Origin of the sequence: Clavibacter zhangzhiyongii (assembly GCF_014775655.1) — a bacterium.
In the GTDB taxonomy this organism is placed as follows: domain Bacteria; phylum Actinomycetota; class Actinomycetes; order Actinomycetales; family Microbacteriaceae; genus Clavibacter; species Clavibacter zhangzhiyongii.
On record NZ_CP061274.1, the window covers coordinates 2,313,035 to 2,427,671 of the forward strand.

The 114,637-nt window shown below is 72.6% G+C and carries 95 protein-coding genes, 1 tRNA gene, 1 pseudogene and 2 riboswitches (2 of these 99 cut by a window edge); of the genes and pseudogenes, 35 read left to right on the forward strand and 62 right to left on the reverse strand.

From position 1 onward, the window contains the following. On the reverse strand, nucleotides 1-286 hold the beginning of the coding sequence (locus H9X71_RS10950; protein ID WP_244961587.1) for an FKBP-type peptidyl-prolyl cis-trans isomerase. It extends 722 nt beyond the left edge of the window; the window shows 286 of its 1,008 coding nt (coding positions 1-286); the start codon lies at nucleotides 284-286; the stop codon falls past the left edge of the window. Between the two features lie 143 nt (nucleotides 287-429). Next, on the reverse strand, nucleotides 430-906 hold the full coding sequence (locus H9X71_RS10955; RefSeq protein ID WP_191147125.1) for an OsmC family protein: 477 nt from the start codon (nucleotides 904-906) through the stop codon (nucleotides 430-432). Between the two features lie 71 nt (nucleotides 907-977). Between H9X71_RS10955 and gabT the strand changes: the two genes are divergently transcribed. Together gabT and H9X71_RS10965 are read left to right on the forward strand one after the other, a co-directional pair. Next, on the forward strand, nucleotides 978-2,393 hold the full coding sequence (gene gabT, locus H9X71_RS10960; RefSeq protein WP_244961589.1) for a 4-aminobutyrate--2-oxoglutarate transaminase: 1,416 nt from the start codon (nucleotides 978-980) through the stop codon (nucleotides 2,391-2,393). Continuing rightward, entirely contained in the window at nucleotides 2,393-3,403 is a 1,011-nt protein-coding gene (locus tag H9X71_RS10965; RefSeq protein ID WP_191147126.1) for an asparaginase, read from the forward strand. The genes gabT and H9X71_RS10965 overlap by 1 nt, the downstream gene beginning before the upstream one ends. A 10-nt stretch (nucleotides 3,404-3,413) precedes the next feature. Here the strand turns inward: H9X71_RS10965 and H9X71_RS10970 are convergent, their stop codons facing one another. The 10 genes from H9X71_RS10970 to H9X71_RS11015 form a co-directional block, all read right to left on the reverse strand. After that, on the reverse strand, nucleotides 3,414-6,725 hold the full coding sequence (locus H9X71_RS10970) for an FtsK/SpoIIIE domain-containing protein (RefSeq protein WP_191147127.1): 3,312 nt from the start codon (nucleotides 6,723-6,725) through the stop codon (nucleotides 3,414-3,416). Nucleotides 6,726-6,815: 90 nt separating this feature from the next. Continuing rightward, on the reverse strand, nucleotides 6,816-9,302 hold the full coding sequence (locus H9X71_RS10975; RefSeq protein ID WP_244961591.1) for a transglutaminase-like domain-containing protein: 2,487 nt from the start codon (nucleotides 9,300-9,302) through the stop codon (nucleotides 6,816-6,818). After that, nucleotides 9,299-10,858: a DUF58 domain-containing protein gene (locus H9X71_RS10980; RefSeq protein ID WP_191147128.1), complete on the reverse strand. Its 1,560-nt coding sequence runs from the start codon at nucleotides 10,856-10,858 to the stop codon at nucleotides 9,299-9,301. Before H9X71_RS10980 ends, H9X71_RS10975 begins: the two co-directional genes overlap by 4 nt. Continuing rightward, nucleotides 10,855-11,907: an AAA family ATPase gene (locus H9X71_RS10985; protein WP_191147129.1), complete on the reverse strand. Its 1,053-nt coding sequence runs from the start codon at nucleotides 11,905-11,907 to the stop codon at nucleotides 10,855-10,857. The genes H9X71_RS10980 and H9X71_RS10985 overlap by 4 nt, the downstream gene beginning before the upstream one ends. Nucleotides 11,908-11,965: 58 nt before the next feature. Continuing rightward, nucleotides 11,966-17,953, reverse strand: a complete 5,988-nt coding sequence (locus H9X71_RS10990; protein ID WP_191147130.1) for an Ig-like domain-containing protein — start codon at nucleotides 17,951-17,953, stop codon at nucleotides 11,966-11,968. Beyond that, a complete protein-coding gene (locus tag H9X71_RS10995) occupies nucleotides 17,950-19,530 on the reverse strand; it encodes a serine/threonine-protein kinase (protein WP_191147131.1) in 1,581 nt (526 codons plus the stop codon). The genes H9X71_RS10990 and H9X71_RS10995 overlap by 4 nt, the downstream gene beginning before the upstream one ends. Before the next feature lie 155 nt (nucleotides 19,531-19,685). Further along, on the reverse strand, nucleotides 19,686-21,008 hold the full coding sequence (locus H9X71_RS11000; RefSeq protein WP_191147132.1) for a citrate synthase: 1,323 nt from the start codon (nucleotides 21,006-21,008) through the stop codon (nucleotides 19,686-19,688). 161 nt (nucleotides 21,009-21,169) lie between these two features. Then, nucleotides 21,170-22,282, reverse strand: a complete 1,113-nt coding sequence (gene dapC, locus H9X71_RS11005) for a succinyldiaminopimelate transaminase (RefSeq protein ID WP_191147133.1) — start codon at nucleotides 22,280-22,282, stop codon at nucleotides 21,170-21,172. Between the two features lie 5 nt (nucleotides 22,283-22,287). Beyond that, nucleotides 22,288-22,608 (reverse strand): ferredoxin, encoded by a 321-nt coding sequence (gene fdxA, locus H9X71_RS11010; protein WP_043674720.1) that lies wholly within the window; start codon nucleotides 22,606-22,608, stop codon nucleotides 22,288-22,290. A 41-nt stretch (nucleotides 22,609-22,649) separates the two neighbouring features. Further along, complete coding sequence (locus H9X71_RS11015) at nucleotides 22,650-24,014, reverse strand: PIG-L family deacetylase (protein WP_191147134.1); 1,365 nt, start codon at nucleotides 24,012-24,014, stop codon at nucleotides 22,650-22,652. Nucleotides 24,015-24,221: 207 nt separating this feature from the next. Between H9X71_RS11015 and efeU the strand changes: the two genes are divergently transcribed. The 3 genes from efeU (at nucleotide 24,222) to efeB (ending at nucleotide 27,777) form a co-directional block, all read left to right on the forward strand. Further along, the gene (gene efeU / locus H9X71_RS11020; RefSeq protein ID WP_191147135.1) at nucleotides 24,222-25,115 is read left to right on the forward strand and encodes an iron uptake transporter permease EfeU; all 894 of its coding nucleotides are present in this window, start codon (nucleotides 24,222-24,224) and stop codon (nucleotides 25,113-25,115) included. Nucleotides 25,116-25,207: 92 nt separating this feature from the next. Beyond that, nucleotides 25,208-26,416, forward strand: a complete 1,209-nt coding sequence (gene efeO / locus H9X71_RS11025) for an iron uptake system protein EfeO (protein WP_191147136.1) — start codon at nucleotides 25,208-25,210, stop codon at nucleotides 26,414-26,416. Then, nucleotides 26,416-27,777 (forward strand): iron uptake transporter deferrochelatase/peroxidase subunit, encoded by a 1,362-nt coding sequence (gene efeB, locus H9X71_RS11030; RefSeq protein WP_191147137.1) that lies wholly within the window; start codon nucleotides 26,416-26,418, stop codon nucleotides 27,775-27,777. Before efeO ends, efeB begins: the two co-directional genes overlap by 1 nt. Before the next feature lie 21 nt (nucleotides 27,778-27,798). Here the strand turns inward: efeB and H9X71_RS11035 are convergent, their stop codons facing one another. From H9X71_RS11035 to H9X71_RS11050, 4 genes are all read right to left on the reverse strand, one after another. After that, nucleotides 27,799-28,263, reverse strand: a complete 465-nt coding sequence (locus tag H9X71_RS11035; protein WP_244961593.1) for a hypothetical protein — start codon at nucleotides 28,261-28,263, stop codon at nucleotides 27,799-27,801. A gap of 51 nt (nucleotides 28,264-28,314) precedes the next feature. Next, the gene (gene typA, locus H9X71_RS11040) at nucleotides 28,315-30,222 is read right to left on the reverse strand and encodes a translational GTPase TypA (RefSeq protein WP_191147139.1); all 1,908 of its coding nucleotides are present in this window, start codon (nucleotides 30,220-30,222) and stop codon (nucleotides 28,315-28,317) included. 115 nt (nucleotides 30,223-30,337) lie between these two features. Further along, nucleotides 30,338-32,191 (reverse strand): ABC transporter substrate-binding protein, encoded by a 1,854-nt coding sequence (locus H9X71_RS11045; protein ID WP_191147140.1) that lies wholly within the window; start codon nucleotides 32,189-32,191, stop codon nucleotides 30,338-30,340. A 99-nt stretch (nucleotides 32,192-32,290) separates the two neighbouring features. Continuing rightward, nucleotides 32,291-33,979, reverse strand: a complete 1,689-nt coding sequence (locus H9X71_RS11050; protein WP_191147141.1) for an ABC transporter ATP-binding protein — start codon at nucleotides 33,977-33,979, stop codon at nucleotides 32,291-32,293. A gap of 71 nt (nucleotides 33,980-34,050) precedes the next feature. Between H9X71_RS11050 and H9X71_RS11055 the strand changes: the two genes are divergently transcribed. After that, nucleotides 34,051-34,656: a PH domain-containing protein gene (locus H9X71_RS11055; protein ID WP_191147142.1), complete on the forward strand. Its 606-nt coding sequence runs from the start codon at nucleotides 34,051-34,053 to the stop codon at nucleotides 34,654-34,656. Between the two features lie 29 nt (nucleotides 34,657-34,685). Here the strand turns inward: H9X71_RS11055 and H9X71_RS11060 are convergent, their stop codons facing one another. The 3 genes from H9X71_RS11060 to H9X71_RS11070 form a co-directional block, all read right to left on the reverse strand. Further along, the gene (locus tag H9X71_RS11060; protein ID WP_191147143.1) at nucleotides 34,686-35,879 is read right to left on the reverse strand and encodes an ABC transporter permease; all 1,194 of its coding nucleotides are present in this window, start codon (nucleotides 35,877-35,879) and stop codon (nucleotides 34,686-34,688) included. 3 nt (nucleotides 35,880-35,882) lie between these two features. Then, nucleotides 35,883-37,409 carry an ABC transporter permease gene (locus tag H9X71_RS11065; protein WP_191147144.1) on the reverse strand — a complete coding sequence of 509 codons (1,527 nt, stop codon included), beginning with the start codon at nucleotides 37,407-37,409 and terminating at the stop codon, nucleotides 35,883-35,885. 178 nt (nucleotides 37,410-37,587) lie between these two features. Beyond that, on the reverse strand, nucleotides 37,588-39,429 hold the full coding sequence (locus H9X71_RS11070; RefSeq protein ID WP_191147145.1) for an ABC transporter family substrate-binding protein: 1,842 nt from the start codon (nucleotides 39,427-39,429) through the stop codon (nucleotides 37,588-37,590). Nucleotides 39,430-39,718: 289 nt separating this feature from the next. Here H9X71_RS11070 and H9X71_RS11075 point away from each other — a divergent pair, with 289 nt between their 5' ends. The 3 genes from H9X71_RS11075 (at nucleotide 39,719) to H9X71_RS11085 (ending at nucleotide 42,668) form a co-directional block, all read left to right on the forward strand. Then, entirely contained in the window at nucleotides 39,719-40,534 is an 816-nt protein-coding gene (locus H9X71_RS11075) for a CPBP family intramembrane glutamic endopeptidase (protein ID WP_425321398.1), read from the forward strand. A gap of 107 nt (nucleotides 40,535-40,641) precedes the next feature. Next, entirely contained in the window at nucleotides 40,642-41,049 is a 408-nt protein-coding gene (locus H9X71_RS11080) for a DUF485 domain-containing protein (RefSeq protein WP_191147146.1), read from the forward strand. Nucleotides 41,050-41,069: 20 nt separating this feature from the next. Further along, on the forward strand, nucleotides 41,070-42,668 hold the full coding sequence (locus H9X71_RS11085; RefSeq protein ID WP_191149162.1) for a solute symporter family protein: 1,599 nt from the start codon (nucleotides 41,070-41,072) through the stop codon (nucleotides 42,666-42,668). A 114-nt stretch (nucleotides 42,669-42,782) separates the two neighbouring features. Here H9X71_RS11085 and gcvP read toward each other — a convergent pair whose 3' ends face one another. The 4 genes from gcvP to H9X71_RS11105 form a co-directional block, all read right to left on the reverse strand. Then, on the reverse strand, nucleotides 42,783-45,758 hold the full coding sequence (gene gcvP / locus H9X71_RS11090) for an aminomethyl-transferring glycine dehydrogenase (protein WP_191147147.1): 2,976 nt from the start codon (nucleotides 45,756-45,758) through the stop codon (nucleotides 42,783-42,785). Beyond that, entirely contained in the window at nucleotides 45,755-46,126 is a 372-nt protein-coding gene (gcvH, locus tag H9X71_RS11095) for a glycine cleavage system protein GcvH (RefSeq protein WP_119433811.1), read from the reverse strand. Before gcvH ends, gcvP begins: the two co-directional genes overlap by 4 nt. Next, nucleotides 46,123-47,343: a glycine cleavage system aminomethyltransferase GcvT gene (gene gcvT, locus H9X71_RS11100; RefSeq protein ID WP_191147148.1), complete on the reverse strand. Its 1,221-nt coding sequence runs from the start codon at nucleotides 47,341-47,343 to the stop codon at nucleotides 46,123-46,125. Before gcvT ends, gcvH begins: the two co-directional genes overlap by 4 nt. A gap of 43 nt (nucleotides 47,344-47,386) precedes the next feature. Further along, a riboswitch (glycine riboswitch) is annotated at nucleotides 47,387-47,480 on the reverse strand. A gap of 1 nt (nucleotide 47,481) precedes the next feature. Continuing rightward, nucleotides 47,482-47,568, reverse strand: a riboswitch (glycine riboswitch). 135 nt (nucleotides 47,569-47,703) lie between these two features. After that, complete coding sequence (locus tag H9X71_RS11105) at nucleotides 47,704-48,156, reverse strand: SseB family protein (RefSeq protein WP_191147149.1); 453 nt, start codon at nucleotides 48,154-48,156, stop codon at nucleotides 47,704-47,706. A gap of 126 nt (nucleotides 48,157-48,282) precedes the next feature. Between H9X71_RS11105 and H9X71_RS11110 the strand changes: the two genes are divergently transcribed. Then, nucleotides 48,283-48,645, forward strand: coding sequence for a BlaI/MecI/CopY family transcriptional regulator (locus tag H9X71_RS11110; protein WP_191147150.1), 363 nt, complete (start codon nucleotides 48,283-48,285; stop codon nucleotides 48,643-48,645). A gap of 16 nt (nucleotides 48,646-48,661) precedes the next feature. Here H9X71_RS11110 and H9X71_RS11115 read toward each other — a convergent pair whose 3' ends face one another. Continuing rightward, a complete protein-coding gene (locus tag H9X71_RS11115) occupies nucleotides 48,662-49,432 on the reverse strand; it encodes a copper resistance CopC family protein (protein ID WP_191147151.1) in 771 nt (256 codons plus the stop codon). Nucleotides 49,433-49,521: 89 nt separating this feature from the next. Between H9X71_RS11115 and H9X71_RS11120 the strand changes: the two genes are divergently transcribed. Both H9X71_RS11120 and H9X71_RS11125 read left to right on the forward strand, forming a co-directional pair. Then, nucleotides 49,522-49,920: a hypothetical protein gene (locus tag H9X71_RS11120; protein ID WP_191147152.1), complete on the forward strand. Its 399-nt coding sequence runs from the start codon at nucleotides 49,522-49,524 to the stop codon at nucleotides 49,918-49,920. A 107-nt stretch (nucleotides 49,921-50,027) separates the two neighbouring features. Beyond that, nucleotides 50,028-50,432: a ChaB family protein gene (locus H9X71_RS11125; protein ID WP_213003948.1), complete on the forward strand. Its 405-nt coding sequence runs from the start codon at nucleotides 50,028-50,030 to the stop codon at nucleotides 50,430-50,432. Between the two features lie 3 nt (nucleotides 50,433-50,435). Here the strand turns inward: H9X71_RS11125 and H9X71_RS11130 are convergent, their stop codons facing one another. Beyond that, nucleotides 50,436-50,990, reverse strand: coding sequence for a GNAT family N-acetyltransferase (locus H9X71_RS11130; RefSeq protein WP_191147153.1), 555 nt, complete (start codon nucleotides 50,988-50,990; stop codon nucleotides 50,436-50,438). Nucleotides 50,991-51,038: 48 nt separating this feature from the next. Between H9X71_RS11130 and H9X71_RS11135 the strand changes: the two genes are divergently transcribed. Beyond that, the gene (locus H9X71_RS11135; RefSeq protein WP_191147154.1) at nucleotides 51,039-52,175 is read left to right on the forward strand and encodes a zinc-ribbon domain-containing protein; all 1,137 of its coding nucleotides are present in this window, start codon (nucleotides 51,039-51,041) and stop codon (nucleotides 52,173-52,175) included. Between the two features lie 17 nt (nucleotides 52,176-52,192). On the opposite strand, the gene H9X71_RS11140 is transcribed toward H9X71_RS11135, so the two are convergent. Further along, nucleotides 52,193-52,756 (reverse strand): GIY-YIG nuclease family protein, encoded by a 564-nt coding sequence (locus H9X71_RS11140; protein WP_191147155.1) that lies wholly within the window; start codon nucleotides 52,754-52,756, stop codon nucleotides 52,193-52,195. A gap of 122 nt (nucleotides 52,757-52,878) precedes the next feature. Here H9X71_RS11140 and H9X71_RS11145 point away from each other — a divergent pair, with 122 nt between their 5' ends. Continuing rightward, a complete protein-coding gene (locus tag H9X71_RS11145; protein WP_191147156.1) occupies nucleotides 52,879-53,424 on the forward strand; it encodes a hypothetical protein in 546 nt (181 codons plus the stop codon). A 20-nt stretch (nucleotides 53,425-53,444) separates the two neighbouring features. On the opposite strand, the gene H9X71_RS11150 is transcribed toward H9X71_RS11145, so the two are convergent. Beyond that, nucleotides 53,445-53,849, reverse strand: coding sequence for a hypothetical protein (locus H9X71_RS11150; RefSeq protein ID WP_191147157.1), 405 nt, complete (start codon nucleotides 53,847-53,849; stop codon nucleotides 53,445-53,447). Nucleotides 53,850-54,069: 220 nt separating this feature from the next. Between H9X71_RS11150 and H9X71_RS11155 the strand changes: the two genes are divergently transcribed. The 3 genes from H9X71_RS11155 to H9X71_RS11165 are packed head-to-tail and all read left to right on the forward strand — an operon-like array spanning nucleotide 54,070 to nucleotide 56,466. Next, on the forward strand, nucleotides 54,070-54,492 hold the full coding sequence (locus tag H9X71_RS11155; protein WP_244961595.1) for a MarR family transcriptional regulator: 423 nt from the start codon (nucleotides 54,070-54,072) through the stop codon (nucleotides 54,490-54,492). Between the two features lie 49 nt (nucleotides 54,493-54,541). Beyond that, entirely contained in the window at nucleotides 54,542-56,008 is a 1,467-nt protein-coding gene (locus tag H9X71_RS11160) for an APC family permease (protein ID WP_191147158.1), read from the forward strand. A gap of 2 nt (nucleotides 56,009-56,010) precedes the next feature. Then, nucleotides 56,011-56,466, forward strand: a complete 456-nt coding sequence (locus H9X71_RS11165) for a universal stress protein (RefSeq protein ID WP_191147159.1) — start codon at nucleotides 56,011-56,013, stop codon at nucleotides 56,464-56,466. Between the two features lie 26 nt (nucleotides 56,467-56,492). On the opposite strand, the gene H9X71_RS14965 is transcribed toward H9X71_RS11165, so the two are convergent. Both H9X71_RS14965 and H9X71_RS15040 read right to left on the reverse strand, forming a co-directional pair. Then, a complete protein-coding gene (locus H9X71_RS14965) occupies nucleotides 56,493-56,750 on the reverse strand; it encodes a DUF4177 domain-containing protein (protein WP_244961915.1) in 258 nt (85 codons plus the stop codon). A gap of 57 nt (nucleotides 56,751-56,807) precedes the next feature. Then, a pseudogene (locus H9X71_RS15040) lies at nucleotides 56,808-56,900 on the reverse strand (DUF2510 domain-containing protein); the annotation flags it as partial. Between the two features lie 237 nt (nucleotides 56,901-57,137). Between H9X71_RS15040 and H9X71_RS11175 the strand changes: the two are divergent. From H9X71_RS11175 to H9X71_RS11190, 4 genes are read left to right on the forward strand one after another with little or no spacing between them, the layout of a single operon-like run. Then, a complete protein-coding gene (locus tag H9X71_RS11175) occupies nucleotides 57,138-58,538 on the forward strand; it encodes an amino acid permease (protein ID WP_191147161.1) in 1,401 nt (466 codons plus the stop codon). Between the two features lie 45 nt (nucleotides 58,539-58,583). Next, nucleotides 58,584-59,276, forward strand: a complete 693-nt coding sequence (locus H9X71_RS11180; RefSeq protein ID WP_191147162.1) for a histidine phosphatase family protein — start codon at nucleotides 58,584-58,586, stop codon at nucleotides 59,274-59,276. A gap of 23 nt (nucleotides 59,277-59,299) precedes the next feature. Next, nucleotides 59,300-59,857 (forward strand): DUF3090 domain-containing protein, encoded by a 558-nt coding sequence (locus H9X71_RS11185; RefSeq protein ID WP_191147163.1) that lies wholly within the window; start codon nucleotides 59,300-59,302, stop codon nucleotides 59,855-59,857. After that, nucleotides 59,857-60,624: an SCO1664 family protein gene (locus tag H9X71_RS11190; RefSeq protein ID WP_191147164.1), complete on the forward strand. Its 768-nt coding sequence runs from the start codon at nucleotides 59,857-59,859 to the stop codon at nucleotides 60,622-60,624. The genes H9X71_RS11185 and H9X71_RS11190 overlap by 1 nt, the downstream gene beginning before the upstream one ends. Nucleotides 60,625-60,926: 302 nt before the next feature. On the opposite strand, the gene H9X71_RS11195 is transcribed toward H9X71_RS11190, so the two are convergent. From H9X71_RS11195 to ychF, 6 genes are all read right to left on the reverse strand, one after another. Next, the gene (locus H9X71_RS11195) at nucleotides 60,927-63,965 is read right to left on the reverse strand and encodes a type I restriction endonuclease subunit R (RefSeq protein ID WP_425321399.1); all 3,039 of its coding nucleotides are present in this window, start codon (nucleotides 63,963-63,965) and stop codon (nucleotides 60,927-60,929) included. Next, on the reverse strand, nucleotides 63,962-65,026 hold the full coding sequence (locus tag H9X71_RS11200; RefSeq protein WP_191147165.1) for an anticodon nuclease: 1,065 nt from the start codon (nucleotides 65,024-65,026) through the stop codon (nucleotides 63,962-63,964). The genes H9X71_RS11195 and H9X71_RS11200 overlap by 4 nt, the downstream gene beginning before the upstream one ends. A 3-nt stretch (nucleotides 65,027-65,029) precedes the next feature. Then, complete coding sequence (locus tag H9X71_RS11205; protein WP_191147166.1) at nucleotides 65,030-66,202, reverse strand: restriction endonuclease subunit S; 1,173 nt, start codon at nucleotides 66,200-66,202, stop codon at nucleotides 65,030-65,032. After that, nucleotides 66,199-67,137, reverse strand: coding sequence for a restriction endonuclease (locus H9X71_RS11210; RefSeq protein WP_191147167.1), 939 nt, complete (start codon nucleotides 67,135-67,137; stop codon nucleotides 66,199-66,201). Before H9X71_RS11210 ends, H9X71_RS11205 begins: the two co-directional genes overlap by 4 nt. Then, nucleotides 67,137-68,705 carry a type I restriction-modification system subunit M gene (locus tag H9X71_RS11215; protein ID WP_191149166.1) on the reverse strand — a complete coding sequence of 523 codons (1,569 nt, stop codon included), beginning with the start codon at nucleotides 68,703-68,705 and terminating at the stop codon, nucleotides 67,137-67,139. Before H9X71_RS11215 ends, H9X71_RS11210 begins: the two co-directional genes overlap by 1 nt. Nucleotides 68,706-69,030: 325 nt before the next feature. After that, nucleotides 69,031-70,104 carry a redox-regulated ATPase YchF gene (gene ychF, locus H9X71_RS11220; protein ID WP_191147168.1) on the reverse strand — a complete coding sequence of 358 codons (1,074 nt, stop codon included), beginning with the start codon at nucleotides 70,102-70,104 and terminating at the stop codon, nucleotides 69,031-69,033. 99 nt (nucleotides 70,105-70,203) lie between these two features. Here ychF and H9X71_RS11225 point away from each other — a divergent pair, with 99 nt between their 5' ends. The 3 genes from H9X71_RS11225 to fbaA all read left to right on the forward strand — a co-directional run bounded on the left by H9X71_RS11225 (nucleotide 70,204) and on the right by fbaA (nucleotide 73,432). After that, complete coding sequence (locus H9X71_RS11225; RefSeq protein WP_191147169.1) at nucleotides 70,204-70,833, forward strand: 3'-5' exonuclease; 630 nt, start codon at nucleotides 70,204-70,206, stop codon at nucleotides 70,831-70,833. A gap of 88 nt (nucleotides 70,834-70,921) precedes the next feature. Further along, nucleotides 70,922-72,301 carry a DNA recombination protein RmuC gene (locus H9X71_RS11230; protein WP_191147170.1) on the forward strand — a complete coding sequence of 460 codons (1,380 nt, stop codon included), beginning with the start codon at nucleotides 70,922-70,924 and terminating at the stop codon, nucleotides 72,299-72,301. Between the two features lie 105 nt (nucleotides 72,302-72,406). After that, nucleotides 72,407-73,432 carry a class II fructose-bisphosphate aldolase gene (fbaA, locus tag H9X71_RS11235; RefSeq protein WP_191147171.1) on the forward strand — a complete coding sequence of 342 codons (1,026 nt, stop codon included), beginning with the start codon at nucleotides 72,407-72,409 and terminating at the stop codon, nucleotides 73,430-73,432. A 78-nt stretch (nucleotides 73,433-73,510) separates the two neighbouring features. On the opposite strand, the gene H9X71_RS11240 is transcribed toward fbaA, so the two are convergent. After that, on the reverse strand, nucleotides 73,511-74,317 hold the full coding sequence (locus H9X71_RS11240; protein ID WP_191147172.1) for a DUF6264 family protein: 807 nt from the start codon (nucleotides 74,315-74,317) through the stop codon (nucleotides 73,511-73,513). Further along, nucleotides 74,314-75,348 carry a 4-hydroxy-3-methylbut-2-enyl diphosphate reductase gene (locus H9X71_RS11245; protein ID WP_191149167.1) on the reverse strand — a complete coding sequence of 345 codons (1,035 nt, stop codon included), beginning with the start codon at nucleotides 75,346-75,348 and terminating at the stop codon, nucleotides 74,314-74,316. The genes H9X71_RS11240 and H9X71_RS11245 overlap by 4 nt, the downstream gene beginning before the upstream one ends. Nucleotides 75,349-75,449: 101 nt before the next feature. Here H9X71_RS11245 and xseA point away from each other — a divergent pair, with 101 nt between their 5' ends. From xseA to H9X71_RS11270, 5 genes are all read left to right on the forward strand, one after another. Next, complete coding sequence (gene xseA, locus H9X71_RS11250) at nucleotides 75,450-76,766, forward strand: exodeoxyribonuclease VII large subunit (protein ID WP_191147173.1); 1,317 nt, start codon at nucleotides 75,450-75,452, stop codon at nucleotides 76,764-76,766. A gap of 10 nt (nucleotides 76,767-76,776) precedes the next feature. Beyond that, entirely contained in the window at nucleotides 76,777-77,034 is a 258-nt protein-coding gene (locus H9X71_RS11255; RefSeq protein ID WP_191147174.1) for an exodeoxyribonuclease VII small subunit, read from the forward strand. 2 nt (nucleotides 77,035-77,036) lie between these two features. Next, nucleotides 77,037-77,747 (forward strand): DUF4245 domain-containing protein, encoded by a 711-nt coding sequence (locus H9X71_RS11260; RefSeq protein WP_191147175.1) that lies wholly within the window; start codon nucleotides 77,037-77,039, stop codon nucleotides 77,745-77,747. Beyond that, nucleotides 77,744-78,406, forward strand: coding sequence for a carbonic anhydrase (locus H9X71_RS11265; protein ID WP_236006842.1), 663 nt, complete (start codon nucleotides 77,744-77,746; stop codon nucleotides 78,404-78,406). The genes H9X71_RS11260 and H9X71_RS11265 overlap by 4 nt, the downstream gene beginning before the upstream one ends. Before the next feature lie 80 nt (nucleotides 78,407-78,486). Then, complete coding sequence (locus H9X71_RS11270) at nucleotides 78,487-79,914, forward strand: class II fumarate hydratase (RefSeq protein WP_191147176.1); 1,428 nt, start codon at nucleotides 78,487-78,489, stop codon at nucleotides 79,912-79,914. A gap of 75 nt (nucleotides 79,915-79,989) precedes the next feature. Here H9X71_RS11270 and phoH2 read toward each other — a convergent pair whose 3' ends face one another. Together phoH2 and H9X71_RS11280 are read right to left on the reverse strand one after the other, a co-directional pair. Beyond that, nucleotides 79,990-81,336: an RNA 5'-3' helicase PhoH2 gene (gene phoH2, locus H9X71_RS11275; protein ID WP_191149169.1), complete on the reverse strand. Its 1,347-nt coding sequence runs from the start codon at nucleotides 81,334-81,336 to the stop codon at nucleotides 79,990-79,992. A gap of 211 nt (nucleotides 81,337-81,547) precedes the next feature. After that, the gene (locus H9X71_RS11280) at nucleotides 81,548-82,333 is read right to left on the reverse strand and encodes an isoprenyl transferase (RefSeq protein ID WP_425321400.1); all 786 of its coding nucleotides are present in this window, start codon (nucleotides 82,331-82,333) and stop codon (nucleotides 81,548-81,550) included. Between the two features lie 80 nt (nucleotides 82,334-82,413). Here H9X71_RS11280 and trhA point away from each other — a divergent pair, with 80 nt between their 5' ends. Further along, complete coding sequence (trhA, locus tag H9X71_RS11285) at nucleotides 82,414-83,169, forward strand: PAQR family membrane homeostasis protein TrhA (RefSeq protein ID WP_191147178.1); 756 nt, start codon at nucleotides 82,414-82,416, stop codon at nucleotides 83,167-83,169. A gap of 24 nt (nucleotides 83,170-83,193) precedes the next feature. Here trhA and H9X71_RS11290 read toward each other — a convergent pair whose 3' ends face one another. The 5 genes from H9X71_RS11290 to mca all read right to left on the reverse strand — a co-directional run bounded on the left by H9X71_RS11290 (nucleotide 83,194) and on the right by mca (nucleotide 88,335). Further along, complete coding sequence (locus tag H9X71_RS11290; protein WP_191147179.1) at nucleotides 83,194-84,573, reverse strand: extracellular solute-binding protein; 1,380 nt, start codon at nucleotides 84,571-84,573, stop codon at nucleotides 83,194-83,196. 80 nt (nucleotides 84,574-84,653) lie between these two features. Next, nucleotides 84,654-85,568: a carbohydrate ABC transporter permease gene (locus H9X71_RS11295; protein ID WP_191147180.1), complete on the reverse strand. Its 915-nt coding sequence runs from the start codon at nucleotides 85,566-85,568 to the stop codon at nucleotides 84,654-84,656. Next, nucleotides 85,565-86,560 carry a carbohydrate ABC transporter permease gene (locus tag H9X71_RS11300; RefSeq protein ID WP_191147181.1) on the reverse strand — a complete coding sequence of 332 codons (996 nt, stop codon included), beginning with the start codon at nucleotides 86,558-86,560 and terminating at the stop codon, nucleotides 85,565-85,567. Before H9X71_RS11300 ends, H9X71_RS11295 begins: the two co-directional genes overlap by 4 nt. Nucleotides 86,561-87,097: 537 nt before the next feature. Continuing rightward, nucleotides 87,098-87,448 carry a hypothetical protein gene (locus tag H9X71_RS11305; RefSeq protein WP_191149170.1) on the reverse strand — a complete coding sequence of 117 codons (351 nt, stop codon included), beginning with the start codon at nucleotides 87,446-87,448 and terminating at the stop codon, nucleotides 87,098-87,100. Then, nucleotides 87,448-88,335, reverse strand: a complete 888-nt coding sequence (gene mca, locus H9X71_RS11310; RefSeq protein WP_191147182.1) for a mycothiol conjugate amidase Mca — start codon at nucleotides 88,333-88,335, stop codon at nucleotides 87,448-87,450. Before mca ends, H9X71_RS11305 begins: the two co-directional genes overlap by 1 nt. A gap of 66 nt (nucleotides 88,336-88,401) precedes the next feature. On the opposite strand from mca, the gene H9X71_RS11315 reads away from it, so the two are divergent. Together H9X71_RS11315 and greA are read left to right on the forward strand one after the other, a co-directional pair. After that, a complete protein-coding gene (locus H9X71_RS11315) occupies nucleotides 88,402-88,884 on the forward strand; it encodes a DUF4307 domain-containing protein (RefSeq protein ID WP_191147183.1) in 483 nt (160 codons plus the stop codon). A gap of 60 nt (nucleotides 88,885-88,944) precedes the next feature. Continuing rightward, on the forward strand, nucleotides 88,945-89,433 hold the full coding sequence (gene greA / locus H9X71_RS11320; RefSeq protein ID WP_191147184.1) for a transcription elongation factor GreA: 489 nt from the start codon (nucleotides 88,945-88,947) through the stop codon (nucleotides 89,431-89,433). A 70-nt stretch (nucleotides 89,434-89,503) separates the two neighbouring features. On the opposite strand, the gene ilvA is transcribed toward greA, so the two are convergent. Together ilvA and H9X71_RS11330 are read right to left on the reverse strand one after the other, a co-directional pair. After that, entirely contained in the window at nucleotides 89,504-90,880 is a 1,377-nt protein-coding gene (gene ilvA, locus H9X71_RS11325) for a threonine ammonia-lyase (protein ID WP_191147185.1), read from the reverse strand. Continuing rightward, nucleotides 90,877-92,109 (reverse strand): AI-2E family transporter, encoded by a 1,233-nt coding sequence (locus tag H9X71_RS11330; protein ID WP_191147186.1) that lies wholly within the window; start codon nucleotides 92,107-92,109, stop codon nucleotides 90,877-90,879. Before H9X71_RS11330 ends, ilvA begins: the two co-directional genes overlap by 4 nt. Nucleotides 92,110-92,206: 97 nt before the next feature. Here H9X71_RS11330 and H9X71_RS11335 point away from each other — a divergent pair, with 97 nt between their 5' ends. Further along, nucleotides 92,207-93,439: a winged helix-turn-helix domain-containing protein gene (locus tag H9X71_RS11335; protein WP_191147187.1), complete on the forward strand. Its 1,233-nt coding sequence runs from the start codon at nucleotides 92,207-92,209 to the stop codon at nucleotides 93,437-93,439. Between the two features lie 9 nt (nucleotides 93,440-93,448). Here H9X71_RS11335 and H9X71_RS11340 read toward each other — a convergent pair whose 3' ends face one another. Next, on the reverse strand, nucleotides 93,449-94,015 hold the full coding sequence (locus H9X71_RS11340) for a LemA family protein (protein WP_191147188.1): 567 nt from the start codon (nucleotides 94,013-94,015) through the stop codon (nucleotides 93,449-93,451). 84 nt (nucleotides 94,016-94,099) lie between these two features. Beyond that, nucleotides 94,100-95,518, reverse strand: coding sequence for a glycoside hydrolase family 1 protein (locus tag H9X71_RS11345; RefSeq protein ID WP_191147189.1), 1,419 nt, complete (start codon nucleotides 95,516-95,518; stop codon nucleotides 94,100-94,102). A gap of 191 nt (nucleotides 95,519-95,709) precedes the next feature. On the opposite strand from H9X71_RS11345, the gene H9X71_RS11350 reads away from it, so the two are divergent. Both H9X71_RS11350 and H9X71_RS11355 read left to right on the forward strand, forming a co-directional pair. Next, complete coding sequence (locus tag H9X71_RS11350; RefSeq protein ID WP_191147190.1) at nucleotides 95,710-98,013, forward strand: hypothetical protein; 2,304 nt, start codon at nucleotides 95,710-95,712, stop codon at nucleotides 98,011-98,013. Between the two features lie 158 nt (nucleotides 98,014-98,171). Further along, entirely contained in the window at nucleotides 98,172-99,614 is a 1,443-nt protein-coding gene (locus H9X71_RS11355; RefSeq protein ID WP_191147191.1) for an amino acid permease, read from the forward strand. Between the two features lie 116 nt (nucleotides 99,615-99,730). Here the strand turns inward: H9X71_RS11355 and H9X71_RS11360 are convergent, their stop codons facing one another. From H9X71_RS11360 to H9X71_RS11425, 14 genes are all read right to left on the reverse strand, one after another. Further along, nucleotides 99,731-100,672, reverse strand: a complete 942-nt coding sequence (locus H9X71_RS11360; RefSeq protein WP_191147192.1) for a ferritin-like domain-containing protein — start codon at nucleotides 100,670-100,672, stop codon at nucleotides 99,731-99,733. A gap of 184 nt (nucleotides 100,673-100,856) precedes the next feature. Further along, nucleotides 100,857-103,430, reverse strand: a complete 2,574-nt coding sequence (gene opgC, locus H9X71_RS11365; protein ID WP_244961597.1) for an OpgC domain-containing protein — start codon at nucleotides 103,428-103,430, stop codon at nucleotides 100,857-100,859. A 50-nt stretch (nucleotides 103,431-103,480) separates the two neighbouring features. Continuing rightward, nucleotides 103,481-103,930 carry an ATP-binding protein gene (locus H9X71_RS11370; RefSeq protein WP_191147194.1) on the reverse strand — a complete coding sequence of 150 codons (450 nt, stop codon included), beginning with the start codon at nucleotides 103,928-103,930 and terminating at the stop codon, nucleotides 103,481-103,483. Further along, the gene (locus H9X71_RS11375) at nucleotides 103,920-104,258 is read right to left on the reverse strand and encodes an STAS domain-containing protein (RefSeq protein WP_191147195.1); all 339 of its coding nucleotides are present in this window, start codon (nucleotides 104,256-104,258) and stop codon (nucleotides 103,920-103,922) included. Before H9X71_RS11375 ends, H9X71_RS11370 begins: the two co-directional genes overlap by 11 nt. Continuing rightward, entirely contained in the window at nucleotides 104,255-106,207 is a 1,953-nt protein-coding gene (locus tag H9X71_RS11380) for a glycosyltransferase family 2 protein (RefSeq protein ID WP_204570154.1), read from the reverse strand. The genes H9X71_RS11375 and H9X71_RS11380 overlap by 4 nt, the downstream gene beginning before the upstream one ends. A 35-nt stretch (nucleotides 106,208-106,242) precedes the next feature. Next, a complete protein-coding gene (locus H9X71_RS11385) occupies nucleotides 106,243-107,439 on the reverse strand; it encodes a PP2C family protein-serine/threonine phosphatase (protein WP_191147197.1) in 1,197 nt (398 codons plus the stop codon). Between the two features lie 173 nt (nucleotides 107,440-107,612). Next, nucleotides 107,613-107,690 (reverse strand) — tRNA-Leu (locus tag H9X71_RS11390). Nucleotides 107,691-107,813: 123 nt separating this feature from the next. Beyond that, nucleotides 107,814-109,298, reverse strand: coding sequence for an NAD(P)/FAD-dependent oxidoreductase (locus H9X71_RS11395; RefSeq protein ID WP_191147198.1), 1,485 nt, complete (start codon nucleotides 109,296-109,298; stop codon nucleotides 107,814-107,816). A 43-nt stretch (nucleotides 109,299-109,341) separates the two neighbouring features. After that, a complete protein-coding gene (locus tag H9X71_RS11400; protein WP_191147199.1) occupies nucleotides 109,342-110,634 on the reverse strand; it encodes a S8 family peptidase in 1,293 nt (430 codons plus the stop codon). After that, the gene (locus H9X71_RS11405) at nucleotides 110,631-111,146 is read right to left on the reverse strand and encodes a DUF501 domain-containing protein (RefSeq protein WP_191147200.1); all 516 of its coding nucleotides are present in this window, start codon (nucleotides 111,144-111,146) and stop codon (nucleotides 110,631-110,633) included. Before H9X71_RS11405 ends, H9X71_RS11400 begins: the two co-directional genes overlap by 4 nt. Then, nucleotides 111,143-111,700, reverse strand: a complete 558-nt coding sequence (locus H9X71_RS11410) for an FtsB family cell division protein (protein WP_191147201.1) — start codon at nucleotides 111,698-111,700, stop codon at nucleotides 111,143-111,145. The genes H9X71_RS11405 and H9X71_RS11410 overlap by 4 nt, the downstream gene beginning before the upstream one ends. A gap of 82 nt (nucleotides 111,701-111,782) precedes the next feature. After that, the gene (gene eno, locus H9X71_RS11415; protein WP_191147202.1) at nucleotides 111,783-113,063 is read right to left on the reverse strand and encodes a phosphopyruvate hydratase; all 1,281 of its coding nucleotides are present in this window, start codon (nucleotides 113,061-113,063) and stop codon (nucleotides 111,783-111,785) included. 115 nt (nucleotides 113,064-113,178) lie between these two features. Beyond that, the gene (gene hisS / locus H9X71_RS11420) at nucleotides 113,179-114,486 is read right to left on the reverse strand and encodes a histidine--tRNA ligase (RefSeq protein ID WP_191147203.1); all 1,308 of its coding nucleotides are present in this window, start codon (nucleotides 114,484-114,486) and stop codon (nucleotides 113,179-113,181) included. Between the two features lie 12 nt (nucleotides 114,487-114,498). Then, a protein-coding gene (locus H9X71_RS11425) for a TetR/AcrR family transcriptional regulator (protein WP_191147204.1) crosses the window boundary here: on the reverse strand, nucleotides 114,499-114,637 show its end. 497 nt of this gene lie beyond the right edge of the window; 139 of the gene's 636 nt are visible here — the last part of the coding sequence; its start codon lies beyond the right edge, outside the window; its stop codon occupies nucleotides 114,499-114,501.

A 114,637-nucleotide genomic window follows, 5' to 3' on the forward strand; every position in this document is an offset into this window, starting at 1 on the left:
CCGCGCCGACCTCGGCGCCGTCGCCCTCGGTGACCACCGTGCGCTCGGTCGTGTCGACCTTCAGCGGTCCGTCGACCGTGACCTCGGGGGCGGTGCCGAAGTCGCCGGAGACCTTGACTGACTTCGACGCCTCGCCCGAGGGCGTGTCGATGCAGGAGGCGCCCGCGGTGCGCGCGCCGGCCGTCGGGCTGGCGGACGGGTCGGCGTCCGGCGTGCCGCTGCCGGAGCAGGCGGACAGCGCCAGGACGGCGGCCGCGGCCAGGGTGAGGGGGATGCGTCGCTTCACGGGAGTCGCTTTCATCGGCGCGGCGGACGCACCAGGTTTGTGGGAGGGACCGGGACAGTCTGCCCGACGTGGCCGGGGACGCGCTGACAGGCTCCGGGCGGGGCGGGGCGCGGCGGGCGGTGCGCGGGGATCGCGACCGCGGGTCAGGCGGCGGCGACCACGGTGCTCGGCTCGTGGTGCACGGGGAAGGCCACGCTCGCGGCGATGAAGCAGCGCTCGGACGCGCCCTGGTGCAGCGAGGTGGCCAGCTCGACGTGCGCCGGATCCCGCACCGTGACGACGGGCCGCAGCGTGACCTCGACGAAGTGCCCGCCCCCGTCGTCGGTCTGCCGCATGGTGCCGGTGGGCGCGTCGCTGTAGCCGACCACGACGACGCCGGCCATGGCCGCGGCGTGCAGGTAGCTGAGCAGGTGGCACTGGGCGAGCGCGGAGATGAGGGTCTCCTCGGGGTTCCAGCGGTCGACGTCGCCGCGGAAGGGGCGGTCTGCGGACCCCAGGAGGTCGGGCTTGCCCGCGGCGCGCACGACGTGGTCGCGGCCGTAGGAGCGGTAGTCGGACGTGCCGGATCCGCGGTCGCCCGTCCACTCGAGGGACAGGGCGTACCGGTGCTCGATCTGCATGGGATCACGCTAGCGAACGGGGCCGCGACCCTCCCGGATCCGGCTGCCCGCGCGGGTAAACTCGCCGGATCATGACAGACACCCTGGACTCCGCCCGCGTCGGCACCCCCGCCGGCTCCGCCTCCGACTCCCCCGCCGCGTCCGCCCGCGACGCGCGCCCGCAGGTGCCGCAGGAACGACGCATCGTGACGGAGATCCCGGGCCCGCTCTCCCGCGAGCTGCATGAGCGCCGGAAGCGCGTGGTGCCGCCCGGGGTCTCGTCGCTGCTGCCCGTCTACATCGCGCGCGCCCACGGCGCGGTCGTCGAGGACGTGGACGGCAACCGCTTCATCGACCTGGGCGCCGGGATCGGCGTGACCACCGTGGGCCACACGCGCCAGGAGGTCGTGGACGCGGCGACCGAGCAGCTCGGCGACGTGATCCACACGCTCTTCACCGTGACGCCCTACGAGGAGTACGTGCGCGTGGCGGAGCTGCTCGCGGAGCACACGCCCGGCACGCACGAGAAGCGCACGGTGCTCGTGAACTCGGGCGCGGAGGCCGTGGAGAACGGCGTGAAGATCGCGCGCAAGCACACGGGCCGCCGCGCGGTGGCGGTGCTCGACCACGGCTACCACGGCCGCACCAACCTCACGATGGCGATGAACTACAAGGCGTCGCCCTACGGCACGGGCTTCGGCCCGTTCGCCGGCGACGTCTACCACGCGCCGAGCTCGTACCCGTATCACGACGGCCTCTCGGGCGCCGAGGCCGCGGCCCGCACGATCTCGTACCTCGAGAAGCGCATCGGCGCGACGGACCTCGCGTGCGTGGTCGCCGAGCCCATCCAGGGCGAGGGCGGCTTCATGGTGCCGGCCGACGGCTTCCTGCCGGCGCTGCAGGAGTGGTGCACGGCGAACGGCGTGGTGTTCATCGCCGACGAGATCCAGTCGGGCCTCGCCCGCACCGGCCGCTTCTTCGCGAGCGAGCACCTGGGTCTCGTGCCCGACCTCGTGCTCACCGCCAAGGGCATCGCGGGCGGACTGCCGCTCGCGGGGGTGACCGGCCGCGCCGAGATCATGGACTCCGCGCTCCCCGGCGGGCTCGGCGGCACGTTCGGCGGCAACCCCGTCGCGGCCGCGGCGGCCGTCGCCGTGTTCGAGGCGATCGAGGCGCACGGCCTGCTCGCCGAGGCGACGCGGATCGGCGACCACCTCCACCGCGCGCTCACCGCGCTGCAGGCGGAGCACGACATCATCGGCGACGTGCGCGGCATCGGCGCGATGACCGCGATCGAGCTCGTGCAGCCGGGCACCGGATCCACCACCAAGGAGCCGAACGCCGAGGCGGTGGCGGCCATCGCGGCGCACTGCCACGCGCACGGCGTGATCATCCTCACGGCGGGCACGTACGGCAACGTCCTCCGCTTCCTGCCGAGCCTCGCGATCTCCGAGGAGCTGCTCGACGACGCCCTCGGCGTGATCGCCGACGCGTTCCGGGCGCTCTGATGGGGACGACCGTCGAGACGATCCCCGTCCAGGGCGCCGTGGAGCTCGCGGTGCTCGACCGCAGCGGCTTCGTGGAGTCGCGCCACATCGGCGCGGCCGTCGTGCTGTCGGGCGCGGGCGAGGTGCTGCGCGAGGTCGGGGACGTGGCCGCTCCCGTGTTCCCGCGCTCGAGCATGAAGCCGTTCCAGGCCCTCGCGGTGCTCGCGAGCGGCGCGGAGCTGACCGAGGAGGAGCACGTGCTCGCCACGGCCAGCCACGCCGCGACCGCCCGGCACGTGGAGGTGGTGCGCGGGATCCTCGCGAAGGCCGGGCTCGACGAGTCCGCCCTCCGCTGCCCCGCCGACTGGCCGCTCGACCGGGCCGCGCGCGACGAGCTCGTGCGCGCGGCGATCCCCGCGTCGCCCGTCCACATGAACTGCTCCGGCAAGCACGCCGCGATGCTGCTGGCCTGCACGACCAACGGCTGGTCGACCGAGGACTACCTGCACCCGGACCACCCGCTGCAGGTGCGGATCCGCGACGTCGTGGAGCGCTTCACGGGCGAGCGGATCGCGACGACGGGCATCGACGGCTGCGGCGCGCCCGTGCACGCGATGTCGCTCACGGCGCTCGCGCGCGGGATCCACCGCATCGCGACCTCCGCGCCCGGCTCGCCCTTCGCGCTGTACCGCCACGCGGCGGCGCTCACGGCGGCCGTGCGGGCGCAGGGCTGGGCCATCGACGGCCCCGGCCGCGCCAACACCGTCGTGATCGAGCGGCTCGGGCTCTTCGCCAAGGGCGGAGCCGAGGGGATCATGATCATGACCGCGCCCGACGGCACCACCGTGGCCTCGAAGACGCTCGACGGGAGCCTGCGGGCGTCCACGATCGTGGCGCTCGAGCTGCTCGCCGAGGCGGGTGCGATCACGCGGGACGACGTGGAGCGCGTGCGCCCCGAGCTCGACCTCGTGGTGCTCGGCGGCGGGGTGCCCGTGGGCGAGATCCGGGTGTCGCCGACGCTGCTCGGCTGAGGCGGACGGGTCACGCGACGACCGCGGTCGTCGCGTGACGGGCATCGCGGGGTCGCGGCGTCGGAGTCGCAGTCGGCGAGGGCGTCGGCGTCGGCCACGAGCGACGGCGCACGTCGCCCGCGGGGGTGACCTGCCAGACGCGTCCCGGGACGGGCGCCAGCGGTGGCGGCGTGGAGCGCACGCGCAGCAGGGTGCGGGCGTCGCGGGGCGCGCAGCCCTCGAGGACGACGCTGCCCGCGCGGCGGATCTCCGCGAGGAGCGCGCCGCGGACGAGCCACGCGTCCGCGTCGGCGACGACGACGCGGAGGCCCGTCGGCTGCGCGGCGGCAGCGGCGGCAGCGGTAGACAGAGGCACGCCCGATCCCTCCGGGGTCGGGCGCGCCGCATCCGGCGACCACCCGACCGGGAGGTGCGCGGCCTCCGCCGCGTCCCAGCCGAGGGCGCGGAGGCGCGCCACCGCGGCGACCGGGGAGGGCGTCACGAGCGCGTGCACCGCGTCCGGGCCGAGGCGGAGGGGCGGCGCGGGATCCGGGGCGACGCCGTCGTGGAGCGCCGAGGCCGCCGCGCCCTCGGGCGGCAGCGCCACCTGGATCCGCTCGCCCCGCCACTCCCCCGCGCCGGGCGTCGCGCGCGGGTCGTGCAGGCGCGGATCGCCGCCGGCGAGCACGTGCTCCTGCCTGCTGGGCAGCGGGAGGAGCACGGGCGGGCCCGCGGCCGCGGCGACGGCCTGCAGCGCGCCTCCCGGCCGTCGCGCCGAGGCGGCGAGCGCCACGCCCGCGAGCGGGCCCTCGCGGACGACGACCGCGACGAGCTCGAGGAGGGCCGCCTGGTGCTCCGGCTCGAGCCGGGAGACGGCGACGTCGAGGTCGTCGGCGAGCACGAGCAGCGGCCGGCGCGGCGCGGCGGGATCGCGGATGCGCGCCACCACCGCGCTCATCGCGTCCCAGCAACCCTCCGGATCCGCGGGCGCCGCCCGGACCTCCACGCCGCCCGCCCGCGCCGCCGCCCGGAGGGTGCGCAGGCACGTGCTGCGGCCGGATCCCGGCCCGCCCACGACGAGGAGGTGGCCGTGGGTCGCGGGCCGCCACGCTGCCGTCTCGCGTCGCTGCTCGGCCGGCAGGTCGACGAGGGCGAACGGCACCGACGGCGTCGCCGCTCCGGCCGGCGCGGCGGCGGGCGCGGCGGCGGGCGCGGCGGCGGGCGCGGCGGCGGGTGCGGCGGCGGGCGCGGCGAGGTCGGCGAAGGGGACGGCGGCGGGCAGCGGATCCAGCCAGGGGCGACGCACGGGGATCCGCGGCGGGCGGGCGGCCGCGACGCGGGCGAGGTCGTCGGCCGTCGCGACCGCGACCTGGAACGGCCGCGCCGGCCCGCCGTGCGCCCCGATGAGGCAGCGGCCGACGGGCGCGTCGCCGAGGCGCGCGGCCTCGGGCGTGCCGAGGAGCGCCCGGCTGTCCGCCTCGTTGTTGACGCGCAGCGAGAGGCGGAGGTCGCAGTTGGCGAGCACGGCGTCGCGGACGACGCCGGCCGGGCGCTGCGTGCACAGCACCAGGTGCATGCCGAGCGACCGGCCGCGGGCCGCGATGTCGGCGACGACCTCGTGCAGGCCGTCCTGGTCGGCGAGGAGGGCGGCCAGCTCGTCGACGACGATGACGAGGCGCGGCAGGACGCCGGCGGCCGCGGGGTCGTCCACGTCGCGCGCGCCGGCCTCGCGCAGGGTGCGCTCGCGATGGCGGATCTCCGCGCGCAGGCTCTCGAGGGCGCGCCGCGCACCCTGTCCGTCGAGGTCGGTGACGAGCCCGACTGCGTGCGGCAGGACGAGCAGCGGGTCGAACGCCGCGCCGCCCTTGAAGTCGACGAGGAGCACCGTGACCTCCTCGGGCGGATGCGCGGCTGCGAGCGCCGCCATCCACGTGACGAGCAGCTCGCTCTTGCCGCTGCCCGTGGTGCCCGCGACCACCGCGTGCGGGCCGTCCGCGACCAGGTCGATCGCGACGGGTCCGTCGTGCCCCACGCCGACGACCGCGGCGAGCGAGCGGGCGGGGGCGGCGACGGATGCGGGTGGGATGCCGGGCGTCGCGACGGCCGGCAGCTCCGCGAAGGGGACGCGCGAGGGCAGCGGGGCACGGGCCGCGGCGAGCCCGCGGTGCCGGGCGAGCGCCGCGAGCTCGTCCGCGAGGCGCGCCGCCTCCGCGAGGGACACGAGCTCGAGCCGGACGGCGCCGGTGCGGGTGAGGCGGGCGGGGCCGTCCTCCCCGCCGGGCCGTCCGGCGGCGGGGTCGGCGGCGGGGTCGGCGAGCGGCTCGGCGGCGGACGCGGCGGCCTCGCCGGGCGCGGCATCGGGGGCGCCGGGCGCCGGTTCGGCCGCGAGGATCCGCGCGTCGCCCGGACGCCGCACGTCGAGCACCGTGCGGCACGCGGCCGGGAGCGCCTCGACCCGGGACGCCGCCGCGAGCACGACCTCCCGCGCGCCCAGCCGCAGGCGCACGACCGCGGCTCCCGGATCCTCCGCCCCCACCTCGACGCGCAGGCCGTCGGCCGCGTGCGGGAGGCGCGCGAGCCAGTCCCACGCGGGATCCGCCGGGCGCGCGACGACGCGCAGGTCGTCGGGCGGCAGCGCGTGCACGAGCTGCACCACGACGCCCCGGAGGACGGGCGCGACCAGCGCGGGAGCGCCGCGCAGCCCGAGGCCGCCCGCGGAGGAGACGAGGACGGGGGCGTCGGGGACCCAGCCCACGAGATCCGCCCACGTCGGCGCACCGCCCGCGACGGCCGATGCAGCGCGACCGTGGACGGAGCGGGAGCGGGAGCGCGGCAGCGGCGGACGACGCGCGCGCCGCTGACGGGCCGGCGCCACCTCGCCGGGGACGCGCGCCCGCGGATCCCCCCGCCAGAGGAGGCCGCTCGGCACCTCCCCCGTGCCGAGCGCGAGGACCGGCGCCGCGCGGCCGGCGTCGATGCCCGGGTCCGCCCGCCAGAGGAGCGCCGGGTTCGCCCGCCCGTCGAGGATGTCGCGCGCGGACGGGGCCCGCGACCCGAGCGCGGCGCGGACCGCGGCGATGCGCGCCCGCACCTCCGCGTGCAGGCGCTCGTGGCCGGCGCGCTCCTCCCGGGCCGCGCGGCGGGCGGAGCGGCGGCCGGAGATGCGCTGGTCGGCCACGCCCGCGACCGCGACCACCGGGCCGAGGGCCGCGAAGAGGAGGGCGTACGGCGAGCGCGTGATCGCCCACACGGCGACGCTCACGACGAGCGGCGCGGCCACGCCCAGCACGGGGAACGGCGGGGGCGGGGCGGGTACGGGCGACGGGGGCGGGGCGATGTCCACGGCGCGAGACCACCACGCCGCGCGACCGTCGCCGGCCGGCGGACCGCGGTCCGTGGAGGGCGGCCGTCGAGGCGGGCTGGGGAGGATCCGTCAGGGCCGCGGACGACGGCGCCCGTGCGAGCGAGCACCGTGCCCGCCCGCGCCGGCACCGTGCGCACCGGCACCGTGCGCACCGCCCCCGCCGCGCCCGACCCACCCGCGCCGCAGCGACGCCGGCGACACGAGCGCGCGCAGCCGCTGCCGCCGGGTCCGCCCCGCGTCCATGCGGGTCGCGAGCTCGTCGACGCGGCGCCACGCGGCGTCGGCGAGCGGATCCGGCACCTCGCCGGGCGCGAAGGCCGCCTCGTCCGCCACGTCCGCCAGCCCGCGCGCGCCGCCCACCCCGACGAGCCGCGCCACCTCCCGTCGCGTCGCCGCGGCCTCGGGCACCAGCCCGCGGTCGACCGCGCCGTCGCGGAACTCCTCCCACGCGCCGCGCACCCGGTCGCGTGCGGCGGCGGCGCCCCGGCGGCGACGACGACGCCGCACCTTGGCGCCCACGACGGCGAGGAACGGCGAGGCCGCCAGCCCCAGCGCGAGGAGCGACCAGCCCGCGACGCGCACGGCGGCGAGCAGGGCCTGGAGCGCGGGATCCGCCTCGGGCCGGTCGTCGCGGCTCGCGTCGGGCGGGGTGCGGTCCTCGGGCTCGGCCTGCTCCTCGACGGGCGGCGGCAGCACCGTCTGCGGGCGGGCGACCTCGGTCGGCTCGTCGGGCAGGGCGTCCGGGACGTCGCGGACGGGCGGGTTCGGGTCGACGGCGACCCAGCCGGAGGAGGCCGTGTCGACCTCGATCCAGGCCGTGACGTCGGATCCCCGGATCGGCACCGGCCCGCCGAGCGCCTCCCGCACGGCCGCCTCGCCCGGCGCGAAGCCCATGACGACGCGGACGGGGAAGCCGAGGTCGTCGGCCATGAGGGCCGCCGCGACCGCGTACTGCTCGGCGTCACCGAGCATCGGCCGGGTGGTGAGGAGGTCGGCGATGCGCTCGGCGGAGTGGCCCGACCGGCTGAAGGGCGCGTCGCCGACGCCGTGGCTCACGTAGCCGTCGGCGCGGAGGGCGGAGATCGCCGCGACGAGCTGCGCGCCGGGCGACGCCGACGTGCCGGGGCCGGCGTCCGCGCCGCCCGCGGTGGCGCCGTCGGGGGCGGCGACGGAGGCGTCGACGCGCGCGCCCACCTCGTCGGGCACGCCCGTCGGCCGGGGCGCGACGGCGTCGCCGGGGCGCTCGTCGGCCAGGGCCTCCAGCGGCGGGGTCGACGCGACGACGGCCTGGACCTCGTAGGCGTCGCCCGCGGACAGCCCGCCGAGGACCGCGCCCGTCGCGGTCGCGTCGTCGTAGTAGAAGGAGTCGGCGAGGCGCCCCCCGTCGTCCGCGAAGCCGATGCGCTCGAGGCGGCCCGCGCCCGGCAGCCACACGCCGCGGTAGTCGCCGACGACGACGTCGAGGGTCACGTCGTCGCCCGCGACGCCGGTCTGGTCGAGCCGGTACGGCACGCGCGCGAAGGTGCCCGACGCCTGGCCGGTGCGCGACGCGTCGACGCTGCCGCGCGCGCCGCCGACGCCGTAGATGACGCCGTCGTAGGTGTCGAGCGCGGCCAGCCGGATCCGCCCGCCCGCGGGGAGGCCCCGCACGGTCAGCAGCGTCGCGTCGACGGCCGGCTGCTTCCAGTAGGTGCGGAACGACGACAGCGGGCTGACCTGCTCGCGCGGGTCGAACGGCTGCTCCACGGTGGAGCGGAGGCCCGTGCGCGCGGCGTGCGGCGGGGCCGCGGCGGTGGCCGCGACGCCCGCGACGAGGGCGACGGCGAGCACGGCCGCGGCGGAGGCGCCGGCGCGCGCGCCCGAGCGGCGGCGGTCGGCGGCGGACTCCACGGGCATCCCCGACTGCCGGCCGAGGCGGCGCACGGCCCGGTGGCGGCGGCGCCAGCGGCAGCGCGCGATCCACAGCAGGGCCGTCGCGAGCCAGGCGAGGGCGACCGGGACGAGGAGGCCCGACGCGTCGGGGGCGTCCGGGCCCTGGCTGCGGTCGGGTCCGAGGGCGGCGGCCGCGAGGAGGATCACGAGGGACGGGATCACCGCGAGCTCCGGCCGCCGGGACCGCAGCGCCACGGTGAGGCCGACGACCGAGCCGAGCAGCACGAGCGCGAAGGCGGGGACGAGCAGCGCCTGGTAGTCGCCGACGGGGAGGGCGATGGTCAGCAGCCGGACGACGCCGAGCGAGGCGCCCTCCACGAGGTCGCGGAGGCCGGCGAGCGTGGGCCGCCAGCCGTCGACGGCGCGCGTCGGCACGGCGAGCGGCACCCCGAGCGCGAGGAACGCGACGAGCACGGCGCCCGCGACCACGGCGCTCCCCCAGCGGAGCCGCGCGCCGGCGAGCGCGATCGCGAGGCCGGCGGCCAGCGTGATCGCCGCCATCCGGACGAAGGACGCGTCCTGGTGCACGGGCCAGAAGGCCGCGGTCGCCAGGCCGGTGAGCAGGGCCACGGCCAGGACGGGGACGAGCGTGCGGCCGGGGTCGCGGGATCCGGCGCCCCTCACGTCGCGCTCCGCTGCAGGGCGCCGCGCAGGTCCTCGAGGTAGCCGATGGTGAGCACCGAGAGGTCGCCGATGCGCCGCAGGGAGGGCTCGGCCTCGGGGTCGCAGACGACCGCGACCACCTGGACGCCGGGCGGGAAGCCGACGGCGGCGGAGCGGATCGCGCGGGGGCCTGCCCCCGTGCCGCAGACGAGGAAGACGACGGAGACGCCCGCGACCTCGTCGGCGGCCGCGCGGGCGAGCTCCACGACGTCGACGGCGCGGTCGGCGGCCGCGATGCCGGCGAGGTCGTCCAGGAGGCGGGTGCGCGTGACGGTGGCGAGGCGGACCAGGCGCGCGGAGCGGGACCGGGCGGGCGCGGACCGGGCGACCGTGCGCGCGAGGCCCGGCAGCGTGGGCGCCGTCGGGAGGCGGCGGCGGGCCCGCCCCGCGCGGTCGGCGCTGGCGACGACGGACACCGTGCGCGCGTCCACGATGGCGCGCGCGCCGAGCGAGCCGACGACGCTCACGGCCAGCTCGAACTCGGCGTCGGCGGCGGATCCGGCGAGCCCGCCCTCCGACCGCCCCGCCGCGACCGTGGTCCCGCCGGCGGGGACGGCGGATCCGGCGACGCCACCTTGCGCGGACGACGCGGACGCGGCGCGCGCGCCGTCCGCCGCCGCCGCTCCCGCCTCGGCCTCCGCCTCCGCCTCCGGCGCCCCGTAGTCGCCCGCGTGCAGCGACAGCGCGACCATCACGTGGCTCCGCCGGGTCTCCTCGAACCGGCGCACCATGTGCACGCCCGTCTTGGCGGTGGACCGCCAGTGGATGTGCCGCACGGCGTCGCCCGGCACGTACTCGCGGAGGGACTGGAACGACACGTCGCTGTCGGTGAGGTCGCGCGTGGCGCGGCCCTCGAGGTCGCGCACGAAGCCCGTGCTGGTGCTCGGCATGGCGAGGGTGCGGGGATGCACGAGGAGGCGGGTCGCGGCGGCCTCGGCGGACTCGCGGCGCACCAGGCCGATCGGGTCGCCGCGGACGATGCGCGCGGGCCCGAGCGCGATGACGCCGCGACGCGAGGTCGGCACGACGAACACGTCCTCGTGGACCTGCCCGTGCCCGAGCGAGGGGACGTGGATCTCGGCGAGGCCGGATCCCACGGGCACCTCGACCGTGAGGCCCACGGCCCGGCGCCGCAGCGGGTTGCGGACCGCGACGGTGGCGGGCGCGCGCTCCCCCGCGACGACCCGGTCGCGCGGGAGGCGGAGCGCCACCTCGACGCCGGCGGATCCGACGAGGTGCAGGAGCGCGATGACCCAGAGCGCGGCCGCCGTCCACGCGACGGCGACCAGCTCACGCCAGCCGAGCGCGTAGCCGGCGGCGCCCGCGACGACGGCCGCGATCGCGACGACCCGGCCGAGCGGGGTGACGACGCCGAGGAGCCGGACGACCGCGTTCCGCGGCGGGGCGGCGGGAGCCTGCGGGTCGTCGCCGAGGGCGGGCGCGGCGGGTGCGGCGGACGCAGCTGACGCAGCGGCTGGCGCGGACGAGCTGCCGCGGCGCGTCCCGGCCGCGCTCATCCGCCCGGCCGCGCGCCCGCGGCGTCGGGAGCGGCTCCGGCGCCCGGAGCACCCGGTGCCGCCTCGCCCGCGAACGGCGCCCCCGCGTACCGGTCGCGCGGCGGCGCGGTCTCGATGAGGATCTGCGACAGCACGCTCGTGGGCGTGACCCCGTCGAACTCGGCCTCGGGATCCAGCAGCAGGCGGTGCGCGAGCACGGGCTCGGCGAGCGCCTTCACGTCGTCGGGCACCACGTAGTGCCGGCCGTCGGCGGCGGCCCACGTGCGGGCGGCGCGCACGAGCGCGAGGGCCCCGCGCACGCTCGCGCCCAGCCGCACCTCGGGCGCGACGCGCGTCGCGTCGACGAGGCGCACGACGTAGTCGGCGATCGCGGGATCCACGTGCACGGTGCCCGCGCGCTCCTGCAGCGCCCGCACGGACGCGGCCGTCGCGACCGGCGCGAGCGTCACGTCGTGGGCGCTCACGGCGGCGCCCTGCAGGATCCGCAGCATCGACTCGTGGTCGGGGTACCCGATGGAGGTGCGCAGCAGGAAGCGGTCGAGCTGCGCCTCGGGCAGCGCGTAGGTGCCGGCCTGCTCGATCGGGTTCTGGGACGCGATGACCATGAACGGGTCGCCCACGTCGTACGGGGTGCCGTCGACCGTGACGCGGCCCTCCTCCATCACCTCGAGGAGCGCGGACTGGGTCTTCGGGCTCGCACGGTTGATCTCGTCGGCCAGCACGATGCTCGCGAACACGGGCCCGCGGTGGAACTCGAACTCGCCCGTGCGCTGGTCGTAGACGCTGACGCCCGTGATGTCGCCGGGCAGCACGTCGGGCGTGAACTGCACGCGGCTGTGCGTGCCGTCGACCGTCTGCGCCATGGCGCGCGCGAGCGAGGTCTTGCCGGTGCCGGGCACGTCCTCGAGCAGCAGGTGCCCGCCCGTGACCATGGCCGTGAAGGCGAGGCGGACCACGTGCGACTTGCCGAGGAGCACCTGCTCGACGCTGCGGACCAGCCGGGCGAACTCGTCCTGGAAGGCGCGGGCCTCGTCGGCGGTCATCGTCATGGGGCGTGCCTCTCGGGTGCGGCCGTCGGGATCGGCGGGAGGGCCGCGGGATCGGCCGTCATCCGCGGTGGGCGTACGTGTACAGGGTGCCCGAGTTCGCGGTGACGCGCACCTCGAGGATCCGCTCGGCGCCCGCGGGGATCGCGCAGGATCCGGCCGCCCCCGAGGACGCGTCGATCCACGCGCCCTGGCCGCCGCAGCGGCGCTCGCTCCGGGCGTAGCCGCCGCCCGACGGCATGGAGGTCCAGGAGGCGCTCGTCGCGCCGGACCCGTCGGTCGCGAACTGCACGTCGCCCGCGCGCGCGTCGACCGCGGTGCCGGCGGAGACCGGAGCCGACCAGCCGCTCGAGCGCTGGCGCCCGTCGCCCGAGTCCTCGAGGACGCGCAGCTGGATCGTCGCGCCGACGCCCGTGCGCGGCAGCGTGAGCGCCTGGCCGACGCCGATCGGGAAGCCGTCGCCCTGCCCGTCGACCCGGTACAGCAGCAGCGCCGACGCGGACGGGTCGCCCGGCCGGTAGCGGACGTCGGCGAGGACCGCGCGGAAGACGCCGTCGGCCGAGCGGTCGGGGCTCGGCAGGTCGACGCGGACGACGGGCGTGGACGGCGCCGTACGCGGGGTCAGCTGCCCGGCCTCGACGACCGTGCAGCCCTGGCTGTTGGCGGCGAGCACCGCGAAGGCGACGGGCTCGTCGACGGCGAGTCCCGTGACGACGTGGCTGGTGGCCCCGCCCACGTCGACCGCGGGGCCGTGCTCGGCGGCCCACGGCGCGACGCCCTCGGTGGCGACGGAGCAGCCGGGCGCGGATCCGGGCGCGTACGCGGCGACGAGGTAGCGGATCCCGTCGACGCCCTGGCCCTGGAACGCCGGCCACGACACGGTGACGCTCGTCTCGTCGACCCCGTACGCGGTCGCGGTCGGCGCGCCGGTCGCGGTGGGGGCACCGCGCGGCGTGCCGGTCGTGGAGGCGGCGAGCCACGCGGACGCCTCCTGCACCTGGGCGCTGTTGCGCGCGGCGACGGACACCGCGACGGGCACCTCGGCGACGAGCGACGGATCCCGCACCTCGACGCCCGTGGCGTCCGCGGCGACCTGACGGGTCACGCCACCGACCGTCACGACGTACTGCGTGACCGGGCTCGACGACGCGGGCACCGCGGACGGCTGCCACGACACGCGCAGGCCGTCGACGAGCGGCTCGGTCGCGAGGCCCGCGGGCGCGGCCGGCAGCACGTCCGACCAGAGGCCCGAGACGGAGACCGGATCCGACGCCCCGACGCCGTTGACCGCGCTCACCTCGACCTGCACGCCGTTCGACGGCCCGTTGCCCGGGGTCGGCACGGTGCAGGTGGTGGAGGGACAGGTCACGGTCGCGGTGGCCGTGCCGCCGCGGAGCACGCGCACCTGGTAGCCCGTGACGGCCGAGCCGTTGGCGACGCCCGGCTCGAAGGCGACCGTGAGCGAGCGGTCCGCGAAGCCGGTGGCGCGGAGGGCGGAGACGGGGCCCGGGCGGTCCTGGACGTGGATCACGACGGTGCCGAACGCGGCCCGGCCGGCGTCGCCCGTGGCGTCGCGCACCTCGTACTGCACGCGCACGTCGCCCGGCAGCGCGTCGGCGGAGGCGCTCACGGCGAGGGTGGCGCGGTCGTCCGACGGGGTCACGGTGACGCCCGCGGGGAGGCTCGCGCCGTCCGCGCCGCGGATGGAGGCGACCGTGAGCGGCGTGCCGGGGAACGGGTTCCCCGCCTGGTCGTTGGCGAGCACGTCGATCGTGGTGGAGGATCCGCGGGTCACCTCCCCCTCGTCGGTCGCGGGCTGCGCGAGCGGCCGCGTCGAGGGCACGACGCGCAGGTCGACGCGGCCGGCGCGCCCGGACTGGGTGGCGTCGCGCACGCTCACGGGGAAGGACGCGGCGGCGCCCGCGGCCACGCCCTCGTCGGCGGAGATGCGGAGCGTCCCGCCGTCCACCGACGCGCGGAACCCGGCGGCGACGGCGCCCTCCACCGCGAACGCGAGCTGCGAGCGGTCGTCGGCGTACGGATAGGTGGTGAGGCGGCCGAGGTCGATGTCCTTGGACTGCCCGGGCTCGAGGTCGATCACGGCGCCCCGGAACACCGGCGGCTGGTTCTCGGTGGGCGTCACCGTGATCGGCAGGACGAGCGCGGCGGTGCGGCCGCCCGCCCCTCCTGCGGGCCCGGATCCGTCCGTAACCGCGAACGCGATCGCGGCGGGCCCGAAGTACCCCGGCTCGCTGCGGTACGCGATGGTGTCCTCGTCGACGAGCTCGACCGGGCCGTCGGCGTGCGTCGCCGAGAGCGAGTTCGGGTCGGCGATCCGCACGGCCCGCCCGCCCGCCGCGACCACCTGGTCGTCGAGGTCCACCACGAGCCGCTCGCCGCTCGCGACGGTCGGGCGCGGCACGCCCACGCGCAGCTGCGGCAGCGTGTCCTCGAAGCCGGGCACCCAGATGAAGGCCGTCGCCGAGACGGCGGGGTCGTCGGGCTGCGCCACCGTGAACGGCACGATGCGGCGCCGGTCGCCGACCTCGACGCGGATCCGGCCGTCGGGCGTCACGCGCGCCACGTCCTCGTAGCCCGCGCCCACGCTCATCACGAGCGCCGACACGTCGCCCTCCGCGGAGAAGACGTTGCGCATCACGTCGACGTCGACGCTCGAGCGGTCGAGCACGTCGGAGAGCTGGAGCACGGTGTCGCGCGCGACGGGGCGGGTGGGCGGCGCGGCGGGATCCACGATGACCGTGAGGAACGCCTCGTCCGTGCCCCCGCGCGCGTTGCGCACGCCGTAGACGAAGCCGTAGCGGCCGGCCTGCTCCGGCGCGACGACGCGGACGGTGTCGCCGTCGAGGCCCGCGACGAGGCCCTCCGCCTGCGGCTGCACGGAGACGAGCTCGAGGGCGCCGCCGTCCGGATCCGTGTCGTTCGCGAGCACCTGCACGCGGAGCACGCGGCCGGGCCGCACGGTCACGGTGTCGGCGGTCGCGACCGGGTTGCGCGCGCCCTCGACGCGCGGGCTGATGCCCACGCGGATCGTGCCGGTCGCGCGCGCGCCGAGCCCGTCGACGACGGCGTAGGCGAACGCGTCCGTGCCGGTGGAGTAGTCGCCCGCCTGGTACTCGATCCAGTCCGGCCCGACCTCGGTGACCTGGCCCTTCTCGGGTGCCGCGTCCTGCCCGAGGAGGCGCACGGAGTCGCCGTCGGGATCGATGCCGGTGAGCGGCACGGGGATCCGCACGGTCTCGCCGGCGAGCACGCGCGCGGTGAGCGGGCGCGGCGCGGGCGCGACGTTGGTGGCGGCGTCGGCCTCGCGCACGGAGATGGTGAGGGTCGCGGTCGCCCACTGGCCGTCCGGCGCGACCGCGCGGTACACGGCCGTGTGGTCGCCCGTGCGGTCGGGCGCGAGGTAGCGGAGCCGGTCGTCGCTCGCGAAGAGGAGGCCGGCGCCCTCGGGCAGCGGATCCACGAGCACGGGGTCGAGGCGCAGAGCGTCGCCGTCGGGCTGCTCGTCGTTGGCGAGCACGGGGATGTCGACCGCGTCGCCCACGCGCACGGCCACCCGGTCGTCGGTCGCCACGGGCGGCTGGCGCACGGCGGGCTCCGGCACCTCGATCACGGTGATCACGCCCGTCGCCTCCGCCACGCCGTTGCTCACGCGGTACGCCACGTCCACGGGCCCGTCGAGCGGCCGGGTCAGGCTGATCCGCACGAGCCGCTGCTGCACGACCTCCGCCCGCACGCCGATCGCGTCGCCGGGCGAGGTCGCGTCGGTGATCACGAGCACGCCGCCCGCGGGGTCGAAGTCGGCCGCGAGCACGTCCACGTCCTGCGCCTGGAGCGCGCGCACGAACACGGTGTGCGGCACCGTGACGGGCCGGCCGTCGGACTCGACGGCGCCGCGCACCTCCACGCGCACCGTGCCCGTCGCGGTCACCCGCCCGTCGGTCACCGTGTACTCGAGCAGGTGCGTGCCCGCCACGGCGCCCTGCAGGCGGAAGGTGCCGGCCTCGAGGTCGGGCGTGACCTGCACGCCGGCCCGCGCGGGCACCGCCGCCAGCCGGATGGCCCCGCTCCCGCCGCGCGCGTGCGCGAGCGGCTCCACCGTGATCTCGCGCCCGATCGACGCCTGCACCACGAAGCCCTCGGCCACGAGCGGCACGTCGCCGGCGCGGCGCACGGTGACGACCAGCTCGCCGGATCCCTCCTCGCGCCCGTCGGACACCTGCAGCGCGACCGTGCGCGTGTCGCCGCCGGCCCCCGCGTCCGTGTAGACGACGCGGCCCTCGGGCTTCCAGCTCACGGCGTCGGGCGCGGCGACGCTCGCGCGCGTGAGGTACACCGGATCCCCGTCGGGGTCGTACCAGCTCCCCAGCACGTCGGCCTGCAGCCGGTCGCCCTCGGCCACCGTGCCCGTCGCGGGCCGCGCCTGCACGGGCGCAGCGTTCTCGTCGGCGGCGCGCACCGCGACGCGCACGTCCGCGGTCGCCGTGCCGCCCCGGCCGTCGCTCACGACGTAGGAGAAGCGCACGACGCCGGAGGCCCCCGCGGCGAGCGCGAGCTGCAGGCCCTGCCCCTCGTCCACCACGTCGACCGCGCCGACCGCCGCGTCGACGGGCGTGACGGAGTCGATGACGAGCACGTCGCCGTTCGGGTCGTGGTCGTTGAGGAGCACGGGCAGCGCGGTCGTCCGGCCGGGACGCGCGCCGAGGTCGTCGTCGACCGCGACGGGCGGCTGCTGCACGCGGTCGGTCTCGGGCGGGGTGTCGGCCGTGTTCTGCTCGACGACGGTGTCGGAGCGGTCGCGGTCGATGAGGTCCGACCAGTTGTCGATGAGGCCCGCGCCGCGCTGCACGGCCCACGCGGTGCCGCCGCGCACGTCGTTGAGCACCACGCGGGCGCCGTCGACGAGGAAGCGGAGGGCGGCCTGCGCGGGCGCGCCCGGGAGATCGGTGAGGGCGCCGGCGGCGGAGCGGCGGGGATCGCCGCCCTCCTCGCCCGCGATGGCGGCGGGTGCGAGGCAGCGCTGCCAGGAGGATCCGCCGGCCCAGCCCGCGTGCTCGCAGCCGTCCACGCGCACGGGCCGCGCGGGTGCGCCGGAGGGCCGGTCGGCGACGACGACGGGGTCGCCGCCGGCCACGGGCACCTCGACGAGGCCGCCCGTGTGCGCGACGAGCACGCTGCCGCCGTCCCCCGAGGCGCGCTGGAGGGCGACGCGCGCGTCCCCGGCGACGGATCCGGCGAGGTCGACCGTCCGCCCGTCGAGGAGGAGGGCCCGCGCGTCGGCGTCGTAGAGGGCCCAGCGGCCGTCGACCGAGGTGAGCGCGAGCCGCTGCCCGGCGGGCCGCCCCGCCTCGCCCGCCTCGACGGTCTCGCCGCCGACCGCCCGCGCGGGATCCGCGCCCTCCGCCGTCGGGTCCGCCGCGGCGCCCACGGGCCCCACGTCCACGGTCGCCTCGACCGTGTCGTCCGTCGCCGCGCGGATCCGCGACAGCATCCCCGACTCCGCCGAGTACACGAGCAGGGTGCCGTCGTCGTCCATCGACGCGACCGCGTCGGCGCCGAGCAGGAGCGCGGGCGCGCTCGCGGCGTCGAAGGCCGCGAGGCCCGCCACGGGCACGAGCCAGAGCTGGCCGGTCGCGGGCACGAGGATCGCCACGCGGGATCCCGCGAGCATCACCTCGGCGCCCGCGGGCAGCGGCGCCGTGTCGACCACCTCGCTCGTCGCGTCGTCGACCACGTCGAGCCGGGAGGCGCCGCGGTCGGCGAGCAGCACGGTGGATCCCGCCTGCAGCACGTCGATGTCCTCGCTGCGGGAGTCGACCACGCTGTCGAGCTCGAGCACGGCCGTGTTGGCGCGGCCGATGGCCTGCTGCGCGGAGTTGACGACCCACACCGACCCGTCGTCGAGGTCGACGCGCTGCGCGTCGTAGCCGTCGGAGACGAGCGCGAAGCCCGCGAGGAGGGCGAGCACGAGCGCGCCGCCGGTCGCGGTCGTCGCGGCCTGGCGGTGCCGGCGGATCCAGTCGCGGATCATCGCGGCAGCTCCGCGCACTTCTCCGTCGACGCGGCGCCCGCGATGCCGTCGCGCGTGACGGTGACGCGGATGCACGCGCGGTCGCCCGTGCCGCCCGTGCCGGCCGTCACGCGGAAGGACGTGTCGCGCTGCGTGCTCGGCAGGCCGCCGTCGCGCACCACCTGGTAGGCGTCGCCGGCGTCGAGGCCCGGGTCGCTCCAAGAGAACTGCACGCCGTCGGCGGTGGTCGCGGCCTCGATCGCGCCGACCACCGGGATGTCGCGCGCGGCCGTGCCGCTGCGGGACGCCCCGAGCAGGACGCCCACGAGCACGCTCGCGACGATCGCGCCGGACGCCGCCGCGACGAGCGCGATGCGGTGCCGGGCGAGGAAGGACCGCGGCCGGGGCGCGGCCGACCGGCCGGGGACGGAGGCGCCGACGGGCCCGGATCCCGAGCGGCCCACCGACGCGGACACCGCGCGCACCGGATCCGACGCGGACGCCGTCGACGCCCCGCCCGAGCGCACGCCCACGCCGCCGATGACCGCGCGCGCGGCGGGCGCGCCCCCGCGCCCCGCGGCTCCCCGCCCCGCGGTCGGGGTCGCCTTCCGCCGCGCCCGGCGCACGCCGCCGGAGCCCGCGGTCCCGGGATCCACCTGCACGATGCCGCGCACGCGCGTCGGGTCGTCGCCATCGTCGTCGCCCGCCGCGACCGCGGAGGCCCAGTCCTCGCTCGCGACCTCGAGCGGCGTCTGCGCGAGCTGCAGCTCCGCCTCGACCGCCTGCAGCTCGCGCACGAACGCGAGCGCCGACTCCGGCCGGGCCGACGGCTCCCGCGACATCGAGCGGCGCAGCACCAGCTCGAGCCGCTCGGGCACGTCGGCGCGTCCCGTCGGCAGCGGCCGCGCGCGCTGGATCCGCGCCACGAGGTCCGCGGGCGCGTTCTGCCCGCCCGGCACCTCGAAGGGGCTGCGCCCGGCGAGCAGCGAGTACACGGTCGCGGCGAGCGACCACACCTCGCTCCGCACGGTGCCCGGGCTCTCCTCGGCGAGCACCTCGGGCGCCGACCACGGGATGGACAGGCCCACCGCGTCGGTCGCGGCGGCGTCCTCGAGCGTGGACGCGATGCCGAAGTCGCTGAGCACGGGGTGCCCGAACGCGGTGGTGAGGATGTTCGCCGGCTTGATGTCGCGGTGCAGCACGCCCGCGCGGTGGGCGGTCTCGACGGCGCTCGCGATGCGGATCCCCACCCGCAGCGCCTCGGCGACGCCCAGCGGCTCGCGCCGGTAGCGGTCGCTGAGGCTCGACGAGCACAGCTCCATCACGAGGTACGGCCGGCCGTCGGCGGCGACCGACGCCTGGTGCACCGTGAGCACCGACGGGTGCGCGCTCAGCTGCGCCATGAGGTCGGCCTCGGCGCGGAACATGGCGCGCAGCCGCTCGGTCACGATCTCCGCGAGCATGACCTTCACGGCGACCTGGCGCCGCGGCATGTCCTGCTCGTAGAGGAACACGTCGGCGAAGCCGCCGGATCCGAGCACCGTCACGTACGTGAACCCCGGCAGCACCGGCGGGGACGACGGCAGGCGTCTGGCCATGGCCCCCTCTTCGGGTTCGGACCGACGGCAGGGGCTGGTGCGGGCGGCGGGCGGGTGGTCGATCCAGTCGAGTCTAGGCTCCGGATCCGCGCGGGTACACGGATCCGGGGCCTCCGGACGCCCCCTGTTCGGGAGCGTCCGTCCGGCGGTCGGGGCTAGTCGCGGACCGGGAGGTCGCGCGCGCCCTGGCCGATGTAGAGCTGCTGCGGACGGCCGATCTTGGTCGACGGGTCCTCGTTCATCTCGCGCCAGTGCGCGATCCAGCCGGGCAGGCGCCCGATGGTGAACAGCGCCGTGAACATGCGCGTGGGGAAGCCCATCGCCTTGTAGATGACGCCCGTGTAGAAGTCGACGTTCGGGTACAGCTTCCGCTCGATGAAGTAGTCGTCGGCGAGCGCGACCGCCTCGAGCTCCTTGGCGATGTCGAGCAGCGGGTCCTGGATCCCGAGGGCGGCCAGCACCTCGTCGGCGCTCTCCTTCACGAGGCGGGCGCGCGGGTCGAAGTTCTTGTAGACGCGGTGCCCGAAGCCCATGAGGCGGACGCCGTCCTCCTTGTTCTTCACGCGCTCGACGTAGCGGTCGACGCCCTCGCCGGAGTCGCGGATGCGGCCGAGCATGGAGAGCACGGCCTCGTTCGCGCCGCCGTGCAGCGGGCCGAAGAGCGCGCCGATGCCCGCGGAGACGGAGGAGAACATGTTCGCCTCGGTGGATCCGACGAGCCGCACGGTCGACGTCGACGCGTTCTGCTCGTGGTCCTCGTGCAGGATGAGGAGGCGCTCGAGCGCGCGGCTGACCACCGGGTCGACCTCGTAGGGCTCGGCGTTGTTGCCGAAGTTGAGGCGCAGGAAGTTGTCGACGAAGCCGAGCGAGTTGTCCGGGTAGAGGAACGCCTGGCCGAGGCTCTTCTTGTGCGCGTACGCCGCGATGACCGGCAGCTTCGCCAGCAGGCGCAGCGTCGAGATCTCGACCTGCTCGGGGTCGTGGACGCTCAGCGAGTCCTCGTAGTAGGTGGAGAGCGCCGAGACCGCGCTGGAGAGCACCGACATGGGGTGCGCGTTGGTGGGCAGGGCGCGGAAGAGGCCCTTGAAGTCCTCGTGCAGGAGCGTGTGGCGGCGGATGTCGTCCTCGAACCGGCCGAGCTCGTCGCTCGTGGGCAGCTCGCCGTGGATGAGGAGCCACGCCACCTCGAGGTAGCTCGACTGGCGCGCGAGCTGCTCGATCGGGTAGCCGCGGTACCGGAGGATGCCCTGCTCGCCGTCGATGTACGTGATGGCGGAGCGGGTGGACGCCGTGTTGACGAAGCCGTTGTCGAGCGTGGTGAGGCCGGTGGCCTTCGTGAGCCCGGAGATGTCCATGCTGGAGGCGCCGTCCACCGCGGGGAGGATGGGGAACTCCACCCGGCCGCCGGGGTACGTCAGCGTGGCCGTCGGCTTCTCCGCCTTGGGCTGGTCGTCCGCCTGCTGCCCGCCATCGGTCACGGCGCCTCCTCGAGTCTGGTGGTGGATGGATCGGGGGATGCGCGCCGACGGGCGCTCGTGGCGCCGTCGCGGCGCCGGGATCCGAGCCGACTACAGCCTAAAGGGCCGACCGGGACACTGTCGCCTCCGCCAGCATCCGCTCCGATCCGTTGGAGGTCGTGCTACGCGGTCGCCTGCGCGCGGAGCCGCTCGGCCGCGCGCTGCACGCGCTCGTCGGTCGCCGTGAGGGAGAGGCGCACGTGCTCGGGCGACGCGTCGCCGTAGAAGGGGCCGGGGCCCGCGAGGATCCCGAGGTCGGCGAGCTCCGCGATGCCCTCCCAGGCGTCGCGGCCGCGCGTGGCCCAGAGGTAGAGGCCGGCCTCGCTCGCGTCGATGCGCCAGCCGGCGTCCTCGAGCGCGGGCCGGAGCACGGCGCGGCGGGCGCGGTACAGCTCGCGCTGGGCGCGCACGTGGGCGTCGTCGCCGAGCGCCACCGTCATGGCGTGCTGCAGCGGCGCGGGCGGGAGGAGGCCCGCGTGCTTGCGCACGCGGATCAGCCGGGCGATGAGCTCCCGGTCGCCCGCGACGAGGGCGGCCCGGTACCCGGCGAGGTTCGACTGCTTGCTCAGCGAGTACAGCGCGAGGACGCCCGCGTGGTCGTCGCCGACGACGCGCGCGTCGAGGATCGAGGGCGTCGGGCCGTCGGCCCACTCCCCCTCCCAGCCGAGCTCGGCGTAGCACTCGTCGCTCGCGATGACGGCGCCGAGCTCGCGCGCGCGGCCGACCGCGGCCCGCAGCTCCGCCACGCCGAGCACGCGGCCGTCGGGGTTGCCGGGCGAGTTCAGCCAGACCAGGCGCGTGTGCGCGGGCCACTCGGCCGGGTCGTCGGCGGGCACGCTCTCGGCGCCCGCGAGCGCCGCGCCGACCGCGTAGGTGGGGTACGCGACGCGCGGGTGGACGACCGCGTCGCCCTCGCCGAGGCCGAGCATGAACGGCAGCCAGGCCACCATCTCCTTGGAGCCGATGGTCGGCAGCACCTGGTCGGCGCCGAGCGTCGCGTTCCGGCGCCTCGCGTGCCAGTCGACCATCGCCTGCCGGAGCTCGGGCGTGCCGACCGTGGTGGGGTACGCGTGCGCGTCCGTGGCCCAGGCGAGGGCGTCGCGGATGAGCGTCGGCGTGGGATCCACGGGCGACCCGATGCTGAGGTCGACCATGCCGTCGGGGTGCCGGGCGGCCCGCTCGGCGTAGGGGGCCATGAGGTCCCAGGGGTAGTCGGGCAGCTCGCCGAGGGCCATGCGCGTCAGCCGTTCTGGGGCGGGAGCGCGGCGATGACGGGGTGGTCGGAGTGCGTCACGCCGACCTTGGTGGCGCCGCCGGGCGAGCCCATCTCGGCGAAGAACTCGACGTTCGCGGTGTAGTAGTCGCTCCAGCGCTCGGGGAGGTCGTCCTCGTAGTAGATCGCCTCGACGGGGCACACGGGCTCGCAGGCGCCGCAGTCCACGCACTCGTCCGGGTGGATGTAGAGCGACCGCTCGCCCTCGTAGATGCAGTCCACCGGGCACTCGTCGATGCAGGCGCGGTCCTTGACGTCGACACAGGGCAGGGCGATGACGTAGGTCACTTCGGGCGGGTCCTTCCGGGAGCGGTGCGGCCCGGACGAGTCTACGCGGCGCGCGGACCGGTCCCGGCCGGGGCGGCCGCGCCGGACGGGGCCTCGGCCGCCCCGGCCGCGGGATCCGCCCCGGTGCCCGCGGCGGGCCGACGCGTCGAGAACCGCGGCCAGACGACGATCGCCGCGACGACGACCGCGGGTGCGAGCGCCCAGACCTGGCTCACCCCGTCGTCCGGGAACAGCACGGATCCGCCGGGGCCGCCGGTGCCGAGCACCGCGACCGCCGCGACCGCGCCGAGCCCGAGGCAGAGCGCGTGCAGCCGGTCGACGAGCAGGAGCCGGAACGCCACCAGGAGGCAGGCGAGCGTCGCGAGCGCGAGCACGAGGCCCACCGGCAGCGCGACGCCGCCGACGGGCAGGGTGGCGCGGTGGGCCGCCGTGCCGATGACCCCGACGAGGAGCCCGAGCACGAGCGAGGCGGCCGCCGTGCCGAGGCGCTGGGCGCCGCGCGGGGGCTGCGGGGTGCCGTCGTCCTCGACCGCGCCCGCCGGGTGGTGCAGGCGGTACATCTCGACGCCGGCGATGGGCGCGCCGACGCCGTGCGACAGCGCGAACTGGTCGCCGTCGACCACGGTCTGGGTGCGGTGCGCGGCGACCGCGCGGATCTTCCGGTCGAGCACCGCGGACGCGTCCACCCGGAGGTCCACCGCCTCGTCGGGCAGCACGAGGGTGCCGGCGGGATCCGCGTCGGGCGCCGGGAACCGCCCGCGCACCGCCACGAGGTCGTGCGCCTCCCGTGCGGAGGACGCCGTCGTGGTGATGAGGTACGCGGGGATCCCGGCCTCCTCCGCCGCCCAGGTGGCGATGACGTGGGTGCGCACGTGGTCGGGGTGGCCGTAGCCGCCGTGGTCGTCGTAGGTGACGACGCTCGTGGCGTCGACGTCGGCGATGACGGCGAGCACGTCGCGCGCCTCGTCGGCCTCGTCGCCCGCGCACAGCGAGTCGGGATCCAGCGGGCGGAGCGCGACGGGCACGCCGTCCTCGCCCCACTCCATCCCGGAGTCGACGTAGCGGCGGGGCTCGAGGCCGCGCCAGCGCGCGTCCGCGTCGCCGAGGAAGCGGTGGTCGTCGACCCCGAGCGCCGCCATGGCCGCGGCCAGCTCGGTCTCGCGGTGGTCGGCGAGGGCGCGCAGGTCGCCCTCGAGGTGGCGGAGCTCCGCGGGGATGACCTCGCCGCGCTCCCCGCGCGTGCAGGTGAGCACCGTGACGGGCACGCCGTCCTCGACGAGCTGCGCGATGGTGCCGCCCGTGACGATGCTCTCGTCGTCGGGGTGGGCGTGCACGAAGAGCACGTGCTCGCGCTCGGGGCGGCGGATGCGGGCGGCCCGTTCGGGGCGGGACGTGCCGGTGGTCATCGGGCGATCCTATCCGCGCGCCGACCGCGGCTCCCTGGACGCGGGCGCCCGCCGGACGCATCGCCGCGGGGGCCGGGCCGGGAGTGCGACTGGACGCGCCCCGCCCCCCGCGCTACTGTGCACGAGGTAAGGCAAGCCTCACCTACATTTCCCCACATCAGCAATAGGGCGCGCCCCGCCGCGTCCGCCGCCGGAGAGGCGTCCCGCGTGTTCGCGAACTACCTGATCGGCCTGCGCGAGGGCCTCGAGGCCGCGCTGGTCGTCACGATCCTCATCGCCTACGTCGTCCGCATCGGCCGCCGCGACGTGCTCGGCCGGCTCTGGCTCGGCGTCGGACTGGCCGTGCTCCTCGCCCTCTCGATCGGCGCGGTGCTCACCTACGGCGCCTACGGCCTCACCTTCGAGGCGCAGGAGGCGATCGGCGGATCCCTCTCCATCGTCGCCACGGGCCTCGTCACGTGGATGGTGTTCTGGATGGCCCGCACGGCGAAGGACATGCGCTCCGAGCTGCAGGGCGCCGTCGACCGCGCCATCGCGGGCGCCGCCTGGGGCCTCGTGGCGGTCGCGTTCCTCGCGGTCGGACGCGAGGGCATCGAGACGGCGCTCTTCCTCTGGTCGGCCGTGCAGGCGACGGGCGCCACGACGCTGCCGCTGGTCGGCGCGGGCCTCGGGATCCTGACGGCCGTCGCGCTCGGCTGGCTCGTGTACCGGGGCGTCCTCCGCATCGACCTCGCGCGCTTCTTCACCTGGACGGGCGCGCTCCTCGTCGTCGTCGCCGGCGGCGTGCTCGCGTACGGCGTGCACGACCTGCAGGAGGCGGGCATCCTGCCGGGGCTCAGCTCCCTGGCGTTCGACGTCTCGGGCGCCGTGCCGCCGGGATCCTGGTACGGCACGCTCCTCAAGGGCACCGTCGGCTTCTCCCCCGCCACCACCTGGCTCGAGGCGGCCACGTGGGTGCTCTACGTCGTGCCGACGCTCGCGGTCTACCTGACCCTGGCGCGACGCGGGCGGCGGTCTCGTCCGGCGCGCGCCGCGGCGCCCGCCGCCGAGACCGCTCCCTCCCCCGCTCCCCGCGTCGCCGACGCGCCCGCCGCGCGCTGACGCCGCGCGCCCTGCCCTCCCTTCCTCCCTTCCTTCCCTCCCGATCCGCCCACCGCCGGCACCGCCGGCCCGCTCCCCCCCCCCGAGGCCCCATGAAGCGCTCCACCCTCCCCGCCGCCGCCCTGCTGGCCAGCGCCGCCCTCGCCCTCAGCGGCTGCGTCGCGAACGCCCCGTCGGGATCCGCCGGCGCGGGCGCGGCCGACGCGTCCGGCGTCACGCAGCTCACGGTCGACAGCTCGGCCGACGCGTGCGCCGTGTCCGCCGCGACGGCGCCCAGCGGCACCGTCTCGTTCCACGTCACGAACTCGACCGACCAGGTCACGGAGTTCTACCTGCTCGCGGACGACGGCCTGCGCATCGTCGGCGAGGTCGAGAACGTGAGCCCCGGCATCGAGCGCGACCTCGTGCTCACCGCCCAGCCCGGCGACTACTTCACCGTGTGCAAGCCCGGCATGGTGGGCGACGGCGTCGGCCGCGCGCCCTTCACCGTCACGGGCGACCAGGTCGCGCTGGCCGGCGACGCCGAGCAGCAGGGGAAGGACGCGGCGGCCGCGTACGCCGCCTACGTGAAGGACCAGGTCGGCCGCCTCCTGCCCGCCACGCAGGAGTTCGCGGACGCCTACCTCGCGGGCGACGACGAGAGGGCGCGCGCGCTCTACCCGACGGCACGCGCGTACTACGAGCGCGTGGAGCCGGTGGCCGAGTCGTTCGGCGACCTCGACCCCGAGATCGACTTCCGCGAGGCCGACGTCGAGCCCGGCACCGAGTGGACCGGCTGGCACCGCATCGAGAAGGACCTCTGGCAGCCGGCGCCCGACGCGAACGGCGGCGACGTCTACGCGCCGCTCGCCGCCGCGGACCGCGCGCACTTCGCCCAGGAGCTCACCGCCGACACGCAGCGCCTCTACGACGCGGTGCACGCGGACGACTTCTCCGTCGACATCTCCACGGTCTCCAACGGGGCCGTGGGCCTCATGGACGAGGTCGCCTCCGGCAAGATCACCGGCGAGGAGGAGATCTGGTCGCACACCGACCTCTGGGACTTCCAGGCGAACCTCGAGGGCGCGCGCGTCGCGTACGAGGGCGTCCGCGACATCGTCGCGCCGAAGGACCCGGAGCTCGTCTCCGCGCTCGACGCGCAGTTCTCCTCGCTCGAGAAGGACCTCGCGGCGTACGGTTCCCTCGAGCAGGGCTTCACGCGCTACGACCAGCTGTCGACCGAGCAGGTCAAGGGCCTCGCGGACGGCGTCAACGCGCTGTCCGAGCCGCTGTCGAAGCTCACCGGCGCGCTCGTCGGCTGATGACGGACCACGTCGACGCCCCCGCCGAGGCCGCGGGCACCGCGGAGGCCGCGGGCAGCACGGAAGCCGCGGGCACCGCGGAGGCCGCCCGGCCCGGCATCTCCCGCCGCGGGATCCTCGGCCTCCTCGGCGCGGGCGCGCTCGGCGGCGGCCTCGTGGGATCCGCCGCCGGCGTGATGGCCGACCGCGCCTTCGCGGGCGCGCGCCAGGCCGCGGGCGGATCCACGTACGCGTTCCACGGGCCGCACCAGGCGGGCATCACGACGCCCGCGCAGGACCGCCTGCACTTCGCCGCCTTCGACGTCGCCGACATCGACCGCGCCGGCCTCGTGTCCCTCCTCCGCGACTGGAGCGCGGCTGCGGCGCGCATGACGGCGGGCGGATCGGCGGGCGCGCTCGGCGCGGTCGACGGCCCCTACGACTCGCCGCCCGACGACACGGGCGAGGCGCTCGACCTCCCGCCCGCCGGCCTCACGATCACGTTCGGCCTCGGCCCGTCGCTGTTCACGAGCCGCGACGGCGTCGACCGCTTCGGCATCGCCGACCGCCGTCCCGCCGCGCTCGTCGACCTGCCGCGGTTCCCCGGCGAGGCGCTCGTGCCGCAGGCGACGGGCGGCGACCTCTGCATCCAGGCGTGCAGCGACGACCCGCAGGTCGCCGTGCACGCCATCCGCAACCTGTCGCGGATCGCGTTCGGCCGCGCGTCGATCCGCTGGTCGCAGCTCGGCTTCGGCCGCACGTCGTCCACGAGCCGCGCGCAGGTCACGCCGCGGAACCTCTTCGGCTTCAAGGACGGCACCGCCAACGTCAAGAGCGAGGACACCCGCCAGGTCGAGGACCACGTCTGGGCCGACGCCGGGTCCTCGCCCGCCGAGGCGTGGATGCAGGGCGGCTCCTACCTCGTGGCCCGGCGGATCCGCATGACCATCGAGACGTGGGACCGCTCGTCGCTCCGCGAGCAGGAGCGCGTCGTCGGGCGCACCAAGGGCTCGGGCGCGCCGCTCAGCGGCGGCGAGGAGGCGACCGCGCCGGACTTCCACGCCACGGGCCGCGGCGGCGCGCCGCTCATCGATCCCGCGTCGCACGTGCGCCTCGCGCACCCGGACGCGAACGCCGGCGCGGTGCTCCTGCGCCGCGGCTACAACTTCGTCGACGGCAACGACGACCTGGGACGACTGAACGCGGGCCTGTTCTTCCTCGCGTTCCAGCGCGACCCGCGCACGCAGTTCATCCCCATCCAGCGCAGCCTCGCGAAGGACGCCATGAACGAGTACCTGCGGCACGTCGGCAGCGGGATCTGGGCGGTGCCGCCGGGCGCGAGCCGCGGCGGCTACGTGGGCGAGACCCTCCTCGAGGGCTGAACCCCGGCAGCGGGCGCCGGCTCAGGGCGCCGGCAGAACCACGTACGTCGCGATCGGCGACCCGAGGTCCGCGGAGACCGTGACGATGACGGTCAGCGCGTCGGTCGTGAACCGCCCGTACCCGCTCGCGTCGTCGGACGCGACCTCGCTGGACGCGTAGCCCGCGGCCTCGAGCCGCGCCCGCGCGTCGGCGAACCCGTCCGCGACGTCCGGCACCTGGACCTGCGCGACCCAGCCGGCGTCCTCGGGCGCGGCTCCCCCGCCGAGCAGCCGCCCCTCGGGGAACGGCACGGCGTCGGAGGGGAACGAGTCGGGCACGTGCCCGTCGGTCGACACCTGCACCTTGCCCAGCGTGTCGCCCACGACGTCCTCGACGCCGTGGCGCACCTGCTCGGCGCCCTCGTGGGCGGCGTCGCGGACGGCCTCGCCCACCTCGCTGCAGCCGGTGAGCGCGAGCCCCCCGACGAGGACGAGCCCGGCCGCCAACCCCCTCCTGCGGAGGGACCTGCCGGACGGGCTCGTCGGGGTCATGCCGTGCTAGGCGTTCTGCTTCTTCAGCCGCGAGGTCTTGCGCTGTCGGGCGTTGGCGTCCAGCTCGACCTTGCGGATCCGGACGAACTCGGGCGTGACCTCCACGCACTCGTCCTCGCGGGCGAACTCGAGGCACTCCTCGAGCGTGAGCTTCCGCGAGGGCGTCATGCGCTCGAAGGAGTCGGAGGTGGACTGACGCATGTTGGTCAGCTGCTTCTCCTTGGTGATGTTCACGTCCATGTCGTCCGCGCGCGAGTTCTCGCCGACGACCATGCCCTCGTAGACCTCCTGGGTGGGCTCCACGAAGAACGACATGCGCTCCTGCAGGGCGACCATGGCGAACGGCGTGGCGACGCCCGCGCGGTCGGCGACGATCGAGCCGTTGACGCGCGTGGTGATCTCGCCCGCCCACTGCTCGTAGCCGTGCGACACGGCGTTGGCGATGCCCGCGCCGCGCGTGATCGTGAGGAACTCCGTGCGGAAGCCGATGAGGCCGCGCGACGGGACGACGAACTCCATGCGGACCCAGCCGGTGCCGTGGTTGCTCATGCCCTCCATGCGGCCCTTGCGGGCGGCGAGGAGCTGCGTGATCGCGCCGAGGTACTCCTCGGGCGAGTCGATGGTGAGGTGCTCGTACGGCTCGTGGACCTTGCCGTTGACCTGCTTCACGACCACCTGCGGCTTGCCGACGGTGAGCTCGAAGCCCTCGCGGCGCATCTGCTCCACGAGGATCGCCAGCGCGAGCTCGCCGCGGCCCTGGATCTCCCACGCGTCCGGGCGGCCGATGTCGACCAGCTTGATGGACACGTTTCCGATGAGCTCGCGGTCGAGGCGGTCCTTGACCATGCGGGCGGTGAGCTTGTGGCCCTTGACCTTGCCGATGAGCGGGCTCGTGTTCGTGCCGATGGTCATCGAGATGGCCGGGTCGTCCACCGTGATGGTGGGCAGCGGGCGCACGTCGTCGGGGTCGGCGAGGGTCTCGCCGATGGTGATGTCCTCGATGCCGGCTACGGCGACGATGTCGCCGGGGCCCGCGGACTCGGTCGGGAAGCGGTCGAGCGCCTTCGTGATGAGGAGCTCGGTGATCTTCACGTTCTTGACGGTGCCGTCGTGCTTGACCCAGGCGACCTGCTGGCCCTTCTTGATCGTGCCGTTGAAGACGCGGAGGAGGGCGAGGCGGCCGAGGAAGGGCGACGCGTCGAGGTTGGTGACGTGTGCCTGGAGCGGGTGCGCGTCGTCGTAGGTCGGCGCGGGGACGTGGTCGAGGATCGCCTTGAACAGCGGCTCGAGGTCGTCGTTGTCGGGCAGCTCGCCGTTCTCCGGCTTGTTGTCGCTCGCGGCGCCGTTGCGGCCGGACGCGTAGACGACGGGCACGTCGAGGATCGCGTCGAGGTCGAGGTCCGGGTGCTCGTCCGACATGTCGGACGCGAGGCCGAGGAGGAGGTCCTGGCTCTCGGCCACGACCTCGTCGATGCGCGCGTCGGGGCGGTCGGTCTTGTTGACCAGGAGGATCACGGGGAGCTTCGCCTCAAGCGCCTTGCGGAGCACGAAGCGCGTCTGGGGCAGCGGGCCCTCGGACGCGTCGACGAGGAGCACGACGCCGTCGACCATGGAGAGGCCGCGCTCGACCTCGCCGCCGAAGTCGGCGTGACCCGGGGTGTCGATCACGTTGATGACGATGGGCGAACCGTCGGCGTGCTTCCCGTTGTAGAGCACCGCGGTGTTCTTCGCGAGGATCGTGATGCCCTTCTCGCGCTCGAGGTCGTTCGAGTCCATCATGCGGTCCTCGCCCTCGAAGTGGGCGTCGAACGAGTTCGTCTGCTTGAGCATGGCGTCGACCAGGGTGGTCTTGCCGTGGTCCACGTGGGCCACGATGGCCACATTGCGGAGGTCGTTGCGCGCGACTAGCGCCATAGTGCTGTCCTTCAGTGGGAAGAGGATGCTGGCCTTGTCATCAAGGGAGTAGGGCGAAGAGCCGCCGTCTGCTATTCCCAGCGCCGCAAGTCTACCGTGCCTGCGCAAGCCGGGCTCAGGAGGCGGCGGAGTCGAGCGTCCAGCGCCACGCGTCGTCGAGGATCCCGGCCTGGTGCGACGACACCTGCACGCCGTCGACGCCCGCCCGCATCGCCGCGATCGCGGGGTGCTGGTAGAGCGGGAGGCCGGTGCGGTCGCCGTACATGCGGCGGTCCAGGCGCAGGAGGAGCTCGTCGCGCGCGTCCCGGTCCTCGGTGCGGCTGAGGGAGGTGAAGAGCGTCGCGACGTCGGGGTCGGACGTGGCCCGGCCGTCGCGGGCGTCGGCGCGCGCCTCGTGCGCGGCGCGGATCCCCGCGACCGACGGGTAGGCGTCGTCCGCGTCGAGGAGCGCCGCGTCGTAGGCGCCCTCCTGGCCGAGGACGCTCTCCCACTGCGGGGTCGAGCAGTCGGTCACGACGAAGCCGGCCTTGGCGGCCGAGTCGCGGATGGCCTGGAAGGCGGCGGTGCGGCGCGGGTCGGCGGGGTCGTAGAGCACGCACACCTCGGGCGCCGGCTGGCCGACGCTCGCGAGCAGCTGGCGCGCCTCGTCGACGTTGATGTCGTCGAAGCGGCTGGATCCGTTGGAGCGCACCTGCTCGTCGTAGCCGTCGGCGCCCGGCGCGAGCACGAACGAGTCGCGGGTGCCGGCGTCCGGGTCGACGGGCGTCACGGCCTCCCGGAGGATCGCCTCGCGCGGGATGGTGGACAGGAACGCGGTGCGCACGGCGACGTCGGACATCGCGGGGTCGCGGGCGCCGAGCGTCTGCAGGTCGAGGCGCTCCCAGCTCGAGGACGCGCCCGTGACGACGCGGGCCCCGTCGACGTCGCCGAGCGCGTCGACCACGTCCTCGTCGGCGGCGGGCGCGATCACGTCGACGTCCCCCGCCTGCAGCGCGGCGACCGCGGCGGCGGGATCCTCGATGGTCGACACCACGAGTCGCTCGACCGACGGCCGGTGCGTGCCCGTGTAGAAGCGGTTCGCCCGCAGCGTGATGGAGGTGCCCGGGTCGATCGACTCGATGGCGTACGGCCCCGAGCCCACCGCGCGGTCCGGGTGCGCCGCGATCTCCGCCACGCCGAACCCGCGGTTCCACGCGTCGGAGATGGGCGAGAGCAGCTCGGGCGCGCGGTCCTGCACGGCGTCGACGAGGGTCTGCTTGGCGCGGCCCGGGCTCGACATGTCGAGCCCGAGCTGGGCGACGCTGTGCGCCGGCAGCCCGACCTCGAACGCGAGGCGCCAGTCGGGCGCGTACTCGTCGAAGACCATGGTGATGGACCGGCCGCCGTCGCCGATCTCGGGCGTCCGCGTGACGTGCGTGAGCGCCTCGTCCTCGGCGGCGTCGAAGTAGACCGTGTTCTCGGGCAGCGGGCCGGTGTAGCCGTTGGTCGTGTCGTCCACGTACCCGGCCGGGTCGTAGCCGGGCGTGTCGAGCGCGCCGGATCCGGCGGCCCAGGCGAGCAGGAGGTCGGCCGCGTCAACGGGCTCCCCGTCCGACCATCGGACGCCCTCCGCGACCGTGTACTCCACGGTGAAGGGGTCGCGCGAGACGACGCGCGCCGATCCGTACCCCGGGTCGGTCGCGACGGTGCCGTCCGCGGAGACCTCGGAGAAGCGCGAGTTCGTCGCGTGCACGATCTCCCGGTTGCCGTCGGTGCCGCCCGTGCGCGAGGCCGCGTTGTACGAGGTGAAGGTGGTGGGGAGGGCCGCGCGGATCTCCGTGTCGGCCACCGTGCCGGTGGTCGGCGAGCAGGCGGCGAGCACCGCGACGAGCGCGAGGGCGACGGCGGCGGAGGCGCCGCGGAGCGACCGGCGGATCCCTCGCGGGCGTCGGGCTCGAGCGGCCCCGGGGCCTCGCGTGTCGCTGTCCATCGCCCTCGATCCTACGCGAGCGGCACGACGAGGCCCGCCGCCCGCGCGCCCCCGCGAGGGGGTGCGACGGACGGCGGGCCGGGTCGTGCGTGGAGCGGATCAGGCCGCGGGCGGCTGGTCCCGCAGCGCGTCGCGGAGCTCGCGGCGCTGCTGCTGCTGGTCGGGGTCCGGCAGCGGCACGGCGGCGATGAGCTTCTGCGTGTACGGGTGCTGCGGGTTGCGGAGGATCGACTCGGTCGGCCCCTGCTCCACGATCTTGCCGTGGTTCATCACCACGATGCGGTCGGCGAGCAGGTCGACCACCGCGAGGTCGTGGCTGACGAACAGGCACGCGAACTGGAGCTCCTTCTGGATCTCCTGCAGCAGCGCGAGCACGCGCGCCTGCACCGACACGTCGAGCGCCGAGGTGGGCTCGTCGGCGACGAGCACCTTGGGCCGCAGCGCGAGCGCGCGGGCGATGCCGACGCGCTGGCGCTGACCGCCGGAGAGCTCGTTCGGGTACCGGTTGCGGAAGCTGCGCGGCAGCTCCACCTGCTCGAGCAGCTCCTCGACCCGGTCGCTCTGCTGCTTCTTCGAGAACTGCCCCGAGAGCTCGAGCGGCTCGCCGATGCTCTGGCCGATGGGCCAGCGCGGGTTGAGGGAGGAGCCCGGGTCCTGGAAGACGATGCCGATCTCGCGGCGGACGGCCCGCAGGTCCTTCGCCGAGATCCCGGTCATGCGGCGGCCGGCGACCGTGAGCTCGCCCCCGGCGACGGGCAGCAGGCCCACCGCGGCGCGCGCGATGGTGGTCTTGCCGGATCCCGACTCCCCCACGACGCCGACGACCTCGCCGGGGTGGATGTCGAAGGACGCGCCCGTGACCGCCCGGAACGCCGGCACGCGGCCGAGCTTCGGGTAGTCGATGTCCACCTCCTTGAGGGAGATGGCGGGCTCGGTGGTGCGCGCCGCGACCTCGACCTGCGTGGCCTCGCCCGTGCCGAGGTGCGGCACCGACGCGAGCAGCTGCTTCGTGTACGGGTCCTTCGGCGACTGGAAGATCTCGCGGACCGAGCCGCGCTCGACGATGCGGCCGCTCTTCATCACGATGACGTTGGTCGCGAGGTCGGCGACCACGCCCATGTCGTGCGTGATGATCACGATCGCGCTGTTGAGGCGCTGGTGGAGCTTGCGGAGCAGGTCGAGGATCTCGGCCTGGATCGTCACGTCGAGCGCCGTGGTGGGCTCGTCGGCGATCAGCATGTCGGGGTCGCAGGAGAGCGACTGGGCGATCATGGCGCGCTGGCGCTGGCCGCCGGACAGCTGGTGCGGGTAGGAGTCGAAGGCCTTCTCGGGGTCCGGCATCTCGACGAGCTTCAGCAGCTCGAGCGCCCGCACCTTGGCGGCGGACGGGATGATCGAGTTGTGGACGCGCAGGGCCTCCACGATCTGGAAGCCCACGGTGTACACGGGGTTGAGCGCCGTCATGGGCTCCTGGAAGATCACGGCGATGTCGTTGCCGCGCGCCTTGCGGAGCGTCGCCTGGTCGGCGCCGACCATCTCGACGCCCTTGAGCTTCGCGCTCCCCCGGACCCGCCCGTTCTTGGGCAGGAGGCCGAGCAGCGACATGGAGCTGACGCTCTTGCCCGAGCCGGACTCGCCGACGATCGCGAGCACCTCGCCCGGGTTCACCTTGTAGTCGATGTCGACCGCGGCGGGCATCCACTCGTCGCCGACCCAGAAGTCGACGCCGAGGCCGGAGACCTCGAGGATGGGGACGATCGGGTCTGCCCCGTTCGCGTGAGCGCTCATGCTGCGGTCTCCTGGCTGGTGGAAGGGAAGGTGTCGAAGGGCGTGGATGCGGGCCGTGGGACGATGAGGCCATGGACCAGCCCGTCGTCATCCGCCCGTCGTTCGGCCGCCTGCTGACCGTGATCGTCACGGCGATCGCGGCCCTCGTGCTCGTGAGCTCCGTGGTCGGCGGTCGGGCCGACCTCCTGCCGACGGCGGCGTGGGGACCGCTGCTGCTGGCGTACGCCGCGTGGCTCGTCTTCTGGGCGCCGCGGGTGCGCATCGCCACGGAGGGCGTCGAGGTCCGCAACGTCTTCCGGACGCATGACATCACGTGGCCCGCGATCCGCGGCGTCGACACGAAGTGGGCGCTGACGCTCACCACCGACGACGACCGCGTCACGGCGTGGGCCGCTCCCGCGCCCGGCCGGCACTCGAACGCCTACATCACGACGAAGGAGGAGCGGAACCAGCCGTACCTCAGCGCGATGATGCAGGACGCGCGCCGCGGGGACCTGCCGCGCACCGACTCCGGCGACGCCGCCACGGTGATCCGCCTGCGCCTCGCCGAGCTCGCCGACGCGGGCCACCTGGGCGGCCCCGTCGAGGCGACCGGCCGCCGCGTGCGCACGCACTGGGCGGAGATCGCCGTGCTGGTGGCGCTGCTCGGCGCGACCGTGGTGACCGGCCTGGTCTGAGACCCGGCCCACCGCGAGCGGACGAGCCGTCATCGGCCGTCCGTGCTCTCGGGCGCCTGGCCCTCGGCGGGGCCGTCGGCCTGGGCACCGGGGCGCGCGGATCCCACGGGCGGCGGCACGCGCACGCCCTCGGCACCCGAGCCCGACTTCGGTCCCTGCTCGCGGCGGGTGCGGCCGGTGAGCATCGCGAACATCTGCTTGTAGGGGCCCTGTCCGCCCGGCATGCGCCGCTGGCGCGGGTCGAACGCGTCGCGCAGGCCGTCGCCGATGAAGTTGATGCAGAGCGCGATGATGATGATGAACAGACCCGGGAACCAGAACAGCCACGGCCGGGTCGCGAAGGCGCCCTGGTACTCGTTGATGATCTGGCCCAGCGAGACGTCGGGCTTGACGATGCCGAAGCCGAGGTAGGAGAGGGCGGCCTCGAGGAGGATGGCGGCGCTCATCAGGAGCGTCGTGGACACGATCACCACGCCGATCGCGTTCGGGAGGATGTGCCGGAACACGATGCGGCTGTTCGAGGCTCCCGCGACGCGAGCCGCGTCGACGAACTCGCGCTCGCGGAGACTCAGGAACTCGCCGCGCACGAGGCGGGCGAGGCTCGGCCAGCCGATGAGGCCGAGGACGATGCCCAGCACCACCGCCCCGAGTCCGCCGAACGTGCGACCGAGGACGGCCGCGATGACGATCACGGGGATGACGATGATGAGGTCGGTGAAGCGCATGAGCACCGAGTCGACGCGCCCCCGGAAGAAGCCGGCCAGGGCGCCGACGACGATGCCGAGGAAGGCGGCGATGATGCCGTACAGCACCATCACGACGATGGACTGCTGTGTGCCGCGCATGACCCGGGCGAAGATGTCACGACCGATCTCGTCCTGGCCGAAGGGGTGGACGCCGAGGTCGAACGGCGGATTCCACGTGGGGTTGCCGCCCTGCACGATCGGCGAGACGTCCTCGTAGTTCCACATCCACCATCCGGGTATGCGGACGCCGAAGAACTGGATGCCGACGGACGAGTACACGAGGATCGCCATCAGCACCAGGACCACGAGAGCGGTCATCGCGCCCTTGTGGCGGAGGAAGCGGCGTCGGACGACGGTGCCCTGGCTGAGCCCCTCGACCTCGCGCTGCTCGATGCTGAGCTCGGAGTTCGCGCCGCCCTCGGCGAGGTTCGGGTCGTTGTGGGGGTCGTTGGGGTTCCCCATCAATGCGTTGGTCATGTGTCAGCTCACCCGGATTCGAGGATCGAGGACCGAGTAGAGGATGTCGGCCAGCATGTTGAAGATGACGGTCAGGATGCTGGTGACCAGGATGAAGCCCATCAGCGGATTGAGGTCGGTGGTGCGGAGCGCGTCCTGGAACACGGATCCCATCCCCTTCCACGCGAAGATCGTCTCCGTGATCACGGCACCGCCGATCAGCGATCCCACGTCGAAGGCGATGACGGTGGCGACGGGGATCATCGCGTTGCGGAAGGCGTGGCGCATGATCACGGTGCGCTCGGTGAGGCCCTTGGCCCGCGCGGTGCGCACGTAGTCCTGGTTCATCACCTCGAGGAGGCTCGCCCGCGAGTACCGCGAGTAGCTCGCGACGGAGATGAGCAGGATCGCGATGGTCGGCAGCAGGAGGTGCGTGTAGCTGTCGAGCATGCCCTGCCAGACGGAGCCGTTGAGGCCCGGGGTGACGGCGCCGACGGTCGCGATGGGGCGGCCGCGCGTGTTGGTCACGTAGTCGGGCCACACCTGCATGACGCGGTCGATGATGATCAGCAGCGCGACGAGCCCGCCGGTGATGCCGGCGCCGCGCGCGACGATGGGCTTGTCGTTCTGGCCGACCAGGTAGCCCACGACCACGCCGACGACGACGAATGCGACGATGAGCACGATGGTGATCCACCACGGGGCGGAGACGGTGAGCACGTACTGCAGCGGGTACCAGAGCGCGGCGCCGAGGGCGGCCATGGCGAGCGCCGAGTAGAACGCGCGACGGTTGCGCAGTCCCGTCGAGAGCGACGTGATGAGCACGGCGATCAGGGCGCCGAGGGCCGCGATGAGCACGATGCCGAGACCGGGTCGCGTGAACCAGTCCGTCGCGAGCAGGTAGATGAGCACCGCCGCCGTGATGACCGTCGCGGAGCCGAAGACGACGAGTCGCGGCTTCGGGTCGCCGCCGATGATGCTCATCCAGACGAAGCCCGAGACGAGCGACAGCACCACGATGAGGACCGGTGGGATCGACGGGTTCACGAGGAAGTCGTTGAAGCCGATGGCGACGTACTGCTTGAGGAGCACGGCGACGAAGAAGATCGGCAGGGAGAAGAAGAGGAACGACGCGAAGGTGACCGTGTAGTCGTACCCGCTGTACTGGCGGAGCGCGGTCGTCATGCCGATCGAGACGCCGATGATCACGGCGATGAGGGTGGCGATCGTCACCAGCTGGATCGTCTGGCCCGCGGCGTTGGCGATGAGGTCGTTGACTTCGCGGCCGTCGATGGCCTTGCCGAGGTCGATCTGGCCGATGAACACCTTGAACACGCCGCCCAGCCACAGGAAGTAGCGCAGCGGCGAGGGGACGTCGAGGTCGAGGAGGTCGACCCGGGCCGCGATGAGCGCGTCGCGGTTGGGCGACGGGTTCTCCCGCAGGTCCCCGAGCGGATCACCCGAGTTGGCCGCCAGGTTGTAGATGATGAAGCTGGCGCCCAGGAGGACGAAGAACGACGCGACGAGGCGTCTCAAGACGAAGGTAAGCACAGGGCGACGACGTCCCTTTCTGTGTTCGGCCAGGGCTCGTGACCCGACCCGACGAGAGCATACGCGGCCGGATCCGCGGATCACGAATCGGCAACGGACATGGAGAGGGTGCCGAGGCCAGGTGGCCTCGGCACCCTCGCACCCTCCCGTTCAGGGGACGGTGCTCACTGCTTCCGTGCTATTCGGCGGCGCTGTCCGCCGGGGCCCACTCCCAGTAGTTCCAGAAGTAGGTCGGCGACAGGAACGCCGGCTTGACGCCCGTGACGGTGTCGCTCCAGGCGGTGAGGCCCGGGAACTGGAAGATCGGCGTCGTCCAGCCCTGCTGCTGGATGATGGTCTCGGCCTGGATGACCAGCTCGCGCTGCTTGTCCTTGTCGGTCTCCGTGTCCAGCTGCTTGAACAGCGAGTCGACCTCGGGGTTCGACCAGCCGTAGTAGTTGTTGATGCCGCCGGTCTGGTAGTTCGGGCCGGACTCGCCGACGCCGAGGCTCACCGACTGCCATCCGAAGAGGGCGATGTCGTACGAGTCGGTCTTGCTGGAGAGGTCGGCGCCCCACGTCGCGCTGTTCACGTCGATGAGGTTGAAGCCGGCCTGGCTGGCCGACTGGCGCATGAGCTCGAACTCCTGCTGGCGACGGGTGTTGCCCTGGCCGTAGATGACGCGGGCGTCGATCGTGCCCGTGACGCCGGCCTTCGCGAGGTCCGCCTTGGCGCCCTCGATGTCAACCTTCTGGTCCTTGTAGCCGTTCTCCTCGACCGAGGCCTCGTAGTCCGGCGTGCCGGGCACGTAGACGTTCGAGTTGCGGAGCTCCGCGTCCTCCTGGAGGGGCTTGATCAGCTTGTCGAGGATCTCCTCGCGCGGCAGCGTCTTGAAGAACGCCTGGCGGACGAGCTTCGCCTTCTCGGCGTCGCCGCCGTACTTCGCGGGGTCGAACGGGCCGCCGTTGGTGACCTGGAGGTCGACGTGCTCGTACGTGCCCTCGGCCTGGCCCTTGTACTCGATGCCGCTGAGTCCCTGGACCTGCTGGAGGAGGTCGGCCGTGGGCTGACCGGATGCGATCTGGACCTCGCCGTTGGAGAGGGCCTGGATCTGCGCCTGCGGGTCCGAGATGAAGCGGACCGTGATCTTCTCGTACTTCGGCTTCCGGTCGCCGGTGTACTCCTTGTTGGCCGTCAGGGTGATGTACTGGTCGGCCTTGAGGTCGGTGATCGTGTAGGCGCCGTCGCTCAGGGTCTTCTGCGGCTCCGTCGGCATGTCCGAGTAGCGGTAGCCGTCGTTCCAGACCTTGGAGACCGGGGCGAGGACGCTGGCGTCCTTGTCCTGGATCGCCGTGATGAGCTTCTTCTTCGCGTCCTCACCCGACAGGTTCTCGTCGGGGAAGGCGAGCTGCGTGGTGCCGTGGGCCGAGACGCCGACGCCGTTGCCGGTCGCGATCTCCCAGTCGACGTACGGCTGGTCGTACGTGTAGGTGAGGCTGCGGCCGTCGTCGCCGATCTCGGGGGTCTTGGTGACCAGTCCGAGGCGGGTGTCGGGCACGGCGCCGGAGTTGAAGAAGACCTGGTCGTCGCCGGTGGAGACGGTGCCGTCCTCGTTCGTGGTGACGTCGTCGGTCGAGGCCGTGTTGACGTTGGTCGTGTTCGCGGCCCAGTTGAGCAGCATGTCCGCGGCGTCGACGGGCGTGCCGTCGCTCCACTTGACGCCCTCGTTGATCGTGAACTTGACCACGAGCGGGTCGTCGGAGACCTTCTCGTAGGTGCCGAAGTCGGTGTTCTTCTGGAGCGACGGGACGTCGTCGTAGTAGTTGAAGGACTGGTTCGTCAGGTACACGATGTTCGTGTTGGCGGTGGCGTTGCCGGTCGCCGACGCGTTGTTGTACTCGAGGAACGGGTCGTTCCAGGCCACGGTGATCTCAGTGCCGGCGATGACCTCGGACTGCTGAGCGGGCGCAGAGCAGCCGCTGAGTACGAGGGCACCGGAGACGATGACGGCACCAGCCGCTGCAAGGCGTCTGATTTTCAAGGTTCCTCCTGTGCATGGGAATGGCGCGGACCCACCGTGCGTGCGGTCGACCGCGCAGATAAGAATGACCCTAGGTACGCCTGGGAGTCTTTGCAAAAACTGGGCCCAAACGTTACACACCGGTAACGCGGACGCGCGGATCCGCGCGTGGGGGTCGGGATCCGTGCGTCCGGACGGCGGGGATCGCTCGCATCGGTCGTCGGTGACGACGGATAGCGTCGTCCGAGGGGCCGTCGGCCACGTCGGGCCCTCGGGGGGTCCAGCCGGGCCGCGCGCCTAGGATCGGCCCGTGCCCGACGCCCCCTCCCCCGCCGTCGCCCGACCGGCGGCGCTGCGCCCCGCCGCCCGCCGACGCATCCGGATCGAGGTCGCGATCGTGCTCGGGCTCTCGCTCGGCGCGAGCGCGGTGTACTCGGTGCTGCGGATCGTCGACCTCTCGACGCGACCGGAGGCGCTCGGCTCGCAGAGCGCCACCATCAACCGGAGCCTGAACGACCGGCAGGTGTTCGACCTCCTGTACCAGCTCCTCGACGTCGCCACGGCCCTCGTGCCGGTGGCGCTCGTGCTCTTCCTGCTCTGGCAGCCGGGCCGCAGCGCGTTCCGGCGCATCGGGCTCGACCTCTCCCGGCCGGGGCGCGACGTCGCCGCCGGCTTCGGGCTGGCGGCGCTCATCGGGGTGCCGGGGCTCGGGCTCTACCTCGCCGGGCGCGCGCTCGGGATCACGGTCGACGTGGTGCCGACCGCGCTCGACTCGTACTGGTGGACCGTGCCGGTGCTCGTGCTCGTCGCCCTGCGAGCGGCGCTGCAGGAGGAGGTGATCGTGGTCGGCTACCTCTTCACCCGGCTCGGTCAGCTCGGGTGGGGGCGCGGCCGGCTGGGCATGTGGAGCGTGATCCTCGTGGCGGCCGTGCTGCGCGGGAGCTACCACCTCTACCAGGGCTACGGGCCGTTCCTCGGGAACGTCGTGATGGGCGTCGTGTTCGGCTGGTGCTACGTGCGGTTCGGCAGGACGGCGCCGCTCGTGGTGGCCCACCTGATCCTCGACGTCGTGAGCTTCGTGGGCTACCCGGTCGCGCTGGCGCTGCTTCCCGGGGTGTTCGCGTGACAGGTGTTCGCGCGACGCCGGGGGCTCGACCCTGGCGCATCAGCCGCACCTGTGCCTAACCTGGGAGCGTCGCACGACGAGGTGCGGCCCCATCTCGAGGAGATCACATGGGCGACGCCGCTCATCCGACCGGGGACCCCCGGCCGGCCGTCGACTACCGGGAGGTCGAGGACTCGGCCAGGTTCCGGGAGCTGAAGCGCGCGCATCGCGGCTTCGTCTTCCCGCTGGCCGTGGCGTTCCTCGTCTGGTACTTCGCGTTCGTGCTGCTGTCGGACTACGCGCACGAGTTCATGTCCACGCCCGTGATCGGGAACGTGAACCTCGGGATCCTGCTGGGGCTCGGGCAGTTCGTGACGACCTTCGCGATCACCACCTGGTACGTGAGCCGGGCCAACTCGCGCTTCGACCCCATCGCCGCGGAGATCCGCGCCGACCTGGAGGAGCGGGAGCGGGTCGCGCTCGACGGGCCGCGCGGGTCCACGCCGCCGAGGCGCCGGAAGGGGGGCCGGCGGTGACCGCGGCGACCTCCGCCGTCATGGCGACGACGCCCACGACCGACACGGGCGATCCCGTCCTCAACATCTCGATCTTCGGCGCGTTCGTGGTGATCACCCTCGTGATCGTCTTCCGCGCGAGCCGGAACAACTCGACGGCCGCCGACTACTACGCGGCCGGCCGCTCCTTCACCGGGCCGCAGAACGGCACCGCGATCGCGGGCGACTACCTCTCGGCGGCCTCGTTCCTCGGGATCGTGGGCGCCATCGCCATCAACGGGTACGACGGGTTCCTCTACTCCATCGGGTTCCTGGTGGCCTGGCTCGTGGCGCTGCTGCTGGTGGCCGAGCTCATGCGCAACACGGGCAAGTTCACGATGGCCGACGTGCTGAGCTTCCGGCTGAAGCAGCGGCCCGTGCGGCTCGCGGCGGCGACCACGACGCTCGCGGTCTGCTTCTTCTACCTGCTGGCGCAGATGGCCGGCGCCGGCGGGCTCGTCTCGCTGCTGCTCGGGATCGACGACCGGCTCGGGCAGTCGCTCGTGATCGCCGTGGTCGGCGCGCTCATGATCGTCTACGTGCTCGTCGGCGGGATGAAGGGCACGACCTGGGTGCAGATCATCAAGGCGTGCCTCCTGATCGCGGGCGCCGCCGTGATGACCGTGTGGGTGCTCGCGATCCACGGGTTCAACGTGTCGGAGCTGCTGGGCGCGGCGGCCGCCGCGGCCGACAAGCCCGTGCTCGAGCCCGGCAACCAGTACGGGGCCACGGGGATCACGAAGCTCGACTTCCTGTCGCTCGCGCTCGCGCTGGTGCTCGGCACCGCGGGACTCCCCCACGTGCTCATGCGCTTCTACACGGTGCCGACGGCGAAGGAGGCGAGGCGCAGCGTCGTCTGGGCGATCTGGCTCATCGGGATCTTCTACCTCTTCACCCTGGTGCTCGGGTACGGCGCGGGCGCGCTGCTCGGGAGCGAGCGGATCCTCGCGGCCCCCGGCGGCGTGAACTCCGCCGCGCCGCTGCTGGCGCTCGAGCTCGGCGGGCCGATCCTGCTGGGCATCATCGCGGCGGTCGCGTTCGCGACGATCCTCGCGGTGGTCGCGGGGCTCACCATCACGGCGGCGGCGTCCTTCGCGCACGACGTGTACGGCAGCGTCATCAAGAAGGGCCAGGTCTCCGCCAACGGCGAGGTGCGGGTCGCGCGGATCACGGTGGTCGTGATCGGGATCGTGTCGATCCTCGCGGGCATCGGCGCCAACGGGCAGAACGTGGCGTTCCTCGTGGCGCTCGCGTTCGCGGTCGCGGCGAGCGCGAACCTGCCCACCATCCTGTACTCCCTCTACTGGCGGCGGTTCTCCACGCGGGGCGCCGTGCTCAGCATGTACGGCGGGCTCGGGACGGCGCTCGTGCTGATCGCGTTCTCGCCCGTGGTGTCGGGCGCGGAGACGTCGATGATCCCGGGGGCCGACTTCTCGTGGTTCCCGCTGAGCAACCCGGGGATCGTGTCGATCCCCGTCGGGTTCCTGCTCGGCTGGATCGGGACGGTGACGTCGACGCGCAAGGAGGACCCGCTCGTCGCGGCCGAGATGGACGTGCGGTCGCTCACCGGGCACGGCGCGGAGAAGGCGACGGAGCACTAGGCGCGGTCGGCTCCAGCCGGACGCACGACGAGGGCGGCGGGACCCCGGGTCCCGCCGCCCTCGTCGGTGCGTGCGTCGTGCGTCGGGCGTCGTGCGTCGTGCGTCAGCCGAGGATCAGGCGAAGGCCTCCGGCGGCGGGCAGGCGCAGAACAGGTTGCGGTCGCCGTAGGCCTGGTCGATCCGGCGCACCGGCGGCCAGTACTTGTCGCGCACGAGGGTCGACACGGGGTAGACGGCGCGCTCGCGCGTGTACGCGTGCGTCCACTCCCCCGCGATGACCGACTCGGCGGTGTGCGGCGCGTTCCGGAGCGGGTTGTCGTCGGCCGGCCACTCGCCCGCGGCGACCGAGTCGGCCTCCTGCTTGATGCCGATCATCGCCGCGATGAAGCGCTCGACCTCGGCGAGGTCCTCGCTCTCCGTGGGCTCGACCATGAGCGTGCCGGGCACCGGGAAGCTCATCGTGGGCGCGTGGAAGCCGTAGTCGACGAGGCGCTTGGCCACGTCGTCCACCGTCACGCCGGTCGCGGCCGTGAGCGGGCGGAGGTCGAGGATGCACTCGTGCGCGACCAGGCCGTCCTCGCCCGCGTAGAGCACCGGGTAGTGGTCGCGGAGGCGGGCGGCGATGTAGTTCGCCGACAGCACCGCGGCGCCGGTCGCCTGCTTCAGGCCCTCCGCGCCCATCATCCGGACGTAGGCCCAGCTGATGGGGAGGATGCTCGGCGACCCGTAGGGAGCCGCCGACACCGGGGCGCCGCCGTGCTCGATCGTGGAGACGACGCCGCCCTGCACGAGCGCGTGCACGTTGCGCTGCGCCTGCGGGTGGCCGGGCAGGAAGGGCGCGAGGTGCGCCTTCGCCGCGACCGGGCCGACGCCGGGGCCGCCGCCGCCGTGCGGGATGCAGAACGTCTTGTGCAGGTTGAGGTGCGAGACGTCGCCGCCGAAGTCGCCGAACCGGGCGAAGCCGAGCAGCGCGTTGAGGTTCGCGCCGTCGACGTAGACCTGGCCGCCGGCCTCGTGCACGGCCTCGCAGATCGCGCCGACCTCGTGCTCGTAGACGCCGTGGGTGGAGGGGTAGGTGATCATGAGCCCGGCGAGCTCGTCGCGGTGGGCGGCGATCTTCGCGCGCAGGTCGTCGAGGTCGACGTTGCCGAGCTCGTCGCACGCGACGACCACGACCCGCATGCCGGCCAGCACGGCGCTGGCCGCGTTCGTGCCGTGCGCGCTCTGCGGGATGAGGCAGACGTTCCGCGCGTCGTCGCCGTTCGCGAGGTGGTAGCCGCGGATCGCGAGGAGGCCCGCGAGCTCGCCCTGGCTGCCGGCGTTCGGCTGGAGGCTCACGGTGTCGTAGCCGGTGACGTCGGCGAGCCAGGTCTCGAGCTGGAGGACCAGCTCGAGGTAGCCCTCGACGTCGTCGGCCGGCGCGAAGGGGTGGATGGCCTGGAACTCGGGCCAGGTCACCGCCTCCATCTCGGTGGCCGCGTTGAGCTTCATGGTGCAGGAGCCGAGCGGGATCATGCCGCGGTCGAGCGCGTAGTCCTTGTCGGAGAGGCGCTTGAGGTACCGCATCATGCCGGTCTCGGAGCGGTGCGTGGAGAAGACGGCGTGCGTGAGGTACTCGCTCGTGCGGATCGATGCCTCGGGGATCGACGACAGGTCGCCGGATGCGCCCTCGTCCTCGGCGAGCTCGGCGCCGAACGCGCGCGCGACGACCGCGAGGTCCTCGGGGCGGGTGGCCTCGTCGACGCTGAAGCCGAGGGTGTCGGCGTCCACGCGGAGCAGGTTGACCCCGCCGTCCGCGGCGGCCGCGAGGATCTCGTCGGCGCGTCCCGGCACGGCGACGCGGACGGTGTCGAAGAACGCGGCGTGGACCGGCTCGACGCCGACGGACGCGAGCGAGCGGACGAGGCGGCGGGCGCCCCGGTTCGCCTGGCGCGCGATCACGCGGAGGCCCTTCGGCCCGTGGTACACCGCGTACATCGAGGCCATGACCGCGAGGAGCACCTGCGCCGTGCAGATGTTGCTCGTGGCCTTCTCGCGGCGGATGTGCTGCTCGCGCGTCTGCAGCGAGAGGCGGTAGGCGGGGTGGCCGGCCGCGTCCTGGCTGACGCCCACGAGGCGGCCGGGCATCTGCCGCTCGAGGCCGGCGCGCACGGCGAGGTAGCCGGCGTGCGGGCCGCCGAAGCCCATGGGCACGCCGAAGCGCTGCGACGTGCCGACCGCGATGTCCGCGCCGAGCTCGCCCGGCGAGGTGATCACCGTGAGCGCGAGCAGGTCGGCCGCGACGACCGCGAGGCCGCCCGCCTCGTGCACGCGCGCGATGACGGCGCTCGGGTCCCAGATGCGGCCGGAGGCGCCCGGGTACTCGATGAAGGCGCCGAACGCGTCGGGCAGCTCCGCGGGATCCACCGTGGCGAGGTCGTGCGCGACCAGCTCGATGCCGAGCGCCGCGGCGCGGCTGTCGAGGAGCGCGCGCGTCTGCGGCAGGGCGTCGGCGTCGATGAGGAACACGGGCGTCTTCGCCTTGGAGGCGCGGCGCGCGAGCAGCATGCCCTCGACGACGGCCGTGGCCTCGTCGAGCATGGACGCGTTCGCGGTCGCGAGGCCCGAGAGCTCGGCCACCATCGTCTGGAAGTTGATGAGCGCCTCGAGGCGGCCCTGCGAGATCTCCGGCTGGTACGGCGTGTAGGCCGTGTACCAGCTCGGGTTCTCGAGCACGTTGCGGGTGATGACCGCGGGCGTGATCGTGTCGTGGTAGCCGAGGCCGATCATCGACGTGCGCACGCGGTTGCGGCCCGCGATGCGGCGGAGCTCGGCGAGGGCGTCGCGCTCGGTCGCGGCCTCGGGCAGCACGGAGTCGCCCTCGGTGCGGAAGCGGTCGACCTGGATCGACTCGGGCACGGCCTTCGCGAGGAGCGACGGGATGGAGTCGTGGCCGAGGACGCCGAGCATGGTGGCGCGGGCCTCGGAGTCGATGCCGATGTGGCGGGCGCCGAACGCGCCGGGCGCGAAGGCGGAGGACTCCTCCGCGATGTCGGGCGCGGAGACGGGGGCGGGAGCGGCCGGGCGCGTGCCGGCGTCGACGGCGGTCACTCGCCCACCAGCGCGACGTACTCGTCGTGGCTGAGGAGCGCGGGGAGGGCCTCGAAGCGCACCTTCACGAGCCAGCCGGCGCCGAACGGGTCGCTGTTGACGAGGTCGGGCGAGGCCACGACGTCGTCGTTGACCTCGGTGACGGTGCCGTCGATGGGCGCGAAGAGCTCGCCGACCGACTTGGTCGACTCGATCTCGCCGACGACCTCGCCGCCGGAGAGCTCGTCGCCCACCGCGGGCAGCTCGACGAAGACGACGTCGCCGAGCTTGTCGGCCGCGTAGGCCGTGATGCCGACGGTCGCGACGTCGCCGTCGACCTGCACCCACTCGTGCTCGGCGGTGTACTGGAGGCTGGTCTGATCGGTCATGCGGAGGCCTTTCGCGAGTAGAAGGGGAGGGTCACGACGGTGGCGGGCACGCGCGTGCCGCGGACGTCGACGGCGAGGCGCGTGCCGGGGGCGGCGAGCGCGGGATCCACGTACGCCATGGCGACGGGGTGGCCGAGCGTGGGCGAGAGGGCGCCGCTCGTGACGATGCCGACGGGCGCGACGGCGCCCTCGGTCGCCTCCATCACGGCCTCGAGGGCGGAGGCGTCGGATCCGGCGGCCTCCTCCTCGTAGACGGGGTAGTCGGCGCGCGGTGCGCGGCGGCCCTCGGTGACGAGGCCGACGAGCACGCGGGCGACCGGATCCGGGCCCTTCTCCACGGCGGCGCGGCCGCGGAAGTCGCCCTCCTTGGCGAGCGCGACCACCTTGCCGAGGCCGGCCTGGACGGGCAGCGTGTGGAGGCCGAGCTCGTGGCCGTAGAGCGGCATGCCCGCCTCGAGGCGGAGCGTGTCGCGGCAGGCGAGGCCCGTGTTCAGCAGGCCGAGCGGCGTGCCGGCGGCGACGAGCGCCTCCCACAGGGCGACGGCGTCCTCGGTGGCGACGTACAGCTCGTAGCCGTCCTCGCCCGTGTAGCCGGTGCGGGCGACGAGCACGTCCTGGCCGGCGAAGCGCGCAGGCATCGCGCGGTAGTAGCGGAGCGCCTCGAGCGGCGTCTCGGTCTCGAGGCCCATGGTGGCCTCGAGGATCGCGCGGGAGACGGGGCCCTGCACGGCGATGAGGGCGACGTCGTCGCTCGCGTCGTCGACCTCCACGTCGTCCCGGCCCGCGGCCGCCTCGGCGAGGACGGCGAGCACGGGGTCGTGGTTGCCCGCGTTGGCGACGACGAGGAAGGACTCCTCGCCCGTGCGGTAGACGATGAGGTCGTCGACGATGCCGCCCGAGGGATCCAGCAGCAGCGTGTACTTCGCCTGCCACACGGCGATGGCGGAGAGCCTGCCGGCGAGCATGGAGTCGAGGAACGCGCCGGCGCCCTCGCCCTCCACGGCGATCTCGGCCATGTGCGAGATGTCGAAGATGCCGGCGGCCTCGCGCACGGCGCGGTGCTCGGCGAGGTCGCTGGTGTACCGGACGGGCATGAGCCAGCCCGCGAAGTCGGTGAAGGAGGCGCCAGCAGCCTCGTGCACGGCGTGCAGCGGGGAGCGGCGGGGCGGCGCCTCGGCCATCGCGTCGGGCGCGGCGTCGGCTGGTGCGTCGGGCATGGAGTCCTCCGGTCGTGACCGGCGCGGACGCCGGATGCGGGACTCCCCCTCTGTCATGGGCCTGAGAGCTTCGCGCCGTCCGAGGACGGTGCTTTCACCGTGGGCGAGCCGCGCGGGGCGGCTGCTTTTCAGAGTGGCCAGTGCATCGCGGTACGTGGACCTGAGAGATTGGCGGGGAGGCTTGCTCCTTCGGTGCTCCCGGAGGAGCTCTCCCGCGATGCGTGCGCGGCCGTGTTATGGGGTCCAGCATATCGAGCGGCACGTTTCGGGCGCGTGACGATCCGGCGCGCGGTCCGCATGCGACGACGCCGCCGCATCCTCCTCGGATGCGACGGCGTCGGGGTCGGGCGCGAGCGGGCGTCAGATCGCGTCGGGCGACGGGGCGGCGGGCGTCTGCGGGGCGTCCTCGTCCTGGTCGATGACGCGGCGCACGTCGTCGGCGAGCTGCGCGACGCCCTCGGGCATCATCTCGAAGCCGTCCGTGGTGCCGACGTTGATGACGAGGCCGGTGCCCTCGGGGATCGCCTGCACGAGCTCGGCGGCGGGGATCGTCGCGACGTGGTCGGCGACGCTCGTGACCTTCTCGTCGATGCGGTCCTCGTGCGTGAACGCGGCCAGCATGGGGACGCCCTCGCGGTCGAAGAGGACCGGCTGGAGCTGGTCGGTCTCGGGGGTCAGGGGCGTGGCGGTGGGCACCACGACCACGGTGTTGATGAACTCCGTGAGGACGGCGGTCATGTCGGACTCGCCGGCCTGGCCGCGCGCGATGGCCTGCTCGAGGGGGGTGGGCTCTCGGTCCTGTGAATCGGTCATGCCCCCATCGTGCCCGATCCGCCGGGGCGGCGGCTGATCGCGGCGGCCGCGGGCGCGTCGGCCGGGCGCGCGGCGGAGTTAGGATCGACCTTTCCCGTCCGCCGCCCGACCCGAGGGGAGCCGCCCGTGCCGATCGGACGCAGCCGCCCCCGCGGCGAGCTCGAGGCCGCGATCATGGACGCCCTGTGGGACGCCGACGAGCCGCTCACCGGCAAGGACGTCGTCGCCCGCATCCCGGATCCGCGTCCCGCGCTCACGACCGTGCTCACGGTGCTCGAGCGGCTCGGCCAGAAAGGCCTCGTCACCCGCTCGGACGAGGCGCGCTCGCTGACGTTCGCGCCCGCCCGCTCCCGCACGGACCACGCGGCGTCGCTCATGTCGGGCGCGCTCGCGGCCACGAAGGACCGCGAGGCCGCGCTGCTGCGCTTCGCCGGCACGCTCGACGGCGACGACCTCACGGCCCTCCGCCGCGCGCTCGGCGACGGCTGACGCGGATCCGCCGCGGCTAGCGCGGGTCGTCGGCCCCGTCGGTCGGACCGCCCACGCTGCGGCCGTCCTCGCCGGGGAACCGGCGCGACGACCGGCGCACGACGCCGAGCACCACGAGCACGGCGGCCGCGAGGATCGCGAAGCCGATGAGCACGAAGACCCAGACGGGCGTGGTCTCGGCGGCGTCGGCGATCGGCACGGACTCGCCGGACTGCGCGTCCGAGGTCGGGGCGGGCGCCGCGGATCCGCCGCCCTGCGTGGTCATGGTGCCCTCGGGCTCCGGGGTCGGGGTGGGCGCGCTGCCCGCCCAGGCGTCGCCGCAGGCGGGGGCCTCGAGCACGGCCGGCGTGCCGACCGTGTCGCCCTCGGGCGCGTAGGTGAAGGAGTAGGTGCCGTCGATGGGGTGGCTGTCGCCCGAGACCGCGCGCCAGGTGACCTGGTAGGTGCCCGCCGTGCCGAGCGCGACGCGGCTCGTGGCGGTGGATCCGTCGACCGTGACGCAGCCGTCCTGGTGGAAGGACCCGTCGGACGAGTTGACCACCTGGATCGCGAAGCCCGAGGCCTGCGCGTCGAGCGCGAGCAGCTCCGCGCTGAAGTCGAGCGCCACGGTGCCGGGCTCGGCGGTGACGGTGGCGTCGGCCGCCGGGGTGGATCCCACGAGCCGGTCGTGCGCGGAGGCCGGGCCCGCCGGGATCAGCGCGCCCCCGACCACGAGCGCGGCGGCGCCCGCGGCGAGCGCGACGCGACGGAGGACGGACGGGGTGCGGGGGTGGTGCGGAGACGCCATGTGTCCATCATCCCCTGCGCGCGGGACGCGGCGACGGTCGGCGGCGGGCATCACGACCGGGCGTCACGCGCTCGCTAGGGTGACGAGCGATGACCGACACCCGCCCCCGCCGCCGCCGCCGGATCCTGATCGCGCTCGCCGTCGTCGTCGCCGCGGTCGTGCTCCTGATGCTCGCCCGGTACGCGACCCTCTCGGTGTTCGCGACGGAGGGGGACGTGCCGGCCGCCTCGTCCATCCCGTTGCCGGAGGGAAGCGAGGTGGTCGACGAGGGCGTCGAGTGCGCGTCCGGGGGCTGCTGGCTGCTCCTCTCCGTGCGTCCTCCCGAGCAGATGACGGTGGACGAGCTCGCGGCCGCGCTCGGAACCACCCCGCAGGCGCGCATCCCGGGGACGCCCTGGGACCCCCGCACCATCTCGCTGCGGGCGGAGCCGCACGGGTCGCTCCTCCAGGTGCAGGCCGACTACTGGTCGCAGGAGTACGTGCCCTGATCCACGCGCCGGGATCGACGCCCTCGACGCCCGCGACGGCGGAGGGGCAGGGTGGGAGGGACAGCGGGAGCGCGACGCGCGCGACCGCCCGAGCACGAGGAGGATCCGTGGCCCCCGACGACGACGACGACGACATGCCCAGCACCATCCGCCGCTCCCCCGAGCACGCGCAGGCCACCTGGTCAGCCGCGCACGCGGCGGCCGAGGAGCAGTACGGATCCGGCGAGCGCGCCGAGCGCACCGCCTACGCCGCGCTCAAGCACGGCTTCGAGAAGGTCGGCGACCGCTGGGAGGCGAAGGACGAGAAGGGCCCGTCGGACGACGGCGCCGAGCGGCGCGGCGCGGGCACGGCCGGCGGCGTGGACGCGAACGCGTCGAAGGCGCACCTGATGGAGGTCGCGCGACGCCTCGACGTGCGCGGCCGCAGCCGCATGACGAAGGACGAGCTGGTCGACGGGATCCGGAAGGCGAACGACCGGGAGACCCGGAGGGCGCGCGAGCGCGAGGGCTGAGGGTCAGTCCAGGTCGACGCGGAACAGCTCGCACTCGGCGTCGTAGTAGGCGCGCGTGCGGCCGAGCGGGCGCATGCCGATCCGCCGGCACACCGCCTGCGACGGCGCGTTGGCCGGGTTCGTGACCGCGAGCACGCGCCGGAGCCCGCCCGCGGCCGCGTGCTCGAGCACCCGCCGGGCCGCCTCGGTCGCGACGCCGCGGCCCCAGGCGTCCGGGTGCAGGTGCCAGCCGATCTCCGTCTCGCCCTGCTCCGGCGCGTCGCGCGGGGCGGGGTCGTCGCCGGCGAGCGGCGCGGCGGATGCGGGCAGGTCCTTCAGCAGGAGCGTGCCGAGCAGCGGGCCGCCGTCGCGGTCGGCGATCGCCCAGATCCCGCGCACCGGGTGCTCGAGGGCGGCGTAGCGGGCGGCGCGGGCGACCGCCTTGGCGGGATCCGTGTGCACCTCCCCCGTGCCGATCCACCGCTGCACCTCGGGCCGGGAGTGCAGGTCGAGCAGGAAGGGCGCGTCCGCCTCGGTGAAGCGGCGGAGGAGCAGGCGGTCGGTCGCGAGGTCGGGCATCGCCCCAGGCTAGGGGGCGACGTCGGTGGCTCCCCCTACCGTGACGGCATGCCCGAGCCGGTGGATGCGTGGTGGGCGCGGCGCCGCTGGTCGCGCGGCCTCGACGTGCCGTACCCGGTGGGCACCTACCGCGAGGCGTGGGCGTCGTTCCCCGTGCTCATCCGGCAGTACCACCCCGAGCTCAACCGCGGCATCACGCTCACGCAGGTGCCGCCTGCGGCCGACGTGCTCCTCACCTGGCAGTGCGACGTCGGGCACGTCTTCGTGGCGACGCCCCAGGAGCAGCGGATGCGGCCGGGCCGCCAGCGCCGGCGGTCGTCGTGGTGCCCGGACTGCGCGGAGGCGGCCGCGCCGCGCACGCCCGTGCTGCCGATGGCGGATCAGGTGCGGTGGGCGGGCGCGTCGCCGCTGGTGGCGGGGCCGGTGGCGGGATCCCCGGTGCCGGGTGCGACGGCGGGCGCGGCGGCGGACGCTCCCGTCGGGGCCGCGCCGTCGGGATCCGGGGCGCCGCGGGGCCGGCGCGGGTCGCGTGACGGGATGCCCGCGCCGCGCGGCGCGGGTCGTGAACGCCGCGGGAAGGACGGGACGCCCAACGCGACCGCGTCTGCATCCGCACCCGCCCCCGCCCCCGCCCCCGCGGAGCGCCGCGCTGCTGCCGCCGCCCCGCCACCCACCCGGCCGCGCCGCTCCCCCGCCGTCTGCGCGAGGACGCCCGACCTCCCCGTCGGGGAGCCGTTCGCGAGCGCGTGCGCGCCGCCGCCCGCGTCCGCCGTCGAGGAGCGCCTCCGCCACGACCTCGCCGCCCGGCTCGAGCACACGCCGGGCCTCAACGCCGTCCGCCTCGCCCGCCCGTTCTTCGAGCACCTCGAGGCGTGGCCGGACATCCTGCTGCCCGAGCTGCGCGTCGCGATCGAGTACGACTCCACGGGCCGTCACGGCCTCGAGCACGTCGGCCGGCGCGAGGAGGCCGACCGCCGCAAGGACCGTGCGCTGCGGGCCGCCGGGTGGGAGGTGATCCGCATCCGCACGGGCAAGCTGCCGCCCCTCGGCCCCTACGACCTGTGCGTCTCGGGCCTCACCCGCGGCACGGTGGATCAGCTGCTCGACCGGCTCCGCGAGATCCGCGGTCCGCTGTTCGTCGACGCATACCTGCGCGAGGCCCCGCCGTCGGCCGCCGCGGGCTGACGTCGCGCGCCGCGCCGTCAGCTGACCCGGAGCGCCAGCGCCTCGCTGCGCCAGCGCGCGAGCAGCTCCCACGGATCCGGCTGGCCGGCCTCGAGCGCGGCCACGTGCGCGCGCAGGTCCGCGTCGAGCGCGAACCACTCGGTGCGGGCGAAGCGCTGCCGCGCGAACTGCGCATGCCGCGCGCGCTCCACGGCCCGGCCGCCGCGCTCGAACGCGAGCAGCTCGTCGTGCCGGAGCGTTCCGAGGCGCTGCCGCGGGTTCGCGCTGGTGCCGATCTTCATCCGGTCGCCGAAGCGGATGTAGTAGACGACATCGACCCGGGGCGGCGTGAGCTCGCCGTCGGGGTGGTCGCCGTGCCGCCACTCGCACACCGCGCACAGCCAGCCGGTCAGATACCGCACGCCGAGGCGCGATCCGCAGGCCGGGCACGGCGACGGCAGCACGTCCTCCACGCCGTGCGCCCGCTCCGCCCATCCGGCCGCCGCGACGAGGTGCGCCGCGCACAGCGGCACGGGCGCGTCGCGCTCGGCCGGAGCCGCGCAGCCCTCGGCACGGCACCCCGCTGATCCCCTCGACGTCATGCTCCGACGCTAGGCCGGGCGGCCGACACCGGATGCCGAGGGCATCGCGAGCGACGGCGCCCGAACGGGGGCGGGACCCATCCGCCATGCGTCCCTACGCTCGATGGGACCCAGGAGGATCCTTGCCCCGACACGCCTTCGCGATGCCCGCCCTCGCGCTCATGCTCGCCCTGTCCATCTCCGGATGCTCGTCCACGCCGGCGGAGCCGGACATCACGACGTCCCCCACGACGGCCGAGGCGGCACCGGCCCCCTCCGCGACCCCGGAGCCCGTCGACACCTCGGCAGCTGCCATCGCTTCGGCGATCAAGGCGTCGGTCCCGTCCGCCGGCGATGTGGTGCAGATCACCGAGGACAACGACCCGAACGACGTGATCGGTCGACCGACCGGGTACGTCGACGCCGCCACGCTCTACGACACCCGCGTGACGTGCGACGAGCTCGGTGCGGAGTGCGGGGCGTCCGTCGAGATCTGGGGCGATCCCGCTGCCGCGCAGGCGCGGATGGACTACATCCAAGGCATCCTCGCCTCCACCACGGCGCTCGGGACCGAGTACGACTATGTGCGGGGCGACGCCATCATCCGGGTCACCGGCGTCCTGAAGCCCTCCGAGGCATCGGAGTACGAAGCCGCCATCGACGCGTACCTGGGCGCTCCCACCGGGTGACCCGTGCAGGGTCGCCGCCCCTACCCCCGCGCCCGCACCACCACGGGCGCCGCGTCCTCGAGGCCGCGGCGGAGCTCCACCGACGTCCACGGCACGGGCGCCTCGGCGAAGATCGGCTCGAGGACCTCCCACATGATCCGGCGGTCCGGCCCCACGAAGTACACGTCGTAGGAGTCCTCGCCGAACTCGTTGCCGTCGATCCAGCCCGCCTCGAGCAGCTGGAGGGCGTCGTCGCCGGCGATCTCGGTCGCGGCGAGCGACTCGAACGCCTCGTACGCCGACGCGGACTCGTCGGCCTCGAACCGCAGGACGACCCAGTCGTCGGGCTCCTCCTCGCGCGTCCAGGGCTGCGCGACCGCGACGATGGCGAGGGTGAGCCCGGTGATGATCCCGCTGAGGAGGAGCGCCTTGATCCGCGGCGTCATGCCCGCGTCCGTCCGGCGTCGACTGCCCTGCTCATGCGACCTCCCCGTCCCGGCGTCGGCCCTCGGGACGGCGGCGCCTCGTCCAGTATCGCCGAGCGCCCGGCCGGGTCCGGTGACGATCCGCTGATGACCGTGGACCGGGAACGGTCCTGGTGGCTAGCGTGCGTCTGCGACGAGGCGCCGACCAGGGGCCGGAGCATCGGCGCCACCGGAGGAGCACGTGGACGACGACGACGACGCCGAGCACATGATCACCGCCATGTCGTCGGTGTTCGACCGGATGGACGCGGCCACGATCGCGGCCTGGGACGGGTTGACCGGCCTGCAGATCCAGCTCCTCCGCGTCGTCGCGACCGGCATGCGCGTCGACCGGCAGTCCCTCGGCGTCTGGACGCGCACGTCGCGCGGGGCCCTCGTGCCGAGCCTCGCGGCGCTGCTCCAGCGGCAGGTCCTCGAGGAGCAGGTCGACCGCGAGGGCCCGCACCTCGTGGTCGCGCCCACCGGGGAGGCGCTCCTCGCGCGCGTCCACCGGGCGCGCACCCGCTGGCTCCGCGACGCCGCCGCGGCCGCCGAGCCCGCCGTCGACGAGGGCGAGCTGCGGCGCGCGGTGGAGCTGCTGCGCCGCGTCGCGGACGGCGCCTGATCCGCGCCCTGCCCTTCACCCGCCGGAAGCGCGCCCCTAGTGTGGGGAAATGGCGAATCCCATCGAGGCAGACGCACCATCGCGCAGCGTGCTCAAGCGGTCCATCACGGCCAAGCAGCTGTACTTCTACGTCGTCGGCGACGTCCTCGGATCCGGCATCTACGTGCTCGTCGGTCTCGTGGCCGCCGCCGTGGGCGGTGCGTTCTGGATGGCGTTCCTCGTGGGCGTCTCCATCGCCACCATCACCGGCCTCGCCTACGCGGAGCTCGTGACGAAGTACCCGCAGGCCGCCGGCGCCTCGCTGTACATCAACAAGGCGTTCCGCAGCCCCGTGCTCACGTTCTTCATCACCATCTGCATGCTGAGCGCCAACATGGCCGCGGTCGGATCCCTCGCCGCCGGCTTCGTGCGCTACCTCAGCGACCTCATCGGGCTGCCGGAGTCGGCCATCTGGGCGACCACCGGCATCGCCGTCGCGTTCGTGGCCGTCATCACGCTCATCAACCTCATCGGCATCAGCGAGTCGGTGATCGCGAACGTGGTCATGACGTTCGTCGAGATCAGCGGCCTCGTCGTGGTCGTCGCCATCGGCGTGATCGCGCTGGTCGAGGGCGTCGGCGACCCGGCCGTGCTGCTGCAGTTCCAGGTCGAGGGCGGCGGCGGATCCGCGGTGCTGGCCGTGCTCGCCGGCGTCTCCCTCGCCTTCTTCGCCATGACCGGCTTCGAGAACGCGGCCAACGTCGCCGAGGAGACCATCGACCCGTCGCGCGCGTTCCCCCGCGCGCTCATCGGCGGCATGATGACCGCCGGCGTCGTCTACGTGCTCGTCTCGATGGCCGCGGCCCTCGCCGTGCCCATCGGCGACCTCGCCGGCAACACGCTCCTCGAGGTGATCCGCGCCGACCTGTTCTTCATCCCCGCCGCGGTCATGCTGGTGGTCTTCGGCCTGATCGCCATGGTCGCCATCAGCAACACCGCGCTCGTGACCGTGGTGGCCCAGTCGCGGATCCTGTTCGGCATGGCCCGCGAGAACGTCGTGCCCGCGATCTTCGCCAAGGTGCACCCGGCCCGTCGCAGCCCCTACGTGGCGCTGATCTTCGGCGGCGCCGTCGTGGCCGCGCTCCTCATCATCGGCGCGGCGGTCCGCTCCAGCCAGGCCGGCATCCCCGAGGACGAGCGGCTCGACATCGTCGACCGGCTCGCCACCATCACCGTGGTGTTCCTCCTCTTCATCTACGCGCTCGTGATCGTCGCGTGCCTGAAGCTCCGCGGCCACGACGAGACGGACGACACCTACCGCGCGAACACGCCGCTGCTGATCGTCGGGATCCTCGGCAACGTCGCCGTGCTGATCTACACGCTCGTCGACGACCCGGACGCCCTGTGGTGGGTCGCCGGCCTGCTCGCGCTGGGGCTCGTGCTCTACCTGCTGCAGCGGGCGTTCGGGAAGAAGGCACCCGAGCTCGCGGACGCCGCCGGCGTCGCCGCGGCCGGCCCCACGGACAGGGAGGTCTGACCATGCACGTGATCGTCGCCACCGACGGATCCCAGGCGTCGCTCGAGGGAGCCCGCCAGTTCAAGCTGATCGCCGACTCGCGCGAGATCCGCGACGTCACGGTGCTCGCCGTCGTGAGCCCGTACGCTGCCGCCCCCTTCGCCAACGAGCTCGGCCCGCAGCACCCGCACGCGCAGACCGAGCTGAGCTACCGCAAGGACGCCGAGATCGCCGTGGGCGTGGTCGCCGCGGTGTTCGACGGCTGGGGGCCGCGCATCCACCGCGACGTGCGCAGCGGCTCCCCCGCGACGGAGATCATCCGCGCCGCCGAGGAGCTCCCCGCCGACCTGATCTCCATGGCCGCGGGCAGCCGCGGCCTCACCGCGACGATCCTGTTGGGCAGCACCGCCTCGCGCGTGCAGCACTCGGCGCCGTGCCCGGTGCTGATCTGCCGGCCGACGCGGCCGCGCCGCGGGTAGAGCGCGACCGGGCCGACGCCGCGGGATCAGTCGAGCGCCTCGAACACCATGGTCGCCTGGATCCGGTCGCCGCCGCCCAGGCCCTTGCTCCCCGAGACGGCCGTCGAGATGGTGTGCAGCCGGTAGCCCCGCGCCGCCTGGGCGTTGATCGCCCTCTCCAGCTCGGTGAGGTTGCCGGACCCCGTGCCCCACACCTTCTCCTTGAGGATGGTCTGCAGCACGACGTAGTCCTTCCCGCGCTTCCGCGGCGTCGCGACCGGCTCGCTCGCTGTCTCGTCGGTCACGGGCGCCGCGGATGCCACGGGCGCCACGGCGGGCGGGCCGTATCCGGGAGGCGGCGGGGGTTGCACCGTCTCCGTCCACCGCGTGCCGTCCCACCAGCGCATGGTCCCGGATCCGTCGTCGTACCAACCGGCCTGCGCCTCAGCCGCCATGGCCTCGCCTCTCGTCGTGAGCTCCTCCGCCCATCGTGCTCCGTCGGGGGCGGGGCGGTCGCGCCTGCCGGCTGCACGAACCGCCGTCCCCGCACCGCCCGAATGTAAAGCCCATGTGAACACTTCTCGCCCCGGCCGATCCCGTGCGTATCGTGCTCAGGACCTCCCGGCCCGACCCGCCGCGGCGCGACCGGGAGGATCCCCCACCCGAGAACGCCGACACGCACGGAGGCTTTCATGGCACCCGCACCGCAGCTGCACAAGGGACTGACGCAGAGACAGCTCAGCATGATCGCGATCGGCGGGGTGATCGGCGCCGGCCTCTTCGTCGGCTCCGGCGTCGTCATCAACGGCGCCGGCCCCGGCGCGTTCCTCACCTACGCGATCTCGGGCGTCCTCATCATCCTGGTGATGCGGATGCTCGGCGAGATGGCCACCGCGAACCCGAGCACCGGCTCCTTCGCCGACTACGCCCGCCACGCCCTCGGCGGCTGGGCCGGCTTCTCGATGGGGTGGCTGTACTGGTACTTCTGGGTCATCGTCGTCGGCTTCGAGGCGGTCGCCGGCGCGAAGGCCCTCACCTACTGGTTCGATGCCCCGCTCTGGTTGCTGTCCCTCGGCCTCATGGCGCTGATGACCGCCACGAACCTCGTCTCCGTGGGCGCGTTCGGGGCGTTCGAGTACTGGTTCGCGGGGATCAAGGTGGCCGCCATCATCCTGTTCCTCGGCCTCGGCGGGCTCTACGTGCTCGGCATCTGGCCCGGCCGCTCCGCCGACTTCTCGAACCTCACCGCACACGGCGGCTTCTTCCCGAACGGCGTCGGCGCGATCTTCTCCTCGGTCGTCGTCGTGATCTTCTCCATGGTCGGCGCGGAGATCGCCACCATCGCCGCGGCCGAGTCGAAGGACCCGGCGACCGCGATCCGGAAGTCCACCAACTCCGTGATCCTCCGCATCTCGCTCTTCTTCGTCGGCTCCCTGTTCCTGCTCGCCGTGATCCTCCCGTGGGACTCCACGGAGCTCGGCGCCTCGCCGTTCGTGAGCGCCTTCGACCGGATGGGCATCCCGTTCGTGGGCGACGTGATGAACGCGGTCGTCCTCACGGCCGTGCTCTCCTGCTTGAACTCCGGCCTCTACACGGCGTCGCGCATGCTCTTCGTGCTGGCCGGCCGACGGGAGGCGCCCGCGCGGCTGGTGCAGGTGACGTCCCGGGGCGTGCCGCGCGCGGCGATCCTGCTCTCGTCGGTCGTCGGCTTCCTCTGCGTGATCGCCGCGGCCGTCTCCCCCGACACCGTCTTCCTGTTCCTGCTGAACTCCTCGGGCGCGATCATCCTGTTCGTCTACCTGCTCATCGCGATCTCGCAGATCGTCCTCCGCCGCCGCAACGGATCCGCAGGGCTCGTGGTGCGGATGTGGCTGTTCCCTGGCCTCTCGATCCTCACGGTCGCGGGGATCGTCGCGGTGCTGGTGCAGATGGCGCTGGATCCCGAGATCCGCCCCCAGCTCGTCCTGAGCCTCGTCGCGTGGGCGGTCGTGCTCGGGCTGTACGCGGTGACGAAGGCGCGGAGCGGGTCGGTGGATCCGGCGGCGGCCGTCGAGGAGCCGGAGGTCGCCGTCGCCATCGCGCGCGAGGCCTGATCCAGCCCGCCGGTTGCCGCGTGCCCGCTGGTTAGGCTGGCTCGCATGGCGACAGTGATCCTCGTGCGGCACGGACGCACCACAGCGAACGCGACCGGGATCCTGGCCGGGCGCACCCCCGGCGTCGACCTCGACGACACCGGGCGCGAGCAGGCGGACCGCACCGCCGAGCGGCTCGCCTCAGTGCCGCTCGCGGCCGTCGTCTCCAGCCCGCTGCAGCGCTGCTGGGAGACCGCGCAGCGGATCCTCGATCGGCAGACGGGGAAGCCCGCCCAGCCCGTCGACCCCGACCTCACCGAGTGCGACTACGGCGACTGGCAGGGCCGCGCCCTCGCCGACCTCGCCACGGAGGACCTCTGGAAGACGGTCCAGTCGACCCCGTCCGCGGTCGTCTTCCCCGGCGGCGAGTCCATGGCCGGGATGCAGGCACGCGCGGTCGCCGCGATCCGCCGCCATGACGCCGCCATCGAGGCCGAGCACGGGCCGGGCGCGGTGTGGGTCGCGGTCAGCCACGGCGACGTCATCAAGTCGATCCTCGCCGACGCATACGGCATGCACCTCGACCTCTTCCAGCGCATCGACGTGGGCCCGGCCTCCGTCTCGATCGTGCGCTACGGCGCGGGACGGCCGACCGTCCACGCCACCAACACCGACGCCGGCGACCTCTCCTGGCTGGCGGCGAGCGTCGGATCCGGCGATGCGCCGGTCGGCGGCGGCGCCGGGCACAGCACCCCGTGATCGCACGCGCCTAGAGTGGGAGCATGCCCACACGAGCCCTCGAATTCGACTGGCCCGACCGGGCCGTGGTCGGCACCATCGGCCTCCCGGGCGCCCGCACCTTCTACTTCCAGGTGCGCTCCGGTCCGCAGCTGGTGACCATCGCCCTCGAGAAGCAGCAGTCCGCGCTGCTCGCCGAGAAGATCGAGGAGATCCTCGACCAGCTCGTCACCGTCGAGGGCAACCCGTTCAGCGTCCCCACGAGCACGCCCCCGGAGCTCGTCGACAACGACCCGCTCGAGGACGTCGACGAGCGCTGGCGCACCGGCGCCATGGGCCTCGGCTGGGATCCGTCGATGGCCCAGGTGGTCATCGAGGCGTACCCGCTCGCGGAGGACGACGACAGCGACGACTTCGACCTGCCGAGCGCCGACGACGACACGGCCGACACCGAGATGCTCGTGGTGCGGATGCCCGTCGGTGCGGCCCGCGCGTTCGCGAAGCGCACCCACGAGATCGTGGGCGCCGGCCGCCCGATCTGCGCCCTGTGCGGCTACCCCATCGACCCCGACGGGCACATCCACACCTTCCCCGACAACTGATGTCGGAGACGGACCTCGTGACCGGCGAGCTCACGCTCACCGGCCGCATCCGCACCGCGTCGAACGCCACGTTCCTCGGCACCATCGGCGACACGGTCGTCGTCTACAAGCCCGTCGACGGCGAGAACCCGCTCTGGGACTTCCCCGACGGCAGGCTCGCCGACCGCGAGGTGGCCGCGTACCGGGTCTCCGAGGCGCTCGGCTGGAACGTCGTCCCGCGCACGTGGCTCCGCGACGGCCCCCTCGGCGAGGGCATGGTGCAGCTCTGGCAGGACGAGGATCCCGACCAGGACGCCGTCGACCTGCTCCCGAGCGACGAGGTGCCCGAGACCGGGTACCGCACGGTGCTCGGCGGCGAGGACCAGGACGGCCGCTCGGTCACCCTCATCCACGAGGACTCCCCCGCCCTCCGTCGCATGGCCGTCTTCGACGTGATCGCCAACAATGCCGACCGCAAGGGCTACCACGTGCTCGCGATGCCCGACGGCCACCGCTTCGGCGTCGACCACGGGCTCACCTTCCATGAGGACCACAAGCTGCGGACGGTGCTGTGGGGGTGGGTCGGGGATCCGCTCACCGCCGGGGAGCTCGCCGGTGTGGATCGGGTGCTCGCGGGGCTGGATGGGGAGTTGGGGCGGGAGTTGTCGGGGCTGCTGACGGCGGAGGAGATCGACGCGCTGCGCGCTCGGTGCACGCGGCTGCGCTCGGAGGCACGCTTCCCTGCGCCCGCTGGCCAACAGTCCGCGGTGCCCTGGCCGTTGTTCTAAAAGCCCGCCGAGGACCGGCCGCCCGTACCCCGGCGCCGCACGCGATTAGTTGTTGAATCATAACTCCACCACGTTCCCATGGTCATGAGGTATTAGGCAACGCGAGGAGAAGGTGAGGAGTTCGGTCGCCCGCCGACGCTCGCCCAGCACGGACACTCGTCATCGTGGTTCGTCCAGTCGCACGCGGCGGGACCTGCGTGGTGGTGCATCCGGCCGAATCGACCAAGCTCTTCAGACCGGTGCTAGCATCGGATCATAACCTCAGGTGAACGGCCTGTTCTTTTAATGACCATGTGCCATGGCTACTCCCCTGTCCCCATGCCGAGTCCGAAGAACCGCTCGAAGAACGAGCCGAGCTTGTCGATAACCCGCCTCTTCGTTTCGCCGCGACCTCCGCCGGCAGCGAAGCGGGAGACCGGCGGCAGAACCCTCGTGATTGCCGTCCCCGCGGTCCGCACCTGACCATCATGGAACGCAGTATCGACGAATGCTCGTGTGGCGTCAGGTCGGAGGTTTTCTTCCACGATTAGCGCCTCGAGCTCGGCCTCCCGCTTGGCTGCGATGAATTCCCACCATTCCTGGTCGAGCTCCCCGTCAACGGAGAGCGATTCGACGAAGTCCTCGATGAGGTCCTTCTTGTTACGCAGTGTCGGGCTCGCTGCAACCGCACGGGAGATCTCAGCAAGGATCTTTTTGTCGTCCCCGTCGCCGCGCTCGTCGCGATACCTCCGGACGAGGATCAGAATGTAGTCGACATTGATCTCGACCTGTTTCATCAGTTCGATCTCAAAGACGACGTCGTCGTTAATCTGCTCCTTGTCAGCATTCTTGTCCTTGCGGAAGTCCGCGTAGAGGTCCAAGTACACGCTGCGGTAATCCTGCCCCTGACGTTCAGTCAGGATCCCATGACCGGTGAACTCATCGAACGAGGTCAGGATGTTCTGCAAGCGCAGGATCGCGCTAAAGAGCTTGATGAAATCCTTCTGTGCGGACTCACCGATGATCGACTGCTCGAGGGGGAATGTGGTCAGTAGCTCAGTGACCTTGTCGACGTAATCGTCGGAGTACTCGCCATACGGTTTGAGCAGAACCACGCCGCGCGCGTCCTTGTTGCCGAACAGCGCGATCGCATCGTTGGTCTCCTCTTCGAGGTCACGGAAGCTGACGATGTTTCCGTACGTCTTCACCGAGTTCAGGATGCGATTGGTGCGGGAGTATGCCTGGATCAACCCGTGAGCGCGCAGGTTCTTGTCGACAAACAGCGTATTCAACGTCGTCGCGTCGAAACCGGTCAGGAACATGTTCACGACGATCACAAGGTCGATCTCGCGCTGCTTGAGCCGGAGGGACAGATCCTTATAGTAGTTCTGGAACCGATCGGCTGACGTGTCGAACGAAGTCCCGAACATGTCGTTGTAGTCCTGGATCGCGTCTTCCAGGAACGACCGCGCGTCCATATTTAGCGCGCCCGTGTCGAAGCCTTCTTCGTCGAGCCCGCCGTCCTCGACCGCGTCGTTCGCGCCGTAAGAATAGATCAGACCAACCTTCAGCCGCCGATCCGACGGCAGACCCCTCTGCTGCAACTGGAAGTGGTTGTAATAGACGCGGGCCGCCTCGATCGATGCGCTCGCGAACAGTGCGTTGAACCCCCGAACCCGCCGCTCACCCAGCGCGTAGTGCTCGGCACGCTTCGTCTTCTGGTCGAAGTGCTCGAGTGTGTAGCCCACAATCTGACTGATCCGCTCAGGAGCGACCAGCGCCTTCTCGGTGTCGATCGCAGAGACCTGCATATCTACCACGTTGCCGACTTTGACTGTATTGACGTAGTCGATCCGGAACGGCAGAACGTTCCTGTCGGTGATCGCGTCCACAATCGTGTAGGTGTGCAGCTTCTCCCCGAAGGCCTGCTCGGTGGTCTTCAGCTGCGGATTCCCGCCGCTCCCAGAGTTCACCGCGAAGATCGGCGTGCCGGTGAAACCGAAGAGGTTGTACCGTTTGAACGCCTTCGTGATCGAAACATGCATGTCGCCGAACTGCGAGCGATGGCACTCGTCGAAGATGATCACCACATGGCCGTCGTAGATCGCATGGCCCTTGTTCGCACCAATGAACGTGGAGAGCTTCTGAATCGTCGTGATAATGATCCGTGCTCCCGGATCCTCAAGCTGCTTCTTCAACACTGCAGTCGAGGTGTTGGAGTTGGCAGCACCTTTCTCGAACCGGTCGTACTCGCGCATCGTCTGATAGTCGAGGTCCTTGCGATCCACAACGAACAGCATCTTGTCGACGCTCGGCAGTTTCGAGGCGAGCTGCGCGGCCTTAAACGACGTCAGAGTCTTGCCCGAACCTGTCGTGTGCCAGACATACCCGCCAGCGGCGAGGCTGCCAAGTGTCTTGTAGTTGGTCGAGACATCGATCCTCTGCAGGATCCTCTCCGTCGCGACGATCTGGTACGGCCGCATCACCAGCAACATCCGGTCGGCCGTGAGCACGCAATACTTCGTCAGCACGTTCAACAGGGAGTGCTTGGCAAAGAACGTCCGCGCGAACGCCGACAGGTCAGCGATCGGCTTGTTTTGCGCGTCTGCCCACCACGACGTGAACTCGAACGAGTTGCTGGTCTTCCGCACCCGTTTCGCGCCCGAGGCTTCACTTAGGTGCTCCCGGCGCGTCGTGTTCGAGTAATACTTCGTCAACGTGCCGTTCGAGATCACAAACAGCTGGACGTACTCGAAGAGACCGGAGCCAGCCCAGAAACTGTCGCGCTGGTAGCGGTCGATCTGGTTGAACGCCTCACGGATGTCAACACCGCGACGCTTCAGCTCGACGTGCACCAAAGGTAGGCCGTTAACCAGGACGGTGACGTCGTATCGGTTCGAAGGCGCCGAACCACCTTCGCTCTGGCCCGTTTCGTACTGGTTAACCAGTTGCAGTCGGTTGTTGTGAATGTTCTGCTTGTCAATCAACATGATGTTCTTGATTGAGCCATCGTCGCGCTTCAGCAGCTGAACATGATCCTCTTGGATCCGTACCGTCTTATCGGCAATGCCCTCGTTCACCCCAGCGATACGCTCATTAAAGAAGTGACCCCACTCCGCGTCGGAGAAGGCGATGGCATTCAGTGCTTCAAGCTGCACCCGCAGGTTTGAGACCAGCTGGGCCTCGGACGAAATCGGCAAATACTCGTACGCCTGTGACTGCAACAGCCGGATCAGCTCACGCTCGAGCTCGGCCTCCGACTGATACGCGCCGGCACCAAATCCGTCCGGACTGTATAGAGCAACAACGGTGCTCTCGCTCGACATCGCGATCGGAGCATAGTGCAAATGTTGATTCGTCACGCCGCTATCCTCCAGTTGAACGCCTTGAGAAACTCGTGGAACTCATTCTTGAAGGCATCCGTCAGCTCCACGGAAATTACCGAGGAATCGGTGTCTGCGAACCGATCATGACTGTACAAATTGAGAACCCTCGTCAGAACGACGGCATCAGGCCCCTTGAGCAACTCACCCCATCCCCCGGTGTATCCTAGGAAGTTTGCTGTTTTTTCGAGAAGCGCGCGGAACTGATTGAAGTGGCTCCTTTGAACCCTGTCTTCTGAAATTGCCAGTTGGATCTCCTCTATAAGCGCGAGGTGATAACTGAATGGAGCGTCCTGAGATTGGCGCTTCAACGCCCATCCCGCCGGCCTGCCTCGCTGAAGTACGTATGCCCGATCCCTCTTGCGACGGAGAGAGTTGAATAGCACATTAAAAAAGAGTGGGTGGTGGGTCGCAATGACAAATTGCAGATTGACACCTGACGCGCGTTTTATCAAATCAGATAAGGCGAGCGCTACAGTGACGATACGCACGTCGTCCATGGACGACACAGGGTCGTCGATCACGGCAAGAGTTAGGCCATCGTAGTCAGATGTTGAGCGCAGGTCGACGGGATCGCTAAGCGTGTCAACCGCTTCACTTAGGACAGTGTAGTAGACACACCAGACGAAGACGCTTTCTTCTGCGCGCGATATTTTAATACCGCCACCCGAGCTATCGTCACCACTGTGTATGCCAAAGCTAACTTCACCATTGGCTAAGTCGAGTATTGGTTCTATCTTACCGCTTGTGAAGTGTTGAAAGTTGTCGACGATTGCACCATCAAGACCCTGAGTCTCAATAGTTTTCATAAGTTCGTGACCGAGGTTCATCTTGAGCACGCGTCGCTCATTGTCCCACGTAAACACGTCCTCGACGTAAGAGTTATAGAGCACTACACCATCGGCGTCACGATGCTTCAGGCGTTGCGCCAACCGCGTTTTTCCGGTCGTGTTCGGCGCATAGATAAGGCCAGTAGATAAATCAGCCATGCTGTCCAGTAGGGAATCGGCAAGATCATCGATTGTTTCGTGAAAATGCATAGGCTACCGTGCCTCATTGAAGGTTAGGAGCCTGTCACGGTAGTACTCGTACTGCTTGCGGCGCGCACTGATCTCGGCGGGTAGGCCAATCGACAAATCATTTACGATTTCGTCGAAACTCGCCAACGCTGAAGCGACCCGCCGCTGCGTTTCAAGCGAGGGCAACTGGACTCGTAAGCGCTTGAAGCCATCCACATCGATGTTCTTTTGTGCAGACTGCGTCGAAGTCGTGAAGATGATTGGTTGCATACTTAGGAGAAGTTGGCCCACAAAATTCTTATCAACGGAGGCATCCGTCACGTCGAGAGTGAAGCCCGAGTCAAGCATCCAGAACTTTTCTGTAACCCGCCGTACACAGTTCGCCGACATCGCAAAACGAGATATCACCCATTCGTCTTCACGATTAAACGCGTCAGTCCGGAAGCTTTCGCCCCCACCCCCATAGACCGGATAAACGGTGCCAGCATTATCTTTCTTCGTAATCCGAGCCCCGAAATTTAAATGAACAATCTCACCGAGTGAAACGTCTCTGACACTTGCGTCATCTGACGAGTTCAGCAACACGGCGCGGTAGTACTCATACTGGCCGCGGCGGGCTTCCAGCTCTGCTTCCAGCTCTGCTTCCAGCTCTGCTTCCAGCTGAGTAAATTGATCCAATACTCGCACGATTTCGCGCTGAACCGGAAGAGGCGGGACAGGGATTCGGATATTGGCAAATCCTTGAGACGGCAATGAACGAACTTTCGTCCCGCTAATATGACGTCGCTTTTGCTCATCAAAATCACTAGAGCGTAAAAAATACGAGACGTATTTTGGATCTAAAGCCGAAGTGTAAATGAGCGTGTGGTTACTAACAGCCACAGGCCGATTACCCAACCAGGCAACCCCTCGCGCGAGATCCTCGTCGTTTTCTCCCGTTACCGCAATAATCACGTCGCCTGGCTGAGCTTGGCGCGACTTTGCAGCCACTTCTTCCGACACGAATACGTTCGTTTCGGCAGCATGGACACCGTATTTGGTGTAGATCTGCCCGTAATGAATGCAGCCCACTCCTTCGGAACTAAAATCTTTCTTCTGAGGACCTCCGCCACGAATGAATGTACCAATTTCTCCAAACGTTTTGCGCTCTACGCCATCCGGGCACAGCTCATGGACCAATTCGCTAATACGGCTCATGCGAAGAAGTCCTCATCTAACTCGACAACTCTGTACGTCTCGCGGACCTGAACGCCCACGCCGTACCTGATCATGAGTGTCGTCAGGCGCTTGCCATCGATAAGGATGATCCTCGTCGGGACATTCTCTGCGTACATACGTGCACCGTCCGAGAATCGGCTCGTCGTGATAAAGATCCCGCGATCGGCCTTTCCTGCGAGAGCACCGACGAAGGCCTGCAGGTCGGGTCGCGCGACCGTGTTGCCTTCGGCGTATCTTTTCGCCTGGATGTATACACGACTGAGTCCAAGGATGTCCTGGTCGATCACGCCGTCGATGCCGCCGTCGTTGCTAAGCTGCGTGACGCTTCCCTTGCCCGTCGTGCCGCCATATCCCATGGCGAGCAACAGGTCTACGACAGCCTGTTCGAAGAATGCGGGTTCCTTGCCCTGCAGGCGCTCGAGCAGCTCGGCGGCGACTTCCTCGCGAATACGCGCGACACCCTCCTGCACCTGCTCGATGGGGGTCAGCGACGACGAAAGCTCGTCGTGGAGTAGAGCGCTGGCGAGACCGCCTGCGCTCTTCGAACGCGGCCCCGACGACTGATAGACCCTGATCGGAGAAGAAGGATCTTCACCAAGAGTCTTGATGTCGCGTTCCTTGATTCCGCCCGGGAAGAGCTGGAGAAGCTGCCGACCCGGTTCAGTGATCCGGTAATGCCCCCGCTTCGGTCGTTCCAAACCACCGACATTGGTCAGGAACGAAACTCCCCAGCCAAGCCGGTTCTGGTACTTGATCTGGCTCCCGGATGGAAGCATCTCCGTCTTTTGTTCGTCGGTGAGGCGACACTCGTCGGCGACCAGGGGCTGGAACTCACGCCAGTGCATGGTCGCACCCGAGTTCAACACCCGCAGTGTTGGGATCATGAACTCCTCCCAGGTGGGCATCTCGGTCATTACTTTGTGCCCTCGAGATCGGCGACGATCTCGTCGATGGACATGCGCAGTACGGCCTGACGCGCGACAATCCGGTCTATCTCGGCATTTAACACGGTGATGTCGATAGTCTCGCTGGTGTCCTCCCGCTCGACATACGACGACACCGCGATGTTGTAACCGTTTGCGGCGATGTCCTCGTTCGGCACGAGCGTCGCGACATAGTCGACATTTGTACGGGCGGTGAACGTATCGAGGATGTGCTTCTGGTTAGTCTCCGTCATCTTGTTCTTGTTGCCGCTGCGCTTGAACTCGGCTGAGGCATCAATGAACTGAACTTCGTTGTCGCTCTTGGACTTCTTTAGCACGATTATGCAGGTGGCGATCGTGGTACCAAAGAATAAGTCCGGAGGAAGTTGGATGACGGCATCGACGTAGTTGTTGTCGACGAGGTACTTGCGGATCTTTTGCTCCGCTCCCCCGCGGTATAGAACCCCAGGGAACTCGACGATCGCCGCGGTGCCGTTGACGGCGAGCCAAGATAGCATGTGCATCGTGAAGGCAAGGTCGGCCTTCGACTTTGGAGCGAGCACTCCGGCGGGCGCGAACCGGGGGTCGTTTATAAGCAGCGGGTTCGCATCACCAGCCCACCTGATCGAGTACGGCGGGTTGGAGACGATCGCCTCGAACGGCTCATCATCCCAGTGCGCAGGATCAATGAGCGTGTCGCCATGGGCGAGGTTGAACTTCTCGTAGTTCACGTCGTGCAGGAACATGTTGATCCTGGCGAGGTTGTACGTGGTCAGGTTAATTTCCTGCCCGTAGAATCCTTGGCGAACGTTCTCTTTACCGAGTACCTTTGCGAATTTCAGTAGCAGCGAGCCCGAGCCGACAGCCGGGTCATAGACTTTGTTCACCTGAGTCTTGCCGGCCACGGTGATGCGGGCCAGCAACTCAGAGACCTCTTGCGGCGTGTAGTACTCGCCGCCGGACTTACCCGCACTTGAGGCGTACATCTGCATGAGGTATTCGTACGCGTCGCCGAACAGATCGATCGAGTTGTCTTCGAAGTTCCCCAGCGGCAGGTCGCCGATCGCATCGAGAAGTTTCACAAGTTTCTCGTTGCGCTTCGTGACAGTGGGGCCGAGCTTGGAGCTGTTCACGTCGAGGTCGTCAAACAAGCCCTTGAGGTCGTCCTCGGCAGCAGTGCCGACAGCGGAGCCCTCGATGTTTTTGAAGACCCGAGCGAGCGTCTCGTTCAGGTTCGTGTCACGGGGCGCGCGTTCACGCACGTTCTGGAACAGCTCTGACGGAAAGATGTAGAAGCCCTTCTCGTCTACCGTCTCCTCGCGGCCGTACTCAGCGTCCGAGTCTGGAAGGCGCGTGTAGTCGAAGTCCGCGTTCCCCGCGTCTTGCTCGCTATTGTTAATGTAGGCGGTCAAGTTTTCGGAGATAAACCGGTAGAACAGCGTGCCCAGCACGTAAGACTTGAAGTCCCAGCCGTCCACCGAGCCGCGCAGGTCGTTCGCAATGCGCCAGATGGTCTTGTGTAGTTCTGCGCGCTGGCCGTCGCTAGTCGTCGGTGTCATGTCCTCAGTATCCTCGCCATCCCGGACGACCATACCCACCACCACACTACGAACCTCGGCCCCACCGCTCACGCGGATCACGAGCTGCGAACGGTGGCGTGAGGCTCCTGACCTGCCGTAGTGGTCCAACAGCTGCTCCTGCTGCGTTCTGACAACTGGCGGAGGTTGTCACCGCGGACGAAAGTGCGACGTGGGCTGGACGTCACACGTACACGTGCCCGGACGCGCGGTTCCCCTGTCCCGGGGGCGAGGTGCCGGCAGTGCCCTTACCCCTGTTGTCAAGACGTCAGGACGTCGGCCGTCACCGGTCATGCGACGTAACAGGTCAGTTGTTGAACCGGAACTCCACAACATCCCCGTCCTGCATGACGTACTCCTTGCCCTCGATGCGGGCCTTGCCCTTGGAGCGCGCCTCGGCGATGGAGCCGGTCTCGACCAGGTCGTCGTAGGAGATGACCTCGGCCTTGATGAAGCCCTTCTCGAAGTCGGTGTGGATCACGCCGGCCGCCTGCGGGGCCTTCCAGCCCTTCCCGATGGTCCAGGCCCGCGTCTCCTTCGGGCCCGCCGTCAGGTAGGTCTGGAGGCCGAGGGTCTCGAAGCCGATGCGGGCGAGCTGGTCGAGGCCCGACTCCTCCTGGCCGGTGCTGGCGAGCATCTCGGCGGCGTCCTCGGGGTCGAGCTCGATGAGCTCCGACTCGATCTTCGCGTCGAGGAACACGGCCTGCGCGGGCGCCACGAGGGCGGCCAGCTCCGCGAGCTTCGTCTTGTCGCCGAGCACCTGCTCGTCGACGTTGAACACGTAGATGAAGGGCTTCGCGGTCAGCAGGCCGAGCTCGCGGACGGGCTCGAGATCGATGGAAGACGCCGACAGCGGCTTGCCCGAGTCGAGCCACTCGCGCGCGGACTTCGCGGTCTCGAGCACGATCGGCTCGATGCGCTTCGTCTTCAGCTCCTTCTCGTAGCGCGGCTCGGCGCGCTCGAGGGTCTGCAGGTCGGCGAGGATCAGCTCGGTGTTGATGGTCTCCATGTCGCTCGCCGCGTCGACGCGGCCGTCGACGTGCACGACGTCCTCGTCCTCGAAGCCGCGGACGACCTGCGCGATGGCGTCGGCCTCGCGGATGTTCGCGAGGAACTGGTTGCCGAGGCCCTCGCCCTCGCTCGCGCCGCGGACGATGCCCGCGATGTCGACGAAGGAGACGGGGGCCGGGAGGATCCGCTCGGAGCCGAAGAGGCCGGCGAGCACCTCGAGGCGCGGGTCCGGCAGGTTCACCACGCCCACATTCGGCTCGATCGTCGCGAACGGGTAGTTCGCGGCGAGCACCTGGTTCTTGGTCAGGGCGTTGAAGAGCGTCGACTTGCCGACGTTGGGGAGACCGACGATAGCGATAGTGAGTGCCACGGGAGTCCATCGTACGGGGCGGGCCGGCTCCTCCCCCGCCCGCGGGCGGCTGGGCTGTCCCGAGATCGGGCGTCGGTCGTCCGTGCGACGATCGAGCCCATGCCGTTGGACTTCACCGCGATCGACTTCGAGACCGCCAACAACTCGTCGGCGAGCGCCTGCTCGGTGGGTCTCGTCAAGGTGCGCGACGGCGTCGTGGTCGACACCGCGTCCTGGCTCATCCGACCGCCCGCGGGGCACGACTCCTTCTCCGTCTGGAACACGCGGATCCACGGCATCGTCGAGGACGACGTGGCCGGCGCCGACGGCTGGGCCGACCAGCTGCCGCGCCTCATGGCCTTCGCGGGCGACGACCACCTCGTCGCCCACAACGCGCGCTTCGACATGGGCGTGATCCAGGGCGCGTGCAAGGCGACCGCGCTCATCGCGCCGCCGTACTCCTACCTCTGCAGCCTCCAGGTCGCGCGCCGCACCTACGCGCTGGAGTCGTACCGGCTCCCGGTCGCGGCACGGGCCGCGGGCTTCGAGGACTTCGCGCACCACGAGGCGCTGGCCGACGCGCGCGCCTGCGCTGCGATCGTCGTGCACGCCGCCGGGAGGCACGGCGCGGCGTCGCTCGCGGGGCTGGCGGAGGCGGCCGGCGTCGGCATGGGCCGCATCGGCGCGCCGCGCACGCAGACCGTGACGCAGGCCTCGGCCGCCGCGACGCCGCCCATCGACTGGGCCTGATCCTCCCCAGACTCACCCGGCCGGATCCGTCCCTCGGCCGCCCGCCCGGCGTCCCGGCCGTGTCGGAGGCCGCTGGCACACTGCACGCATGGATCCCGTCATCGCCCTCCTCGTCGGCCTCGTCATCGGCCTGGCCGTGGGCGCAGTGGTGGGTCTCGCCGTCTCGCGCGCCCGCTCGGGGGTGGATGCGCCCGGCGGCGCGGGCGAGGCCGCCCGCCTCGCCGCCGCGGAGGCGACCGTGTCGGCGCTGCGCGAGCAGCTGGATCGCACGGAGCGGCTCGCCGAGGAGCAGGTCGCCCAGACCACCGCGCAGTACGCGGAGCGCGCCCAGGCGCAGGACGCGCTGCACCGCGAGCGGCTGGATGCGCAGGAGTCCCACCTCCGCGAGCAGATCGGCCAGCAGGAGGACCGCATCGCGGAGCTGCAGACGAGGCTGCGCGAGATCCAGCGCGCCGAGGTCGCCCGCACCGAGGAGGACGGCCGCGTGCTCACCGCGCTCAGCCCCGTCGCCGAGAGCCTCAAGCAGGTGCAGGCGAAGGTGCACGAGCTGGAGGAGCAGCGCCGGCAGCAGCACGGCGAGCTGAGCGAGCAGCTGCGGAGCGCCACCGAGGCGGAGGAGCGACTGCGGGCCACGGCCGAGACGCTCGCCTCCGCGCTGCGCTCCAACAGCACGCGCGGAGTGTGGGGCGAGACGCAGCTGCGGAGCGTCGTCGAGGCGGCAGGGCTCATCCACCGGGTCGACTTCGACGTGCAGACGTCCGTCTCCACGGCGCAGGGCGTCGGCCGGCCCGACATGGTGGTGCACCTGCCCGGCGGCAAGCACATCGCGGTGGACGCGAAGGCGCCCTTCACCGCGTACCTCGAGGCGAGCGCCATCCCCGCCTCCGCCACCGGATCCGAGGGCGCGCGCCGCGACGCGCTCATGAAGCAGCATGTGCAGGCCGTGCGCGACCACATCACGGCGCTCGGCAGCCGCGCCTACTGGGAGGGGCTCGACGCGAGCCCAGAGATGGTCATCGCGTTCATCCCGAGCGAGTCGCTCGTGTCGTCTGCGCTCGAGGCGGATCCGAGCATCATGGAGTTCGCGTTCTCCCGGCGGGTCGCCCTCTCCTCCCCCGTCACCCTCTGGTCGGTGCTCAAGACCGTCGCGTTCAGCTGGCAGCAGGAGGTGCTCACGGAGGACGCGAAGCAGCTCTTCGACCTCAGCCGCGAGCTGCACGCGCGCCTCGCCACGAGCGGCGAGCACATCGCGAAGCTCGGACGCTCGCTCACGGGCGCGGTCGGCGACTACAACCGCGTCGTCGGATCCCTGGAGCGCCAGGTCCTCCCCACCGCCCGCCGCCTCACCCGGCTGGACGAGTCGAAGGTCATCGGCACGCTCGAGCCGCTCGAGGCGACCGCGCGCGAGCTCACGGCCGACGAGTTCACCCGGCCGTCGTCCCCGGTCGCGGACACCCCCGCTGGGTAGAGTGGCGAGCACGCGGGGCCCGGCCGCAGACGACGCGTCCACCGGCCGACGGGTTCCCGCGACAGCCGCACGGCGCCGCCGTGGATCCGCCGAAGGAGATGCACCATGCCCGTAGCAACCCCCGAGCAGTACGCCGAGATGCTGGATCGCGCCAAGTCCGGCGGATTCGCCTACCCGGCCGTCAACGTCTCCTCGTCGCAGACCATCAACGCGGTCCTCCAGGGCCTCACCGACGCCGGCTCCGACGGCATCATCCAGGTCACCACGGGCGGCGCCGACTACTTCTCCGGCCACACCGTCAAGAACCGCGCGGCCGGCGCCCTCGCGTTCGCGCGCTTCGCCACCGAGGTCGCGAAGAACTACCCCATCACGGTCGCGCTGCACACCGACCACTGCCCGAAGGACGCCCTCGACGGCTTCGTCATCCCCATGATCGAGGCCAGCGAGGAGGAGGTCCGCGCGGGCCGCAACCCCATCTTCCAGTCGCACATGTGGGACGGCTCGGCCATCCCGCTCAACGAGAACCTCGACATCGCGACGGACCTGCTCCCCCGCATGAAGGCCATCAACGCGATCCTCGAGGTCGAGATCGGCGTGGTCGGCGGCGAGGAGGACGGCGTCAGCCACGACACCGGCTCGCACCTCTACACGACCCTCGAGGACGCCATCTCCACGGTCGAGGCGCTCGGCCTCGGCGACAAGGGCCGCTACATGGCCGCGCTCACCTTCGGCAACGTGCACGGCGTGTACAAGCCCGGCGGCGTGCAGCTGCGTCCGTCGCTGCTCAAGGAGATCCAGGACGGCATCCAGTCGAAGTACGGCACGAGCGAGAAGCCCTTCGACCTCGTCTTCCACGGCGGATCCGGCTCCTCCGACGACGAGATCGCCGAGGCCGTGCGCAACGGCGTCGTGAAGATGAACATCGACACCGACACGCAGTACGCGTTCAGCCGCTCCATCGCCGACTCGGTGCTCCGCAACTACGACGGCTTCCTCAAGGTCGACGGCGAGGTCGGCGACAAGAAGACGTACGACCCCCGCGCCTGGGGCAAGACCGCGGAGTCGGCCATGGCCGCCCGCGTCGTCGAGGCGACGCGCCAGCTCGGCTCGCACGGCCACTCGCAGAGCTAGCGGCGCACCACGCACGACGGCGGGGCCGGTCCACCAGGACCGGCCCCGCCGTCACGCGTGCGTCAGGATGCGACGGCCTCAGGGCCCGCCGCGCGACATGATCTGCTGGAACGCCGGATCCTGCACGATGAGCGACAGCACGAGCACGCTCGTGATCACCGTCGCCACCACCGCTCCCGCGATCGGCACCCAGAAGGCCACGCGCTTGCGCTTCACCAGCTCGAGCGCGATCCACGCGGCGAGCACGAACACGACGACGTTGACCACGTTCACGGCGATGCCGATGACGGAGGTCTGCTCGGTCACCGTGTAGGTGCCGCCGCCGAACAGCGCGTACGACTGGTTGATGGCACGCGACGGATCCGCGTTGGCGCCGATGCTGCCGGCCACGTTCACGAGGCCCGCGGCGAGCAGGCCGATGGTGATGGCGGCGTCGAACCGACGCGGGGCGCGACGCGCGTCCTGGCCGGCGAGGTAGCCAGGTCGGGCCGGCTTCGCGCCCTGCCCGGGCGGCGGCGGGGTCGCGTCGGCGGGCGGCTTCACGGCCGGGGCCCGACGGGCCTCCTTGCGCGCGGCCTCCGCGGACTTCTCCGCCTCCCGGCGCTCGGCGAGCATCCGCTCACGGGCGGCCTTGCGCTCCTCGGCCATCTGCTCGGCGAGGGTCTCGGGCGCGGACGCCTTGGCGCCCTTCTTGCCGCCGCGGCCGGTGGATGCCGGGGCGTCCCGCTCGGCCTGCGCTCGGCGGTACTCGGCCGCCTCGGCGACGATGCGGGCGTCGGCCTCGGACAGCTCGGAGGATCCGCCGCCCTCCGCCGACGGCGACGCGTACTCGCCGTACCGCGGCGCGGGCCGGCCGGGACGGCGCGTGCCGTCGCCGTCGCTCACGCGCGGGTGCGCCCGCCCATGGCGCGCGAGTCCGTGTTGCCGGACTGGTCCTTGCGCAGCTCCTTGGGGAGCGAGAAGACGAGGTCCTCCTCGGCCGTGACGACCGCGGTCACCTCGCCGTAGCCGGCGTCGGCCAGGTCGTCGAGCAGCTCCTGCACCAGCACCTCGGGCACCGAGGCGCCGCTCGTGACGCCGACCGTCTGTACGCCGTCGAGCCACTCCTGCTTGACCTCGGACGCGTAGTCGACCCGGTAGGACGCCTTGGCGCCGTACTCGAGCGCGACCTCGACGAGGCGAACGGAGTTGGAGCTGTTCGCGGATCCGATGACGATGACGAGGTCGGCGTCGACCGCGACCTTCTTGATGGCCACCTGGCGGTTCTGCGTGGCGTAGCAGATGTCGTCGCTCGGCGGGTCCTGCAGGTTCGGGAAGCGGGCGCGGAGGCGGCGGACCGTCTCCATCGTCTCGTCGACCGAGAGCGTGGTCTGCGAGAGCCAGACGAGGTTGTCGGGGTCCTTGACCTCGATGCGGTCGGCGTGCTCCGGGGAGTTGACGACGATGGTCTGCTCGGGCGCCTCGCCCGCGGTGCCCTCGACCTCCTCGTGGCCCTCGTGGCCGATGAGGAGGATCTGCTTGTCCGCCTTGGCGAAGCGCACGGCCTCGCGGTGGACCTTGGTGACGAGGGGGCACGTCGCGTCGATGGCCTGGAGCCCGCGGTCGGCCGCGCCCTGCACGACGGCCGGCGAGACGCCGTGCGCGCTGAAGACGACGTGGGCGCCCTCGGGGACCTCGTCGACCTCCTCCACGAAGATCGCGCCCATGCGCTCGAGCGTCGAGACGACGTGCACGTTGTGGACGATCTGCTTCCGCACGTAGACGGGCGCGCCGTAGCGCTCGAGCGCCTTCTCGACGGCCACGACGGCGCGGTCGACGCCCGCGCAGTAGCCGCGGGGGGCGGCGAGCAGGACCCGCTTGGGTCCGTCCACCGGGTTATCCTTGAGCCTGTTGCGGACGCCGGGCATCCGCGGCATCGACAGGCTGACGACGGGTGCTCCCACGAGTCGCTGGTCAATGGTCGCTGTAGTCACGTATTCAATTGTATGCGCCCGCGCTGGGCGCCGAGTGGGGGACCATGAGCGAGACGCGCACCGTGTCCATGCCCGCGGCGGACGCCCCGACGGTCGACGCCCCGTGGCCCGTCTCGGTGCTGTCGGGCAAGATCAAGGGCTGGATCGACCGGCTGGGCACCGCGTGGGTCGAGGGCGAGATCACCCAGTGGGGCGGATCCGGCGGCAACGTCTACGGGAAGCTCAAGGACCTCGACGTCGACGCCACCATCAGCTTCACCGTCTGGTCGTCGGTGCGCGCCAAGATCCCGGCCGACCTCGGACAGGGCGCCCGCGTCGTCGCGCTCGTGAAGCCCAACTACTGGGTCAAGGGCGGCACGCTCACCATGCAGGTGCTGGAGATGCGGCACGTCGGCCTCGGCGACCTGCTCGAGCGGCTCGAGCGCCTGCGGCAGACGCTGCGCGCCGAGGGCCTGTTCGACGCCGACCGCAAGCGGCGGCTCCCCTTCCTCCCCGGCTGCATCGGCCTCATCACCGGCAAGGACTCCGACGCCGAGAAGGACGTGCTCCGCAACGCCCAGCTCCGCTGGCCGAGCGTGCGGTTCCGCGTCGTGCACACCGCGGTGCAGGGAGACCGGGCGCCCGGTGAGGTCACGCGCGCCATCGGGGTGCTCGACGAGGATCCCGAGGTCGACGTCATCGTCGTCGCCCGCGGCGGCGGCGACTTCCAGAACCTGCTGGTCTTCAGCGACGAGACGCTCGTGCGCACGGCGGCCGCGTGCCGCACCCCGCTCGTCAGCGCGATCGGGCATGAGGCCGACCGGCCGCTGCTCGACGACGTCGCCGACCTCCGCGCGTCCACGCCCACGGACGCCGCCAAGCGCGTCGTGCCCGACGTCTCCGAGGAGCTGTCGCGCGTGCAGCAGGCGCGCGCCCGCATCGGGATGCGCCTCACCAGCCAGGTGCGCGGCGAGATCGACCGGATCGAGCAGCTGCGGTCGCGTCCCGTGCTCGCGAGCACCGCGTGGATCGTCGACTCGCGCGCCGAGGAGCTCGGCCGCTACATCGCGCGCTCCGCGGAGCTCGCCGGCCGCGTCGTCGAGCGCGGGATGCAGCAGACGAGCGAGCTCTCCCGCCAGCTCCGCACGCTCTCGCCGCAGCACGTCCTCGACCGCGGCTACGCCATCGTGCAGACGGCCGACGGATCCGCCCTCCGCGCCCCCGCCGACGCTCCGACGGGCACCGGCCTGGTGCTGCGGCTCGCCGCCGGCGCGCTCGGCGCCACCTCCACCGGCCCGACCGACGACATCCCCTCGTCGGCCGCGCGCCTGCCCGCCTCCCCCGCCCGCGACGCCCGGCCCGCGTCCGGCACCGAAAGCTAGGATCTCCCCCATGCCCACCAGCCCCGCCGACCCCGGCGCCGACACCGGCGCACGCCTGCCGGACGTCTCCGACCTCAGCTACGAGGAGGCGCGCGACGCCCTCGTGCGCGTCGTCAACGACCTCGAGCAGGGCGCGTCCACGCTCGAGGAGTCGATCGCCCTGTGGGAGCGCGGCGAGGCCCTCGCCGCCCGCTGCGAGGAGTGGCTGCTCGGCGCGAAGGCGCGCCTCGACGCCGCGCGCACGTCCGCCGCGTCCGACGCGCGCTGACCGTGGCGAAGCCCCGCACCCCCAACGTCGTCGCCGAGCTCGGCCGACCGGAGACGCCCGAGGAGACCGCCGCCCGCAAGGCCGCCGACTCCCGCCGCCACCGCGCCAAGCAGACGTTCCGCAACCTGCTCTACTCGCTCATCGTCACGGTCGCGACCGTCGCGGTGATCGTCGCCATCGTGCCGCGCTCGAACACCACGATCCTCCCGGACGTCGACTACGCCGCCGCGGCCGCCGAGGCCCAGGGCGGCTTCCCCCAGACGCTCGTGGTCCCGGAGCTGCCGGCGGCCTGGAAGAGCAACGACGCGGAGATCCGCCCGGCCGGGCGCGACGGCGTGGCCGTCTGGTACATCGGCCTCATCACGCCGAGCAACCGCTACGTGGGGATCTCGCAGGGCATCGACGCGAACCCCACCTGGCTCCTCGAGACCCTGCGGTCCGCCCCCGAGGTGAGCCGCGAGGAGATCGGCGGCCTCGAGTGGACGCTCTACGACAACAGCGGCGCGGAGGATCCCGGCAACGTCGTCCTCGCGGCGAGCGCCGTGGACGGCGACAGCACCTACGCGGTCTACGGCACGGCCGACGCCAACGAGCTGCGCACCGCGATCGACGCCGTCGCCGCCGCGCGCGGCACCCCGGCCGGCGTCCCGACGCCCGCCGACGGCAGCTCGACCACCAGCACCATCGCACCGGAGGAGGGGATCGAGGGATGACCGATCAGGCAGAGACGGCGTCGGACGACGCCGTGCAGGCGCCCGCCGAGGTGTGGGCCGAGATGATGGAGGGCAACGCCCGCTTCGTCGCCGGCGAGCCGCGCCACCCGCGCCAGGACGTCGAGCGCCGCGCCGCGCTCGCGCACGTGCAGCGCCCCGTCGCCGCTCTGTTCGGCTGCAGCGACTCGCGCCTCGCGGCCGAGATCATCTTCGACAAGGGCCTCGGCGACCTCTTCGTGGTGCGCAACGCCGGCCAGATCATCTCCGACTCCGTGCTCGGCAGCCTCGAGTACGCGGTCGCCGTGCTCGGCGTGCCGCTCATCGTCGTGCTCGGCCACGACGAGTGCGGTGCCGTCCGCGCGGCCATCGAGAGCGCGGCGCCCGACGCGGAGGCGCTGCCGCCGCACATCGCGAACCTCATCGCGCCCATCGCGCCGGCCGTCCGCCGCGTCGCGGGCGACCCCGTCGTGCCCGACGAGGTCGACGCGGGCGAGGTCGGCCGCGAGCACCTGCGCGACACCGTGACCCGCCTCCTGGAGGCGTCCGAGATGATCTCCGACCACGTGGCGGCCGGTAGCCTGGCCATCGTCGGCGCCAACTACAAGCTCCTCGAGGGCACCGCGGTGCCCGACGTCATCGTGGGCGACATCCCTCGCTAGAGGGGCTTCCCGCGCTGACCCGCACACTCCGGGCCCCTGCGGTCCGGTGCATCACCCGTCCCGAAGGAGAGAGAAACAGCGTGGTCGACACTTCCCCCGGAACCGAGACGAACGGCGCGGACGCGTTCCGCGTCGAGCACGACACGATGGGCGAGGTGCGGGTCCCCCGGGACGCGCTGTACGCCGCCCAGACGCAGCGTGCCGTCGAGAACTTCCCCATCTCCGGCCGCGGGCTCGAGCCCGCGCAGATCCAGGCGCTCGCCCGCATCAAGCGCGCCGCCGCGATCGTGAACGGCGAGATGGGCATCGTCGACGCCGACGTCGCCCAGGCGATCGTCGCGGCCGCCGACGAGGTGGCGGGCGGATCCCACCACGAGCACTTCCCCGTCGACGTGTACCAGACGGGCTCCGGCACGAGCTCGAACATGAACATGAACGAGGTCCTCGCGGCCCTCGCCACGGCGTCGCTCGGGAAGCCCGTGCACCCGAACGACCACGTCAACGCGTCGCAGTCCTCGAACGACGTCTTCCCCACCTCGGTGCACGTCGCCGTCACGGGCGCGCTCCTCGCCGAGCTGATCCCCGCCCTCGAGCACCTCGCCGACGCGCTGGAGACCAAGGCCGAGGCGTGGAAGGGGTTCGTCAAGGCGGGCCGCACGCACCTCATGGACGCGACCCCGGTCACGTTCGGCCAGGAGTTCGCCGGCTACGCGCGCCAGGTGCGCCTCGGCATCGAGCGCGTGCGCACCGCGCTCCCCCGCGTCGCGGAGGTCCCGCTCGGCGGCACCGCCACGGGCACCGGCATCAACACGCCGCTCGGCTTCCCGCAGAAGGTCATCCAGGTGCTCGCCGAGGACACCGGCCTCCCCGTCACCGAGGCCCTCGACCACTTCGAGGCGCAGGGCGCGCGCGACGGCCTCGTCGACGCCTCCGGCGCGCTGCGCACCCTCGCGGTGAGCCTCACCAAGATCTGCAACGACATCCGCTGGATGGGCTCGGGCCCCAACACGGGCCTCGGCGAGCTGCACATCCCCGACCTGCAGCCCGGGTCCTCGATCATGCCCGGCAAGGTCAACCCGGTCATCCCCGAGGCCGTGCTCATGGTCTGCGCGCGCGTCATCGGCAACGACGCCACCGTCGCGTGGGCGGGCGCCTCGGGCCTGTTCGAGCTCAACGTCGCGATCCCCGTCATGGGCTCGTCGCTGCTCGAGTCGATCCGCATCCTCGCCTCCTCCACGCGCCTGCTCGCCGACAAGACGGTGGACGGCCTGCGCGTCAACGAGGAGCACGCCCGCGCGCTCGCGGAGTCGTCGCCGTCGATCGTCACGCCGCTCAACCGCATCATCGGCTACGAGGCCGCGGCGAAGATCGCCAAGCACTCGGTCGCGCAGAAGATGACGGTGCGCGAGGCCGTCGTCGACCTCGGCTACGTCGAGCGCGGCGAGATCACCGAGGAGCAGCTCGACCAGGGCCTCGACGTGCTGCGCATGACGGCGCCGGGCCTGTAGCCGGAGCCCCGCACGGACGCCGACGGGCGCCGATCCCCTCGGGGACCGGCGCCCGTCGTCATGCGGCGGCGTGGATCACACGGGGTCGCCGTCGAGCAGCCCCGTGACGAGCGCGGCGATCGCGCTCCGCTCCGAGCGGGTCAGCGTGATGTGCCCGAACAGCTCGTGGCCCTTCAGCGTCTCGATGACGCTGGCGACGCCGTCGTGCCGGCCGACGCGGAGGTTGTCGCGCTGCGCGACGTCGTGGGTGAGCACCACGCGCGAGTTCTGGCCGATGCGGCTGAGCACCGTCAGCAGCACGTTGCGCTCGAGCGACTGCGCCTCGTCGACGATCACGAACGCGTCGTGCAGCGAGCGCCCGCGGATGTGCGTGAGCGGCAGCACCTCGAGGATCCCCCGCTCCACCACCTCGTCCATGACGTTCTGCGAGACGACCGACCCCAGCGTGTCGAACACGGCCTGCGCCCACGGGTTCATCTTCTCGGCGGCGTCGCCCGGCAGGTAGCCGAGCTCCTGGCCGCCGACCGCGTACAGCGGGCGGAACACCATGATCTTCCGGTGCTGCTGCTTCTCCAGCACCGCCTCGAGCGCCGCGCAGAGCGCGAGCGCCGACTTGCCGGTGCCGGCGCTGCCGCCGAGGGAGACGATCCCCACCTCGCGGTCGAGGAGCAGGTCGATCGCGAGGCGCTGCTCGGCCGAGCGGCCCTTGAGGCCGAAGACCTCGCGGTCGCCGCGCACGAGGTGCACCGTGCCGCGGCGCGTGACGCGGCCGAGGGCGGATCCGCGGTCGGAGTGCAGCACCACGCCCGTGTTGACGGGCAGGTCCTGCACGGCGCGCGTCTGCAGCGTCTCGGTGTCGTAGAGGTCGGCCATCTGGTCGCTGGAGAGCGTGACGTCGGCCATGCCGGTCCAGCCGCTGTCGACGGCGAGCTCGGCGCGGTACTCCTCCGCCTGGAGGCCGATGGAGGCCGCCTTCACGCGCAGCGGCATGTCCTTCGAGACGACCGTGACGGCGAGGCCCTCGGTCGAGAGGTTGAGGGCGACCGCGAGGATGCGCGAGTCGTTGTCGCCGAGCTGCAGGCCGTTGGGCAGCGCCGCCATGCTCGAGTGGTTGAGCTCGACGCGGAGCGTGCCGCCGGCGTCGCCCACCTCGATGGGGAAGTCGAGCCGCTCGTGCTCCTCGCGGAGCTGGTCGAGGAGGCGGAGGGCCTGTCGCGCGAAGTAGCCGATCTCCGGGTCGTTCCGCTTCGCCTCGAGCTCCGTGATCACGATGACCGGGATCACCACCGCGTGCTCGGCGAAGCGGAAGAGCGCGCGCGGGTCGGACAGGAGGACGGAGGTGTCGAGCACGTACGTGCGCTCGGCCTGCTGCGTCCCCTCCCCCCGGTCGTCGCGTCGTGCGGTGCTGCTGCGGCTGTCCATCGGGGCCACGGGCCACTCCATCCCCGAGCGTTCGCGCTCGGAACCTGACGGCGATCGGGCCACGGTGACGAGAGATCCTGCGGCCCTCTCGATCAGGCGCCATGCCTGATGAGTGCGAACCTACGTCGCGCACCCCGGCGGTGACCAGTGCCACGCGCGACCCGATGTGTCAGGGACATTAACTCTTGCCCGGCGCCGGGGCCGGGGCGCGTCAGGAGCCGAAGCGGCGCTGGCGCGAGGAGTAGTCGCGGAGGGCGCGGAGGAAGTCGACCTCGCGGAGGTCCGGCCCCAGCGCCTCCATGAAGTAGAGCTCGCTGTGCGCCGACTGCCACAGCATGAAGTCGCTGATGCGCTGCTCGCCCGAGGTGCGGATCACGAGATCGGGATCGGGCTGGCCCCCCGTGTAGAGGTGCTCGCCGATGAGGTCGGGGGTGAGGAGGGCCGCGAGGTCCTCGAGCGTGCCGCCGGCGAGGTGGTGCGACTGCACGATGCTGCGCATGGCGTCGGCGATCTCGGTGCGCCCGCCGTAGCCGACCGCGAGATTGATGTGCAGGCCGGTGTTGCCCTTCGACCGCTCCTCGGAGGCGTCGAGCCGGGCGATGAGCTCGGGCGGCAGGCCCTCGTCGGATCCCACGTGCTTGACCCGCCAGTCGCGGTGCCGGGAGAGGTCCTCCGCGAGCTGGCCGATGATGTCGATGAGCGCGGTGAGCTCGGCGCTGCCGCGGCCCGTGAGGTTGTCGGTGGAGAGCAGGTAGAGCGTCGTGACCTTGATGTCGAGGTCGTCGCACCACTCGAGGAACTCGAGGAACTTGGCCGCCCCGGCGCGGTGCCCGTGCGCCGCGGACTCGAGTCCGAGCTGACGGGCCCAGCGGCGGTTGCCGTCGAGGATCATCGCGATGTGGTGCGGCAGGGCGCTCCGGTCGAGGCCGCGGCGGATGCGCTTCTGGTACGCCCGGTAGAGCAGACCGCGCCACGGTCGGATCGGCTTCTCTCGCACCATCCCACGCTAGCCCACGCACCCGGAAGCCGGATCGCCCGGCCGGCTGACGTCGCGCAGGGCTGTCCTACACTCGCAGGATGACGCCCGCCGCCTCCTCCCCCGGCCCGCTCGGCAGTCCGCAGGACGGCGATCCGGAGGACGAGGCGTCCGTCGCCCACCTCCCGCTCGTCGAGGACGCGCAGGACGCCGGCCTGGAGCCGAAGCCCACCTGGCGCGGCTGGCTGCACGCGGGCATGACCCCCGTGGCGCTCGTGCTCGGCATCGTGCTGATCGCGGTCGCCGACGGCCCGGCCGCCCGCATCGCGTGCGCCGTGTTCGTGGCGTCGTCGCTCCTGCTGTTCGGCGTCTCCGCGGTCTACCACCGGTTCGACTGGTCGCCGCGGGCGAAGATCCTCCTCAAGCGGATGGACCACGCCAACATCTTCCTGCTCATCGCGGGCTCGTACACGCCCATCACGGTGCTCGCGCTGCCGCACGGGAAGTCGGTGCTGCTGCTCTGGCTGGTGTGGTCGGGCGCCGCGCTCGGCGTGCTGTTCCGCGTCTTCTGGATCCACGCGCCGCGCTGGCTCTACGTGCTGCTGTACCTCGTGCTCGGCTACGCGTCGCTCGTGTTCATCGTCGACTTCTTCCGCGCCGACGCCGCGATGATGACGCTCATCCTCGCCGGCGGCCTCGCCTACACGGTCGGCGCGGTCGCGTACGCGCTGAAGCGGCCGAACCCCTGGCCCGGCCGCTTCGGCTTCCACGAGATCTTCCACGCGTTCACCCTGGTGGCGTTCCTCTGCCACTGGACGGGGATCCTGCTGGTGGCGACGAACCCGCCCGTCGTCTGACCGGGCGGGCGCGTCGGGCGACCGCTACAGGTACGGCTGCACGTTCTCCGCGTAGGCGGAGGTGAGCTGCGCCGCGGCGGCCGGGAACACGTCGGCCGGGTCCGCGTCCTGCGAGAGGATCTGCGCCCACGGCTGCTGCAGGTACGTGTCGCCGTTGGGGATCAGCGTCCGCGCCCAGTCCTGCGAGCGCACGTGCTCGAGGCTGTCGTACGCGGTGCGGAACGCCGGGTTGTCGCCCCAGAAGCCGGTGAGGTCCGTGCTCTGGCCGGCCGACGTGCGCACGGGCGCGTAGCCGGTCTTCTTCGCGAAGGCGACCTGCTGGTCGACCTCCGTGACGTGCTTGATGAACATCGCGGCGGCGAGCTGCTGCTCCTTCGTCTTGCTGCCGACGACGGCGAGGCCCGTGCCGCCCGTCGGCACGAACCGCCCCTGCGGTCCGCCCGGCAGGACGCCCGTGCCGACGGGGAACCGGGCGCTGCCCGTGACGATGCCCGCGGCACCGGCGGATGCGATGGTGCTGGGGGCGAGGCCGCCCGCGAAGTCGACCGCGGTGTCGCCGCTGGCGGCCGCCACGTTCGCGATCTTCGAGTCGAAGACGAGGCCGCGCGCGTAGCGGGCCGCCTCCAGGGTCTCCGCCTGGTCGAGCGCCAGATCCCACCCGTCGGAGTACCGGCCGCCGCGGCCCCACAGGACGTTGCTCATCGCCCACGTGCCGATGGACCCCTGCGGGAGGCGGATGGCGGGCGTGCCGCCGGTCGCCTTCATGATCGCGGGCGCCCACTCCTCGAGCTCCGCCCAGGTGTCGGGCGCGCGGTCGGGCAGGCCGGCCTTCGACCAGATGGACCTGTCGTAGTAGAAGATCGGCGTCGAGCGCGCGTAGGGCACGGCGTACCGGGCGCCGTCGTAGAGGTAGTCGTCGAGGAACACCCCGTTGAAGTCGTCGAGCTCGAAGCCGAGGTGCGCCATGAGGCCGTCCATCGCGATCGACTGCTTGTTGACCATGTAGCGGAACCACCAGGTGTCGCTGGCGTTCACCATGTCGGGCATGCTGTCGGTGCCCGCCGCGGCCTGCAGCTTCTGCGCGATCTCGTCGTAGCTCGCGCCGCCCGTCACCACGTTCACCGTGATGCCCGTCTTCGCCAGGAAGTCCGCGGCGAACTGCGCCTCGAGGTCGGAGGTCTGGCCGGGGTGCGTCGTCCACCACGTGATGTCGGTGGCGGGCTGGATCCCGTCCCAGTCGGTGTCGGGGGCCGCGGTGGCCGCGGTGCCGCCGCCCACGGACGGGCCGGAGCAGGCGGCGAGGAGCGCGGTGCCGCCGAGGACGGCGCCGAGCTTCAGCATGTCGCGCCGGCGGAGGGAGCTGGCGGCGGCGGCGCCGAAGGCGGAGCGGGGGGCGATGGGCATGGTTCTCCTGGGATCGGGCGTGCGGGGATGCGGATCGGGCGGGGAGGAGGGAGCGGGGTCGCGGGTCGTGGGTCGCGACGTCAGCCGGTCACGGCGCCGGCGGTCAGACCGCCGACGATGCGCCGCTGGAAGACGAGGAAGACCGCGAGCACGGGGAGCGTGACGATGACGGTGCCGGCCATGAGGACGCCCCAGTTCGTGATGCCCGTGGTGTCCTGCAGGAGGGTGAGGCCGACGGGCAGCGTCATCATGCGCGGGTCGGTCGTGACGAGGAGCGGCCACAGGTAGTCGTTCCACTCGCCGACGATCGAGACGAGCGCGACGGCGGCGATGGTGGGCGCCGACATGGGGATCACGAACGACCACAGCCGCCGCAGGTGCCCGGCGCCGTCCATCGCGGCCGCCTCGAGCACGGAGCCCGGCAGCGTGAGGAAGTGCTGCCGGAAGAGGAACGTGCCGTAGGCGCTCGCGACGCCCGGGAGGATGAGGCCCGGGTACGTGTTGATCCAGCCGAGGCCCGCGACGACCTGGTAGTTCGGGATCATCACGATCTGCTGCGGCACGAGCAGCGCGAGGATCACGACCCCGAACCAGACCTTCGCGAACGGCACGCGGATGAACACGAGCGCGTACGCCGTCATCAGGCCGAGCAGCACCTTGAGCCCCGAGCCCACGAGCGTCTTGACGGCGCTGTTGGCGGCCAGGGTCTGGAAGGAGACCGTGTCGGACGCCGTGACGTAGTTGTCGGGCGCGAACGACGACGGCAGCAGCTCCAGCGGCACCGAGTAGATCTCGCCGAAGTCCTTGAAGCTCGTCAGCACCATCCAGACGAGCGGCAGCAGCATCACGAGCACGGCGAGGGCGAGCGCGAGGTACGTGCCGGCGAGCGGCGGCCGCGCGGATCCGGATGCGGTGGAGCGTCGGAGGCGGCGACGCGAGCGGCCGGGCGCCGCCGTCGTGCCCGCGGACTCGGGTCGGGCGAGGGTCGCGGTCACGAGTAGTGCACCTTCCGCTGGACGATGACGAGCTGGACGAGCGTGACGACGAGCAGGACGAGGAAGAGGATCGTGGCGACGGCCGACGAGTAGCCGGCCCGGCCGGCCACGAAGCCCTCGTGGTAGATCTGGTACATCATCGTGGTCGTGCCCTGCAGCGGCCCGCCCTTGGTCATCGCGCTGATGAGGTCGAAGGTCTGCAGCGAGCTGAGCAGCGTGGTCACGCTCAGGAAGAACGTGGTCGGGCTGAGCATCGGCAGCACGATGCGCACGAAGGCGCGCATCCGGCCGGCGCCGTCGAGGGCCGCCGCGTCGAGCAGGTCCTTCGGCACCGCCTGGAGGCCCGCGAGGTAGATGAGCGCGCAGTAGCCGAGGTCGCGCCAGACCTGCACGGTGGTGACCATCGCGAGGGCCGCGCCCGGGTCGCTGTACCAGTCGGGCGACGGCAGGCCGAGGGCGGACAGGCCCGCGGAGATGAGGCCGAAGTTCGGGTCGAAGACGTACAGCCAGAGGAAGCCGACGGCCACGCCGGAGAGCACGTACGGCGCGACGATGATGGTGCGGACCGGCCCGCGCAGCCGGATCCTGCGGTTCAGCAGCACGGCGACGCCGAGCCCCAGCACCATCGAGCCGACGACCGTGACGCCGGTGAACACGACCGTGACGCCGACGACCGTGGGGGTCTGCGGATCCTGGAACCACGCTACGTAGTTGGCGAGGCCGACCTCGCGCGCCACCTGCGACCCGATGTTCCACTGCAGCGTGGAGTAGTAGAAGGACTCGAGCAGCGGCTTGTACGTGAAGACCGCGAGCAGCAGCACGTTGGGGCCGACGAAGGCGAGGAACAGGAGACCGTCGCGGACGCGGCCCGGTCGGCGGCGGCGCGGGGCCGAGCCGGGACGCCGGGCGGTCGGACGGCCGGAGGTCGACCCCGGGGCCGGCACCGCCGCCGGGGTCGACGCGACCCGGGTGGGCGCGGGGGCGTGCGTCACATCGGACCTCCTCCTGGATCACAGGGAGGGAACGTTCCCTCCGTGCCTGGCCAAAGTAGGCAGGGCGGGTTAACGGACGGGTGCGCGCGGGTGGCGGGCGGACGGACGAGCGACGGCCGGCGCCCCCCGGACGGGGGGAGCCGGCCGTCGTCGTCCGGGTCCGATGGTGACCGTCAGCCGAGGTGCGACCCGCCTCCCCAGCCCACATGGTGGCCCGGGTCCGAGACCCAGGGGTCCGGAGCCGCCGAGTGCGGGTTGTGACCCATCGCGCTGACGCTGACCCCGTCCAGCGCGGCGGTCGGGGAGGCGGACGCCGAGTCGAGGTGCAGGCCCACCGTGGCGCAGAGCGCGATGGCCGCGATGGCCGCGCAAGCGCCCCGGCCGAGGCGACGAGGGGATCGGGTGCAGGGCGTGGGGGATGACATGGTGAGAGGGCTCCGTCCGTGGGTGGAGCTCGACCCTACGGAGCCCGCGACCCGGTGGAACGCCGCGCGTCCACAGCCGGTGGACGAGGACGCCACCCGACGGGAGCGCCGCTCAGCCGCGCGGCGTGCCCGCGGGGTCGTCCGGCGCCGCGTCCGCGTCCGCGTCGCCGTCCGTGACGGTGGGGTCCGTCGCTCGGCGGTCGCGCTCGGGAGCGGCGTCGCGGGCGAGGTCGGCCTCGAGCTTCTCCGCCTCGAGCCGGCCGCGGATCTCCTCGCGGTAGCGCGTGCGGCGGATGCGCCGGGTCATGTCGACCATGAGCAGCAGCACCATGACGGCCACGAAGAAGATCGCGATGAAGCCGACGGGACCGGGCGAGACCGTGTCCGGGTCGAACTCGGCGGTGGGCGTGGGGCTCGGGGTCGTGACGGCCGCGGCGAGGCGGAGGGCGAGATCCGAGCCCATCACGCGCGTGCCGCCCGGTCGTCCGCGTCGTCCGGGATGCCGGCGAACAGGTCGTGCTCCTCGTCCGGCGCGTCGACGCGCGACTCCACGAGCTGGAAGTCCTCGAACGGCCAGGCGCGCTGTTGCAGGTCGCGCGGCCAGCGGAAGAAGGAGCTGTCGGGCGCGACCTGGCTCGCGTGCGAGAGGAGCGCGCGGTCCCGGGCCTCGAAGTGGTCGGCGACGTGCACGTGCGTGGTCGCGAGGTCGGGGCGGTCGCCCATCCAGCCGAGCATCTCGTCGACGGCCTCGAGCATCTCGGGGGCGGCGTCCGAGGCGACCAGGTGCTCGCGCACGGCGCGGAGCTTGGCGCCGTTGAAGATCCGGTCGAAGTAGAGCTTGGAGACCTCCCACGGCTCGCCCGCGTCGGGGTACGAGCCCGGGACGCCGGACTCGCGCCACGCCTCCATCGCGATCACGTGCGCCTGGATGTGGTCGGGGTGCGGGTAGCCGCCGTTCTCGTCGTACGCCACGAGGACGTGCGGGCGGAACGCGCGGACGAGGCGGATGAGCGGCTCGGCCGACACCTCCACCGGGATGCTCGCGAAGGACGCGGGCGGCAGCGAGCCGTCCTCGCGCGCCATGCCGGAGTCGACGTAGCCGAGCCAGCGATGCTGCACGCCCATGACGGACTGCGCGCGCGCCATCTCGATGCGGCGGAGGCCGGGCAGGTCGCGCTCGGCCATCGCGCGCTCGGCGAGGCCCTCGTTGAGGATGTCGCCCGCCTCGCCGCCCGTGCAGCTGACGACCATGACCTCGGCGCCCTGGTGCGTGTAGTGGGTGTACGTCGCCGCGCCCTTGCTGGACTCGTCGTCGGGGTGGGCGTGCACGGCCATGAGGCGCAGGGTCACGGGGCTCCAAGGGTGGGGAAGGTAGTCTGGATCCCCAGAGTACAAGGTGCGTGTGAGGAGATCGCCGTGACGACCGAGTCCCGATCCCCCGTCCCCGCCGGGTCCCTGCCGGACGACGACGAGACCGTCGAGCACCGCGTCCCGGCCCCGCGATCCACCCCCGCGCTCGACGAGCGGTACGGGCGCACGCGGCCCGCGCGCATCCGCCAGCGGTGGCTCTACGGGGTCGCCGGCGGGCTCGTCGCGCTCGTGTTCGGCGCGTGGGTGCTGTGGGCCGGGCTCGACCAGGCGTCGGGATCCATCGACGCCACCGACCGCGCCTTCGACATCGTCGACGACCGCACCATCGACGTCACGTTCTCGGTCGTCATGCCGACCGGCACCGCGGCCTACTGCGCGGTCCAGGCGCAGGACGAGCAGCGCTCCATCGTCGGGTGGGAGGTCGTCGAGCTCCCCGCCCAGGACGGCTTCGAGCGCATGGAGACGGTGCGGCTGCGCACCACCGGTCCCGCCGTGACCGGGTTGATCCACAGCTGCTGGCCCGCCTAGAGTGGGGGATTCGCCCCGACGGATCCGTCGGGGCGTCCGTGCGAGTGCAAGGAGTCCATCGTGGCGCAGGAGCAGGCAGTCACCTGGCTGACCCAGGAGGCGTTCGACCGCCTCAGCAGGGAGCTCGACACCCTCAGCGTGCAGGGCCGCGAGGAGATCGCGAAGAAGATCGAGATCGCCCGCGAGGAGGGCGACCTCAAGGAGAACGGCGGCTACCACGCCGCCAAGGAGGAGCAGGGCAAGATCGAGGCCCGCATCCGCCAGCTCACGCAGCTGCTGCGCACCGCCGAGGTCGGCGACGCCCCGGAGAGCCACGGCGTCGTGGAGCCCGGCACGGTCGTCACCGCGCTCATCGCCGGCGACGAGACCAAGTTCCTGCTCGGCAACCGCGAGATCGCGGGCGACAGCGACCTCGACGTCTACAGCGAGCAGTCCCCGCTCGGCGCCGCGATCATCGGCTGGGAGGTCGGGCGGAAGGGCGCGTACACCGCGCCCAACGGCCGCGAGATCCCCGTCGAGATCCAGGCCGTGGAGAACTACACGCCGTAGCGCTCCCCACCACGACGAGAGGGGACGCGGACCATGTGGTCCGCGTCCCCTCTCGTCGTCCCCGGCGACCTCAGTCGCGCTGGAGCCGCGGGTCGTAGCCCGCGTCGCGGAGGCGCTGCACGACCTCGCCCGTGTGCTCGGGACCGCGCGTCTCCACGCTCACCTCGAGCTCGACCTCGCTGATCTGCAGCCCGCGGCCGTGGCGCGTGTGCAGCACCTCGACGACGTTCGCGTTCGCCTCGGAGATGATCTGCGACGTGCGGGCGAGCTGGCCCGGGCGGTCGGGCAGCATGATCCGCAGCTTCACGTAGCGGTCGGAGGCGGCGAGGCCGCGGCTGATGACGCGCTCCATCATGAGCGGGTCGATGTTGCCGCCCGAGAGGATCACGACGGTGCGGCCGGCGTCCGTGACGAGACCCGCGAGGATCGCCGCGACGCCCACGGCGCCCGCGGGCTCCACCACGAGCTTCGCGCGCTCGAGGAGGAGGAGCAGGGCCCGCGCGGTGTCGTCGTCCTCGACCGTGACGACCTCGTCGACGCTCTCGCGGATGATGTCGAAGTTGAGCAGGCCCGGCTTCGCCACCGCGATGCCGTCCGCGATCGTGGGCGTGATCTCGATCTCGGTCGCGCGGCCCGCGGCCAGCGACGGCGGGTAGGCGGCGGCGTTCCGCGCCTGCACGCCGACGACGCGGATGGTGCGGCCCTCCTCGGCGGCGCGCAGCTTGAGCGCGGTCGCGACCCCGGAGATCAGGCCGCCGCCGCCGATGGGCACGACGACCGTCTCCACGTCGGGCGTCTGGTCGAGGATCTCGAGGCCGAGGGTGGCCTGGCCCGTGATGACGTCCTCGTGGTCGAACGGCGGGATGAGCACGGCTCCCGTCTGCGCGGCGAACTCCGCGGCGGCGAGCAGCGGCTCGGCGACCGTGTGGCCGCGCAGGATGACCTCGGCGCCGTACTGGCGGGTGGCCTGCAGCTTCGGCAGCGCGACGCCCACCGGCATGAAGATCGTGGCGCGGATCCCGAGCTCGCGCGCGGCGAACGCGACGCCCTGCGCGTGGTTGCCGGCCGACGCGGCCACGACGCCGCGCGCCTTCTCCTCGTCGGTGAGGCGCGAGATGCGGTTGTACGCGCCGCGGATCTTGTACGACCCGGTGCGCTGCAGGTTCTCGCACTTGAGGTGCACGGGGCTGCCGAGGATCTCGGCGAGGAAGCGCGACGACTCCATCGGGGTCACGTCGGCGACGCGGCTCACCACCTCGCGGGCGGCCCGGATGCGCTCGAGGGTGGGCGCGGATCCGCGGGGCAGCTCCCCCGCGAGCGCCGCGGCGTCCTCCCCCAGCTGCGAGGGGTCGAGCTCGTCGCCCACCGCGCGCAGTCGGGGCGGCTCGGCGTGCGGGGCGGCGGCGGCCGTCTCGGCGGGGGTCGCGGCGGGGGCGGCGTCGGTCATCTGGTGCGCTTCCTCGGGTTCGGGCGGCGGGTGGCGTGCGAGGCGTCGGCGGGGACCGCGGGCGGCGGCGGCTCGGGGTTCCCCCGCCAGGCGCCGCTGGCGACGTGCTTGACCATGGAGTTGAGGGTGGCGACGAGCGGGACGGCGAAGAACGTGCCCGCGATGCCGCCGACCATGCCGCCCGCGGCGACCGAGAGCACGACCGCGAGCGGGTGCACCTTGACGACCGAGCCCATGATGAGCGGCTGGAGGATGTGCCCCTCCACCTGCTGCACGATCAGCACGATCGCGATCATGATGAGCGCCTGCGTCAGCCCGTTGTACACGAGCGCCACGAACACGGCGAGCGTGCCCGTGACGACGGCTCCGACGATCGGGATGAACGAGCCGAGGAAGACGAGCACGCCGATGGGGATGGCGAGCGGGACGCCGATGATGGCGGCGCCGCCCGCGATGCCGACCGCGTCGATCAGCGCGACGAGCACCTGCACCTTCACGAAGTTCTGCAGCGTCGTCCAGCCGGCCTTGCCCGCGCCGTCGACCGCGGGGCGCGCCAGGCGCGGGAACAGGCGCACGACCCAGCGCCACATGCCGGGGCCGTCGATGAGGATGAACAGCGTCGAGAACAGCACGAGCAGCACGCCCGTGAGCACGTGCCCGAGCGAGGACGTGACGGAGAGCGCGCCGCTGAGGAGCGCGCCGGCGTCGCGCTGCACGGCGTCCACCGCCTGGGCGTACGCGTCGTTGAGCTGCGCCTCCGAGAGCTGCAGGGGCCCGTCCGTGAGGAAGTCGCGGACGTCCGCGTAGCGGCTGAGCGACTGCGCGCGGATGGAGTCGTACTGGCCGATGATCTGGGTGGTCACGAGGTAGACGAGCGCCGCCACCGCGACGATCACCCCGATCTCGGAGATCGCGACGGCGAGCCACTTGGGCACGCGGTGCCGCTGCATCCAGTTCGAGATGGGCACGAGCAGGGCCGCGAGCACGATGGCGAGCAGCAGCGGGATGACCACGTACTCGAGCTGGATCACGAGCCAGCCGACCGCCCCGAGCACGCCCAGGATGAGGAGCAGGCGCCAGGCCCACGCGCCCGCGATGACCATGCCGGGCGGCACGGCCTCGGCGACGGTGCGCGCGACCGGACGGACGGTGTCGATGTCGGGCTCGACGGGGCGCTCGGCCGCGCGGGCGGCAGCCGCGCGCGCGCGGGATCGCTGGCCGAAGATCATGCTGGGAGTCTAGGACGGGCCTCCCGTCCGCCCGTGCGCCCGGCCGCGGGCGGATGTCGCCCGATGCCGCGTCGGGGGCCGCGGGTAGCGTCGGGGCATGCCCGACTCCGTCTCCCCCGCCCTCGCCCGCCGCATCGCCCTGGCGGCGCAGGGGCTCGGCCGGGCCGAGGGGACCGCGGCGGGCACGCGCCGGCTGGGCGCGGTGATCCGCCGGCTCGGCCTGCTGCAGATCGACTCGGTCAACGTCTTCGAGCGCAGCCACCACCTGCCCGTGCTCGCCCGCGTCGGCCCCTATGACCGCGCCGCCCTCGACCGGATGCTGTTCGGCGGAGGCGGCGCGTACACCGAGTACTGGGCGCACCAGGCCGCCGTGCTGCCCGTCGACGACCTGCCGCTGTTCCGCTGGCGGATGGAGGCGGAGCGCGCCCGCCGCACGCGGCCCGGATCCTGGGCGCTCGAGCACGCGCCGCTCCTCGCGGAGGTGCGCGCCGAGCTCGGCCGCACGGGTCCGGTGCCGGCGAGCGCCGTCGAGCACGAGGCGAACGTGCGCACGGGCCCGTGGTGGGGCTGGTCGGACGTGAAGCGCGCGCTGGAGGCGATGTTCGCGTGGGGCGAGATCGCGAGCGTGGGGCGCCGCGGGTTCGAGCGCGTCTACGGCCTCGCGGAGGACGTGCTCCCCGCCGCGGTCCGCGACCGCGACGTGCCCGAGGAGGACGCCGTCCGCGAGCTGGTGCGCCGCGCCGCCGTCGCGCACGGCATCGGCACCGCGGCCGACCTCGGCGACTACCACCGGCTGTCGCGCGCCGCCACCGATCGCGCGCTCCGGGACCTCGCGGACGCGGGCGAGGTGCTGCCCGTCACGGTGCCCAGCTGGGAGGGGCGCGGGAAGCCGCTGCCCGTGTGGCTGCACCGGGACGCGCGGCTGCCCCGGCGGATCCGCGGCGAGGCGCTGCTCTCGCCGTTCGACCCGGTCGTGTGGTTCCGCGAGCGGGCGCTCCGCCTCTTCGACCTGCACTACCGGATCGAGATCTACACCCCGGCCGCGCAGCGCGTGCACGGCTACTACGTGCTGCCGGTGCTGATGGACGACGAGATCGTCGCCCGGGTCGACCTCAAGAGCGACCGGCAGGCGGGCGTGCTGCGCGTGCAGGCGTCGTGGGCCGAGGGACGGCACGACGCCTCCGTCGTCGCCGAGCGGATCGCCCCGCTGCTGGAGCGCGCCGCCGCGTGGCAGGGCCTCGAGCGCGTGGGCGTCGTCGACCGCGGCACGCTCGCGCCGGCGCTGCGGGCGCACCTGCCCGCGATCGACGCGACGGCCGCGCCGGCCTGAGGCCGCCGGCTAGAACTGGACGCGCGGCGGCTCGGCGATGGACGCGAGGCTCGAGACCTCGTAGAAGTCCCGCTCGCCGAAGCCGAGCCCGCGCACGAAGAGCGTGTTCGGGAAGTGCGTGATCTTGGTGTTGAGCTCGCGGACGCCGCCGTTGTAGAAGCGGCGCGAGGCCTGGATGCGGTCCTCGGTGTCGACGAGCTCGCCCTGGAGCTGGAGGAACGTCTGGCTCGTCTGCAGCTGCGGGTACGCCTCGGCGACCGCGAACAGCGACTTCATGGCACCCTGCAGGTGCTCCTCGGCGGCGCTCGCCTCGACGGGGCTCCCGGCGCTGATCGTCTCCGTGCGGGCGGATGCCACCGACTCGAACACCCGGTTCTCGTGCGCCGCGTAGCCCTTGACCGACTCGATGATGGTCGGTAGCAGGTCCGCCCGTCTCTTCAGCTGCACGGTGATGTCGCTCCACGCCTCGTCCACCCGGACGTTGAGCGTGACGAGGGCGTTGTAGGTGGCCCAGAGGTAGATGCCGACGAGCACTGCCAGGAGCACGACGACGCCCAGCGCGATCCACAGTTCCATGCTGGGGAGTCTACGCGCGGGTCCGAGGAGCACCCGGGGAGAGAGCCGGGGGCGCACCCGTACTGGGGGCGTCGAGGTGGAGCGTCAGCCGCGGGCGCGCAGCGCGTCGCGGAGGAAGAGGTACGAGGAGCGGGGCGTGCGGTCGCGCGTGCGCGGATCCACGTGGACGAGCCCGCGCGGCGTCGAGACGCCGGCCTCCCACTCGAACCCGTCGAGCAGGCTCCCCGCGACGACCGCCTCGAGCCGCACGCCCTCCGCGGGCCCGCCCGGCGCGACCGCGGCGAGCGCGGCGGTGAGGTGGTCGGAGACGGCGTGGGCGCGACGCGGATCCCGACGGCTGCCGTCGCGGTCGTCCACCTGCTCGGGGTGCGCCGCGTCCAGGCCGGAGAGCACGACGGGCGGGAGGGCGTCGCCGTAGCGCGCGCGGAGGTCGGCCAGCACGACGGGCACGAGGTCGGGGGCGACCGGGTGGCCGTCGAGCGAGGCGGGGTGGTCGGTCCAGGGCAGCTCGGCGAACGGGATCGCGGTGGACCCGGCGACCAGGCGCGGCACGGCGGCGATGCGGATCGGGTCGGCGAGCGCGACGCCGTAGTGGTCGAGCGGCTGGCCGATGGCGCGGAGGTCGGCGGGATCCACGCGGGCGAGCCGCTCGAACGCCTCGGCGTGCGGGCCGTCGAGGTCGGGGTAGCGGCCGAGCAGCACGGCGTCGGCGAACAGGTCCTGGTGCAGGGCGCGGGCGACGACGGCGGCCACGCGGTCGTCGTCGTCGGCGGTGGCCGCCTCGACGACCCGGTGCGCGTTCACGATCCCCACGCGGGCCGACGAGCGCGCGCCGCGGATCGCCTCGACGGCGCGCCCGTGCGCGAGGAGCTGGTGGTGCACGGTGGGCAGCGCGTCGAGCCCGAGGCGGGATCCGGGCGCGTGCGTCCCGGTGACGTGGCCGGCCATCGTGGTGAGGGCGGGCGTGCGCAGCGTCACCCAATCGGGCACGCGGTCGGCGAGCGCCTCGGCGACGAGGTACGCCAGGTCGCCGAAGCGGAGGGCCGTGTCGCGGTGCAGCCAGCCGCCGCGGTCCTGCAGCTCGACCGGCAGGTCGTGGTCGTGCAGGGCGGCGCGCGGGCGGATCCCCGCCGCCAGCAGCGCGTCGACCAGCTCGTCGTAGAAGCCGATGCCCTCGCGGCGGAGCCCGCCGCGGGCCTCGGGCTGCACCCGGGACCAGGAGACGGAGAAGGACAGGACGTCGACGCCGAGCTCGGAGGCGAGCGCGACGTCCTCCGGCATCCGGGCGATGTGGTCCGCTCCGCGCTCGGGATCCGCGCCGTCGACGACCGCGCCGGGCCGCCGGGCGAACGCGTCCCACACCGACTCGGTGCGACCGCCCTCGTGCGCGCGGCCCTCGACCTTCGCGGCGCTCGTGCCGACCCCGATGCGCGGGCCGCCCGCGAGGAGGCCCGCCAGCTCGGTCGGCGTGGGGCGGTCGGGAGCTGCGTCGCGAGGGGTCACCTGAGCCAGTATCGGGCACGGGGAGGCGTCGCCCTCGCCCGCCCGGGACGCCCGTCGCGGGGCACGCGCCCCGCCCGCGCACACCCCGCATGCCGCCCGCACGGACGGGCCGCACAGGTTGCCATACCACTTCCGTCACGGTCGGTGCGGGCGGTTGACATGCCCTGCGGATCCCGTCTGAATGGTCCACGGTGCGGTATCGAGCGAGGAACGAGGACCGTCCGTCCACGGGGGGTGGTGCGGGCGGCGTCCGTCGATCCCGCGAGCGCGTCGTCCGCGCGGTCGCCCTCGTCGCGCTGCTCGCCGCGCTGGGCGCCGGCGGCACCGCCGCCGCGACCGCCGCCACCTCCCCTCCCGGCCCGCCGCCCACGACGCCGAGCCCCGACCCGTCGGCCGCACCCGCTCCCCGGCCCGCCCCCACGGTGGAGGCGCCGGTGTTCTCCACGGACGGCGCCGTCGCCGTCACGGGCACGAGGCCGTCCGGGGTCGACGTGCAGGTCACCATCGCGAGCGTGCCCGCCGCCGTGACCCTCCCCTCCCCCACCACCTGGCGCGCGACCGCGACGGGCGTGCCCGACGGGCAGAGCCCCGTCCGCGTCACCGCGGGCGGCCAGGAGGCCACGGCCACCGCCTCCGTGCTGCGCGCGCCCCGGGTCAACAGCTTCTCCGTCGTCACGACGGGCCTCGTGAGCGGCACCGGCTTCCCGGGCGCGACGGTCGACGCGCGCTCGGGATCGGCCGCGTGCCGCGCCACCGTGGGCGCCTCCAGCACCTGGGCGTGCCTGCTCGCGCCGCCGCCGCCCTCCGGCACCGCCGTCCCCGTCACCGCCACGCAGACCACCTCCTGGAGCACGGGCGCCCCCGCGGTCGGCCGCGGCACCGGCAGCTTCGACACCACGGCGCCCGGTGCCGCCGTCATCACCGCCCCGGCGGCCGGCGCGACCGTCGACGCGACGGGCATCACGATCTCGGGCACCTCCGACGAGGACGGCACCACGGTGCGCGCCTACCTGTCCGGCTACGGCGACGCGGCGTGCCAGGCGCAGGTCGCGGGCGGCCGGTGGTCGTGCACGACCGGGACGCTGCCGCCGGGGCCGCTCGGGATCACCGCGACCGTCACGGATCCGCTCGGCAACATCAGCGTCCTCGCCCGCGAGGTGCGGGTCACGATCCAGGCGCCCGCCACCGCGCCGACGCCCGGCGCGACGCCCACCCCCGGCACCCCGACGCCGGAGCCCTCGCGCTCCCCCGAAGGCGCCACGGCCGCGCCCGCCCCCGGATCCGGCGGCGGCGGCGGATCCGCCCCGGGCGCCGGTCCCTCCCCCGAGGGCGCGCCCGGCGCCGGTGCCGCGCCGCGGGCCACCGCCCCCGGCACGTGGAACGCCCCCACGCGCTTCGGCACCTCGCTCCAGCCGCTGCCCGCCGCCTTCACCGACGGCCGCGGGCTCCTGCCGCTGCTCCTCGCGCTCGGCGCCGTCCTCCTCGTCACCCTGCCGGCGCTCCTCCTCCGGGGCGCGCTCATCTCGCGCTTCGGCGGACGCCACCGCACCTCCGACGATGTGACGCCGCTGCGCATCGTCGCCCGCGGCGACGCCGGGGCGCTCACCACGCGCGCCGCGGCCGCCGCCTTCACGGAGTCCACCGCCACCACCGGGCAGATGCGCATCGTGCCCGGCACGCTCGACTCCGCGCCCCTCCCCGTGCCCGCCCGCCGCGAGCCCGAGCCGACGCTGCTCGGCACCCGCCCGGCCCACGAGCCCGGCCGCGCCCGCCGCTGGGGTGCGGCCGCCGCCGCGCTCGCCCTCGCGGCCGCGCTCGCCTCGCTCTCCCTGCCCGTCGGATCCGATCCCAACGCCGTGCGCCTCTTCCTCGCCGCGCTCGCGGGCCTCGCCGTCGTGAACCTCGTCGGCGTCGTGGCGGTCGCCGCGGTGGCGGGCCCCCTCGGCGCCGGACCCGCCCGCGTCCGCGCCGTGCCCGCCCTCCTCGTCCTCTCGGCGACGGCGGTGCTGGTCTCGCGCGGGTTCGGGCTCGCCCCGCCCGTCGTCATCGGCCAGGTGCTCGGCCTCGTGGCCGACGACCGCGACGACCGGTCGCGTGCCCGCCTCGCGCTGGTGCAGTCGGGATCGCTCGCCGCCCTCGGGCTCGTGGCGTGGATCCTCTACGGCCTCGTCCCCGCCACCGGCGGCATGTGGTGGCAGATGGCGAACGAGCTGCTCAGCACGGTCACGCTCGCGTCCCTCAGCTCCGCGGCGCTCGCGCTCGCGCCCGTCTCGCTCGTGCTCGGCAGGTCGCTGCTGCTGCGCTCCCTCCCGCTGTGGGCCGTCACGAGCGTCGTGGTCCTCACCCTCGCCTTCGCCGCCGTCGCCACGACCGCGAGCGGCGTCCCGGCCGGCGTGTGGATCACCTCGCTGGTCGTCGCCGCGGCCTTCGCGGCCGTGAGCCTCGCGGTGTGGCTCTGGATCCGCGTGGTCGAGCCCTCCGTCCAGCGCTCCTAGCAGCCGCCCCCGCGCGCTGTCCCGCTGCCACGCCGGGCCTGGTGCGCGCCGTCCGCCGGGGCCACACTGGGTGTCGCCGCCGGACCGGCGGAGCGGATCCGACCCGCGCAGCGCTGCGCAGCGCAGCGCATCGCGGGCCGACGACGGCGGGAGCGGGCATGTCGCAGGCGAACACGGGCCTCTGGGCGGCGCTGACGAGGCGGAAGCCCGTCGACGCGATCGAGTCGGAGCCGGGCGCCGGCACCCCGGAGGGCGGGCTCACCCGCTCGCTCGGGCTCTGGCAGCTCACGGCGATCGGCGTGGGCGGCATCATCGGCACCGGCATCTTCACGCTCGCGGGCACGGTCGCGAACCAGACCGCGGGCCCCGCCGTCCTCATCTCGTTCCTCATCGCCGGCATCGCGAGCGCGGCGGCCGCCCTCTCCTACGCGGAGTTCGCGGGCATGATCCCGAAGGCCGGCTCCGCGTACACCTACGGCTACGCGGCCCTCGGCGAGATCGTCGGCTGGTTCATCGGCTGGGACCTGCTGCTCGAGTACACCGCCATCGTGGGGGTGGTCGCCATCGGGGTGTCGGGCTACGCGGGCTTCCTCCTCGACCAGCTCGGCGTCGACCTGCCCGCCTGGATGCTCGGCGCGGCCGGCACGGGCGACGGCCACGTGGTCGACCTGTTCGCGGTGATCCTCTGCCTCGGCACCGCCTTCGTCCTCACCCGCGGCATGAAGAGCGTCGGCCGCTTCGAGCTCTACCTCGTGGGGCTCAAGGTCGCGCTCGTGCTGGTGATCGTCGTCATCGGCTTCACGCAGATCACCGGCGCGAACTACCAGCCCTACTTCCCGTTCGGCGCGGCCGGGGTCTTCACGGGCGCCGCGACGGTCTTCTTCGCCGTGTTCGGCTACGACGCGATGAGCACCGCCGCCGAGGAGTCGAAGGACGCCACCAAGCACATGCCGAAGGCGATCCTGCTGTCGCTCGGCATCGCGATGGTGCTCTACGTGCTCGCCACGATCGTGCTCACGGGCATGCAGCGCTACAGCGAGATCGACCCGAAGAGCGGCTTCGCGACGGCGTTCGAGTCGGTGGGCCTCCCCGCGGTGGCGAACGTGGTGGCGGTCGGCGCGATCGTCAGCGTCGTCACGGTGATGCTCACCTTCATGCTCGGCGCCAGCCGCGTGTGGTTCTCGATGAGTCGCGACGGGCTGCTGCCGAGGTGGTTCGCGGTCACCGACCGGAAGCGCAACGTGCCGACGCGGGTCACGTGGATCATCGGCATCGGCTCGGCCCTCTTCGCCGGCTTCCTGCCCATCACGGTGGTGGCGGAGCTCACCAACATCGGGATCCTGCTGGCGTTCGTCGTGGTGTGCGCGGCCGTGATCGTGCTCCGCTACAAGCGGCCCGAGATCCCGCGGACGTTCCGGCTGCCGCTCATGCCCGTGGTGCCCATCGTCGGCATCGCGTTCTCGCTGTGGCTCGTCTCGTCGCTGCCGTGGGAGACGTGGGTGCGCTTCGCGGTGTGGCTCGCCATCGGCCTCGTGATCTACCTCACCTACTCCCGCCGGAACTCCGTGCTCGCGCCGGACAGCCCGCGCAACCGGCGCTGACGCCGGCGCACGCCTGGCGCTCGCCCAGCGCACGCCCGGCGCACCGCCCGGACGACGACAGGGGCGCCGCCCCCCTCGCGAGGTGGGCGGCGCCCCTGCTGCGTCGTGCCTGCGGGCTAGTTCGCGCCGCTGGTGTTGATGCCGCCGTTGACGCCGTTCGGGTAGAACCCGCCCTTGGTGACGGCCTTGTTGTTCAGGTACACGATGTTGAGGACCTGACCGGTGGTGCGGCTGAACGCGATGCCGTTCGCGTCGGTCGGCACGAGGTTCGCGCCGCCCGAGATCGTGATGCCCTGGTCGAGGTCCGTGGACCCGTCGAGGGAGTCGCGCGCGTTCGAGATCGCGTTGGTCGGGGCCGCGAGGCCCTTCGCGAACAGCGACGTGCGGATGATGCCCGCGTGGTACGCCTCGACCGCGAGGATGCCGGCGGCCGCCTCGAGGTACGTCTTGTTCGTGATGAGCGGGGCGGCGCCCTTGTAGGCGGTCACTCCGACGTCCTCGAACACGAAGGACGCGAGAAGGAAGTTCTCGTCGCTCGCGAACGCGTCGAACTTCTCGCCCGGCTTGATGAGGCCGGCGGCCGTGGCCGCGGCGGAGAACGCCGCGTCCAGGTCGATGGCGGGACGGGCGACCTTCGCCGAGCCCAGCGCGGAACGCAGGAACTTGACGTGGGCCTTCTCGTCCTGGGCGATCTCGCGGGCGTACTCGCGGATCGCGCGGTCCTTGAACTGGACCTGGCGACCGCCGGTGACGCCACCGGGCGTGCCGACGCCCGAGATGTCGTTCGGGACGAGGCCCGCGCCGGTGGAGGCGCGGAGGTAGAACTCGGCCTCGAGGTACTCGAGGTTGAGCGCGAAGTTGAGGACGGCGAGGTCGGTGGCCTGGCCCGCGTCGGCCTCGGCCTGGGCGTCGGCCGCCTGGGCTCCGCTGGCGGGGATGAGGGCCGCGGCGCCGACGCCGAGTCCCGCGACGCCCGCGGCGCTGAAGAAGCGACGACGGTCGAGCGGCGACTGCGCGCTGCGGTCGATGGCCTGGGTGATGAACTTCTTGTCGAACATGGATGAGCTCCCTTGATCGTCGCGGCCGTATCCCAGATACCGAGCGCGGGGTGGTTCGAACGCTAAACGGGTGTTCGGCATCCAGGAAGGGGCGCAGGGCGTTGTTTCGCTGGATGTCGGGAATCGTTCGGAACGGGGCTCCCAGCGGATTGGCCCGGATGCGCGCGGATCCCGGATCCGTCGATCAGGTGGGGATGACCTTGAAGAGCACCTTGCGGGTCACCATGAACCAGATAGCCGCCAGGACGAGCGTGTGGACCACTGCCCCCTGCCAGGGGTTCGCCCTGTCGAGGAACGGCAGGCTGCCCACGAGCAGCACGAAGAAGACGTGGACGATGAACACGTAGAGGCTCGCGGATCCGAGCGGCGTGTAGAACCAGCCGAAGGCGCGGTCGACGGGCTTCCACACCCGCGTGAGGAACGTGTACGCCACCACGAGCATCAGCGCGAGGTCGAGGAGCCGGCCCGGCTGCAGGAACGTCCGCTGGTACAGCGAGCCGTAGAGCGACGAGTAGAGGCCCTCGGGCACGCCGGGGAGCTGCACGCCGTACGTGTGGCCGGCCCAGAGCACCGCGAGCGACCCGACGTAGGCCACCAGGCCGATCGTCACGAGCACGCGGCCGAGCCGGCCGGTGAGCGCACGCGTGATCGGCCTGCGGTAGTAGCCGATCACCATGCCGTTGAGGAAGGCGACCTGCCACGTGAGCAGCGGGAAGACGTCCTCGAACATCGACGGCAGCACGCGGATGTCGTACAGCGCGTTGAGCACGTAGGCGGTCCAGCTGACGATGAGGACGACCCACCACATCCGCCGGCGCAGCAGCCAGACGACCGCGGGCACGAGCAGGGTCAGCACCACGAACAGGCCCATGATGTTGAACACCCACGGGCCCATGCGCAGCAGCAGCAGGTCGCGGATCGCGTACCAGGGCGGCGGGTAGTCGAGCAGGCGGTCGCCGTTCGGGTAGAGGTCGTAGACCTGGCCGCTCGCGACCTCGCCGTCGGCGCCCGTGCCGCGGTCGGTGAAGGTGGTGATCACGTCGGTGGCGAGGAACGGCACGAACGTGAGCGCGAAGACGATGACGACCACGGCGATCGCCACGACGTACTGCTTGAACGCGCGGCGCAGGATCGAGACGAGGGCCTTCATCTCGCCGAACCGCTTCACGGCCATCGGGTAGACCATGCCGAGCACGAGGCCGGAGAGCAGCACGAACATCTCGGCGCCCGTGATGGCGCCGATCGCGTTGATCGTCACGAACGAGTACGGGCTCGCGATCTCGATGTGGGTGATGACGACGGCCACGATGGTCCAGCCGCGGAACAGGTCGAGGCGGCGGTCGCGGGGGCTGTCCTCGTCCGGGTAGCGCCAGCCGGGCTTGAGGCGGCCGAGGATCCCGGAGGCGAGGAAGAGCACGAGGAGCACGACCGCGCAGAGGACGATCCAGCCCATCTGCTCGTCCTGGGGCGATCCCGGGTCGCGGTACTGCGCGGTCGCGACGTTCGCGCGCTCCTGGTCGAAGACCTCGGTGACGGGGCCGAGGGTGGCCGTCGCGGGATCGAGGTCGGCCCGGAGCGCCGACGCGATGGCCGGGTCGCCGGTGGCGCGCCAGTCGATGAGCGCGCCGTCCGCCTCGGCCTCCTCCCGCTCGAGCTCCCGCCAGACGACCATGCCGATGCCCGGGTGCGCGGCGCGCACGTCGGCGGCGAGCACCTGCTCCCACCACGCGCTCTTGATCTCGGCCTCGCCGGCGCCGTCGTCGCGCGCCGGGTCGTAGAGGGCGCCCGTCTCGATCACCGCGGGCTTGCCCGTGCCGTCGATCCACTCGGCCGCGAAGTCGCGTCCGGCGCCGCTGTCGTCCGGGTAGCCGTAGTCGCCCGCGAGCTCGCGCAGGTACTTGCCCTCCTCGGGCACGACGTTCTCGCCGAACTCCTGCTGCGGCACCACCTCGCTGCCGAGGTAGTCCTCCGTCGACGGGCCCTCGACGAAGTCCTCCTCGGCGCCGAAGTGGGAGGCGGACAGGCCCACCCAGTCGACGGCCTCGTCGCCCGGGTAGTAGGGGCGGTACGCGTCGTCGTCGGCGTCGACCCGGCCGTTCCCGTCGGTGTCGAGCTCCGCGATGGGGCGGGTGCCGGAGGCGTCCGTGAGGCCGTCCGCGGCGCCGAAGGGGTAGCCGGCCGCGTACGCCGGCGACCAGACGGTCACGGCGCCCGCGTCGGAGGCGTGGACGGCGTCGGCGACCTGGCGGAAGGCCTGCACGTAGGCGGACGGCTGCTGCCCCCACGGGGTCCACGAGCCGTTCATCTCGGGCGCGAACCGGACGAGCGCGCGGGAGTCGTAGCGCTCGCGGAGCACCTCGAGGCGGTCGGTGAGGGCGGTCGCGTCCGCCGCCGTCAGCTCGCCGAGCGGGACGGACGGCTCGAGGGTGAGGAAGAGGAGCGATCCCTGCTGCGCGGCCTGCTGCGCGAACTGGTCGAGGTAGGTGACGTCGTCGGAGGAGAGCGGGTAGCGCACCGACTGGCCGAGGACGGCGGGGGTCGCGCCGAGGCGGTCGGCGTAGCTGCGCGCGTCGTCCGCGGTCCAGTCGAGGATCCCGCCGAACCAGGGCGCGTCAGGCGCGGTCGTGAGGTCGAGGTCGTCGGCGCGGGCGGCGGGTGCCGTCGCGGCGGGCGCCGGGCCGGCGGGCACGGCGAGCGCCGCGGTCGCCGGGACGACCGCGATGGCGAGCGCGACGACGGCCGCGGCCCAGCCGCGCATCCCGCCCCGCGTTCGCCCGCCCCCGCGCGCCCGCATCCCCCCGGAGCGCATCAGCCGCGGAGCCGGACCAGCCGCCAGCGGTTGCTGCCGTCGGTGCGCTCGTAGGTGAGGTCGTCGAGGACGGCCTGCGCGAGCGCGAGCCCGCGGCCGCTCTCGCTGAGGTCGTCGGGCATGGACACCTGCGTGAGGTCGACGACCGCGGGCTGCCCGTCGTCCTCGAACAGCGCCACGATGCGGTCGTGCTGGCAGATCACCGTCATGGTGAAGGTGACGGGGTACCCCGCGCGCTCCCGCATGGCGACGCCGTGCTCGACCACGTTGCCGGCGATCTCCACCACGGCCGTCTCGAACAGCATCCGCTCGGTGTCGCTGACGTCGAAGGCCTGGTCCCACACCGCCGCGATCACCGCGTGCACGGCGGCGAGGCTCTCGTCCACCGCCGGGAGCGTGACGTTGGCCCGCACCGGAGGCGCGTGGTGCGTCCTGCCCTCATCGGTCACGGAACACGCCCTCGGGCGAGTCGTGCACCGTGAGGACGCGGTTGAGGTTCGTGAGCTCGAGCACCGCCTTGACCTGGGCGTTGGGGCGGGCGAGCCGCAGGTCGCCGCCCGCCTGCCGCGCGCGCTTGAGGCCGGAGACGAGGGCGCCGAGGCCGGAGGAGTCCATGAACTCCGTACTGCCGAGGTCGACCACGACGAACGCCCGGCCGCCGTCGATGACCTCGGTGACGACCGTCGTGAGCTGCCGCGCGGAGACCATGTTGAGGCGTCCGCTCGGCGTGACGACGCTGACGTCGGTCCCCTGCTCGGTCACTGCGATGTCGATCATGCGTCCTCCTTGGCCGGCGTGAAGCCCCGGTAGCGGGCTGCACGGATGATGATGCTGAAGATCGCCAGGTCGAAGACGACCCAGGCGAGGTTGGTGAACGTGCCGAGCGGCGTCGCCTGCCCGACCGCGAGGCGGATGAGGCCGATCACGGAGGCGAAGACGAGCGCGCCCATCACGTACAGCTGCGGCTTCACGAGGTCCCACCGCGGCTTGCCGCTCGCGGCGCGCACCTTGGGGGTCACGGCGAAGTCGAGCGGCTTGTGCAGGAAGACGTTGGCCGCCGCCGTGGTGACCGACGCGATCCAGACGGGGAAGAGCGCGAGCGAGTACTGCTGCCCGCGCCAAGTCCGCTTGCCGCGGCCGACGACCGCGAACAGGAGCTGGTTCACCACGAGGAACGGGATCAGCCGCACGAAGAAGTCGGTGGACAGCGCCTGCACCGGCAGCACGCCGAAGACGAGGTAGATGAGCGGCGCGGCCACGTAGACCACGGCGGTGAAGCCGGAGAAGTAGCTCCACATGGTGGCGAAGTACATGAGCCGCTGCGGGATCGAGAGCGCCTTCTGCAGCAGCGGGTTCTCGCGGAAGAACACCTGGATCGTGCCCTGCGCCCAGCGGAGCCGCTGGGTGAGCATGGTGGGCAGGTCCTCGGGCGCGAGCCCGTAGGCGAGCGTCTCGTCGTGGTACGCGCTCTTCCAGCCGAGGCCGTGCAGGCGCATGCAGGTCGCCATGTCCTCGGTGACCGAGATGGTGGCCAGCGGCATGATCGACTGCGCGTCGTCGTCGCGGTGCACGTCGACGTCGCGGATGATCGCGCGCACGGCGTCGAGCGCCCCGAGCGGCGACCAGTCCCGCTGCGCGAGGCGGGCCATGGCGCTGTCGTCGACGAGGGAGACCGCGTCGCGGTCGGCGGAGTGTCGGCCGGAGAGGGCCGCGATCTCGGCGAGGTCGGCCCGCAGCGCGGCCATGTCGTCCTGCACCATGCGGGCGGCGATGGAGTCGACGCGCTTCTGGAAGCGGTACGTCACGTCCGCGAGCGCCTGGCCGCGGCGGAGCTCGGCACGGGCGCGGCGCACGTCGTAGGCGACGTCGTCGAGCGCCTTCCGGACGTCCTGCTGGTCGGGCTCCAGCTCCGCGCGCGCCTTGTCGAGCACGTCGCCCGCGGTGCGGAGCGCGCGGAACACGCTGATCTCGGTGTCGGTCACGTAGCGCGAGACGCCGAGGAGCATGAGGGCCTCGCGGCGGAGGATCGCGTTGGAGCCGCAGAAGAACGCCGCGTTCCAGCCGTCCTTGCCCTGCTGGATGGGGCCGTAGAACAGGGGCGCCTGGCTGCCGAGCGGATCCGAGTCCGGCACGTTCACGAACACCTGCGGCGTCTGCACGAGCGCCATCCGCGGGTCCTCGAAGTAGCCGAGCGTCTTGTCGAGGATGTCCGGCTCGGGGATCTGGTCCGCGTCGAGGATGAGCATGAACTCGCCCTCGGTCGTGAGGAGCGCGTTGTTGAGGTTGCCGGCCTTGGCGTGCCGGGCGCGGCCCGTCCAGTCGGCGCTGCGGGTGATCCAGCCGATGCCCTCGGCCTCGGCGATGTCGCGCAGCTCCGTGCGGTTGCCGTCGTCGAGCACCCACGTCTTGTGCGGGTACCGGATGCGCTGGGCGGCGCGGGCGGTGTCCATCACGAGGTCGAGCGGCTCGTTGTAGGTCGCGATGAACACGTCGACCGTGAGGTCCGGCGCGGGCGCCGGCGGCTTCGGGCGGTCGCGCGCGCGCCACATAGTGAGGCCGAACAGCAGCGAGTCGATGAGGCTGTACGTCTCGGCGAGCACCAGCGGGATCGCGATCCAGAGCGCCTCGGGGTTCACCGAGAACAGCAGGCGCCAGATGATGTAGTTGAGGCCGAGGATCGCGGTCACCACCGCGAGGATCCGGATGATCGCGAAGCGCAGCGTCATGCGCCCGGTCCCGGGCGGCCTCGCCTCGGTGCGGCTCACGCGCGGCTCACGGCGAGGACGGTCACGTCGTCGAGCGGCGTGCCGGCGGAGGCGAGGATGCGCACCCGGTCGACGAGCGCGTGGACGCCGCCCGCCTCGGTCACGAGCCGGCCGATGGCGGCGAACGCGGGGTCGCTGCCGCCGAACATGTCGAACAGGCCGTCGCTGAAGGTCACGAACGTGTCGCCGCGCGCGAGGACCGCGTGGCGCTCCTCCCACCGGTGGTCGGGGTCGATCCCCACGGGCAGGTCGCTCGTGTCGAGGTGGGTGACCCGGCCGTCGGCGTGGACGATGATCGTCAGGCCGTGGCCCGCGTCCGCGTACCGCAGCAGCCCGGAGGCCTGGTCGAGGTGCCCGTGCTGCAGGGTGACGAAGGCGCCCGTGCGGTCGAGGTCGGCGTCGAGCGAGCGGGCGGCGTCGGTGACCATCAGCCCGGTGTCCTCGAGGACGCCCGCGCCGTAGCGGTCGGCGGTGCTCGCGATGCCGCGGAGGACCGCGCGCACGGTGGCCGTGAGGATCGCGGCGCCCGTGCCCTTGCCCATCACGTCGGCGAGGGAGAAGCGGAGGCCCGAGGGCGTGCGCTCGTAGTCGTAGAAGTCGCCGCCCACGACCTGCGCGGGGATGCACACCGCCGCGACCTCGTAGCCCGGGATCTCCACCTCGGCCGCGGGCAGCAGCGCCGACTGCACGGCGTGCGCGCGCTCCATCTCGGCGCTCGCCACCAGCTCGCGCTGCGCCCACTCGGCGAGCTCGCCGAAGAGCGCGAGCTGGGCGCGGTCGAGCGACCGCACGCGCATGTCGTAGAGGCAGAAGGTCCCGATGACGACGCCCTCGGTGTCGCGGAGCGGGAACCCCGCGTAGAAGCGGATGTGCGGCTCGCCCGCGACCGACGGCAGGTGGCGGAAGACGGGGTGCGCCTGCGCGTCCTCGACGACGAGGATCCGCTCCTCGCGCACCGTGGTGTCGCAGAAGACGCTGCTGATGGGCGTCTCCGACAGCTCGGCGCCCGCGCAGGAGGCGAACCACATGCGATCGTGGTCCGCGAGGCCGATGGTGGACAGCGGCACGTCGAAGGCCGTGCGGGCCAGCCGGGTGACGCGGTCGAAGCGCTCCTCGGGCGGCCCGTCGAGCAGTCCGAGCGCCTGGACGGCTCGCTGGGTGGCGGTCTCCCGCGCGTCCCCGATCAGACTCATGCCCGCCCCCTCGCTGACGTGGGCCCCCGCCCACGCTGCCCGAGTGACCGGGCCCCTCAACCATACGTGCACGGACGGATCGCATACGACCCCAGAGGGGGGCCCGCGACGAGATAGGTGGTCGCACCAGTGGGGCGGGACGCGGCGCGCTCGGCGGGGCGTCGGACGACCGATGGTGCCCCCGCAGGGACTCGAACCCTGACCTGTAGCGATTTTAAGTCGCCCGTCTCTGCCGATTGGACTACGGGGGCGCGGCGCCGCAGCGCTCCCGACAGCCTAGGGTCGGCGGGCGGATCCGGTGCGCCGGGCATGACGACGGCCCGCAGGCTGGTGCCTGCGGGCCGTCGACGGGTGGAGCTAGGGGATCACGCGGATCAGGCCGTGCGGTCCTCGTCGTTCGTCTCGGGCGTGGGCGCCGTGCTGTAGCTGCCCGCGAGCGCCGGGGACTTCTCGCCCTCGGAGGGCGCGTCGGCCTTCTCCTCCTCGGCCTTCTTGGCCGGGGCGGCCTCCTTCTTGGGCGCGGCCGGAGCGGCGTCCGCCGCCGGGCGCGGGCGCGACGCGAACGTCTCGAACGCGGTGCGCGGGGTCTCGCGCGCCTCGAGGGAGACGATGTCGCGGCCCCAGACGAGGTTGTTCAGCCAGCCCGTGACGACGCGCGCCTTGCGCTCGAAGGACGGGATCGCGAGGCCGTGGTAGCCGCGGTGCATGACCCAGGCGGGGAAGCCGGTGATGCCGATCTTCCCGGACTGGAACGCGCCCTGGTACAGGCCGAGGCCCGCGACGGCGCCGAGGTTCTTGTGGAAGTAGTCGGTGATGCCCTCGCCGCGGAGGCTCGCGGTGAGGTTCTTCGCCATGAGCTTGCCCTGGCGGACGGCGTGCTGCGCGTTGGGCACGCAGAAGCCGCCGACGCCGCCGCCGGTGAGGTCGGGGGTGGCCGCCACGTCGCCGGCGCCCCAGGCGTCCGCCACGATGCCGTCGTCGCCCTCGACGCGTCCGTCGGCGCGCACGCGCAGGCGCCCGCGCTCCTCGATGGGGAGGTCGGTGTTCTTGAGCATGGGGCTGGCCATGACGCCCGCGGTCCAGACGATGACGTCGGACTCGAACGACTCGCCGGTCGACAGCTCGACGACGCCGCCGACGGCGGACTTCAGCTGCGTGTCGAGGTGCACGAGCGCGCCGCGCTCGGCGAGGTTCTTCAGCACCCAGTGGCTGGTCTCGAGCGACACCTCGGGCATGATGCGGCCCATGGCCTCGATGAGGTGGAAGTGCGTGTCCTCGAAGTCGATCTCGGGGTACTTCTTCACGAGGTCGGTCGCGATGCTGCGCATCTCGGCGAAGACCTCGATGCCCGCGAAGCCGCCGCCGACCACCACGAAGGTGAGGAGGCGGTCGCGCTCGGGTCCGGCCGGCAGCGTGGCCGCGCGGTCGAAGTTGGCGAAGATGCGGTCGCGGATGGCGACGGCCTCCTCGATGGTCTTCAGGCCGATGGCCTCGTCCGCGACGCCCGGGATCGGGAACGTGCGGGAGACGCTGCCCGCGGTGACGACGATGATGTCGTACTGGAACTCGTACGGCTCGCCCACGGGCGGCGTGATGGTCGCGGTCTTCGACGCGTGGTCGATGCCGGTGACCTTGGCGGTGACGACGTTGGTGGTGCGCAGGTGGCGTCGCTGGGACACCACGGCGTGGCGCGGCTCGATGGATCCGGAGACCACCTCGGGCAGGAACGGCTGGTACGTCATGTACGGCAGCGGGTCGACCATGGTGACCTCGGCCTCGCCGGATCGGAGGTGCGACTCGAGCTTCCATGCCGTGTAGAAACCGGCGTAGCCGCCGCCGACGATCAGGATTTTGGGCACGATGGATGACTCCCTGCAGGTTGTGGTCGAAATCAGGCTACCCCTAACGGAGCAGCCGTCTGAAATGCCGGAACGCGACGACGGCCATGGCGGCCGCGAGCGCCCCGAAGACGGAGAGGACGAGGGCCGGGATCCCCACCGCACGCAGCGCGCCCACGGTGGGCAGCGCGTCGGCGGAGGCATCGGCGGTGGGGGCGTCGGCGGGCACGGCGGGGCCGGCGTCCGGGGTGGCGGAGGCGGACGGATCCGGCGTCGCGACGGGCGCCCGGCGGTAGAGCCGCACCCACTCGGCGAGGTCGCCGAGCGGCTTCCCGCTGGCGGGCGGGACCTCGGCCGTCACGGCGGCGGCCGCGTCGACGAGCCCGCGGCCGTAGATCTCGGGCTGGCCCTTCGGGCGGGCGGTGGCGAGCACGCGCTCCACCACGTCGTCCGCCTTGAGCTCCGGATGCGCGGCGCGCACGAGCGCGACCACCCCGGAGACGAGGGGCGCGGCGCCGCTCGTGCCGCTCCACTGCACGTACCCGCCGCCGGGCGCGACGCCCACGAGCTGCTCGCTCGGCGCGGCGACCGCGATGGTGATGCCCTGCGAGGACGCGTCGAAGCTCGCCGCCCCCGCGCGGTCCACGCCCGCGACCGCCAGCACGCCCGGGATCGTGGCGGGCGCGCCGACCTCGGTGGTGCCGCTCCCCCGGTTGCCCGCGGCCGCGACGACCACGACGTCGTGCTCGTAGGCGTAGAGGAAGGCGCGGTCCCAGCTCTCAGGCCAGTCGAGCGAGTTCCGGGTGAGGGACATGTTGATGACGCTCGCGCCGTTGTCGACGGCCCAGCGCACGGCGTCGGCGATCTGCGCGTCCTCGTCGCGGGCGCCGGGCGTCGGGCCGCCGAGCGCGACCGAGACGCTGAGGATGCTCGCGGCCGGGGCCACGCCGATGACGCCGGAGCCGGTGCCCGTGCCGCGGCCGGCGAGGAGCGACGCGACCATGGTGCCGTGCTCGCTCGAGGCGCCGACGGGGCGCGAGCCGTCCGCGGATCCGACGCCCGAGACGTCCGTGCCGCCCACGACCGCGCCGCGGAGGTCGGCCACGGAGGAGTCGACGCCCGTGTCGATGACGGCGACGTTCACGCCCTCGCCGCGCGTGGTCTGCCACGCCTGCTCGACGCCGTAGTCGCCGAGCCAGTACTGGCGCTCGCGGACGGGATCCGCGTGGGCGGGGGGCGCCGCGCTGAGCGCGGCGCCGAGGGCGAGGAGCCCGACGACGGCCGTGCGCGCGAGGCGGCGCGCCGGTCGGCCCGGGCCCGCTGCGTCACGCCGGCGCGCCTGGCGCTCCGGGATCATGCCGCGTCGTGGTCGGCGCACTCGCAGACGTCGGGCGACCACGCGGCCCGGGCCAGCGCGATGTCGCCGATGGGGTTGACGCCGGGTCCGGCCGCGAGCGCGTGACCCGCCAGCGCGTGCAGGCACTTGACGCGCACGGGCATGCCGCCCGCGGAGACGCCGGCGAGCTCGGGCACCACGAGGATCGACTCGCGGTCGGCGAGGTAGGAGGCGTGCGCCGCGGCGTAGGCGTCGCGCAGCGCCTCGTCGTCGGCCAGGTCGTCCTGCAGCTCGGCCATCACGTGCTCGGCCTCGAGGTGCGAGATGGCGGCCGTGGCCGCGGGGTGGCACAGGTAGTAGAGCGTGGGGAACGGCGTGCCGTCGCTGAGGCGCGGGGCCGTGCTCACGACCGTGGGGTTGCCGCACACGCAGCGGGCGGCGATGCCGACCACGTCGCGCGCGGGGCGGCCGAGCTGGGCGGAGACGACGCGGACGTCCCGCTCCGAGGGCGGGTCGAAGGGGGGTCGGGTCACTGGTCGCCTCCCTGGACGGATCCCTGGAGCTGGTCGGGCGGGGTGTCGCTGAGGGCGCTGGTGAGCGCGGATCCGAGCAGGGACTGCACCCAGTCCCGCTTCGTCTCCTGCAGGTCGTCGCTGATGGGCGCGCCGTCGGCCGTGGTGGTCGCGTCGCCGCGCGTGTCGGGCAGGCCGCGCACGAGGTAGCTCGTCTCGCCGGGCATCACGTAGAAGAGGCGGTCGCGGACCTGCGCCTTGAGGAACGCGGGGTCGTCGTAGCGGGCGCGCTGGTCCTGGAGCTGGGCGATGGTGCCCTTCTGGGCGTCCACCGCGCTCTGCAGGCTGCTGAGCTGCTGCCGCTGCTCGAGGTAGATGCGCAGGCCGGGGGCGAGGACCACGACCGTGAGGACGAGGAGCACGAGCACCATCGCGGAGAAGCCGGAGAAGCGCATGCTGCGGAGCCAGTTGCCGGCGGGGGCGTCGTCCTCGGGCAGGGTGACGGGGACGCGCTCGGTGCGCGGACGCGGGGCGCGACGGGCCCGGAGGGTGTCGAGGCCGGGGATGCGGGCCATCGGTCCTCCTTCGTGTGCGGGTGGGTGGTGCGGGTGGACGGCGGACCGCCCGCGCCGGATGGGCGCGGGCGGTCCGGCCGGATCAGGCCTGGAAGCGCGGGAAGGCGCTGCGGCCGGCGTAGACCGCGGCGGCGCCGAGGTCCTGCTCGATGCGGAGGAGCTGGTTGTACTTCGCGACGCGCTCGCTGCGGGCGGGGGCGCCGGTCTTGATCTGGCCCGCCTCCACCGCGACCGCGAGGTCGGCGATGGTGGTGTCCTCGGTCTCGCCGGAGCGGTGCGAGAGCACCGTGGTGTAGCCGCTGCGCTGCGCGAGGGCGACCGCGTCGAGCGTCTCGGTGAGCGTGCCGATCTGGTTGACCTTGACGAGGATCGAGTTGGCGACGCCGCGCGTGATGCCGTCGGCGAGGCGCTTCGGGTTCGTGACGAAGAGGTCGTCGCCGACGATCTGCACCTTGGAGCCGAGCTCGGCGGTGAAGTGGTCGTAGCCGGCCCAGTCGTCCTCGTCCAGCGGGTCCTCGATGGTGATGAGGGGGTAGGACGCGACGAGGTCCGAGAAGTACGCCGTCATGTGCGCGGCGTCGACCTTCTGCCCCTCGAACGTGTACGCGCCGTCGGAGAAGAACTCGCTGGACGCCACGTCGAGGCCGAGCGCGATCTGCTTGCCGGGCGTGAAGCCGGCGGACTCGATGGCCTCCATGAGCAGGTCGAGCGCGGCGCGGTTGCTGTCGAGGTTCGGGGCGAAGCCGCCCTCGTCGCCGAGGCCGGTCGACAGGCCCTTCTTCTTCAGCAGGCTCTTGAGCGCGTGGTACGTCTCGACGCCCCAGCGCAGGCCCTCGGAGAAGGTGGACGCGCCGACGGGCAGGATCATGAACTCCTGGATGTCGACGTTGGTGTCCGCGTGCGAGCCGCCGTTGATGACGTTGAGCATGGGGACGGGCAGCGTGTGCGCGTTCGGGCCGCCGAGGTAGCGGTAGAGGGGCAGCTCGGCGGAGTCGGCCGCGGCCTTCGCGACCGCGAGGGAGACGCCGAGGAGCGCGTTGGCGCCGAGGCGGGACTTGTTCTCGGTGCCGTCGAGCTCGATCATCGTGGCGTCGATGATGCGCTGGTCGGCCGCGTCGAGGTCCTGGATGGCGGGGGCGATCTCGTCGCGCACCGCGGCGACGGCCTTCTGGACGCCCTTGCCCAGGTAGCGGCCCGCGTCGCCGTCGCGCAGCTCGTACGCCTCGAACGCGCCGGTCGAGGCGCCGGACGGGACGGCGGCGCGGGTGAACGTGCCGTCCTCCAGGAGCACCTCGACCTCGACGGTCGGGTTGCCCCGGGAGTCGAGGATCTCGCGTGCGTTGACTGCTTCGATGGCTGCCACGGAATGGTCTCCTTGCGTTGCGGTGGGGGGTGGGAAGTCGGGTCCATCCTAGCCGCGGGCCCCTTCCGGGCTGCGGGCGGCGGCGCCCCCGCGCAGGTGTCGCGCAGGTGTCGGATCAGCCGCGCGGGCCGCCGTCGAGCGGTCGCTCCTGCAACGACGCGGCGTCGGCGGTGTCCGCGTCGACCGACGCGAACGTGCGGAAGCCCTGCTGCTTGAGCGCCTCGAGGAGCGGGGCGACGTTCTTGGGGCGCGGCTCGAGCCGCACCCGGCGGCCGGACGCGACGAGCTCCGCCTTGAGGCGCGCGAGCACCGCGACGGGGGTCCGGCGGTCGTGCACGAGCGCGATGGCGTCGGCGTCCTCCGCGGCAGGCAGGACGGCGAGGTCGACGATCCGCTCGAAGCCGATGGAGAAGCCCGCGGCGGGCACGTCCTGGCCGAGGAAGCGGCCGATCATGCCGTCGTAGCGGCCGCCGCCGCCCACCGAGCTGCCGGACGCGGGGTGCGCGATCTCGAAGATCGTGCCCGTGTAGTAGCCCATGCCGCGCACGAGGGTCGGGTCGAAGCGGAGGGTGACGCCCTCGGGGAGGCCGACGAGCGCGTCGGCCAGGGTCTCCAGGTCGGCGACCGCGTCGGGGTCGACGCCCGCGGGGAGGATGCCGGTGATCGCCTCGGCCGTGAGCGGCACGCCGCCGTCGGCGAGCGCGGGCTCGATGCGCTCGAGGATCCCGCCGAGCACGTCGGCCGCGTCGGCCCCGCCCTCGGCGAGCTCGGCCACCACGCCCGCGGCGCCGATCTTGTCGAGCTTGTCGATGCTGATGAGGGCCTGGGCCTGGCGTTCCGGGGCGAAGCCGCAGGAGTCGAGGATCCCGGCGAGGATGCGCCGGTCGTTCACGCGGATGGTGCAGCCCGTGAGGCCGAGCGCCGCGAGCGTGGCCGCGGTGGCGGAGATCAGCTCGACCTCGGCCAGCTGCCCGGCCTCGCCGATGACGTCGATGTCGCACTGCATGAACTGGCGGTAGCGGCCCTTCTGCGGGCGCTCGGCGCGCCAGACCGGCGCCGCCTGGATCGACCGGAAGACGCCCGGCAGCTCGGCGCGGTGCGAGGCGTAGAAGCGTGCGAGCGGCACCGTGAGGTCGAAGCGGAGGCCGAGGTCGGAGAGCGCGAGGACGTCGCCGGAGTCGGCGGCCGCGCGCAGGTCGTCACCCGAGAGGCCGCGCTTCAGCACGGAGTAGGCGAGCTTCTCGTTGTCGCCGCCGAGGCCCGCGTGCAGCCGGCCGGACTCCTCGACGACGGGGGTCTCGATCTCGTCGAAGCCGTGCGCGCGGTAGGTGCGGCGGATGATCGCGAGCGCCTGCTCGCGGCGGGCCTTCTCTGCGGGCAGGAAGTCGCGCATGCCGCGGGGCGGCGTGATCTGCTGGGGCATCCCCCGATTCTGTCAGGCGGCGGGCGACGGCTCGGGCGGTGCGGGCGGTCGGGCCTGGCCGGTCAGGTCGAGCCACGGCTCGATGCGCGGCGAGAACGAGTCGATGAGCGCCTCGAAGCCGCGGAGCGCCCGGGCGCGATCGCCGGAGATC

What these genes read in the sequence shown, in the direction of transcription:
- H9X71_RS10955 (WP_191147125.1), bottom strand. Translation starts at nt 906, where the DNA reads ATGCAGATCGAGCACCGGTACGCCCTGTCCCTCGAGTGGACGGGCGAC.
- gabT (WP_244961589.1), top strand. Translation starts at nt 978, where the DNA reads ATGACAGACACCCTGGACTCCGCCCGCGTCGGCACCCCCGCCGGCTCC.
- H9X71_RS10965 (WP_191147126.1), top strand. Translation starts at nt 2,393, where the DNA reads ATGGGGACGACCGTCGAGACGATCCCCGTCCAGGGCGCCGTGGAGCTC.
- H9X71_RS10980 (WP_191147128.1), bottom strand. Translation starts at nt 10,858, where the DNA reads ATGAGCGCGGCCGGGACGCGCCGCGGCAGCTCGTCCGCGCCAGCCGCT.
- H9X71_RS10985 (WP_191147129.1), bottom strand. Translation starts at nt 11,907, where the DNA reads ATGACGATGACCGCCGACGAGGCCCGCGCCTTCCAGGACGAGTTCGCC.
- H9X71_RS10990 (WP_191147130.1), bottom strand. Translation starts at nt 17,953, where the DNA reads ATGATCCGCGACTGGATCCGCCGGCACCGCCAGGCCGCGACGACCGCG.
- H9X71_RS10995 (WP_191147131.1), bottom strand. Translation starts at nt 19,530, where the DNA reads ATGGCCAGACGCCTGCCGTCGTCCCCGCCGGTGCTGCCGGGGTTCACG.
- dapC (WP_191147133.1), bottom strand. Translation starts at nt 22,282, where the DNA reads ATGGCCCTCGGCGAGCTGCCCGACTACCCCTGGGACCTCATGGCCCCC.
- H9X71_RS11015 (WP_191147134.1), bottom strand. Translation starts at nt 24,014, where the DNA reads ATGACCACCGGCACGTCCCGCCCCGAACGGGCCGCCCGCATCCGCCGC.
- efeO (WP_191147136.1), top strand. Translation starts at nt 25,208, where the DNA reads ATGAAGCGCTCCACCCTCCCCGCCGCCGCCCTGCTGGCCAGCGCCGCC.
- efeB (WP_191147137.1), top strand. Translation starts at nt 26,416, where the DNA reads ATGACGGACCACGTCGACGCCCCCGCCGAGGCCGCGGGCACCGCGGAG.
- typA (WP_191147139.1), bottom strand. Translation starts at nt 30,222, where the DNA reads ATGGCGCTAGTCGCGCGCAACGACCTCCGCAATGTGGCCATCGTGGCC.
- H9X71_RS11045 (WP_191147140.1), bottom strand. Translation starts at nt 32,191, where the DNA reads ATGGACAGCGACACGCGAGGCCCCGGGGCCGCTCGAGCCCGACGCCCG.
- H9X71_RS11050 (WP_191147141.1), bottom strand. Translation starts at nt 33,979, where the DNA reads ATGAGCGCTCACGCGAACGGGGCAGACCCGATCGTCCCCATCCTCGAG.
- H9X71_RS11055 (WP_191147142.1), top strand. Translation starts at nt 34,051, where the DNA reads ATGGACCAGCCCGTCGTCATCCGCCCGTCGTTCGGCCGCCTGCTGACC.
- H9X71_RS11060 (WP_191147143.1), bottom strand. Translation starts at nt 35,879, where the DNA reads ATGACCAACGCATTGATGGGGAACCCCAACGACCCCCACAACGACCCG.
- H9X71_RS11080 (WP_191147146.1), top strand. Translation starts at nt 40,642, where the DNA reads ATGGGCGACGCCGCTCATCCGACCGGGGACCCCCGGCCGGCCGTCGAC.
- H9X71_RS11085 (WP_191149162.1), top strand. Translation starts at nt 41,070, where the DNA reads ATGGCGACGACGCCCACGACCGACACGGGCGATCCCGTCCTCAACATC.
- gcvH (WP_119433811.1), bottom strand. Translation starts at nt 46,126, where the DNA reads ATGACCGATCAGACCAGCCTCCAGTACACCGCCGAGCACGAGTGGGTG.
- gcvT (WP_191147148.1), bottom strand. Translation starts at nt 47,343, where the DNA reads ATGCCCGACGCACCAGCCGACGCCGCGCCCGACGCGATGGCCGAGGCG.
- H9X71_RS11105 (WP_191147149.1), bottom strand. Translation starts at nt 48,156, where the DNA reads ATGACCGATTCACAGGACCGAGAGCCCACCCCCCTCGAGCAGGCCATC.
- H9X71_RS11115 (WP_191147151.1), bottom strand. Translation starts at nt 49,432, where the DNA reads ATGGCGTCTCCGCACCACCCCCGCACCCCGTCCGTCCTCCGTCGCGTC.
- H9X71_RS11120 (WP_191147152.1), top strand. Translation starts at nt 49,522, where the DNA reads ATGACCGACACCCGCCCCCGCCGCCGCCGCCGGATCCTGATCGCGCTC.
- H9X71_RS11130 (WP_191147153.1), bottom strand. Translation starts at nt 50,990, where the DNA reads ATGCCCGACCTCGCGACCGACCGCCTGCTCCTCCGCCGCTTCACCGAG.
- H9X71_RS11135 (WP_191147154.1), top strand. Translation starts at nt 51,039, where the DNA reads ATGCCCGAGCCGGTGGATGCGTGGTGGGCGCGGCGCCGCTGGTCGCGC.
- H9X71_RS11140 (WP_191147155.1), bottom strand. Translation starts at nt 52,756, where the DNA reads ATGACGTCGAGGGGATCAGCGGGGTGCCGTGCCGAGGGCTGCGCGGCT.
- H9X71_RS11150 (WP_191147157.1), bottom strand. Translation starts at nt 53,849, where the DNA reads ATGACGCCGCGGATCAAGGCGCTCCTCCTCAGCGGGATCATCACCGGG.
- H9X71_RS11160 (WP_191147158.1), top strand. Translation starts at nt 54,542, where the DNA reads ATGGCGAATCCCATCGAGGCAGACGCACCATCGCGCAGCGTGCTCAAG.
- H9X71_RS11165 (WP_191147159.1), top strand. Translation starts at nt 56,011, where the DNA reads ATGCACGTGATCGTCGCCACCGACGGATCCCAGGCGTCGCTCGAGGGA.
- H9X71_RS11175 (WP_191147161.1), top strand. Translation starts at nt 57,138, where the DNA reads ATGGCACCCGCACCGCAGCTGCACAAGGGACTGACGCAGAGACAGCTC.
- H9X71_RS11180 (WP_191147162.1), top strand. Translation starts at nt 58,584, where the DNA reads ATGGCGACAGTGATCCTCGTGCGGCACGGACGCACCACAGCGAACGCG.
- H9X71_RS11185 (WP_191147163.1), top strand. Translation starts at nt 59,300, where the DNA reads ATGCCCACACGAGCCCTCGAATTCGACTGGCCCGACCGGGCCGTGGTC.
- H9X71_RS11190 (WP_191147164.1), top strand. Translation starts at nt 59,857, where the DNA reads ATGTCGGAGACGGACCTCGTGACCGGCGAGCTCACGCTCACCGGCCGC.
- H9X71_RS11200 (WP_191147165.1), bottom strand. Translation starts at nt 65,026, where the DNA reads ATGCATTTTCACGAAACAATCGATGATCTTGCCGATTCCCTACTGGAC.
- H9X71_RS11205 (WP_191147166.1), bottom strand. Translation starts at nt 66,202, where the DNA reads ATGAGCCGTATTAGCGAATTGGTCCATGAGCTGTGCCCGGATGGCGTA.
- H9X71_RS11210 (WP_191147167.1), bottom strand. Translation starts at nt 67,137, where the DNA reads ATGACCGAGATGCCCACCTGGGAGGAGTTCATGATCCCAACACTGCGG.
- H9X71_RS11215 (WP_191149166.1), bottom strand. Translation starts at nt 68,705, where the DNA reads ATGACACCGACGACTAGCGACGGCCAGCGCGCAGAACTACACAAGACC.
- H9X71_RS11225 (WP_191147169.1), top strand. Translation starts at nt 70,204, where the DNA reads ATGCCGTTGGACTTCACCGCGATCGACTTCGAGACCGCCAACAACTCG.
- H9X71_RS11230 (WP_191147170.1), top strand. Translation starts at nt 70,922, where the DNA reads ATGGATCCCGTCATCGCCCTCCTCGTCGGCCTCGTCATCGGCCTGGCC.
- fbaA (WP_191147171.1), top strand. Translation starts at nt 72,407, where the DNA reads ATGCCCGTAGCAACCCCCGAGCAGTACGCCGAGATGCTGGATCGCGCC.
- H9X71_RS11245 (WP_191149167.1), bottom strand. Translation starts at nt 75,348, where the DNA reads ATGCCGCGGATGCCCGGCGTCCGCAACAGGCTCAAGGATAACCCGGTG.
- xseA (WP_191147173.1), top strand. Translation starts at nt 75,450, where the DNA reads ATGAGCGAGACGCGCACCGTGTCCATGCCCGCGGCGGACGCCCCGACG.
- H9X71_RS11255 (WP_191147174.1), top strand. Translation starts at nt 76,777, where the DNA reads ATGCCCACCAGCCCCGCCGACCCCGGCGCCGACACCGGCGCACGCCTG.
- H9X71_RS11265 (WP_236006842.1), top strand. Translation starts at nt 77,744, where the DNA reads ATGACCGATCAGGCAGAGACGGCGTCGGACGACGCCGTGCAGGCGCCC.
- phoH2 (WP_191149169.1), bottom strand. Translation starts at nt 81,336, where the DNA reads ATGGACAGCCGCAGCAGCACCGCACGACGCGACGACCGGGGGGAGGGG.
- trhA (WP_191147178.1), top strand. Translation starts at nt 82,414, where the DNA reads ATGACGCCCGCCGCCTCCTCCCCCGGCCCGCTCGGCAGTCCGCAGGAC.
- H9X71_RS11290 (WP_191147179.1), bottom strand. Translation starts at nt 84,573, where the DNA reads ATGCCCATCGCCCCCCGCTCCGCCTTCGGCGCCGCCGCCGCCAGCTCC.
- H9X71_RS11305 (WP_191149170.1), bottom strand. Translation starts at nt 87,448, where the DNA reads ATGGGCTCGGATCTCGCCCTCCGCCTCGCCGCGGCCGTCACGACCCCG.
- ilvA (WP_191147185.1), bottom strand. Translation starts at nt 90,880, where the DNA reads ATGACCGACGCCGCCCCCGCCGCGACCCCCGCCGAGACGGCCGCCGCC.
- H9X71_RS11330 (WP_191147186.1), bottom strand. Translation starts at nt 92,109, where the DNA reads ATGATCTTCGGCCAGCGATCCCGCGCGCGCGCGGCTGCCGCCCGCGCG.
- H9X71_RS11335 (WP_191147187.1), top strand. Translation starts at nt 92,207, where the DNA reads ATGCCCGACTCCGTCTCCCCCGCCCTCGCCCGCCGCATCGCCCTGGCG.
- H9X71_RS11340 (WP_191147188.1), bottom strand. Translation starts at nt 94,015, where the DNA reads ATGGAACTGTGGATCGCGCTGGGCGTCGTCGTGCTCCTGGCAGTGCTC.
- H9X71_RS11355 (WP_191147191.1), top strand. Translation starts at nt 98,172, where the DNA reads ATGTCGCAGGCGAACACGGGCCTCTGGGCGGCGCTGACGAGGCGGAAG.
- H9X71_RS11360 (WP_191147192.1), bottom strand. Translation starts at nt 100,672, where the DNA reads ATGTTCGACAAGAAGTTCATCACCCAGGCCATCGACCGCAGCGCGCAG.
- opgC (WP_244961597.1), bottom strand. Translation starts at nt 103,430, where the DNA reads ATGCGCGGCTGGGCCGCGGCCGTCGTCGCGCTCGCCATCGCGGTCGTC.
- H9X71_RS11375 (WP_191147195.1), bottom strand. Translation starts at nt 104,258, where the DNA reads ATGATCGACATCGCAGTGACCGAGCAGGGGACCGACGTCAGCGTCGTC.
- H9X71_RS11380 (WP_204570154.1), bottom strand. Translation starts at nt 106,207, where the DNA reads ATGACGCTGCGCTTCGCGATCATCCGGATCCTCGCGGTGGTGACCGCG.
- H9X71_RS11385 (WP_191147197.1), bottom strand. Translation starts at nt 107,439, where the DNA reads ATGAGTCTGATCGGGGACGCGCGGGAGACCGCCACCCAGCGAGCCGTC.
- H9X71_RS11400 (WP_191147199.1), bottom strand. Translation starts at nt 110,634, where the DNA reads ATGATCCCGGAGCGCCAGGCGCGCCGGCGTGACGCAGCGGGCCCGGGC.
- H9X71_RS11410 (WP_191147201.1), bottom strand. Translation starts at nt 111,700, where the DNA reads ATGGCCCGCATCCCCGGCCTCGACACCCTCCGGGCCCGTCGCGCCCCG.
- hisS (WP_191147203.1), bottom strand. Translation starts at nt 114,486, where the DNA reads ATGCCCCAGCAGATCACGCCGCCCCGCGGCATGCGCGACTTCCTGCCC.